This is a genomic window from Novipirellula rosea (assembly GCF_039541335.1).
GTDB classification, from domain to species: Bacteria; Planctomycetota; Planctomycetia; order Pirellulales; family Pirellulaceae; genus Novipirellula; species Novipirellula rosea.
The window spans coordinates 1-115343 of sequence record NZ_BAABGA010000024.1 but is presented as its reverse complement, the minus strand read 5'-3'; the positions used below and the strand labels follow the sequence as shown (position 1 = coordinate 115343).

General features: G+C 54.9%; 93 protein-coding genes and 1 pseudogene (1 of these 94 running past the window's edge). 46 read left to right on the top strand and 48 right to left on the bottom strand.

The features are described from left to right. On the bottom strand, positions 1 to 4 hold the start of the coding sequence (locus ABD971_RS09615; RefSeq protein ID WP_345321532.1) for a GNAT family N-acetyltransferase. It extends 497 nt beyond the left edge of the window; 4 of the gene's 501 nt are visible here — the first part of the coding sequence; the start codon lies at positions 2 to 4; its stop codon lies beyond the left edge, outside the window. A gap of 99 nt (positions 5 to 103) precedes the next feature. On the opposite strand from ABD971_RS09615, the gene ABD971_RS09610 reads away from it, so the two are divergent. From ABD971_RS09610 to ABD971_RS09590, 5 genes are all read left to right on the top strand, one after another. Continuing rightward, on the top strand, positions 104 to 454 hold the full coding sequence (locus ABD971_RS09610; RefSeq protein WP_345321531.1) for a DMT family protein: 351 nt from the start codon (positions 104 to 106) through the stop codon (positions 452 to 454). Between the two features lie 691 nt (positions 455 to 1145). After that, positions 1146 to 1370 (top strand): hypothetical protein, encoded by a 225-nt coding sequence (locus tag ABD971_RS09605; RefSeq protein ID WP_345321530.1) that lies wholly within the window; start codon positions 1146 to 1148, stop codon positions 1368 to 1370. A gap of 733 nt (positions 1371 to 2103) precedes the next feature. Beyond that, complete coding sequence (locus ABD971_RS09600) at positions 2104 to 2229, top strand: hypothetical protein (RefSeq protein ID WP_339942458.1); 126 nt, start codon at positions 2104 to 2106, stop codon at positions 2227 to 2229. Positions 2230 to 2719: 490 nt separating this feature from the next. Continuing rightward, positions 2720 to 3205, top strand: a complete 486-nt coding sequence (locus ABD971_RS09595) for a hypothetical protein (RefSeq protein ID WP_345321526.1) — start codon at positions 2720 to 2722, stop codon at positions 3203 to 3205. A gap of 602 nt (positions 3206 to 3807) precedes the next feature. Further along, complete coding sequence (locus ABD971_RS09590; RefSeq protein ID WP_345321524.1) at positions 3808 to 5049, top strand: hypothetical protein; 1242 nt, start codon at positions 3808 to 3810, stop codon at positions 5047 to 5049. 344 nt (positions 5050 to 5393) lie between these two features. On the opposite strand, the gene ABD971_RS09585 is transcribed toward ABD971_RS09590, so the two are convergent. Further along, entirely contained in the window at positions 5394 to 6542 is a 1149-nt protein-coding gene (locus ABD971_RS09585; RefSeq protein WP_345321522.1) for a hypothetical protein, read from the bottom strand. Between the two features lie 302 nt (positions 6543 to 6844). Here ABD971_RS09585 and ABD971_RS09580 point away from each other — a divergent pair, with 302 nt between their 5' ends. Further along, positions 6845 to 7165, top strand: coding sequence for a hypothetical protein (locus ABD971_RS09580; RefSeq protein ID WP_345321520.1), 321 nt, complete (start codon positions 6845 to 6847; stop codon positions 7163 to 7165). Between the two features lie 162 nt (positions 7166 to 7327). On the opposite strand, the gene ABD971_RS09575 is transcribed toward ABD971_RS09580, so the two are convergent. Then, positions 7328 to 7663: a hypothetical protein gene (locus ABD971_RS09575; RefSeq protein WP_345321518.1), complete on the bottom strand. Its 336-nt coding sequence runs from the start codon at positions 7661 to 7663 to the stop codon at positions 7328 to 7330. Positions 7664 to 8159: 496 nt separating this feature from the next. On the opposite strand from ABD971_RS09575, the gene ABD971_RS09570 reads away from it, so the two are divergent. The 3 genes from ABD971_RS09570 to ABD971_RS09560 all read left to right on the top strand — a co-directional run bounded on the left by ABD971_RS09570 (position 8160) and on the right by ABD971_RS09560 (position 10013). Beyond that, complete coding sequence (locus tag ABD971_RS09570) at positions 8160 to 8588, top strand: Hsp20/alpha crystallin family protein (protein ID WP_345321516.1); 429 nt, start codon at positions 8160 to 8162, stop codon at positions 8586 to 8588. 69 nt (positions 8589 to 8657) lie between these two features. Next, positions 8658 to 9074 carry an Hsp20/alpha crystallin family protein gene (locus ABD971_RS09565; protein WP_425571276.1) on the top strand — a complete coding sequence of 139 codons (417 nt, stop codon included), beginning with the start codon at positions 8658 to 8660 and terminating at the stop codon, positions 9072 to 9074. Positions 9075 to 9203: 129 nt separating this feature from the next. Then, complete coding sequence (locus ABD971_RS09560) at positions 9204 to 10013, top strand: S1C family serine protease (RefSeq protein WP_345321512.1); 810 nt, start codon at positions 9204 to 9206, stop codon at positions 10011 to 10013. 22 nt (positions 10014 to 10035) lie between these two features. Here ABD971_RS09560 and ABD971_RS09555 read toward each other — a convergent pair whose 3' ends face one another. Both ABD971_RS09555 and ABD971_RS09550 read right to left on the bottom strand, forming a co-directional pair. Beyond that, entirely contained in the window at positions 10036 to 10188 is a 153-nt protein-coding gene (locus tag ABD971_RS09555) for a hypothetical protein (protein ID WP_339942447.1), read from the bottom strand. A 164-nt stretch (positions 10189 to 10352) separates the two neighbouring features. Then, positions 10353 to 11885 (bottom strand): alginate export family protein, encoded by a 1533-nt coding sequence (locus ABD971_RS09550; RefSeq protein ID WP_345321509.1) that lies wholly within the window; start codon positions 11883 to 11885, stop codon positions 10353 to 10355. 95 nt (positions 11886 to 11980) lie between these two features. On the opposite strand from ABD971_RS09550, the gene ABD971_RS09545 reads away from it, so the two are divergent. The 6 genes from ABD971_RS09545 (at position 11981) to ABD971_RS09520 (ending at position 21402) form a co-directional block, all read left to right on the top strand. Next, the gene (locus ABD971_RS09545; protein WP_345321507.1) at positions 11981 to 14212 is read left to right on the top strand and encodes a methyl-accepting chemotaxis protein; all 2232 of its coding nucleotides are present in this window, start codon (positions 11981 to 11983) and stop codon (positions 14210 to 14212) included. 278 nt (positions 14213 to 14490) lie between these two features. Next, positions 14491 to 15372, top strand: a complete 882-nt coding sequence (locus ABD971_RS09540) for a hypothetical protein (protein ID WP_345321505.1) — start codon at positions 14491 to 14493, stop codon at positions 15370 to 15372. 2 nt (positions 15373 to 15374) lie between these two features. Further along, the gene (locus tag ABD971_RS09535; protein ID WP_345321503.1) at positions 15375 to 17492 is read left to right on the top strand and encodes a DUF1553 domain-containing protein; all 2118 of its coding nucleotides are present in this window, start codon (positions 15375 to 15377) and stop codon (positions 17490 to 17492) included. Then, entirely contained in the window at positions 17470 to 18816 is a 1347-nt protein-coding gene (locus tag ABD971_RS09530) for a DUF1501 domain-containing protein (protein WP_345321501.1), read from the top strand. Before ABD971_RS09535 ends, ABD971_RS09530 begins: the two co-directional genes overlap by 23 nt. After that, the gene (locus ABD971_RS09525) at positions 18813 to 19841 is read left to right on the top strand and encodes a WD40 repeat domain-containing protein (protein WP_345321499.1); all 1029 of its coding nucleotides are present in this window, start codon (positions 18813 to 18815) and stop codon (positions 19839 to 19841) included. The genes ABD971_RS09530 and ABD971_RS09525 overlap by 4 nt, the downstream gene beginning before the upstream one ends. Before the next feature lie 193 nt (positions 19842 to 20034). Beyond that, positions 20035 to 21402, top strand: coding sequence for a hypothetical protein (locus tag ABD971_RS09520; protein WP_345321497.1), 1368 nt, complete (start codon positions 20035 to 20037; stop codon positions 21400 to 21402). Between the two features lie 218 nt (positions 21403 to 21620). On the opposite strand, the gene ABD971_RS09515 is transcribed toward ABD971_RS09520, so the two are convergent. Together ABD971_RS09515 and ABD971_RS09510 are read right to left on the bottom strand one after the other, a co-directional pair. Further along, positions 21621 to 22121, bottom strand: a complete 501-nt coding sequence (locus ABD971_RS09515; RefSeq protein ID WP_345321495.1) for a DUF421 domain-containing protein — start codon at positions 22119 to 22121, stop codon at positions 21621 to 21623. A 281-nt stretch (positions 22122 to 22402) separates the two neighbouring features. Then, entirely contained in the window at positions 22403 to 22687 is a 285-nt protein-coding gene (locus ABD971_RS09510) for a hypothetical protein (RefSeq protein ID WP_339942438.1), read from the bottom strand. Between the two features lie 48 nt (positions 22688 to 22735). On the opposite strand from ABD971_RS09510, the gene ABD971_RS09505 reads away from it, so the two are divergent. After that, complete coding sequence (locus ABD971_RS09505; RefSeq protein ID WP_339942437.1) at positions 22736 to 22936, top strand: hypothetical protein; 201 nt, start codon at positions 22736 to 22738, stop codon at positions 22934 to 22936. Positions 22937 to 23259: 323 nt separating this feature from the next. Here ABD971_RS09505 and ABD971_RS09500 read toward each other — a convergent pair whose 3' ends face one another. Beyond that, on the bottom strand, positions 23260 to 24858 hold the full coding sequence (locus tag ABD971_RS09500; RefSeq protein ID WP_345321492.1) for a bifunctional metallophosphatase/5'-nucleotidase: 1599 nt from the start codon (positions 24856 to 24858) through the stop codon (positions 23260 to 23262). Between the two features lie 236 nt (positions 24859 to 25094). On the opposite strand from ABD971_RS09500, the gene ABD971_RS09495 reads away from it, so the two are divergent. After that, entirely contained in the window at positions 25095 to 25445 is a 351-nt protein-coding gene (locus tag ABD971_RS09495; protein ID WP_345321490.1) for a hypothetical protein, read from the top strand. Positions 25446 to 25578: 133 nt separating this feature from the next. Here the strand turns inward: ABD971_RS09495 and ABD971_RS09490 are convergent, their stop codons facing one another. Further along, positions 25579 to 26307 (bottom strand): hypothetical protein, encoded by a 729-nt coding sequence (locus ABD971_RS09490; RefSeq protein WP_339942435.1) that lies wholly within the window; start codon positions 26305 to 26307, stop codon positions 25579 to 25581. Positions 26308 to 27244: 937 nt separating this feature from the next. Here ABD971_RS09490 and ABD971_RS09485 point away from each other — a divergent pair. Both ABD971_RS09485 and ABD971_RS09480 read left to right on the top strand, forming a co-directional pair. Continuing rightward, the gene (locus tag ABD971_RS09485; protein ID WP_345321487.1) at positions 27245 to 27697 is read left to right on the top strand and encodes a thioredoxin family protein; all 453 of its coding nucleotides are present in this window, start codon (positions 27245 to 27247) and stop codon (positions 27695 to 27697) included. Positions 27698 to 28085: 388 nt separating this feature from the next. Then, positions 28086 to 29087: a DUF3179 domain-containing protein gene (locus tag ABD971_RS09480; protein ID WP_345321485.1), complete on the top strand. Its 1002-nt coding sequence runs from the start codon at positions 28086 to 28088 to the stop codon at positions 29085 to 29087. A gap of 253 nt (positions 29088 to 29340) precedes the next feature. Here ABD971_RS09480 and ABD971_RS09475 read toward each other — a convergent pair whose 3' ends face one another. The 12 genes from ABD971_RS09475 to ABD971_RS09420 all read right to left on the bottom strand — a co-directional run bounded on the left by ABD971_RS09475 (position 29341) and on the right by ABD971_RS09420 (position 43792). Further along, positions 29341 to 30720, bottom strand: a complete 1380-nt coding sequence (locus tag ABD971_RS09475; protein ID WP_345321483.1) for a TIGR04283 family arsenosugar biosynthesis glycosyltransferase — start codon at positions 30718 to 30720, stop codon at positions 29341 to 29343. Positions 30721 to 30724: 4 nt separating this feature from the next. Continuing rightward, positions 30725 to 31603 carry a phosphate ABC transporter ATP-binding protein gene (locus ABD971_RS09470; protein ID WP_345321481.1) on the bottom strand — a complete coding sequence of 293 codons (879 nt, stop codon included), beginning with the start codon at positions 31601 to 31603 and terminating at the stop codon, positions 30725 to 30727. After that, on the bottom strand, positions 31600 to 32478 hold the full coding sequence (gene pstA, locus ABD971_RS09465) for a phosphate ABC transporter permease PstA (protein WP_146593961.1): 879 nt from the start codon (positions 32476 to 32478) through the stop codon (positions 31600 to 31602). Before pstA ends, ABD971_RS09470 begins: the two co-directional genes overlap by 4 nt. Continuing rightward, complete coding sequence (gene pstC / locus ABD971_RS09460) at positions 32471 to 33337, bottom strand: phosphate ABC transporter permease subunit PstC (RefSeq protein WP_345321474.1); 867 nt, start codon at positions 33335 to 33337, stop codon at positions 32471 to 32473. The genes pstA and pstC overlap by 8 nt, the downstream gene beginning before the upstream one ends. Then, complete coding sequence (locus ABD971_RS09455; protein WP_345321472.1) at positions 33318 to 34163, bottom strand: phosphate ABC transporter substrate-binding protein; 846 nt, start codon at positions 34161 to 34163, stop codon at positions 33318 to 33320. Before ABD971_RS09455 ends, pstC begins: the two co-directional genes overlap by 20 nt. Next, positions 34160 to 35227: an arsenosugar biosynthesis radical SAM (seleno)protein ArsS gene (arsS, locus tag ABD971_RS09450; protein ID WP_345321470.1), complete on the bottom strand. Its 1068-nt coding sequence runs from the start codon at positions 35225 to 35227 to the stop codon at positions 34160 to 34162. Before arsS ends, ABD971_RS09455 begins: the two co-directional genes overlap by 4 nt. Positions 35228 to 35311: 84 nt before the next feature. After that, a complete protein-coding gene (locus ABD971_RS09445) occupies positions 35312 to 36487 on the bottom strand; it encodes a methyltransferase domain-containing protein (RefSeq protein ID WP_339942425.1) in 1176 nt (391 codons plus the stop codon). 868 nt (positions 36488 to 37355) lie between these two features. Then, entirely contained in the window at positions 37356 to 39002 is a 1647-nt protein-coding gene (locus ABD971_RS09440) for an acetolactate synthase large subunit (RefSeq protein ID WP_345321467.1), read from the bottom strand. Positions 39003 to 39031: 29 nt separating this feature from the next. Further along, on the bottom strand, positions 39032 to 40384 hold the full coding sequence (gene gdhA, locus ABD971_RS09435; RefSeq protein ID WP_339942423.1) for an NADP-specific glutamate dehydrogenase: 1353 nt from the start codon (positions 40382 to 40384) through the stop codon (positions 39032 to 39034). Between the two features lie 270 nt (positions 40385 to 40654). Beyond that, positions 40655 to 42379 carry a VTT domain-containing protein gene (locus ABD971_RS09430; RefSeq protein WP_345321465.1) on the bottom strand — a complete coding sequence of 575 codons (1725 nt, stop codon included), beginning with the start codon at positions 42377 to 42379 and terminating at the stop codon, positions 40655 to 40657. Positions 42380 to 42562: 183 nt separating this feature from the next. Next, positions 42563 to 43009, bottom strand: a complete 447-nt coding sequence (locus ABD971_RS09425) for a hypothetical protein (RefSeq protein WP_345321463.1) — start codon at positions 43007 to 43009, stop codon at positions 42563 to 42565. Positions 43010 to 43288: 279 nt separating this feature from the next. Next, entirely contained in the window at positions 43289 to 43792 is a 504-nt protein-coding gene (locus tag ABD971_RS09420) for a rhodanese-like domain-containing protein (RefSeq protein WP_345321461.1), read from the bottom strand. Between the two features lie 325 nt (positions 43793 to 44117). Here ABD971_RS09420 and ABD971_RS09415 point away from each other — a divergent pair, with 325 nt between their 5' ends. Then, entirely contained in the window at positions 44118 to 45113 is a 996-nt protein-coding gene (locus ABD971_RS09415; RefSeq protein ID WP_345321459.1) for a DUF547 domain-containing protein, read from the top strand. A gap of 217 nt (positions 45114 to 45330) precedes the next feature. Then, positions 45331 to 47469 (top strand): VTT domain-containing protein, encoded by a 2139-nt coding sequence (locus ABD971_RS09410; protein WP_345321457.1) that lies wholly within the window; start codon positions 45331 to 45333, stop codon positions 47467 to 47469. Here ABD971_RS09410 and ABD971_RS09405 read toward each other — a convergent pair. Then, positions 47466 to 48701 (bottom strand): mercuric transporter MerT family protein, encoded by a 1236-nt coding sequence (locus ABD971_RS09405; RefSeq protein ID WP_345321455.1) that lies wholly within the window; start codon positions 48699 to 48701, stop codon positions 47466 to 47468. The two genes, ABD971_RS09410 and ABD971_RS09405, sit on opposite strands and share 4 nt — an antisense overlap. 112 nt (positions 48702 to 48813) lie before the next feature. Between ABD971_RS09405 and ABD971_RS09400 the strand changes: the two genes are divergently transcribed. From ABD971_RS09400 to ABD971_RS09390, 3 genes are all read left to right on the top strand, one after another. Beyond that, positions 48814 to 49218, top strand: coding sequence for a MerR family transcriptional regulator (locus ABD971_RS09400; protein ID WP_345321453.1), 405 nt, complete (start codon positions 48814 to 48816; stop codon positions 49216 to 49218). 164 nt (positions 49219 to 49382) lie between these two features. Next, positions 49383 to 51806 (top strand): NAD(P)-binding domain-containing protein, encoded by a 2424-nt coding sequence (locus ABD971_RS09395; protein WP_345321451.1) that lies wholly within the window; start codon positions 49383 to 49385, stop codon positions 51804 to 51806. A 42-nt stretch (positions 51807 to 51848) separates the two neighbouring features. Then, the gene (locus ABD971_RS09390; RefSeq protein WP_345321449.1) at positions 51849 to 52751 is read left to right on the top strand and encodes a DUF547 domain-containing protein; all 903 of its coding nucleotides are present in this window, start codon (positions 51849 to 51851) and stop codon (positions 52749 to 52751) included. 30 nt (positions 52752 to 52781) lie between these two features. On the opposite strand, the gene ABD971_RS09385 is transcribed toward ABD971_RS09390, so the two are convergent. After that, entirely contained in the window at positions 52782 to 53657 is an 876-nt protein-coding gene (locus tag ABD971_RS09385) for a hypothetical protein (protein ID WP_345321447.1), read from the bottom strand. A 300-nt stretch (positions 53658 to 53957) separates the two neighbouring features. On the opposite strand from ABD971_RS09385, the gene ABD971_RS09380 reads away from it, so the two are divergent. After that, on the top strand, positions 53958 to 55613 hold the full coding sequence (locus ABD971_RS09380) for a hypothetical protein (protein WP_345321445.1): 1656 nt from the start codon (positions 53958 to 53960) through the stop codon (positions 55611 to 55613). A 1-nt stretch (position 55614) separates the two neighbouring features. Here ABD971_RS09380 and ABD971_RS09375 read toward each other — a convergent pair whose 3' ends face one another. Together ABD971_RS09375 and nrtS are read right to left on the bottom strand one after the other, a co-directional pair. Then, a complete protein-coding gene (locus ABD971_RS09375) occupies positions 55615 to 56322 on the bottom strand; it encodes a hypothetical protein (RefSeq protein ID WP_345321443.1) in 708 nt (235 codons plus the stop codon). Positions 56323 to 56466: 144 nt separating this feature from the next. Then, positions 56467 to 56643: a nitrate/nitrite transporter NrtS gene (nrtS, locus tag ABD971_RS09370; RefSeq protein ID WP_345321441.1), complete on the bottom strand. Its 177-nt coding sequence runs from the start codon at positions 56641 to 56643 to the stop codon at positions 56467 to 56469. A 383-nt stretch (positions 56644 to 57026) separates the two neighbouring features. Between nrtS and ABD971_RS09365 the strand changes: the two genes are divergently transcribed. The 3 genes from ABD971_RS09365 (at position 57027) to ABD971_RS09355 (ending at position 58738) form a co-directional block, all read left to right on the top strand. Next, complete coding sequence (locus ABD971_RS09365) at positions 57027 to 57482, top strand: zf-HC2 domain-containing protein (protein WP_345321439.1); 456 nt, start codon at positions 57027 to 57029, stop codon at positions 57480 to 57482. Between the two features lie 59 nt (positions 57483 to 57541). Then, positions 57542 to 57763, top strand: coding sequence for a carbon storage regulator (locus tag ABD971_RS09360; protein ID WP_339942409.1), 222 nt, complete (start codon positions 57542 to 57544; stop codon positions 57761 to 57763). Positions 57764 to 57958: 195 nt separating this feature from the next. Continuing rightward, the gene (locus ABD971_RS09355) at positions 57959 to 58738 is read left to right on the top strand and encodes a glycosyltransferase family 2 protein (RefSeq protein WP_345321437.1); all 780 of its coding nucleotides are present in this window, start codon (positions 57959 to 57961) and stop codon (positions 58736 to 58738) included. A gap of 1 nt (position 58739) precedes the next feature. On the opposite strand, the gene ABD971_RS09350 is transcribed toward ABD971_RS09355, so the two are convergent. From ABD971_RS09350 to ABD971_RS09320, 7 genes are all read right to left on the bottom strand, one after another. Beyond that, entirely contained in the window at positions 58740 to 59447 is a 708-nt protein-coding gene (locus ABD971_RS09350; RefSeq protein ID WP_339942407.1) for a Crp/Fnr family transcriptional regulator, read from the bottom strand. Positions 59448 to 59795: 348 nt separating this feature from the next. Further along, the gene (locus tag ABD971_RS09345) at positions 59796 to 60032 is read right to left on the bottom strand and encodes a hypothetical protein (RefSeq protein ID WP_339942406.1); all 237 of its coding nucleotides are present in this window, start codon (positions 60030 to 60032) and stop codon (positions 59796 to 59798) included. 333 nt (positions 60033 to 60365) lie between these two features. Then, positions 60366 to 61349 (bottom strand): prolyl oligopeptidase family serine peptidase, encoded by a 984-nt coding sequence (locus tag ABD971_RS09340; RefSeq protein ID WP_345321434.1) that lies wholly within the window; start codon positions 61347 to 61349, stop codon positions 60366 to 60368. 224 nt (positions 61350 to 61573) lie between these two features. Next, on the bottom strand, positions 61574 to 62449 hold the full coding sequence (locus ABD971_RS09335; protein WP_345321432.1) for a hypothetical protein: 876 nt from the start codon (positions 62447 to 62449) through the stop codon (positions 61574 to 61576). Between the two features lie 149 nt (positions 62450 to 62598). After that, a complete protein-coding gene (locus ABD971_RS09330; RefSeq protein ID WP_345321430.1) occupies positions 62599 to 62850 on the bottom strand; it encodes a hypothetical protein in 252 nt (83 codons plus the stop codon). A 10-nt stretch (positions 62851 to 62860) separates the two neighbouring features. Beyond that, positions 62861 to 63472 carry a GNAT family N-acetyltransferase gene (locus ABD971_RS09325; RefSeq protein WP_345321428.1) on the bottom strand — a complete coding sequence of 204 codons (612 nt, stop codon included), beginning with the start codon at positions 63470 to 63472 and terminating at the stop codon, positions 62861 to 62863. 584 nt (positions 63473 to 64056) lie between these two features. After that, positions 64057 to 64734 carry an FMN-dependent NADH-azoreductase gene (locus ABD971_RS09320; protein WP_345321426.1) on the bottom strand — a complete coding sequence of 226 codons (678 nt, stop codon included), beginning with the start codon at positions 64732 to 64734 and terminating at the stop codon, positions 64057 to 64059. Positions 64735 to 64885: 151 nt separating this feature from the next. Here ABD971_RS09320 and ABD971_RS09315 point away from each other — a divergent pair, with 151 nt between their 5' ends. The 4 genes from ABD971_RS09315 (at position 64886) to ABD971_RS09300 (ending at position 69652) form a co-directional block, all read left to right on the top strand. Beyond that, a complete protein-coding gene (locus ABD971_RS09315; RefSeq protein ID WP_345321424.1) occupies positions 64886 to 65194 on the top strand; it encodes a winged helix-turn-helix transcriptional regulator in 309 nt (102 codons plus the stop codon). Between the two features lie 149 nt (positions 65195 to 65343). Next, positions 65344 to 67320: a protein-tyrosine phosphatase family protein gene (locus ABD971_RS09310; RefSeq protein ID WP_345321422.1), complete on the top strand. Its 1977-nt coding sequence runs from the start codon at positions 65344 to 65346 to the stop codon at positions 67318 to 67320. Positions 67321 to 67551: 231 nt separating this feature from the next. Then, positions 67552 to 68976, top strand: coding sequence for a hypothetical protein (locus ABD971_RS09305; protein ID WP_345321420.1), 1425 nt, complete (start codon positions 67552 to 67554; stop codon positions 68974 to 68976). Between the two features lie 343 nt (positions 68977 to 69319). Beyond that, on the top strand, positions 69320 to 69652 hold the full coding sequence (locus ABD971_RS09300) for a zinc ribbon domain-containing protein YjdM (protein WP_339942397.1): 333 nt from the start codon (positions 69320 to 69322) through the stop codon (positions 69650 to 69652). A gap of 153 nt (positions 69653 to 69805) precedes the next feature. On the opposite strand, the gene ABD971_RS09295 is transcribed toward ABD971_RS09300, so the two are convergent. From ABD971_RS09295 to ABD971_RS09275, 5 genes are all read right to left on the bottom strand, one after another. Then, on the bottom strand, positions 69806 to 71194 hold the full coding sequence (locus ABD971_RS09295; RefSeq protein WP_345321417.1) for an aspartate aminotransferase family protein: 1389 nt from the start codon (positions 71192 to 71194) through the stop codon (positions 69806 to 69808). 15 nt (positions 71195 to 71209) lie between these two features. Beyond that, positions 71210 to 72370, bottom strand: a complete 1161-nt coding sequence (locus tag ABD971_RS09290) for a C45 family autoproteolytic acyltransferase/hydrolase (RefSeq protein ID WP_345321415.1) — start codon at positions 72368 to 72370, stop codon at positions 71210 to 71212. 522 nt (positions 72371 to 72892) lie between these two features. Beyond that, positions 72893 to 74164, bottom strand: a complete 1272-nt coding sequence (locus ABD971_RS09285) for a hypothetical protein (RefSeq protein WP_345321413.1) — start codon at positions 74162 to 74164, stop codon at positions 72893 to 72895. A gap of 497 nt (positions 74165 to 74661) precedes the next feature. Then, entirely contained in the window at positions 74662 to 76269 is a 1608-nt protein-coding gene (locus tag ABD971_RS09280) for a phospholipase D-like domain-containing protein (protein WP_339942393.1), read from the bottom strand. Between the two features lie 24 nt (positions 76270 to 76293). Continuing rightward, positions 76294 to 77799, bottom strand: coding sequence for an endonuclease/exonuclease/phosphatase family protein (locus ABD971_RS09275; protein WP_339942392.1), 1506 nt, complete (start codon positions 77797 to 77799; stop codon positions 76294 to 76296). Positions 77800 to 78322: 523 nt separating this feature from the next. On the opposite strand from ABD971_RS09275, the gene ABD971_RS09270 reads away from it, so the two are divergent. From ABD971_RS09270 to ABD971_RS09260, 3 genes are all read left to right on the top strand, one after another. Then, complete coding sequence (locus ABD971_RS09270) at positions 78323 to 79618, top strand: DUF1552 domain-containing protein (RefSeq protein ID WP_339942391.1); 1296 nt, start codon at positions 78323 to 78325, stop codon at positions 79616 to 79618. A gap of 83 nt (positions 79619 to 79701) precedes the next feature. After that, positions 79702 to 82161, top strand: a complete 2460-nt coding sequence (locus tag ABD971_RS09265) for a DUF1592 domain-containing protein (protein WP_345321613.1) — start codon at positions 79702 to 79704, stop codon at positions 82159 to 82161. 70 nt (positions 82162 to 82231) lie between these two features. Then, complete coding sequence (locus ABD971_RS09260) at positions 82232 to 83554, top strand: outer membrane protein assembly factor BamB family protein (protein WP_345321410.1); 1323 nt, start codon at positions 82232 to 82234, stop codon at positions 83552 to 83554. Between the two features lie 143 nt (positions 83555 to 83697). Here the strand turns inward: ABD971_RS09260 and ABD971_RS36030 are convergent. Further along, a pseudogene (locus ABD971_RS36030) lies at positions 83698 to 84357 on the bottom strand (sulfite exporter TauE/SafE family protein); the annotation flags it as partial. 46 nt (positions 84358 to 84403) lie between these two features. Further along, positions 84404 to 84856, bottom strand: a complete 453-nt coding sequence (locus tag ABD971_RS09250) for a protein tyrosine phosphatase family protein (protein ID WP_339942388.1) — start codon at positions 84854 to 84856, stop codon at positions 84404 to 84406. 219 nt (positions 84857 to 85075) lie between these two features. Here ABD971_RS09250 and ABD971_RS09245 point away from each other — a divergent pair, with 219 nt between their 5' ends. The 3 genes from ABD971_RS09245 (at position 85076) to ABD971_RS09235 (ending at position 87011) form a co-directional block, all read left to right on the top strand. Then, positions 85076 to 85609, top strand: coding sequence for a YeeE/YedE family protein (locus tag ABD971_RS09245; RefSeq protein ID WP_345321405.1), 534 nt, complete (start codon positions 85076 to 85078; stop codon positions 85607 to 85609). Next, positions 85602 to 86195, top strand: a complete 594-nt coding sequence (locus ABD971_RS09240) for a YeeE/YedE thiosulfate transporter family protein (RefSeq protein WP_345321403.1) — start codon at positions 85602 to 85604, stop codon at positions 86193 to 86195. Before ABD971_RS09245 ends, ABD971_RS09240 begins: the two co-directional genes overlap by 8 nt. A 261-nt stretch (positions 86196 to 86456) precedes the next feature. Then, entirely contained in the window at positions 86457 to 87011 is a 555-nt protein-coding gene (locus ABD971_RS09235; RefSeq protein WP_339942385.1) for a hypothetical protein, read from the top strand. A gap of 57 nt (positions 87012 to 87068) precedes the next feature. On the opposite strand, the gene ABD971_RS09230 is transcribed toward ABD971_RS09235, so the two are convergent. Then, positions 87069 to 89594, bottom strand: a complete 2526-nt coding sequence (locus ABD971_RS09230; RefSeq protein ID WP_345321401.1) for a cation:proton antiporter — start codon at positions 89592 to 89594, stop codon at positions 87069 to 87071. A gap of 181 nt (positions 89595 to 89775) precedes the next feature. Here ABD971_RS09230 and ABD971_RS09225 point away from each other — a divergent pair, with 181 nt between their 5' ends. The 3 genes from ABD971_RS09225 to ABD971_RS09215 all read left to right on the top strand — a co-directional run bounded on the left by ABD971_RS09225 (position 89776) and on the right by ABD971_RS09215 (position 95439). Continuing rightward, on the top strand, positions 89776 to 90843 hold the full coding sequence (locus ABD971_RS09225) for a zinc-dependent alcohol dehydrogenase family protein (RefSeq protein WP_345321399.1): 1068 nt from the start codon (positions 89776 to 89778) through the stop codon (positions 90841 to 90843). 476 nt (positions 90844 to 91319) lie between these two features. Continuing rightward, positions 91320 to 94361: a protein kinase domain-containing protein gene (locus tag ABD971_RS09220; RefSeq protein WP_345321397.1), complete on the top strand. Its 3042-nt coding sequence runs from the start codon at positions 91320 to 91322 to the stop codon at positions 94359 to 94361. A gap of 124 nt (positions 94362 to 94485) precedes the next feature. Further along, positions 94486 to 95439 carry a diguanylate cyclase gene (locus ABD971_RS09215; protein WP_345321395.1) on the top strand — a complete coding sequence of 318 codons (954 nt, stop codon included), beginning with the start codon at positions 94486 to 94488 and terminating at the stop codon, positions 95437 to 95439. Between the two features lie 391 nt (positions 95440 to 95830). Here ABD971_RS09215 and ABD971_RS09210 read toward each other — a convergent pair whose 3' ends face one another. The 4 genes from ABD971_RS09210 to ABD971_RS09195 all read right to left on the bottom strand — a co-directional run bounded on the left by ABD971_RS09210 (position 95831) and on the right by ABD971_RS09195 (position 104773). Continuing rightward, positions 95831 to 98347, bottom strand: coding sequence for a TonB-dependent receptor (locus tag ABD971_RS09210; RefSeq protein WP_345321393.1), 2517 nt, complete (start codon positions 98345 to 98347; stop codon positions 95831 to 95833). 35 nt (positions 98348 to 98382) lie between these two features. Further along, on the bottom strand, positions 98383 to 100524 hold the full coding sequence (locus ABD971_RS09205; RefSeq protein WP_345321391.1) for a right-handed parallel beta-helix repeat-containing protein: 2142 nt from the start codon (positions 100522 to 100524) through the stop codon (positions 98383 to 98385). A gap of 264 nt (positions 100525 to 100788) precedes the next feature. Then, positions 100789 to 103182 carry a catalase/peroxidase HPI gene (gene katG, locus ABD971_RS09200; RefSeq protein ID WP_345321389.1) on the bottom strand — a complete coding sequence of 798 codons (2394 nt, stop codon included), beginning with the start codon at positions 103180 to 103182 and terminating at the stop codon, positions 100789 to 100791. A 184-nt stretch (positions 103183 to 103366) separates the two neighbouring features. Then, positions 103367 to 104773, bottom strand: a complete 1407-nt coding sequence (locus ABD971_RS09195; RefSeq protein WP_345321387.1) for an FG-GAP repeat domain-containing protein — start codon at positions 104771 to 104773, stop codon at positions 103367 to 103369. Between the two features lie 3 nt (positions 104774 to 104776). On the opposite strand from ABD971_RS09195, the gene ABD971_RS09190 reads away from it, so the two are divergent. Continuing rightward, positions 104777 to 105028, top strand: coding sequence for a hypothetical protein (locus ABD971_RS09190; RefSeq protein ID WP_345321386.1), 252 nt, complete (start codon positions 104777 to 104779; stop codon positions 105026 to 105028). A 382-nt stretch (positions 105029 to 105410) separates the two neighbouring features. Here the strand turns inward: ABD971_RS09190 and ABD971_RS09185 are convergent, their stop codons facing one another. Beyond that, positions 105411 to 105572, bottom strand: a complete 162-nt coding sequence (locus ABD971_RS09185; protein WP_345321384.1) for a hypothetical protein — start codon at positions 105570 to 105572, stop codon at positions 105411 to 105413. An 85-nt stretch (positions 105573 to 105657) separates the two neighbouring features. Here ABD971_RS09185 and ABD971_RS09180 point away from each other — a divergent pair, with 85 nt between their 5' ends. From ABD971_RS09180 to ABD971_RS09170, 3 genes are all read left to right on the top strand, one after another. Continuing rightward, the gene (locus ABD971_RS09180) at positions 105658 to 108552 is read left to right on the top strand and encodes an FG-GAP-like repeat-containing protein (RefSeq protein WP_345321382.1); all 2895 of its coding nucleotides are present in this window, start codon (positions 105658 to 105660) and stop codon (positions 108550 to 108552) included. Positions 108553 to 109035: 483 nt separating this feature from the next. Continuing rightward, positions 109036 to 110271 (top strand): DUF1559 family PulG-like putative transporter, encoded by a 1236-nt coding sequence (locus ABD971_RS09175; RefSeq protein ID WP_345321380.1) that lies wholly within the window; start codon positions 109036 to 109038, stop codon positions 110269 to 110271. A gap of 719 nt (positions 110272 to 110990) precedes the next feature. After that, positions 110991 to 112199, top strand: a complete 1209-nt coding sequence (locus ABD971_RS09170; protein WP_339942374.1) for a DUF1559 family PulG-like putative transporter — start codon at positions 110991 to 110993, stop codon at positions 112197 to 112199. Between the two features lie 114 nt (positions 112200 to 112313). Here ABD971_RS09170 and ABD971_RS09165 read toward each other — a convergent pair whose 3' ends face one another. From ABD971_RS09165 to ABD971_RS09155, 3 genes are all read right to left on the bottom strand, one after another. Then, on the bottom strand, positions 112314 to 112487 hold the full coding sequence (locus ABD971_RS09165) for a hypothetical protein (RefSeq protein ID WP_339942373.1): 174 nt from the start codon (positions 112485 to 112487) through the stop codon (positions 112314 to 112316). Positions 112488 to 112670: 183 nt separating this feature from the next. After that, positions 112671 to 113084, bottom strand: a complete 414-nt coding sequence (locus ABD971_RS09160) for an ester cyclase (protein WP_339942372.1) — start codon at positions 113082 to 113084, stop codon at positions 112671 to 112673. Positions 113085 to 113207: 123 nt separating this feature from the next. Continuing rightward, positions 113208 to 113642 carry a hypothetical protein gene (locus ABD971_RS09155; protein WP_339942371.1) on the bottom strand — a complete coding sequence of 145 codons (435 nt, stop codon included), beginning with the start codon at positions 113640 to 113642 and terminating at the stop codon, positions 113208 to 113210. Between the two features lie 304 nt (positions 113643 to 113946). Here ABD971_RS09155 and ABD971_RS09150 point away from each other — a divergent pair, with 304 nt between their 5' ends. Next, positions 113947 to 115167, top strand: a complete 1221-nt coding sequence (locus ABD971_RS09150) for an agmatine deiminase family protein (protein WP_345321375.1) — start codon at positions 113947 to 113949, stop codon at positions 115165 to 115167. Positions 115168 to 115343: the final 176 nt, after the last annotated feature.

Below are 115343 nucleotides of genomic sequence, written 5' to 3'. Positions count from 1 at the left end.
TCATGCACAGATTAGGGACGGCATCTTGCTGAGATTCAAGGTGTCGAGTATTCCAAACGGCAGTTTTGAGTTGGATCGATCGAAAATTGCGGAGACGATGTGAATGGGGCCAGTGTTTTGGAAGACGGCTGCGTTATTGGTGTTGTCCAATGTGTTCATGACATTCGCGTGGTATGCGCACTTGAAGAATCTGGATGGGCGACCTTGGCTGATTGCGGTACTCGTCAGCTGGGGGATCGCGTTCTTTGAGTATTTGATCCAGGTGCCGGCGAACCGGATCGGTTACACACAATTGAACCTCGGTCAATTGAAGATCCTGCAAGAGGTCATCACGCTGTGCGTCTTCGTGCCGTTCGCGGTATTTTATATGCAGCAACCACTGAAGTTCGACTACTTGTGGGCGGCGATGTGCATCATGGGCGCCGTGTACTTCGTCTTCCGATCGGCAACTTGATGTCGGCCCTTTCTCTCTCTGGCGATCATTGAAGTCGTATCTATCTACTGTCCAATATTTCCCCGCGTTTAAGAAGGTCTCATTGGAGTGCGTTCGATAGTCGCCGCGAACCGTTGCCAAGGAACAAGTCTTCGCGTTCCAGATCGCCGGAATGCTTCTTTCCTCAAGGAGTAAAAAGGTGTCAGAGTAAAAAGGTGTCAGGACTCTTTTTAGGTTGCGTGACGGAGGTGTCCGTCGCTTTTTGGGGAACCGATGACGTTCGATCGATTGACGTCGATCGAATCCTCGTGGGTCGGCGGCGTGCACACTTTTAGGCACCATGCGTCCGCCTTTACCAAAAAGCGATTTTATATTGATCGTTGGGACGTCCTAAGGCAACAATCATTTTGATGCTTCCCGGCCGAACAAGGATGACGCTCGCATTTTTGTTTTTGAAGCAGCGGAAAACCGCCCTCTGGCCAGCGGCATGCCCTAGGCGAGAATAAGCTTGACGCTAGTTCACAGTTGGAGCAGAATTACGCGAGAGCCAGACCGCCCCAAAGAGGGGACACAGCGTGAGAACAAGTCGAAAGATCGGTGAAAACACCCCAAAACGACTTATTCTCACCCTGACCTACCATAGAAACATAAGTTCGCCAATGTGCCAAACGTAACACACTCACCCCCAAAACATTTAGTGGAAAGCCCTATTGTGAACGACGCTGAATCGACTACCCAATCTAAGTTTCTTCCGTTTTGGGCAACCGCACAATATGGTGGCGGTGTGATGCAGGGAATGGGCGTCGCCTGTGCATCACTATTTCTGATCAATTCGATATCTTCTGATTACTTGGAACGGTATGGGAGTGGTATTGGTATTATGGGTTTCGTTTTGATCGTTGTCGGCGGTCTGCGTGCGAGGAAAACCGCGTCTTGACGTGATATGTGTGTTTCGTTGACCGAGTTTTTGCACCAACGCCGAGCAACGCCGAGCCATGCGTTGGGCGCGGAGCCGACGATCGCGTTTTTGTTGATTGGCGGCGGCCCGGTCAACGCCGCCGCTACCCGACTGAATCGCTCAAACCCCTTCACTATGTGGCCGCTCGATTAGCCACTTGGTGTAATCGTGAAACGTCACCCGGTGATTCATCGATATGTGAGCTTGTATCGCGACGAGAATGAAATGCGCCCTAGTCCATACAAACCGCCAAACGCTCTGGAATCAGAAGGGGCTCAGCATGGTCGCTCGGCACATCGACTGCCTGTCGCTATCACGCTTGCGTTTGTCACCATTTGCGGTGCTGCGATGTCTGTCACGTTTACTATTGATCCCATCATTGTGATGCTGATTGCAATGGGATGGGTGTGGGTATGTTGGCCAGTGCTAAAACGACTCGCGAGATAGGCGTAAGAACGGCGGGCAACCAGTGTCAATCGGGATAGAGGGCCGGATTGCAAAACGGGGAACGTGAGAAGTGAGAACCGCAGATGAACTCAGATTCACGCAGATGCGCCAGCAGGTAATCTGTGTTCATCGGCGTCCATCTGTGGTTTCATTCGTTGCCAGTTTTTTTGTGCGGTGAAGATGGTTGTACTGTGCGCAGGCCTTGCGAAGAACGAGGATTTGGATCGCGTCAATGTTGCCCCGCTTGATCGCACGATCGGATACCGTGGCTAAGCCTGTTGTCGAGTACAATGTCGGAGACGAGTACGAGTACCGCGATGCTGAGCACGAGTACAAGTACGAAGCAAGATGGAAGCAAGAACTGAACCGTGCACCCGAGTGCAGTTTGTGAGGTTCAACGGATGGAAATCAAATCGTCCGTCCCAGGTGATCGCCGCCGTACCCAGACTGGAAATTAGTATTCGATGAACTGGACTTGGTGGTGTAATGTGGTCTGGCGGATGAAGGGCGAGGATGTTTTTATGCTGCAACTGTGACGAGTGTCGGATTGCAAAACGAGGAACTTAAAAAGTGGGAACCGCAGATGAACTCAGATTCACGCAGATGCGTCAGGAGGTAATCTGTGTCCATAGGCGTTCCTCTGTGGTTTCATTCATTGCCATTTTTCTTGCTCAGTGAAGATGGCTGCACTGTGCGCAGGCAGCGCGAAGTACGAGGATTTGGATCGCGCCAATCGACTTGCTACAATCATCGGGCGGCCGGCGGTAAAACATCGAGGAACAATACGGTGCACCCAAATCGCCGGCGTGATCGTCTCGTGAACACAAACTAAAATGGCGGCGACGGGGTGATCGCCAACGTTATCTGACTGAAGACATTGTATGGGTGGTTCTAAATCCAAAACAAAATTTGACGGAACTCGGTGGGACGACAACTTCGAAACATTTGTCGCGACGCGCACGTACGAGGGAACCAGCATCGAATTTAATTTCGATACGCTGCAGACAAGATCCGACGAACTGCTGGCAAAACTAACCCCCGCAGCTCACCGCATCTGGATGGCACACAAATCCTGGTTCAAGAAGTTTCGAGATTATGTGGCGACGGATCGTCTCTCGCAGTTCAATACGCTGCTAAGCCAGGAAGACCCACCACTGACAATAACTGCCAAGCAGATTCGCGATTCCTTGGTTTGTCCCTACATGATTACGATTCGCCCAGCTGACGACTTTGATCATTTACGTCTCGACTTTCGCGGCGGCGGGGGCGACTGGGGCGGCAACGACCAGCGACTCTCGGACTACCATGTGGAGGCATCCGCAACGCTGGATGGCGGTTTCGATGACGCAACGATTTACACATACTAGTTAGCGGGTCACCAGCGACTGCACCAGCGGACCGGTGGTCAGTTTCCACGAACGGATGCTCAACTCCCGGTCCCCGCTGATCTGCGTCGTTGCCCCCGTCAATGCTCCACACACCAAACGATCCTAATGACATTTTTGGCGAAAGTCATCAACAGTATGAAGCGGAGCATGGTTTGAATATCTTCAATTCAATGGACGTTTGCTGTCATATAATTTTAAAAAAAACGACTGACGAAAAATCCAAATCCTGAGTGTGCTAAGTGTTTTTCAAATTTTGTTATCCATGTTTTTTTATCTTGATCACGGCGATCACGTATTCATTCGCGAATGCGCAACCTAACGCGTACAGCAGAACGGTGCCACCGTTGTCGCCGAGCAACACGCCCACTGGGGGTTACGCCAGTTCTTCGCTCATCAACAACCGTGGCAAGACTGAGCTGTCGACAATCTTTGTCGACTGGGCGAACGACGATGTGTTCGTAATGACGGTTGATCATGCGCAGGTTCCCAGGAGCTGTATTGTTTCAGCTAACGCATTGAACTTTGAGGGCTCTGAACGAGAGCCTGTTCCCATCGCCTTTTCGTTCAGGATTCTTGATACGGTGATTGCCCCATTCTACCGGGCAAGAAAGGGGAGGCCGGACGATATTACCGATTACAGCCTGCCACTGCCGAAAGTCATCGCGGGCAGCACCAACTCACAGTCGACTTTGGATCGCTCTTTGATGCGGGAGGTAATTATCTGCGATGCTGGCGGTTTCATTATTACCAACCGCATGCCAGCAGAATCAAAATTCTTTGGGTATCCGGTGCGTTCATGCCTCGCTTATCAGAACCGCGGTGCACGTCAGTGGTACACAAACATTAATGGCTCGGGGGTTATGTATGCTCGGGTGCAGCATCCCGGTGAGGAATTTGATCCAGATCAGGAAAACGCCAAGAGCATGACAAAGGAAACCTGCCGCCAGTTTTTCTTGGACAACCAATTCAAAGATTGGGCCGATACCTTTAGCGAACTGGTGTATCGCACCGTGGCAAGCACCAATGAATCAAGTGCAAGAACGCTTTCGGCAGAGCAGGCGCATGAACGAGAAAAAGCACTCTTTCTGTTCATGGAATTGATCCGTAAAAAGTTTGATCTTGTCCTAACCGACGAAACCTCTTTATTTTTAGACCCGTTTGTTCGCGGCACGATGCTTGAACAAGCCCTGTGGCGTCCCGATCGTCGCCCCGCCACCATCACCGACTTGCTGACTTTTGTTATTGGCGACCTAGAATCGAGCAGTGGCGAGTTGTCCTTGTCACACTCGTTGTTCTGTGCCTACGCAAATCTTGGATTGGCTCCAAACGACAAGAGTTTTGGAATTTTACTGGAAACGCAAGTAGGCGGAAAGCTCAGCGATCTCGATGCCGCCGGGATCCTCGCACGGTGGCGAATGGAGACCGCGCCGCGGCACGTCGCCGCGGTCGCAAAGCACATCAGGACTTCCAATCACATGACCGACCGGATGAACTGTGTCGAGACCTTGATCTTGATGGACCAGTTCGACCATATCCCGGCGGATTTGATGCAGCATTGGTTTACCAAAATCAAGGGAGACGCGAACCAAATTCGCCGCCCGCTAAACCTGCTGATGCAAAATGCCACGGGCCGGCGATACTTGGCGGACAAATACATCGCGATGCCCGTTGACGCGCCGTTACGTGAACCGATCAAGGCGTTGTTTGCGAACGAACTGTCAGCCGTTCACGAATTCGGCGACTACCGGTTCTGGACCCGCGAAGAATGCAAACAACTTGAATCCGACCTGCAACTTGCGCTTGCCAGTGCAAACGCCAAATAGCAATAGCGACACCGGATCCCACACCGATGACTGCTTAAAAGAACGCTCTATCCAGATTCTTTGGTTCACTCGATGCTCGCGTCGCCTAAGTCCTCCTTAGCGAAGCGTTTTTTCTCGCATGCGAACGCTCCAGTGATGGCTGCTGACTTAACCCTAGTCTCTACTACGGAGTCTGTCGCGTTTCCTACTGCAGACTACCTGCTAGGAACTCCAGACTACAATGACGCTTCAAATGTTCTTTAGGATGTTCACACAGGCAGGGCGGAGCGAGTTATAACTCGACTCGGCTGGCTCGCGCCCGGTAACCATTCGGGTTGCTGTCATCAACTTTCTAGTACCGACTTTTAACCTTCCAGCGCTTTTCGGATTTCGGAGTGGAGTGCTGATCGGCTGGGGTACTTGCTTCGTAGCTCGTCGGCCTTGGCCTGCGCGTAGGCAGGACCAAGCGCCTCTCGAAGCAGTTTCAAATCGTTTGCGGCTCGTTGGTACGATGGCCGCTTCTTTTCCTCGACCGCCTCGTCAATGCGACGGAGAATCGGATTGGGATCGCTTGCGATTGATTGAATTTGCCGCTCGTGTCGCTCGCGTTGCAATCGTTCGGCCTCGGCTTTTTTCCGAGCCTTCTCGGCCTCGATCGCTTCGCTCCTCTGCCTTGCCACTTCATTGGCTTGTCGCAGCATCTCGCGCAGACTGCTGCGACTCGGTTCGGGCCCACTTGGCGAGAACAATTCGTCCGTAATCTCGCGAAGCAACCGTTGCGGTTCCGCAGTGGGGTTGCACAAAACCTGCTTCAATTTTGACCTCAGTTGCTCGCGATCTTGGTTTCGCAGCCATTTATCGATGCGTTCTGAATCAAGCGTTTGGTCTTGCAAGTCGGCCGAAGCCTCCGCAGCCACATCGAGTAGATCACGGTCGACTTCGAGGTACTCGGCCAGTCGATCCAGACCGGGGTGCGATTGCTTTAATCCAGCCGGAATGGGCGGATCTCGATCGTCGTCATCGTCAGAATCAGGATCAAACCATGCACACAACGCCAAGTAGGCCACGTACAGCGGTCGCATGTCACCGCGATGGATCATCTCCCACAGCGGAACAAAATCGGACGCCAACGTCTCAGGCTCCCAAAGTACGTCGAACGTCCCCGCGTCGCCTTCGGGTATGATCATCAACGTACCGCCGCTACCCTGCTCGTCGGCTTCCCAGCAGATTTGCTCGTCATCGGTGTATTGGTCGACCAAGTCCCCAAATGCAAACCCGTCGCGAAACCGAAAGTAGAGCAGGCGATGGCCGAAGTTTGAATAATGCACAAAAAGGTCGTAACCTCGGCGGAGCATCTCGGGGGCGTCGCCGTGAAAATCGCCAAAATTGTATTCGTTGGCAAACCGCCACTGGTCAATCTCCGCTCGCGAAGATTGTGAGTGCATGAATTCGATGGCTTCTTGATCAAGCGGTGACTCGATCGCCCTGAACTCGATCCATTGATACTCGGACATTTACGTCGGATCCTCGTTTGCGGCAACGTTTACGAAGTGGACGAGGCAGCGATTCCCAATTCAACTTGCTTCGACACACGGACTCGTTTTCGGATCGACAACGCGCCAACGAGTGCCTCCTCATCGCGAAACCGCATTGTTCGGTTTTACAGTCCAGCAGTGAAGGGGACGTGCAGAGAATCCGAGCGAAGGACTTGGCCTGATGGCGACACACGCATCGGAAGGCTGCTGCTTCGCAAATCGTGTAATCTGATTAGAAAGGACCGCAGACGCCCCGCTGGAAATCGAACAGGCTCGACTTTTTGAAATACCCCATTACCCCCGACGGCCGCTACTTTGTTCATCGAGAACGGTTGTGGCGCTGCACGAACCCGAACCTGGACGAGGAAACTCGCCAGCGTCTGGTCAGTGAACTGATGACCGCCCGCCGCGAAGTTGCCGCCGCTCGGCGATCGAGCGACGACAATGCACTAGCCGCCGCTCGCAAGAAGGTGCACGCCGCCAAAATCGCGTTGGGCGAACGCGGGCCGACGTGGTGGGACGACGACCGCGACTACAACCGCTACCTGATCAAGAACACGCCTTACGCGGATTGGTGGTCGTCCCGTGCGTCGTCGCGATAGTGCCAACCACCGACGCTCTGGTGAGCGTGGCTACGAATGTGTTACCTCGCCACCAACGAAGTCGGGGGAGAGGTGGCAGAAATGCTACGCATGTAAAATTACGACAAGTCCAAAGCAAACATCCACTCGGTGCCTTGCGGCCCACGGATCCGTTTCCATCCGTTACGAGACGGCTTGCTGGAGGTTGCTGGACGCGTGGTACTCGGTGTGTTCCTGCGGCTGCGTCGAGTCGTCAGCGTCGTTGACGTTGGCCATGGTTGCGGCAGCGTGCTCACCTTGCTGCATTTGCGTCGGAGCGGCATAGCACTGTAACAAACCGCAGCGTTGGCAGCGCCATGTGGTCACCGGATAGACCTGCTCGCGTCCCAGCATGAACGATCCGAAACTGCCGCTCGCCCAAAACAAAGTGTCTTTTTGGAATTCGCCAAAACGATCAATCAAAAATCCCTCTTGCATCGGAGCGTGACAGGACGGGCAATGATGCGTGATGAAAGACATCGTTTGTTCTCCTTCAATCGTCTCGGTTCTGGTCACATTCAATCAGGGCACAAAACAGATCGCGGCGATTGCCATGGGCTGCCATTTTGGTACGGGCAGAAATTGCGATGACAAGCGGTGATCGCAGTTCCCGTCGGTCTCACCACGCCAGTTTTTGTTTGCATGCCAGTCTGTCGCACCACGGGCGTGCGGCGGACCTAAAGTTGCAAAGGATGTACCGCAGCGAGCTTGCAGTCCTCGGCATCTGCTGATGCATTTCGCCGCGACTGGCCGAGCGACAAATTGTCGGACGCTACGCCAAAGTGACACGACGGCGACAGGCAGGTATTGCAGCAGGAAGCCTCGCGACAAAGCGGATTCGCAATTGGTACGGCCGTTGCAATTTTACCGAAGTGGACAGCAGTGACTGCCACCGAGGCACACTCGGTCAATCAAACCAAAACTCAACTTAAAACACAATTCTTCTTTTGAACCCGTTTGAAAGGAGGGTACGAACATGTTAGCAACTCGATGGGAACCTTGGACTGAGCTGAATCGACTCAGCCGTGAAATGGATCGAATGTTCAGCCGCGGCGGTAACGGCGGCGTGACGGGCGTCGGTAGCTTCCCCGCTTTGAACGTGCGGGAAGACGAGGACAACGTCTACGCCGAAGCCGAATTGCCCGGCTTCCACATGGACGACGTGGAAATCTACGTCACCGGAAATCAATTGACCCTCAAAGGCGAACGCAAGTCGCCAGAGCATGAAGGCGGAACATGGCATCGCCAAGAATGCAGCTATGGCAAGTTCAGCCGCATGGTCGAATTGTCCGGCGACATCGACAGCGAGAAGGTATCGGCTGAGTTCAAAAACGGCGTGCTGAACATCACGCTGCCCAAGAGCGAAGCCGTCAAGCCTCGACGAATCGAAGTCAAGGCAAATTGATGCAACCCGTTTGTACGATTACGAACAAACCAACCCAAAACATCTCGGAGGTGAACTATGAGCACCACGATGACAACCACCAATTATAACGAAACCAAAAATCAAAACGACAATGGACGACTGAGCCAATACCAAAATGAAAACAATCAACAAGCTCGATCGACCTACCAACCTCGGTTTGACATTTGGGATGGCGACGATGAGTTGATCCTGTACGGTGATCTTCCGGGCGTCGAGCATGACGACTTGGATATCCAATTCGAGAACCGTCAACTGACGATCCACGGCAAAGTGAACTGCTGCCATGATGGCGGAGGATACCTGTACAGCGAATACGGTGTCGGCGACTTCCAGCGGACGTTCATGATTGGTGAAGCGATCAACAGCGAAGCCATCTCGGCGGAATTGCACGATGGCGTGCTGACGCTGCACCTGCCGAAGTCCGATCACGCCAAACCGCGACGGATTGAAGTGAAAGCGGCTTGATGAGGTAAACCGTTAAGCGAACGTCCGTTCGTTTAACGGCTCGCCGAAGGCGTCCATCACTGCGAAAGCATCGCAGACGCCTTCGGCCAGCTGTTAAACAAATTGACTCGCGGTTACAGGAGATTCAACATGAAAACTAATCGCCAACGCATTGTTCCGATTCTCGCTGGCTTGTCTCTGCTTTTCATGCTGCCAGCGATCACGTTTGCAGCCGAAACGAAATCGAAAACCGACAATGCCACCCAAGCTCGACTTGGGGTCGGGGTAACCTCGCTTCCCGAAGTGCTAAAAAGCCATCTTCCGACCGTGATCGACGATGGACGCGGCGTGCTCGTCTCGGAAGTCGCCAAAGGCTCGCCGGCGGACATGGCGGGACTGAAGCCACACGACGTGCTGGTTCGCTACGATGACCAGGACCTGTATTCGCCCGAGCAACTTGTCAAACGTGTCCGCAACGATGAGCCCGACAAAGAAATCGAAGTGCAATACGTTCGCGCCGGCGAGTTACGGACAACGAAGGTCAAATTGGGCGAACAGACTTCACAAAAACCGGTCTACTCGGACTGGCCGGGTATGGTCGGACGCTTCAACTTTCCGTTTTCCCCGTTGCGCCCCGAGTTCTGGACCGAAGCACAAGATGAATTAGGAACGGGAACCGAATGGACTTCGTTTGAGTCGTTGACGTTGCAAAAGGAAGCCGACGGCACTTACTTGGTTCGTATCACCTACCAAGACACCAGCGGTAATTCGATCAGCAAGGAGTTCACAGGCACACGACAACAAATTCGTGACGCCATCAATGACGACAACGACTTGCCACAAAGCCGCAAGGACCAGTTGCTGCGATCGCTCGATGATCGCGGACGTCAACCGCTGCAGCGGATGCCATGGGAACGTTGGGATCGAGAAATTTTTCAATGGCCCAACGTTGACTTTTAATCACTGACAGAAAAAGAGAGTATCAGTGTCGTTTAAAGAACGTGACGTACCCGGCAAGTGAGACCAGTCCGCCCACCGTTAGCACACCGATGCCGCATAACAGATAAACCAGGATGCTGTTTGGATTTTCAATCACCATGACTCGGTCTCCGTCGCCGGGAAAGAAGGTTTGCATTGGACGTCGATTGCATAGCCGACGCCACTCGCAACAACGTCACTCGCAACAACGTCACTAGCAACCACGGTGCCAACCCCTAAATTCACATCCGCAGTGACCTTTCGATGGCGATCGGATGCCAATTTGTCGCTTCGCCGGCGGCAAATTGGCATTTCGCTTTTCTAGAACCGAAGCGTCGATTGGATGTAGGTGAATTCGCCGTTGTTGCCACTCGCTCCGTTAGGAGCAATCCCAGCGGGGCCGCCTTGGATGACGGGGCTGTCAAAGTAGTCGCCTGCCCACAGGTAGCTGTATCCAACCAAAAAGTGGGCTCGCGGCGAAATGCTCCAACGCAACTGCAAATCCAACTCGTGGCCAATCTCGTTGCCCGCAGACCCGGTGGGATCTTGGAACGATGCCGCGCCACCGTTGGTGTACAGCGCGTCTCGGCGGTCGGCGAGCCAGAAGTTGTGGAAATGGATGCGACATTCCAAGTCGTCGCGGACCGCAAGCGAAGTCTGCACATTCAAGTCCTGAATGTTTTGACGCCCTGTCAAATCGGCCAGTCCCAAGTAATAGTGCCCGCGAGGCTCGAGCTGGTAGAACGTACCGTGAACGCCGTCGTTCAAATCGTCATCGCCTGACGCCCAGTCGTAGAACAGCCACGCGGTCGGTTTCAGTGGCAATCTTTCAAACGTGCGTCCGAGACCGACGGTGGCAAAGCCAGCCGATTGACGCGAACTCGAGAAACTTCCGAATTGGTAGCCGCCTTCGAGTTCAAACTGCAGGTCACCTTCGTTACGCAGCACGCGACCACCGATTGTATGGACGTCGAAACCACCAGGAACCCCGGCAAAGGTTTGCACGAGCTCATCCTCTTCGGTCATCCCAAAGTAATATAGGTCGTGTCGCGCCGTGTCGGTTTTCGTTGTAGCAAAGACCCCGTAGAACTGGCGGCTTTGGTCGGGGCTGTCAAAGTTGGTATCGTCGGGCCGATGCTGTGCCAGATCGATAGGTCGCACCCAGAAGGCGTCGACACGTGCGGAATCGGACTTCCACCAACTCCGCACCCCATCGTGCGTCAGTGGTGTGTTCCGCCAAGGACGGCTGGCGACGAGACGTTGCGACCCATAGTGCATTTCTTGGCGTCCGAAACGCAGCCACCATTCTTGATCGTCACCACTGCTGAGCAGTAACGCATCCACGGCAAGCATTTGCATATCGAAACGGTTGACTTCGCTGCCTCGCGGAGGCAAATCTTCGCCATCGCTGGTTGCGTCGATCGCTTCGCCGAAGACTCGCCAATTGTCGCCGATATGAACATCTGCGAACAACAACGTCTGCGACAATACGAATTCGTCACTGGCACCGGTCAATCGGCGACCGCCGCGTAGATTGTTTTCGTTGTGATACCGAGACCGAAATCGACCGCCCAAGTCGATCGTAACGTCGCTGGTGGGACGCAGTCGCTTCAGCTGCTCGCCCAGGAAGTGTCCTTGGTATGCCGGATCGTCGAGGTAGCTGAAATCGTTGTCGATGAAGCTCTGTTTGTAGGCGGCTCTGGCGACCTCGGCATCGTCGGCACACGTTGGTGAAATCACCAACATTGGGATGGTGATCGCGAATAACAAGACACGGAGCTGGGGATATCGATTGACGTTCATATCGCCAAAGATCGGACCACTACATGCCATAAGCACAAGGAAAACACGCATTCGGGGGCCATATCCACCCGTTCAACGAGGTAGTTGAATTACAATCGGAGTAATCAAAATCATCTAACGTCGCGATTTTCTTCCGGGTACACGACATGCGTATCGTCCATCAATTGCTGATTGCAACGATCCTGCCGACGATTTTGATTTGGTTGGTGGGGATCTACGCAACCAGTGTCAGCGAAACGAGTTTGCGCCGTGCCATCGAAGCGAACTCGGTCACCCGCGCTCAAGAAGTCATGGACGAGGTCGATTGGATCATCCAAACTCGCGCGACGACGTGGCAGGCGTATTTACAAACCGACTTGGTGCGTCAGTCGTTGCGGCGATCCAATGAAGAGATGATGCAGTTGGATGATCCGGCGGGCTTGGTTGAGCAACGCGATCAGCAGTTGCGGTCCACGCCCGACGACGAAACGATCCCGTTGATGCAGCAGGTCTTGAACAATGATCTGGCCCGCGACTTCAATATTTGGCTGCGTCAATTGGAAAAAACGGCGGGACATGCTGTTTTCGGCGAGGTGTTTATCACCAACCGATTTGGTGCCAATGTTGCTCAAACCAACCGTACCTCGGACTACCGCCAAGACGACGAATCTTGGTGGCAAGAGGCGATGGAAAACGGATTGCATATTGAAGACGTCAGTTTCGACGAGAGCGCGGGCATCTACTCGATCGACATCTGTCTAAAAGCGGTTGACGAGGACGGCGAGTTCCTGGGCGTGATGAAAGCCGTTTTGAATATTCAAGAATTGATTGAGATTGTCGACAAGTACAAGCGAAACAGCCAAACCGACGGGTATCTATTGCTGTTCGATCGAGATCACAGCGTGATCCGCGAAGCCGGTGAAAATTCGACGGGGCTGCGAGACGGCAGTGCGTACTTTCGCGATGTCGACTTTGAAAAGAACGAGAACGCATTCGTCGCAAATCTAACCCATGTTCGCGATGGCGAAGAGTTGTTAGGGGCATTCGCCGTATCTCGCGGACACGGCGAGTTTGCCGGGATGGGCTGGGTCGTTCTGGAAGCAAGAAAAACTTCGGTGGTGTTCGCTCCGATCAAACGACTGCGCAACCAAATCATCTTGCTTGCGTTTGCCGCCACGCTGCTCGTCATCGCTGCGGGATGGCTGATTGCCCGTTCGCTAACCCGCCCGATCGATGCATTGCTCCGCGGCGCCCATCGCATCGGTCAAGGAGAACTTGAATACCGAATTCCTGCAGCGGGACAAAATGAAGTCGCCAAGTTAAGTGCGGGGTTTAACCAGATGGCAGGAAACTTGCAATCCATGGTGGACGACCTGAAAACCAAAGAGGAAAAACTGACGGAACAAAACGAGCGATTGGAATCACAACGTTTGACGCTCGCATCGCAGGAAGAAATGTTGAAGGCACAACGTGAGCGGAATACGCTTTTCGAAGTGATCGCCGACACGGTCGGACGCCTCAATTCAACCAGCGACGACATTCTATCAACGACGTCAAAACAGGCTCGGGGTTCGCAAGACCAGGCCGCTGCCGTTTCTGAAGCCGCGAGCACGATGAACGAGATCTCTAGCATTGCTCACGATACCGCAGGACGAGCCAATGGGATGGTCGACGAAGCGCAGCATGTCGAAGCGACTGCCGAAACAGGTCGTCAAGCGATGGAAAAATCGATCGAAGCGTTGGAGTCTGTGCGAAGGCAAGTCGAAGAAACAGCCAGCCACGTCATCTCGCTTGCCGAACGGGCTCAGGCGATTGGCGAAATCACTTCGACGGTCAACGATATCGCCGAACAAACCAACGTCCTGGCACTCAATGCCGCTGTGGAAGCCGCTCGAACGGGCGAACACGGCAAGGGATTCGTCGTCGTGGCTGCCGAGATCAAACGGTTGGCTCAGCAATCAATGCAATCGACACGCGAGGTGCGTGGCATTCTATCGGAAATTCTAAGTGCCATCCGCAAAGCCGTGGAATCGTCCGAGCGAGAAACGGTGGTCGTTGCCGAAGCGAGGCAGGTAGCTCAGCAAACCGGCGGCCTGGTTCAAAAGTTATTGGAGACAATCTCGGCGTCTGCGTTGACCGCGAAACAGATCGCGGCGGCAGCAACACGACAGGCAACCGGTACGGTGGAACTCGATAAAACCATGCAGGACATGGAACGAATGACGGCCGACCACGCAGCGGCGCTGCAAGAAATCGAACAATCGGCAATGAACTTGACCGAATTAAGCACGGAACTTGCGGGACTCACGTCCGAATCTGCCAACGGGCAAGCCTCGAAAACAGCCCGCGCTGTGCGTTCGGTAAGGTTGGACAACGACGCCATCACTTTTCCGAAGTAACTCACTCTTGGGCATCATCGAAACAGCAGAGGGCGACTCGCTCGATCGGACAAAGACCCCAACCATGAATCGTCGTGCCCCCAATCCCGCCGTCTGACGTCGCCGGCCTTCTAAGCAAATCGTAGCGGAAGTCGTCAAGACTTTCATTCCAAGGTAGATGCTCCCCGAAACTCTTGACGAGTTCCGCTACAAAAAAATTTCGATACCCCTAAAGCCGTACAGGGTTGATATCATGAGCGAATCTTAATTTCACGCACCTAGCGAGGCGAGTCCACACGATGCAGACGATCATTCGAGCGACCGTGATCACGCTTCTCCTTACCGCGGTCACTGTCGCGGACGAACCGCTGTTTTCGGGGCCACAAGTTGGCGAGGAACTTCGGCCCTTCAAGGCAATCGCAGCCTTTGGCGACACGGGCGCCGTCAATGTCTTAGACGATACAAACGATGCACCGATCCTAGTCGTCTTCGTCCACCAGATCACTCGCCCCTCGGTCGGTCTGATGCGATTACTGATGGAGTTTGCGGCTAGCAAAGAACACTCTGGATTGAAGTCGCGTCTGGTCTTCCTTACCGACGACGTCACCGAAACCACCGCCTACCTCAAACGAGCACGTCATGCGCTGCCGCGAAGTGCCACGGCTCTGATTTCGACCGATGGAATCGAGGGGCCCGGTGCGTATGGTCTGAATCGAAAGGTGACCTTAACGGTGCTTGTTGGATCAAAGGGCGTCGTGACAGCCAACTTTGCTCTGGTGCAACCGAGCGTGCAAGCCGATGCGACGAAAATTGGTCACGAGATCATCAAGGTCTTGAGCGGTAGCGAAGCACCGACTTTGCAGCAGATGGGGTACAAAGAACCTCGGATGGCGATGAATCGGACGGGACAGCAACCCGAACAGGAGGCCATCTATCGTCAAAAGATGGCGCCCGTCATTCAAAAGAACGCCACTTCGGAAGAGGTCGCGGCGGCCGCGACCGATGTCGAAGATTTCGCCGCCAAGAATCGCTGGTTCCGCCAACGGGTTTACCAGGCGTCTCGTCTTATCACCGAGGGGCCAAGGCTGAAAGAATACGGGACCCCCGAAGCGCAAGCGTACCTCAAGAAATGGGCAAAGGAATTCGCGCCGAACGAAGTCGAACCGGCTGACAAAGAATAATCATGCGAACGATCTGCTTCATCGTGTGCACCAGCTTGCTCTGTGCTGCGGCTAGTACAGCCGAGGATATCGACTTTGATACCGACGTGGTGCCACTGCTTTCCAAGGCAGGCTGTAACGCGGCCAGCTGCCATGGGAGTGCGGCGGGGCAGGCAGGTTTTCGCTTGTCGCTTTTCGGAGGAGATCCCGGTTTCGACTACCGTTCGATCGTAAACGAGCTCGAAGGACGCCGCGTCAACTACGTGACGCCACGACGAAGTTTGTTACTGACAAAGCCGACGGGACGATTGGATCACGGCGGTGGCGAAGTGATGGATTCAAATTCCGAAGCCGCTGCGGTGATAACGGAATGGATTGCCGCGGGCGCGGCACGGAAGACGCTGCGACGTCTGGATCGACTGATCGTTACCCCGACTTCGTTCGCCGCGACCTCGATTCCGGCCGAGTTGCAAATCAAGGTGACGGCGATTTTCAGCGATGGGTTACAGCGTGACGTTACCGAAACGGCCATCTACGTCAGCCAGGATGACTCGGCACTCGCTGTCGACGAGGTTGGCGCAGCGACAGTGAAACTTAGTGGACAACACGTCGTAACCGTTCGTTACGGCGACCAAGTGACATCCCTATTGGTCACGTCCCCCATTGGATCAGAGATCCCCACTTTCCCCGACTCGGCCCGCGGAAATTGGATCGATGACGAAATCAACGCAAAACTTCTCGCTCTTCGTCTGGCACCTGCCGAACCCTGCAGCGATCTCGAGTTTTTGCGGCGTGTATCATTCGATCTTATCGGTCGCTTGCCCTCGGCCGCGTTAGTGCAGCAGGTTTCGTCTGCCCCCGCTCCCATCAATCGAGCGGAGCTGATCGACGAATTACTGAGTTCGGACGAGTTCACGGACTACTGGACTCATCGATTGGCGACTCAGCTCCGCTTACAAAAACCGGGCACCGACACTCTGGCTGCCGACGCCTTTTACAGTTGGTTGCACGAACAGGTTGCCGCCGACGCGGGTTGGGATTCGATTGCCGACTCGCTCGTCCTTTCACAAGGCGATTCTCACGAGACGGGGGCGGCTACGGTGCATCGCTATTTCGCAACCGCCCGCGAGGAAGCTGAATACATGAGCGAAGTGCTGATGGGAGTTCGGCTACGCTGCGCAAACTGTCACAATCATCCACTCGATCGCTGGACGCAGGACGATTACCACGGGTTGGCTGCAGTTTTCGTGGGACTCGATCGTGGCCAAGTGGTGCGGTTCACCGGCCACGGCGAGATCACGCACCCACGCACGGGTGAACCCGCGATTGCCAAGATTCCTGGTCAACCATCCATGTTCGGCGGTGTTGACCCGCGAAAGTCGTTTGCCGACTGGCTGACCTCGCCTGAGAATTCCTACTTTGCCAAGGCGATGGCGGGCCGAGTTTGGCAGGCTCTGATGGGACGCGGACTGGTCAGCCCGGTGGATGACCTGCGTGCGACGAATCCCCCCTCGCATCCTGAGTTGTTGGACCGGCTGGCTGACTATTTTTCAAACAACCACTTCAAGCTACGTGCCTTGATCCGGCTGATCTGTAACTCGGCTGCCTATAACCGGGCCAGTCAAAAGATGGACGGTGAGAAAGTCGACGATCGTTTCTACGCCCATGCGATCCCAAAACCATTGTCGGCAGAAGTCTTGGCAGACGCCATCAGCGATGTCACCGGCGTGGCGGATGACTATGACGGAGTTCGCCGAGCAATCAATGTGATCGACCGAACGGTCTCGGCGAGCAAACTGGAATTCCTGGGTCAATGCTTGCCCGGCGAGTCGTGCTCGTCAGACGCAAGGATTGACCGAGGAATCGCCTCGCAACTTCATTTGATGAACGGTGGGCTGATCAATGCAAAGATTCGTGACTCCGATTGCCGCCTGCGATCGCTGATTGACCAGGGGGCCTCGAGTGACGAAATCGTCAACTCGTTTTATTGGGTTGCGTTCAGTCGGCCGCCAACCCACGATGAACTCGCCGGCTGGGTCGATCAAATCCATTCGACCGCGGACCCGCAAGAGCGAACCGCTCGCCTTGAAGATTTCCTTTGGGCTCTTTTGAACTGCCATGAATTCTCAACCAACAACTAAGCGGCAACCCGCCACCTATCACAACACCCTCGGCCGGCGAGATTTTCTTCACGTCGGTGGCCTCACCGCTTTGGGAATCGGTCTTGGCAGTCACATCGAGCGAGTGAATGCGGCAAGCCCGGCCGCTCGAGCCAAGTCGTGCATCCTGATTTGGTTAGACGGCGGCCCAAGTCATCTTGAAACGCTCGATCCGAAGCCCGATGCGACCAAGGAAGTTCGCGGCCCCTTCGAAGCCATCTCGACTTCGGTGCCGGGTATTCAGATCAGCGAGTTGATGCCGCGTACGGCGGCCGCGATGCAGCACACCGCCATCATTCGTTCGATGACTTCACCGCTTGGCGAGCACAATTTTGGCACTCACTATTTGCTGACAGGCTACAAACCAACGCCTGCACTGAATTATCCTGCCATTGGATCCGTGGTGTCGCACCTGAATCGGCGTCACGGTGAGATACCATCGCATGTGGCGATTCCCGATTTGCGAGTTGGCGGGGGAAAGTTTGCCGCCGCTGGCTATCTGCCACCGAGTGTCGCCCCGTTTGAAGTTGGCGGCGATCCTGGCAGCCCCAATTTTCAGGTTCGTGACCTTGATCCGTTCCCTGGCATCGTTGACGAACGGTTGACGCGGCGGCGGAGCTATCTGCAAAGGTTGAACAAAGTACAGGAAGCAGCGCAAAACCATCCGCCGAACGATGTCGCCTTCGAACAAGCCTATCGGTTGATGACTTCGCCGGCGGCCAAACGTGCGTTTGATCTGTCCGCGGAAAGCGACGATGTGCGTCGCCGCTATGGCGGCAAATCGATCGGACAATGCTGTCTGCTCGCGCGGCGATTGGTCGAGGCCGGTGTTCCATTTGTCACCGTGAATAACCGTGGCTGGGATACGCACAATGACCTGGTCACACGTCTGAAGGAAGGCTACACCGGGGCGAAGGTACCGGTGGGGCTCGTACCATCGCTCGACATGGCTTACGCCGCGTTGATCACGGATTTACACGATCGCGGCTTACTTGATGACACACTGGTCGTTGTGATGGGTGAGTTCGGCCGCACCCCGAAGCTCAACACCCAGGCGGGACGCGACCACTGGCCGCGCGTGTTCAGCGTGATGATGGCCGGCGGCGGCGTAGCGGGAGGCCAAGTCATCGGCTCGAGCGACGACATGGGCGAAAGTCCCAATTCCCGTCCCGTGACTCCGGCAGATCTAGCCGCAACGATCTATCGATTGCTCGGTATCAATCCGGCAACGACTCTTTACACCAGCGACGGTCGTCCGGTGCAGGCCACCGCCGATGGCATCGCGTTAAACGAGTTGGTGGGATGAACCGATTCACGACCACCACGCGATTCCACCGGCGGATTGCACAGCTGCCCATCGTTTGCCGGTTGCGCCGCAGCGTTGTCACCGCTGCGATGTTGATGCTTGCAACCATCGGCTTGCCGCAAAGTCATGGAGCAGAACCACCGATCACCGCGCTGACGATTTCTGCGGACGATACGACTCTGGTTGCCGGTTCGCAGTTGGGAGTTCACGTCATCTCCTGGCCCGATCTCACCCCCGCACTCGTCCGCGACGTCGGTTTCCCACAGATTCACGACTTGAAAATTTCCCCCAATGGCAGGCAACTTCTAATCGTTGGCGGCGCTGCAGCGGAATACGGAGAGTGGAAACTTGTTTCGTGGCCAGAATTCGAAGTGATTGCGACTCGCACCTCGCACAGTGATGTGATTCATTCGGCAGCCTGGTTGTCCGATGACCTGTTCGTGACCGGCGGTGCCGATAATGATCTGATCCAGTGGCGACTGTCCGATGGCGAGGCAGAAGAAGTGCGTGTCGTCCGTGGGCACTCGCGTCGTGTGTTGTGTGCCGAATCGATAAATGAGCACAATTTGGTGGTTTCGGCCGGTATCGATCAGGTCTTGAGAGTATGGAGCGGCAAGCAGGGGATCCTGGCAGAACCACCGCTCCGAAACCTGGACAACCACACCGGGGCCGTCTGCGATCTTGCGGTGAGACCAGGTGGGCATGCCATTCCCTATCTTGCCTCGGCCAGCGTCGACAGAACGGTTCGGTTCTGGCAGCCAACGATCGGTCGGCTCGTCCGATTTGCGAGGCTGCCGGTCGAGCCAGGTTCGATTGCTTGGAGCCGCGATGGTGAGCGACTTGCCGTCGGATGCTCGGACGGAAAACTAAGAATCATTAACCCCAACACCGTCGAAATCGAACAGACACTCGACGGAATCGAAAGCTGGATTTACGAAGTCACCGCAGCAGGTGACGGCAGTTTTGCGGTCGCCGGCGCGGGCGGATCGATAGCGAGAGTGATCGCAGCGGAACCACCGAAATGATGGATTCATCGCTGGTAGTCGTCGCTCAGACCGCGTCGGGCCGGGGGCGAATGAGTCGTAGTGACGTTTCTGGATGATGCTTTCCGCGTGAACTTTCTGAGGAAGTTCGAAGGATTGGCAGCTTACCAGCGATCTAGAGCATCGGATACACTTTTATGAATTGCTACATTCCCGTCAAAAATGGATGATCGCCATGCAACGAACCGCCTATGCAATTTTTGTTGCCACCTTGATCGCGTTTGGAACGCATTCGTCTGCGGCGGAGCCGACCCCCGCTTCCGTGTTCGAGCAGAGGATCATGCCGATCTTCAACTCTCCGAATCCCTCAAGTTGTGTGCAGTGTCATCTTTCCTCGGTCGACCTAAAGGACTACATCCGGCCGTCCAGTCGTGAGACGTTCTTGTCACTGCGAGACCAGGGCTTGGTGGATGTTGATCGTCCACGCGACTCAAAAATCCTGCACCTGATCGAGATGGGCGATTCCGATTCGGACTCGTTAGCCAAGCGAATTCATGCCAAGAATCGAGCCGCAGAATACGAAGCCTTCGCGTCTTGGATCGCAGCCTGCTGCCAAGACTCGGAATTGGTGAATGCCGCGGCGATCCAACCTAGCATCGCGGCCGGTCCCAAGGCGTCGGTCGAGGTCATTCGGCACACCCGCAAAGATCGGGTTCTCGATTCCTTTGTGCGAAACATTTGGTCTCAACGCATGCGATGTTTTCCGTGTCATACACCGGCAGAGATCGACGCGGAAAATGCGATGCACGCCAAGCCATTGGAACGACACAAAGAGTTCGTCGCCAAGTTTGGAGCGAAGATGAACGTCTTTAAGGAGACGCCTGAGCAGACATTGCAGTCGTTGATCGCAAGCAGTCGAAAGCGGCACGGCAACGACTTGCCGCTAATCAACGTGGATGCCCCCTTACAAAGCTTGCTGCTGCTTAAACCGACGGCCAAGGTTCCTGCCAAAGATGCCAATGGGAACCTGGGCAAGCCTTCCTCGGTCGCGCCAGTCTCGCATCTGGGCGGCATCAAAATGCACACGGACGATCAATCGTACAAAGCGTTCGCTGCTTGGCTGCAAGACTATGCACTGGCTGCCACGGGAGGCTATCGGGATGGCAATGCGATTCCCAAAGACAACTGGTATCCCACTGAGCACGTGATCCGCATCAAAGGGCTTCCCGCGGACTGGCCCAATTTGTCCACGGTTCAAATTTTTGTACACCGCTGGGATTCCGAATTGGATGATTGGTCCCCAACCCCGATCGCGTTCACTCAGTGCAAAGTGACGCCTCGCAAGATGGTCAATGGATCGCTGTTCGTGATCGCGACCGACGATCAGCGAGACGATCTTTCGCCGGAGGGTGAAACCATTCCGGCGGGAAGGGTACAGCTACGACTCTATTTGGATCGTGACGAGGTCCTTCGTGATCAGCCAACTATGCTGATTCACAGAGACGTGCCGGATGCGTCTGCCGTGATCGATGCGAAATTCGAGAAGGGTTTTAAAAACGCGGACGTTGTCGAAGGCGAGCATGTTCGGATGCCCGGCGTGTAAGGTACTGTTCGGAAATCACTTTGTGATTCGAGTTTTGTTGCAAATCATGCGGGAAGTGTTTTCTCTGTAGTGGACGAGGCTACGAGTCCCGTCGTGCCCCTAAGTCGCGTGGACTCGTTGCCTCGTCCACTACATCCAAATGGGGACTCGTAGCCTCGTCCACTACATTCACAGTTCATGTGGGAAGATGTCGTAACAGTCGACATCTAGGGCTCGTTTCACGAGTCAAATGTTAGCTGTTCCGATCCTCTGACACCGGCAAAAATCGAGTGGTCCACTTCATCAGACTGTTTCAATACAGCGACCTCACCGGTGGACTCCATCACGACAGCGAACACCTGCTTGGGGTGCGTGATCCCTGCCACGCGAAGATGAGAATTCAAATCATCGTTTGTGACCCGGGCGCGGGTTAGGTTTTCGTCGAGGATCCTGTCCCCGGCCATCAGCAACATTGGCTCGTTATCGACAATGGACTCGACGAACGCAGCCAGTCGCCGACTTCGAGAAACGATGTACTGGATCAGAAACAGGACGGCAAGTCCGAAGCACCCGGATACTAACGACGGAGACTTCGTGAGCAACGTCGAGGCAATCACCGATCCGAAGGCAATTGTAATCGCAAAATCGAAACTTGACATTTTAGAAAAGCTTCGCAGCCCTGACAGACGGGTCAACAGCAAGAGGGTGACGTAGATGCCAAGCCCAGAAATCAAAACCATGAGGAGCTCTTTTCCGCTGGCCGTTATCCAAGTCCAGTCAATCATAGCAAGCTCACAATTTCGTAAATGGGGTGTCTTCGGATTCGCTGTCTAGTTAATTTAGAGCGATGTGATTGCCTCAGAGTGCATCGCGAGGAAAAGGTGGGACTGTCCACATCGGGATCCGTGTCACCACTTGCCAATTCTCTTCTACAATGACGCTGCGCAGGTGCGCAACGTCTCGCAATTACTAGGATTGGCGACGATTCGCCAGAAGCGGGGGGCAGATTGCTGTGAAAGCGTTAGCCTCGGGTGCGATCGGAGCCCGCGATCTTGACAATCTTGTTGTAGATCCCCAAGCAAAGAAAAGTTGGCGCCCATTGACCCACAAACAGACTTTCGTCTCTTCGATCCACCGACCGCAGAAGCAACGAACTGCCGATGGACGCGAAGGCCGCCCACAGAAATACATCGGAAGGTAACTTGGCAGTCTGTTTTTCAATACTTCTGGCAACCGTCCCTTCGGAATGCTGGTATGCTTCGGAACGGCGCGAGTCTTGCCCCATTCGTGTTGTTGCTTCAGCCATGAATATCTCTCTTTTATCAAATTCAAGTGTGTACGGCACCGACGACCGATGCCACTTCATGGCCAACATCGCAAACGATGTACCAGCGTTGGCGAAATCGATGAACAATCGATGATGTCAACGCACGCCGCGTATCGTATCGTCGGCAATCACCGTGCCTATCGCGTGGTAACTCACTCGGCGGACCAATCGCTTTTCTGCACTTGCTGCGTTTTACAATCAACCACGTTGATCGCCGGGATGCCGTAACGCGACAAAGTCGTTCACGTTACAGCTAACTTCGTCTAGCCCCGCTTCTATTCTAAGTCTGTTGCGGAACCCCACTCACCGCAGCGATGGCGTTGAACATGAATTGCCTTACCTCCGAATCACAGTATCCGATTGACAATATCCGAATCACTGTAACTGGGGTCAGAGATCACGAACGAGGAGACGAACGAAATCCTTGCGTAGTTCGAGGCTTAGCTTGTGAGCCATCTATTTGCTATTACGATTCGATGCCAATTCCTTCACTGCCAAACAAGCTCTTTCCGTTTCAATGTGACCGCATGCCAGGCAAAAAGTAAATCGGATTAGCGAGGCTTTGGAATCAGAGTGATGTTTGTAGGTTGGGGAGCCACGATTGATTCGGAACGCTGAAAGTGGCGTTCCACGATATCGACGATGCTCTCTTCGCTGACCTTGACTTCTTCCGCGTCTCGCAATTCATCGTACCGGTGAATGCCGTTTAACATGCCACTGTGCGAGGCGACTCGATAGGATTTGTTCCTGTCCAATTGCACTGCGTTGACCTGCACATCACGAACCCGCTTTCCTTGTTGGGCGGCCCAATCGAGCGTCCATGTCATTCCCGAGGTTTGAATGAGCCCGCCCACACGGTCCAGTGGATTTTCCGCTTCCTGATTGGTAGCCGACTGCTCCAGTACGTCATGAATCTGTTGGCCTGTTAGCGTAAAAGTTGCGAGTTTGGCCGGATGCGGTAACAGCGTGTAAAGATCTTCGCGAGTCACCTCCCCCTGAGGCAACGTGATTCCATATCCGACCCCTGGAAGCAATGCAACCTCGGCTCCGGTTTCTTGACGGAGCAATTCGGCTACCAGCACATCGAAGGGACTCTCGTGTTTGTATTTTCTGGGGATGCGAGTCTTCGCTATTCCGATGACTTCCTCGAGCTTCTGTCGATGAGGCTGGCGGATGTCGGCAATCAGCGTGGCCATTTTCGGGTGCGAGTAATCCTTGGCCCAGAGCATGTGCAGTTCGTCTTCAATCTTGACAACCTGTCCAGCAACGAGGCTGACTCGAACTTCCCCAAGAGCCGCCGTGTCGGACATCGCTTGAACAATCTTGGTTCCATTAACAGTGATCGCCGGATGAAGGCGGTCGTGAGAATGGCCGCCGATGATCAGGTCGATTCCGTCAACCTCACGGGCTAGCAGTTTGTCCACCGCTGTTCCTTGATGCGACAGAATCACCACTACATCCGCCTGACGACGAAGTTCAGGAACGTAGCGGCGGGCGGTTTCGATTCCATTGACGAAGCGAAGCCCCTGAATATTTTTAGGTGCGGTAGTTTGATCGGTGTTATGGTAGCCGAGAGCCAAAACGGCAATCTTTACCTTGCCCATCGAGAAGATATGGAACGGCTTTCCCAGGAACAGCTGGTTGGTTTTTTGCTCGATGATGTTCGCGCCTCGCAGTGGAAAGTCGGCGAGTTTTTGCAGGTGGCGAGTTTGTTCCACGCCGTAGTCAAAGTCATGGTTGCCTAGCGCCATATAGTCATAGCCGACGGCGTTCATCATGCGAATAACGGCTTCCCCCTGAGTGAGGTTACCAAGCAGGTCGTCGCTAAACGTGTCGCCCGCATGAACCAGCAGCACATTTTGCTCGCCCTGTTTCTGACGAACTCTTTCAACGGCCGAAGCCAATGCCTCGAACCCGCCAATCCGGCCCTCTTTCCCGAAACGGTTTTCTGGCTTTTGAGGGTTGCCGGTTTGGGACGTTGCATCTTCTGAAACGACACGAAATGGCATATGCCGACCGTGGAAGTCGCAAGTATGCAAGATCGTCACTTCCGCCGGACTGATCACTTTTTGTTTCTCCTCGGCTTCACTCATTGAGCAGCTCAATCCAGCGAGCAGAAGACTGAGTATCAGCGATTTTAAGGTTTTCATGGTTGGGAATACGAGTTATTTGAACGGGATGTAGCAATCACCGTCCATTGGGATGAGGCCAACGTCTTGATCCGTGAACGACAGGGTCTCCAGTCTCTGCCTCCGCAAGCAGCGAGGATGCTGGATGCTGGATGCTGGATGCTGGAACGAACCGAAATTGTTCAACGGTAACCCTGTCTTTCAGCGGTAACCCTGTCTGCAAATCATGCGCCCACTCTCTCGCGGGCTTTTTTGATATGTCGGCTGAGAATACGGCGGTGCGGATCGGTGCCGGAGCCTACCTGTCGATTCGCGATTTCGGAGCGGACCGACGAGCGAAGCGGGCGATGACCAACCAAAGGCGATGGAAAACCAAACGCCATGGCCAACCACACGCCCACGATATCGCCAAAAGAAGAACCATCGGGGGCAGACGCAGCTTAGCCGACCTCGCGTCGGCCATTCGCTCGCCTCGAGTGTCGCGTGTCGAGCAGCAATTCGCTTGCGACAGCTACGAAAGTTGTCACCGATTGTCCTGTTGGCAGATTGTCGAAATCGAGAAAATCCACAACTGCCAACAAGACCTCAGCTCGCTCGAACTCAATTAGCAACCAGCCGATAGCAGTGAGACACCGAGAAAAAAAATCCCGTTTCGTGCCCCCGACTCGTCTCTAATTTGCTGGTCAAAGTAAAGCAAGAAACGAGTTCGTGGGGGGGCTGACGCAGGGTCTTACTTGACCTCTACTTAGTCACTTCGTATTTGCTCGGGTTCTGATCGAACATCTGTTGTTGTTCTTGGCCGGGGAACAAATATCGCATTCCTTTGTACAGACTGGTGAACTCGGTGACGCCGTCAATGTCCTTGTTCATTTCGACACGACAAACAGTGCACTTACCCCCGAGTGCAATGTCGGCATGAGCATATTTTTCTTTGTTGGATTGAAACATTCCCTTCGCTTGCTCATTCGAAAAGAGATAAAGATGGTCTTCGTGTAGTGCCGCAAACTGGACACTGCCCGGCACTCGTTTCCCCAACTCCACCAAGGCGACGACGCAGTCGCCACCAAGAATCGGCGTGAACTTCGCAGGATCTTTCAAAAACATTTGCTTCTGTTCTTCGTTAGGGAACAAGTAGGTCTTTCCATCGTATTGTGCCGCGTACTGGGGATCGCCTTTGACCCACTTTTTCATATTAATCACGCACACCGGGCAATAGCCTTGTAGCCCCACCGCGCCGGCGTTGGTTTTGGTTCCGCTTCCCGCTTTGGTTCCACTTCCCGCCTTAGTTCCACTTCCCGCCTTAGTTCCACTTCCTGCTTGGGCGGACTGCGTGCTCGCGGATGACGTGTTTCGCGAGCCTGATTGAGCATGAGCGGAGGTTGCGAACAGCGAGCCGAACATCAGTGTGCTGGCGACGATCGCAAAGCCGTGTGTGATTGACAGGCGTGTTTGGGATTGGTGTTGGTTCATCGTGTCTCTCTTTGAAGATTCGAGTGTTGGAAGGGTTTTCTAAATACAGGGGGAATGACGAAACTCGGGAAGTTTCCTTACACCCAAAAGTTTCGCTTAGAAAAGTTTTTCTGTCTGTGAGGCCACTCACAACGCAGATAAGCGTGTGAGAACAGAATGCAGGCCGTTTAACTTATCGGGAATGCCCTGGCTTCCCATGTTCACTCGATACAGAGGCTCTCTAGATGAAACTTGCTACGAAGTGTTTCGCAAGCGTTGTGTGCGTATTGTTGGTTGGTTCACTCTGCAATGATGTCCAAGCACAAAGCGGATCACGCGGCGGCGGATACTCGGCACCGGCGATGTCTGCACCTGCATCGCCTCGCATGGCCCCCGCCCCAATGCAGTCCTATGCTCCGCAATCGGTTGCCCCAGTTCCATCGGCACCGATCGCAGTCGGATCCGGATGTGCTTCGGGCAATTGTGGTGGCGGTGTTTCCGTCATCCCAACGACCAACTATTCCTCGTCAATCGCGTACCGGAGTTACGCTCCTGTGTACCAATCACAGACGCAATACCACGCAACTCGTCGTCACGCAGCTCCATCAACCTGTAGCAACGGGCACTGCCACACACGGCGTCGGATATTCCGTCACCGCTAACGAAGCAAGCTTCCTGTTGAATGCATCCATCCCCGTCGCCAGCATGTCTGGCGTCCGGGAGCGGCGGCATCCGCGCCGCTCGCGTGAATGATCGCGATATTCACAACGACGACGCGACGCAGTCAGTCCGATTCAACCACTTTCAGCAATACGAAATGCAATGTGAGCAGGCATACGGAAACAAGCTGTCGATTTGTCGATTCTTTCCCTGAATGGACGTCGATTGACGTTCGATCGCCTGGACTGCAGCGATGTCAGCGGAAACTGAAACAACTGCGAAACAAAAGGAATTCAGAATGAATCATTTTAGGAAGTTAGCCGTACTCACGTTGATGTTGGTTGGTTTCATGTCCCATCGTCATCCGATTGCGGCCGCAGAGGTGCGTTGGACTCATTCGCCGGAACAGGCGATCCAAGCGGCGCACTCCACAGGCCGACTGATCATCGTTTCCGTGGGAGCGAATTGGTGCCATTACTGCAAAGAAATGGACCGCGATGTATGGAAACACCCCGCAATCGCCAAGATCATTGCAGAGGAGTACGTGCCGCTGAAACTGACGGACGAACAGCATCAGGAATTGATCGAAACGATGCAAATCAAAGGCTATCCCGCAACTCTGATCTTTACTCAGGATCGCCAACTCGTGACACGCATGGACGGCTATATTTCGGCAGAGAAACTTGCAAACACGATGCGTGCAATACGGTTGTCGCGACAACGGTCACCCCAGTCATCCACTGCGAGATAGCGATGCTGAATCGAGTGTTGGTCGCAAGTCCCTGCTAACAGAGAAACCATGATGAATCATCGAGTGCAGAGTCTAGTTCGACGTACCTGACCCTTGTGAGGGTGCACTCGGTTGATCGTCGGCCTGATCGCCGGCATTGACCGCGGGCGGCGAATCGAGTGGTTCAGGTGAGCTATTCGATGAGCATCCGACGAACGGAACGCAACAAATTGCGGCCAAAAATGTGAAACGAATGGTATTGAACATCGATCATTTCCGTTGCAAGTTAGAAAAACTGAGTTTTACAAAAACAAAATATTGCGCACTTCGGCTCCGCCTGTCCGTGAGGAAGCTCACACAATGACGAAAATCACCAACACCTCGATTGATTAAAAGGGAGTAATCCAAAATGGGGATTCAGTCCAATTACGTTCGCAGCGTGCTGCTGTTCACTTCGTTAGCGTTTGCAGTTTCGTGGTCGATCCCACGTCATGTTAAACGCATTTTCCAGTTACAGCCCACTGTCCAACAGGTGCAGTTTCCGGTTCTGGGCGGTACTGGGTTTGACTTGAGCCAGGCAACGATTCCGGTTCGGGAGATTCAATCCGGTGGTCCTCCGAAAGACGGCATTCCCGCACTGTCAAATCCAAAGTTGGTTTCGGCAGCGGAAGCATCCTACCTCGGGCCGAGTGATCGGGTGGTGGGCGTCGTGTCGGGTCGCGAATCACGTGCCTACCCGCTGGCGATTTTGAACTACCACGAAATCATCAATGATCGAATCGGCGAATTACCGATCGCCGTGACCTATTGTCCGCTGTGTGACTCGGCTGTCGTATTTGATCGTCGGACTCCTCTGGGTGAACGAGAGTTCGGTGTCTCGGGATTGCTCTACAACAGCAACGTATTGATGTACGACCGATCCAACGCGGAAAGTCTCTGGTCGCAGATAAAAGGAGAAGGGGTTTCGGGACCTGGCGCCAGAATGAAGTTAACCGTTCTGCCGATGGAACTCACCACGTGGGCTGCATGGCAAGCTCGCCATCCAAACACCACTGTGATTTCATCGGAAACCGGACATCGGCGAAACTATAGAACCAGCCCGTATGCAGGTTACTTCCAACAGCCCAATTTAATGTTCCCAGCGAAACCGATCAGCAATGCGTTGCCATTGAAGGAACGCATGATCGGAGTTTGGGATGATACCGCCGCACTGGCGATTCCCGTTTCGGCATTTGCAGGGAAGTCGACGCAGATCGAGAAGTCGCTTGGCAGCAAAAAGTTCACCGTAGCATTCGATGCCAAAGATCAAACGATTCGAGTCGTCGAGGCGGATGCTGGACTGCAGTGGATGAATACATTTTGGTTCGCATGGTATGCGTTTCGACCTGGAACCGAGATAGCTGGTCGCTGACGTTGCCCTCCGGCATTTCCTATTTAGAATCGTTTTCACATCGCATACCGGCGCTCGATGGCATTCAAAATTCGTGACTTCGAGATTCCGCGTTTTCAAATCGGCATGATGGCGTTATTTGGATTCCTGAGTTGATGGAACGACACGTTTGCAACAACCCTTGAACCGGACTGTGCCGCTTTCGCCCAAAAACACCTTGGCGGTAGCGGTTGGGAAATTGGCAAACACGGGTAGTGTCAAGCCGTGCGAAAACTTAACGCCGCGACCGATACCAGCGGTGCAACGTTTCCGATGGAATGCCCAAGCAAAATCCGGCGATGCAAAGTTGGTTGATGAGTGTGGTTTTTAGAATCCCCAGTCGCAACCACCGGCGTGCGGACGTTGTGACGGCGGCTTTGGTCAGCGAGATGCTGCCGTATTTCCGCAAGCGGCTGCCAATCTCGACGTCTTCCATTAACGGCCAATTTGGAAAACCGCCGATCTTGAAAAAACAGCTTGCGGACACAAACAACCCCTGGTCCCCGTAAGGTCGCCCGAGAAAACGCGACCTCAAGTTCACACCTTTCTCAATCCATCTCAATCCAAAATCGTCACCGTCGATCCGCAATGAGAACGCGCCCGCGATCACGCCGTGCTGGAGTGTCGCCCGAACATGCTGATGAAACGAGTCCGGCACCTGGGTGTCAGCATGCAGAAATAACAGCACGTCGCCAGTCGCGATCGCCGCGCCCGCGTTCATCTGTCTCCCTCTCCCAGGTTTGGCAGAGACGATCGTCGCCCCCATGTGTCGCGCGATGTCGATCGTCGAATCCTCGCTGCCGCCGTCCGCGACAACGACTTCGACATTCGGAATCCCGACCATTCGGCTAAGCGTCTGTTCAATACAGCGTTCTTCATTCAGTGTCGGTACAATCACCGACAAGACACCATCCCGAGTCTGGGGAAGCACGTTGCCGAAGGCCTCGGGATTACGACGACAGATAACCAAGTCCTCGGGATAGTCGACATCCGAAAGCGTTTGCAAACGATGTACTTTGCATTGCGAGTGCTTTGCGTTTGCAATGGTATCTCGCAATACGCTTCCGCTTCCCCAGTCGATCCCATGAAAGAGTTGAGGCTGATTCGTGTTCAGCCCAATCAGGTAGTAACCACCGTCGATTGCCGGCCCCAGGACCACATCGGCGTGTGATAATGCGTTGATTGCTTCGTCGAGAACCGTCGAAGAAATTTCGGGACAGTCTGATCCGATCACGACGACTCGTGTTGCCCCCTCGTTGAACGCGACAGCAAATGCGTCGACTAGTCGCTCTCCCAAACTTACGCCTCGTTGCAGGAGATAGCGTTTTTCCGTTCCAAACGCTTCTCGCATCAACGTTGGATCGCCGCCTACGAACCGAACTTCTAAATCGCAGGGACGGTCCGCGCGATAATCACTCGCCACCCCCAACGTCAAACTCGTCAATGAGTGCTGTAGGCGTGCCGCGCGCTCGGCACCGAGCGCGGGGATCATCCGGGTCTTCGTCAAGCCAGGAGTTGGATATCGTGAAAACACGATCACGCGATGAGGCTTCGCCGAAAACGTGGTTGATCCCGACGGGTCGCCAGTGAGTTTCTCGATTTGATTCGCGGTCACTTCGTTACCCCGCCTTGCCATTGACATAGGCTACCGTCAACGGTTGTTGCGGTTTGTCGAATATACAGGCGCCGGTCCCGTGTTCGATCAACGTGCCCGTACCGTCGGTCGCCCAGAAGAAAGCGGCATAATCGGCGACCCGCCGCGCTTGCTGCAAGTTATGGGTCACGATGACAACGGTGTACCGTCCTCGGAAATTCTGCAGCAGCTCTTCAACGACACTGCTAGCCAACGGGTCCAGGGCACTACATGGTTCATCCATCAATAGAACTTCGGGGCGCAAAGCGAGAGCGCGTGCGATGCAAAGCCGTTGCTGTTGGCCGCCCGAAAGTGACAACGCGGATGAATCAAGTCGATCCTTCACCTCTGCCCACAAGCCGACGTCCTCAAGAACGCTTTCGATGATTTCCGTCCGTTCACTTCGCTGCCGAAAACCGTGTTCCTTCAAAGGCATCTCGATATTTTTGCGAATCGAAAGAGGAAAGGGATTTGGTTTTTGAAAGATCATTCCGACGCGACGGCGGAGCGAGATCACATCCTTCGTCGCTTGCACGTCGAGCCCGCCAATCGTAATGTTTCCCTCGACACGGCATCCAGCAATCATGTCCGTCATGCGATTCAAACTACTCAAGAAGCTTGTCTTTCCGCAGCCCGATGGCCCAATCAACGCGGTTACACATCCGCGGTTGATCGTCAACGAAATTCCGCTCAAGACGCGAGCATTCCCGTAGTGAACCGCAAGATCGTCGACTTCGATCAATGGTTCGGGAATACAGCATGGTGGTCCGGTATCGAGGGGACCGAGGGTGAACCCGTTGTGTTCCGGACAATTCGCCTGTTCGCAGCCACCGCGGTCAGGGCGTTCTCTGTTTTCTGATTTCATGTCACCACGATCCTTTTTCTCAACCAACGATTGGCAGTCCAACTCGCACTCGCGTTGATGACGATCAACATCGCAATGAGAACCAATGCGGAGGCATACGCATATCGATCACCGCCAGCAACATTCATCGATAAGTCAAAAATGTGAACGGATAAGGAACGCCCGGAATCGAACAACGAACCGGGGACACGATCCACGTATCCGCTAGTAAAAATCAGCGCCGCGGTCTCCGCTAATGCGCGGCCGATACCCAGCACCAATCCAACGACGATCCCGGGTACTGCGGCTGGCAACAACAGTTGCACAAGCGTCGCAGTTCGAGATAACCCCAACGCCGCCGCACCCATGCGATATTCGTTCGGAACCGAGCGAAAACCTTCCTCGGTCGCTCGTATCAGGATCGGCAGCACCATACACGATAGCGTCAGCCCTCCTGATAAAATCGAAAACCCGAGTCCCAAATAGATACAAAAAAATGCGTTGCCAAACAGCCCGAATACGATCGAAGGCACGCCTGCGAGAACATCCAAACTGCGGCGCACCAGCATTCCAAACGTGCTTTCCGCCCGTGTCAGTTCGCTCAGTAAGATCGCGGTTCCCAATCCGAGCGGGACCGAAACGAGCATTGCCACGAACAGGATCAGTAGCGTTGAAATGATGATGGGAAAAATCCCTCCATCGCGTCCCGCATTTCGAGGCGTTTCGGTTAAAAAACTCCAAGAGATCGACGGCAGACCTGCGATGACGATGTCCGCCAATATCCAAACAAAAATGCCACTGACCAACGCTGCGATGGACCATGCCACACAGGTTGCCAGTGTATCAAACAATACGCTGACGGCTGAACGCGAATAGGTTTGAGGATGACTAGCCATGAATACGCCCCTGACTGACCCATTCAGCGAAGCCGACGAGCACGATGACCATCGCCATCAACAGCAGCCCCGAAACGAACAATGCCGAGCGATGGCCGTCCATCGCGTAAGCCATCTCCAATGCAATGTTTGCTGTAATCGTTCGGACGGGTTGAAAAATGCGGGTTGGGTTTTGAACGACATTGCCAGCAACCATCAATACCGCCATCGTCTCGCCGATCGCTCGGCCTGTTCCCAGTAGCACCGCCGTGAACAATCCTGACCGAACCGCTGGAAAAACGACGCTAGTGACGGTTCGTCCGCGCGAAAGCCCTAGTGCCGCGGATGCTCGTAGGTACTCCGACGGCAGATTGTCAAAAGCGGCACCGACCAGCAACGCGATCGTCGGTAGAATCATAATCGTCAGGATGATGATCGCCGACAACAGGCTGGTTCCCGGCGGATGCCATCGCGAAATGAGTGGAACAAGCACCACCAGCCCCCACAGGCCATAGACTACCGAAGGAATCCCGGCGAGCAGTTCGATCATTTTACCGTACGCTCGTCTTAATCGTCGCGGTGCATAGAAATGGGCGAATACCGCCGAGCCGATCCCAAGCGGTGCGGCCAATAGAACTGCGCCCGCAGTTGCCAGTGATGTCGCCGCAATCATGGGAACAAGATTGAATTGTCCCTTCGTCGGTCCCGCCGAAGGATGCCACGATGAGTCGGAAGCAAAGCGCTGAACACCGACATCGCGAAACGCGGGTAACGATTCCCAAATCAGAAAGCCTACAATTAGCACGGTGATCGCCCCCGTCAGCAATCCGCAGCCGCGAAGCAGCCAAACGAGAATGGTATCACTGGGAAAGCGGGACAAAGTACTGCTCCAAGATGATCTCATTCACATCGCGTGAGCGAGCAAACGCAATGAACTCCTCCACGATTCCGGTGGGCTCGCTTGTCACGACCAGATTCAACGGCCGCGACAATGGAAACGTGCCGGCTCGTACGTTTTCGATGGACGCCGCAATGCCCGCCAGTGGCAGCAGTTTGATCGCGACGTCGTGAGTGGCATCGTATTCAGCGGTTCCAACCGAAACGTAACTTATGGCGTTGGGGTTACCGGCAACGGTCTTGATTCCTTGTTCGTTGTCACCGATCACGGCATCGGCTTTGATTTGTGCGTTGTCCAAATCGAAATGGCTTACGAATAATTCCAGCGTGGATCGACCTTCGGCTTTATTGACGACGGTGATGGGCGCGTCTGATCCGCCAACTTCTTTCCAATTGTTGATGCGGTCTGTATAGATAGCCACAATCTGATCGTCGGTCAGTGATGTAACGGGATTGTCTCGATGCACGATGACACAGATCCCGTCTCGAGCGATCGTGAACGCTGTTAGATCCTGTTCACCGGTCTTCAGGTCTCGCGAGACCATTCCGATATCTGCAAGTCCGCGGCGTGTGTCGGCAACGCCTCGTGAGGAGCCGCCGCTTTGCACATCGACCCGCACTCCGGGATGCTGAGCTTCAAATTGTTTGGCGATCTCACCGATCAATGGCGCAACCGTGCTCGACCCTGTCAGCACAATTTGCTTCTTGTTCTTATCAGCATCGTTTGACGAGCAACCGAGGAAGACGAAGCACAGTAGTGTCAGGGCGAAAAGCGTGGTTGTTCTCAGGAGACGTGGGCGTGGAATCACGATGCCTCCTTCGACGCAAACGTTACCGTGGCTCCCTGGCATCCCGATCCGCATCCGGCGGTGCAGCCAAAGCAATGCCGGCCGGTTTGGATTATGCGGTCGCCAAGTCTCGAGGGATCGAAATCTGAAATATGCTGTGGCAGGTCCGCAGACAATCCCATGTTCAACATCTGGTTGAAATCGCAGTCGAATAGGTATCCCTGCCAATCCACCGAGATCATCCTGCGACACATGACGCCATCGACGGTGAGCGGATTGAAGCTATCGATCAGCTTCTGCATGTACACATCGAGTTGGTCGCCCTGGAGCAGTTCATCGAGAAACCGGCTGATCGGAAGATTGGTAATCGTGTGTAGTTCCGAAAAGACAATGTCGTATCGCGTTTTCAGCTCGTCACGGTAGGTCGCTTCGAGTTCGTGTTGCGACGGCGGCAATGCGGTTCCAGTGGGATTGTAAACGAGCGTCAGTTTCCGCCCCAAACCGGGGTGTCCGTAGCCAAGTTGGTTCAAACGTTTGAGTGCGTCAATGGAACGTTTGAAAACGCCGTTGCCGCGCTGGCTATCACAATTTTCTTCCATGTAACACGGCAAAGAGGCGACAACCTCGACATCATGCTTGGCTAGGAACTCGGGTAAATCCTTGAATCCATTGGCCATTAAGATCGTTAGGTTACAGCGGTCAATGACTCGACAACCAAGCTTGTGCGCCTGCTCGACGATCCAACGAAAATTGGGATTCATCTCCGGTGCGCCCCCGGTAATATCCAGGGTGGGAATGTCGTTGTTCGCAAGCACGTCGATGATCTGCTCGGCCGTTTCTCGCGACATGCTCTCGCGACGGTCTGGCCCCGCGTCCACGTGGCAGTGCGTGCAAGTTTGATTACACAACTTGCCCACGTTGATTTGCATGACGTCGATGCCAGTGGCGCGAAGATTCTCTAAGCCGCTCGACCGCAGCTTCTCGTTGAAGTAGGGTTGTCGCGGTTTCGCTACTCCTTCGAGAATTTCTCGCTGTATGGCTGCGTTAGTGAGTTCGCTTTTTTGCCTTAGCAGTGATAATTGCATGTTGGTTCCTTGCGTAGCCCAGGCTTCCAGCCTGGGACAATTGGATGCATGGATGAGACCCAGACTGGATGCCTAGGCTACGGTCTAGCAGCACGAACCTTCGTCGCTGCAGCCATTCGTCGCTTCGGTGGTCGCGTGATACTCGAGGCCTTTCGTTTCACGCGGATGACGTCGCGTGCTGCGCCGGCAATCGAGCGGCTTCGCATCTTCCAACGGCACAACGACACGCGGCTCAATCGCGTCAAACATGTTCGTATACGGTTCTTGCTGAAGCAGATTGAACGTCTTGTCACAAACAACCATCCGCTCGCCCCGGAAATACGTGTGACCATCATCATCCTGGACTTTCTTAAATGGGCCGCGATACGACACCGCTTGCCCGCGTTCCAAACAAGGACCTTGCTTTCCCTTGTGCGCAACGACTGTCACACTGCGAAACTCAATTCCCTCCACCGTCCTCCAAGGCTCGCTTTGTCGCTTGACGATTTCGATTCCGTGAAAGCCTGCATCCTCGAACGCTTCAAGAAACTCATCTTCACGAAACGCGCCAGTGATACAGCCCGACCAAAGTTCCGGGTCCTGTTGCAGACGCTGCGGGACACTTTCGTCGCTGACAATATCGCTAATTGCAGCGCGGCCTCCGCGACGCAAGACACGGAAAATTTCAGCAAACAATTGTCGGCGATCTTGTTGCCGGACAAGATTCAGTACACAGTTGGACAAGACGCAATCGACCGATTCGTCAGCGACGAGTGGTTGTTCGCGACGTAATCGTTCCTCGGTGTGGCGGAGCTCGAGATAGCCAGCCGGATCGTTCACGGGATGTGCTGACAACTCGCCAGCAAGTTGATCCAGATCGAGAGCTAAATCCTGAATCAGACCGTAGCGAAAATCGACGTTTGCGTAACCGAGCTGCTCGGCCACCGCGGGTGCATGCTTGCGAGCGAGCCCCAGCATTTCACGGTTACAATCGACCCCAATCACGCGTCCTTCGGGACCGACGACCTGGGCCGCGATGTAACACAACTTGCCACCTCCGCTGCCCAGATCCAGCACCGTTTCGCCTTGGCGAACGTAGGGCGTGGGATCGCCGCATCCATAATCCCGTTCAATGATTTCTTGAGGGATCACCTTCAACAAGTCGGTTGAGTACTGGACCGGGCAGCAAAGCGCGGGTTCGACTGCTTGGGCGGCAGCGGCGTATCGCTGGTAGACCGACGACTCGGCGACTTGTTTTTCGTCTAACAGAGCTGTTTTCATAGGACCGACTTCCCTTCGGATGCGAGTTAAATATTCCGTAGCCTAGGCTTCCAACCTGGGTGTGCTGGCCCCAGGCTGGAAGCCTAGGCTACGGCAAGCCGAAACTTGGTTAATCGCAAGGGAAGACGCTGGACCTACAAAATCCTTACACAATTCCAAAAAGGTTTTTCGCAGTCACCTAACGTGTACCTGAACCTCCAGAAGGTGCAGAACGCGTCCCCGACCCACTCGGAGATGTGTAGCTTTGTGTTGGCGCGGAATAAGAAGACGAAGGCATCGAATTGCTCGAACCAGACCCCTGATAGGCCGGCTGAGAATAAGAGGACGACTCCGAATAGACGGGCGATCCATACCCGGACGAAGGAGCGGAGCAGCTACCGTTGCGACAGGAACCAGCCTGTCGGCACCCTGAAAAAGCAATGCAACCAAAGGCAACGAAGCAACAAAGGGACGCGCTGGCGAGTAATTTACGAGACATGGGTTTCCTTGCGAAAATTCAGCTTGAGATTGCTTGGAACGAGAATTCCTTTCCTCTTCCATCGGACCTGCAGTGCGGTTGACAATGTGAGCCGACACACAAAACGCCCGAATCGAACGGCAAATAGGCGATTGCTGCTGCTTGACCGCTCAGACGATACGAGCTTCTTAATCGCTCCGTCTGTGAAATGGCTTACAATTCGGCGAATGCCAGCGGTGAAAGAGAATGCTGCCGAATTGGGTTTTTGGATGCTTCGTTACAGAGGGCGACCTCGACCACGACCGAGGTCGTCGACGTATCCGATGACAGTGACCGTCGGGTTTCGTTTTAGCTTGCGGTCTTTTTGGCCGTAATCCGGGCTTCCAGTCAGCGGTTTAGCGTGGTCCCACGCTAGAAACCTAGGCTACTACTGAGTTCTTGGATCTCGTGATTTAGAATGCGATCGTTCTCGGAGTAATCGACCGGTACTTCGATCAGATGGACCCCGGGCGAATCCAGGCAGTGGGACAGCAACGGCAGTAGTTCCTCACTCGACGCGACGCGATGCCCGTTTGCGCCATAAGCTTCCGCATACTTGACGAAGTCAGGGTTGCCGTAGTCCAGTCCGAAATTCTTCAGCCCCATGTTCGCCTGCTTCCATTTGATCATGCCATAGGCGTCATCGCGGAGAACAAGGACGACGAGATCGAGATTCAACCGCACGGCTGTTTCCAGTTCCTGTGAATTCATCATGAAGCCGCCGTCGCCGCAGATCGCCATGACTTGCCGATCCGGATGGACCAGCTTGGCTGCCATCGCTGACGGCAACCCGGCTCCCATCGTTGCCAATGCGTTGTCGAGCAACACTGTGTTTGGCGCGGTTGCCTTGTAGTTTCGTGCGAACCAAATCTTATAGACACCGTTATCCAGTGCGATAATTCCTCGTTTTTGCACTGCGTTTCGGACATCCGCGACCAACCGTTGTGGATAAATCGGAAAGCGATCATCGTCGGCACCTTGGGCAACGCTGGCCTCGGCCGCGCTGCGAACGGTCATGAAGCGAGAAAAGTCCCAGTTCGGCTGCGGCTCAAGATTCTCCTTCAACCGCCAGATGCTATTGGCGATATCGCCTTCGACCTCGACTTGCGGAAAGTAGACCGGATCGACTGACGCCGACGAGAAGTTGACATGGATGACCTTGACGCCTCCGGCACGCATAAAGAACGGCGGCTTTTCAACCACGTCATGGCCGACGTTGATGATCAGATCCGCCGCCTCGAACGCGAGGTGGACAAAGTCGTTCGACGAAAGAGCGGTGTTGCCGAGAAACAACGGGTCTCGCTCGTCAATCACGCCTTTGCCCATCTGAGTCGTTGCGAAGGGAATCCCCAACTTGGCCACGAACTGGCGCAGCATGTTGCATGTCCGTTTGCGGTTCGCGCCGGCACCCACCAATAACAGGAGCGACTTGGCAGCACGAATCATCTCTACAGCCGCATGAATGGACTTGTCTTCGGCGACCGGTCGCCGGACAAGGCTGGCGGGAATCGGTACTTCGTCGACCTGCTCAGCGGCGATGTCTTCCGGCAATTCAAGGTGCACTGCGCCTGGTTTCTCTTCTTGTGCCAACCGCATCGCTTCGCGGACTCGTGATGGAATGTTGGCTCCGCTGACCAGTTGTCTCGTGTACTTCGTCAACGGACGCATCATGTCGACGATGTCAATGATCTGGAACTGGCCTTGCTTACTGGTCTTAACCGGCTTTTGCCCCGTGATCATCAGCATCGGCATGCCGCCGAGCTGAGCGTACGCGGCGGCGGTAACCAGATTTGTTGCCCCCGGCCCAAGCGTGGAGAGACAAACTCCGGATTTGCCGGTCAGCCGTCCATAGGTTGCTGCCATGAAACCGGCAGCTTGTTCATGTCTGGTGAGGATCAGCCTGATATTCGACCGCGATAGTGAATCGAGGAAATCGAGATTCTCTTCACCTGGAATGCCGAAGACGAATTCAACGCCTTCCTTCTCTAGGGCTGTCACAAATAGATCGGAGGCTTTCATGATGATTCCTGCTTGAGTAGTCTTTCCGTTTAGACGACACCGTAAGCCATTATGGCATCAGCGACCTTGATGAACCCGGCGATATTTGAGCCACGAACATAATTCACAAATTTGTCGGTCTGACCATACTCAACACACTTGTCGTGGATATCGTGCATGATGGTCTTCAGCTTCTCGTCGACTTTTTCGCGACTCCACGAAAGTCGCAAGGCGTTTTGACTTTGCTCTAACCCCGATACCGCAACACCGCCAGCATTGGCGGCCTTTGACGGACCGTAAAGCACCCCGGCTTTCAGGAACGCATGAGAACCAGCCAGTTCGGTAGGCATGTTGGCACCTTCACAGACGGCTTTGACTCCGTTGCGAATCAACGCTTTCGCATCGTCCCGACTGATCTCGTTCTGCGTGGCACACGGAAAGGCGACATCGCACGGCACATTCCAGGGACGTTCATCGGCATGGAAGGTGACACCATCGAACTTGTCGGCATACTCCGAGATTCGCGCCCGACGCACCTCTTTGAGATCTTTGATGAAAGCGAGTTTCTCGGCATCAATTCCCGCTGGATCGTGAACGAAACCGGATGAATCGGACATGACGACAACCTTTGCGCCCCGTTCGGCAGCTTTCTCTGCAGTATAAATCGCGACGTTTCCCGATCCCGATACCACGCACGTCTTTCCCTCGAGACTATCACCAATGTGGTTGAACATGTTTTCACAGAAGTAGACGCAGCCATAACCGGTCGCCTCGGTCCTGACGAGACTGCCGCCGAAGGTCTGTCCTTTGCCGGTCAAAATTCCAGCGAAACGATTTTCGAGGCGTTTGTATTGCCCAAACAGATAACTGATCTCACGACCGCCAACCCCGATATCGCCGGCCGGAACATCGGTGTCTTCTCCGATGTGGCGATGAAGTTCGATCATCAATGATTGACAGAATCGCATGACTTCGCGATCGCTCTTTCCTTTGGGGTTGAAGTTCGCGCCGCCTTTGGCCCCGCCCATCGGCAGTCCCGTGAGACTATTCTTGAAGGTCTGTTCAAAGCCGAGGAATTTCAGGACGCTCAACGTGACGTCGGGATGAAACCGCATTCCGCCTTTGTACGGCCCGATCGAATTATTGAATTGTACTCGCCACGCCCGATTCGCTCGAATGTTGCCTGCGTCGTCTTCCCAAGTGACGCGAAAGATGACGATTCGATCCGGCTCCGTCATCCTTTCGAGTATCTGAGCATCTTTGTATTTGCGATGCTTTAGCACGAACGGCATCACGGTTTCAACGAACTCTCGCACCGCTTGGTGAAACTCCGGTTCCCCGGGATTCCGCCGCTCGAGCCCCTGCATGAAGCACTCAGTTTCTTCGCACTGTTCAATCCACATTCAATCGTCTCCGGCTTTTTTGACAAAAGATTCCACACACACGGGCAACTGTGGAATGTGACGTTGGAAGCTGAGACTTCTTACAGAAGGGATGGCTCGTTGCGACCAGAATTCGAAAGATAAATCGCGAACGCGATCGACATAGATCATTTGGTTTGAACGTAGCTTAGGGACCCCTAGGCTACATCATGACGGCAAGAGCCTCACGGAAATCATCAACGCTTCCTTGATAAGAACGACGTCCATCGCAGAAGCTGACATGCCTGTTATCTATCGCGGTTGTTTGTTCTTCAAGCTGTTGAGCTTCCAATCGTAGTTCAGCCAGTCCGGCTGCGGCGCGGTGCCGTTTTCCACTGCCAGCTTCAATTTGGTTGAGTAGTTTGCCGCAAACTGGGAAACGCTGCCGGCGACCTGCTCAAAATCGCCTCCGTACCAGTTGTAGAGTTTTGTTAGCGATAACTGGTTGGACGAGGGATCGAATTTGAACCAGGTTTTGTGTCGATGCACGTACTCGGTCTGCGCTTGCAATTGTTCGTCAATTCGATTGGCCACGTACGCCTCATTACGCAGTGGCGGACACCCCACCGCTGCACAAACCAATGCGAAATGGACACGTGGTTCGGCAAACTTGGGTCGAATCTGCTCGTGTTCAATCTGGTTCAAACTTAACTCGTGTCCCCCGATATTGCAGCGTACTGCGTCCCAACGTTTGGATTCGGGAATATCCATAATCGAGTCGATTGGCATGTGATCGAGGATCAACTTCAATGTCGACGCGTTGTAACCGTTGATCAGCAGAGCCAGCTTCTCGTCGCGTCCCATCTCGTCAAACGGTGCAGCAGCGACCGTACTGAGGTAGTTGTCGAGTTCTGCTTCGTCATCCTCCAGGCCTTCGTAGTCGACCCATCCATCGTCGTCGACATATTTTTTCAGCAAGGCATCGAGCGTCGAATGATCCATCGTCGGGCCTGCAGCATTCGCGGAATACGCTTCCTGCAATTCAACTTGCGGCGGCCCAAAAAGGCTTGCCAACTTTCGTTCGATCGATCCCGCGTTGAGGCATGTGTAGGTTGCTGCGGCAACAAGTATCATTGCAGCACTCGCCAAGATCACGGTGTTTCGTGCTCTCGGAGCTGGCCGTACGTTTGGCGGTGCCGGATCGCTAACTGCGGATTGCTCGTTTTCCGGTGCCTCTTGCACTTGTTCCTTCAGCTTGCGGTTTGCCAATCGTGTGACATAAACCGTCACAAAGGCGGTCGCCAATAAGCCAACCGCCAGCATCGCCCACTCGAATGTCGTGCGTTCTCGATCGGCGCCAACCGCTGCGCCCGTCACATGCCCGATGTAAACGTACAGAAATGTACCGGGAAGCATCGCGATCCAACTGCTCACCGCGTAGGGCCAAAATCGTACGGGCGTCAGTCCATACATGTAGTTCTGGACGTTGAAGGGGATTGCCGGTGACAGACGCAATAAGCCGACAATTTTCCAGCCGCCTTCCCCGATGGATCGATCAATCGCACCAAAATGGCGGTTGCCGCTCGCCATCGCTGCGACTTTATCCCTCGCTCCGTAGCGAGCAATCAAAAAGGCTAAGCAAGCTCCCAAAGTCGATCCGACCGAAACGGCAGCGGTCCCGACGCCGAGTCCGAACATCGCACCGGCCGCCAGAGTCAGGATTGTGCCAGGAAAAAACAGTACGGTCGCGACAATGTACAGCAGCGCCAAGACAATTGGCCCCCAGAATCCCAGTCCGGCGATCCAGCCTTTCATCGCTGACATTGCCTGGTCAACCGGCAACGAGCGGACGATCGTCAACAATGCACCGAGGATCACGAGCGTAGATAGCCAGCGAACAATCGTCACAAACTTTTTCATTTTCTCATCGTTAACAGCAGCATGATCGCTGCTATGCGAACTTGCTTGCGGCAAAATACTTGTGTTTTCCACGGTGCCAGCCAGGTTTTGCGTCAATGAAGTGAAACCACCCTTCATGTGGTTTTTGTTGTTGAAGTAGAAGACGCACCCGCGGTCAATTCCTTACAGAATTCTGCAGCACTGCATTCTGCGTCACTGCCAGCAGAGTTCCACCGATTGACAAACTTCGTCACCATCACCAGACGACGTTTGATCCGCCACCGCCGCTAAAGTGATTTCTCGACGCAAACTTCGATAGATTTACGGTCTGGTTTCATCGATGTTGTCGCTCTCGATTGCGATCACCTGCTCCTCTCCCGAGACTTCCTCGGCGAAGCATGATTCAGCCTCGCAGTCGTGCACCGAGCAACTCGTGTTTCCGCTGCATGGTAATCCGGAGGTTCCCTCGAAAATGAACGTCGTTTTACCGCATTCGCCCGCACACCCCGAACATTCCTGCGTCGGGTTTGCCGCACCGAGAAGAACGCGGTTCTGAACAAAATCGGCAGCGGCCCCCATCCACTCGGGAGCAGCTCGAGCGGCAACATTTCCGAGAAACGCGATGGCAACAAGCGAGTACAATGCAAGCCGGAATTCCCGATGGGGGAATGAGTATTTTGGCTCGACCTCGGCACTCGTGCCGCCCTCGCTGGCTTGCCGGTCTCTCGCCAGAGTGGAATCAAGATTCGTTGGTTCGTTTTCGTTCATGATTTACCTTGCAAAGTGCGGATTTTCTTGTCGAGTTTGAGTACCTATCCATGTTCAATTGCGACATTTGTCCGACATTGAAGGCAGCAGATTTGGACACTTCTCGCTGAACGCCACCACTGGCTCCTACGCTCCTGCCTGGGGACGAGCGTCGAGCGTTTTAGGTGGCGATTACCGAGAAATGTGCGAGCAAATCCCCTTGGTACACACTAAGCTTGCGAATGGCATTTTTTCGATGACTTACCTCACAGATGCCAAGCAACGCAACGCAATCTGTTGTCAAAAGACAGCCGTGTACCTGCTTGGAACTTTGTATTCGGAACTGTAAGTGTGAACTCGATACGTCGGTTCACCTTGCATGGTCACCAGCGGCAGTCCTGCGTGACACCAAGCCAAAATACTGCCCTTGAAATTCTTTGCGTTAAAACCGTCGGACATCAACTTCTTTGCATACTGTCCCGACCGATACCCGATCGTGCAATAAACAACGATGGTGCAATCGCGATATTGTTGTTTATTCTTTTCAAACTGAACCTTCGTGACTGCTCCAGGGATCATCGAAACTTGGTACTCTTCGGGCGTTCGCACATCAACGATCACGTGCTGACCATCAAACTTTTTCCCCCCATCTGCCAGATCCGCGTTTAGCATCATGAGTTGTCCGACATTCACCTCGGGAACTGCTAACGAACCAGCGAACAACCCTGCAAATTGCGCAAACATCATTGTGGGCAAACCAACCAGCAACAGAGTGGCGACTCGAGTAGGCAAGTAACGTGACACGGGGAACCTCATCCATGAAGTACAGCTATCCATTCATGCAGACAGTACGAACAGAGGCTGCGTTGTCGCAACCTACATACGCTGACTCATACACGAAACGACGCAATCCGTTTCGTGCTCTGTGAGATTGCTCACGTTGGCGAAACGCTGGGTGCAAAGTTGCCCATAACGCCCAAATTGCACTGCCGGAATTCAGTCGCCTTCACTTGCTTCTAATCATGTTTTGTGTGTGTTGGTTCACATCATCAATTTGCTTGTCATCCGATCTGCGATAAGGAATCCGGGGTCCATCCGGAAGCACTCACAGTAGACGAAAGGATTTCGCATGCCCCATTTCCAATCTGCTCCGACGATTCGACGATTTTCGATGCTGATCGTTGCTCTGGTCGTCGGTTTCTTTTTCGCCAACGATGCACTAGCACAGTCTCAACCGCGTTTTGGTGGCCCAGACTCCTCCGCACCGCTTCATCGTTTGTCGTATGAGGATATCTCTCACGCTCCGCTGGACACACTGCTTCGCCGCTACGTTGATTGCAATGGCATGGTTTGCTACAGCCGGTGGAGGAACCAGTGCTACGATGTTCGCGAATTGGAAGCATACCTTCACGGGTTGTCCCAGGTTGACGCAGACCTACCGGCTCGGCGAGAGGCCAAAATGGCGTACTATATCAACGCGTACAACGCGATGACCCTCTGGGGCATTCTGCATGAATACCCCGTTGCCAGTATTCAGCGGATCGACGGCAAGCGAACGCAGTTTGCAATCTTTGATGACCTGCAACTCTGGGATGGAGAAAGCTACCGTTCACTCAACGGCATCGAAAACGATGTGTTGCGTCCGCTCGGTGATCCGCGTATTCACTTTGCGTTGGTTTGTGCGGCTCGCGGGTGCCCTCGGCTGCGTAATCGAGCCTACACCGCGGACGCACTGCAATGGCAACTCGAAGACAACGCACGAGAATTTTTTTCCAGCCATGCAAGGTTTCACATTTCGCGGATCACGCGAACAGTCCAGATGTCGCCGATCCTGGAATGGTATCGCGACGACTTCGGTCAAACCGATCACGAAGTCGTTTCGACCGTGTTTGCCTATCTTCCTCAGCAAGATCGGCAATGGTTGTCGCAGCATTGCGATTGGAGGTTGAAGTACCTGGGTTACGACTGGTCACTCAACGACCAATGCCCGACCCTAGCTGTGAAAGTTGCCGCCATTCCCTATCACACGTATTCGATCGCGTCTCCGGCACTGAAGCGAATCAAGACCATGCTGTCCAGCAGCGATGGAGTAGCAGAGGCGGTGGCTTGCGACGCGGGGCAATGAATCACTCGCGAAGCACCTCGACATCACCACGTCGATGATGGCAATTCACGAACTGTACGATTTCTCACAGACACCGCATTCTTTGCATGCGATTCTTCGGCGGAACACGCTTTCCGATCGCCATTGAGTAGCCTAGGCTTCCCAGCCTGGGAGCCCCGCGAGCCCCAGGCAGGGAGCCTAGGCAACCGTCTCTTTTAATCGGTCATGGATGACCTCGATGATTTGCACCAGTACGAAAGACAATGCAATCCGCGCTGCTTGGGTAGCGATCGCCATCACTGCGTGGTTCGCTCGTGACCCGTTGCATCTGGTCGTTACTAACGCGGCCGAGTTTCATCTGGCGATGCGACTGGCGGTATATAGCTGCGTCTATGTCTTGATGGCTGGATTTGCGATTCCCGGTGCGGTGCTGCTAACGCTGTTTGCGGGTCCCCTGTTCGGAATCGGGCCGGGGACCATCGTCGCCAGTTTCGCGAGCACCGCCGGTGCCACAATCGCCTTCACTTCTAGTCGGCGTTACATGTTTCGCAATGGACAGCCAATTCAGAACGGTCAGCGCGAGACAGTTGGCTCGGAAATTGGCCGATGGGAACTACTGCTTTTGCGGCTAACACCGGTGATGCCATTCTTTGCCGTTAACGTGCTGGCAGGACGTTCTCGATTGTCAATCAAGCAATTCTGGCTGATTAGCCAGGTCGGTATGCTGCCGGCAACCTATCTGCTCGTTCGCGTAGGCACGATGGTCCCCGAAGCGTCACAAGTATCACGAACGGACATGTTCGCTACGCTTTGGCCACTGTTGTTGCTGGCACTCATTGCATGGCTTCTGCGTTTGTCGATGGTGAACTCGCGATCGGCCGGGCGATTTCCAGTACGCCGACTTGTCGATACGGTGGTTCAATTTTCGATGCGTGCGAGAAAGTTGTTGTTGCCCGCGTTCGCGTTGGTTGTGCTTGCCCCAGGCTGTGTGACGCACCGCCCCCATTCGTCACTCGCTGCAATCTACAACCCGCTGGCCCAGCGGCCCGACTATGAACGCAATCCAGTGATCGTGATCCCGGGAGTGTTGGGTTCACGACTGGTCGATGATGAGACCGGCAAGACCGTTTGGGGGAAGTACGACCGAATTCGTTTTCGACGTCAGCAATCGGACGATCTGGTGGCAGTATCGTTGCCAATGGGCCAAGGGGTTCCGCTGGCGCAATTGCGAGACAGCGTTCGCAGCGATGGAACACTGGCGTACCTGGAATTGAGCGTGTTTGGGATTCCGGTCGAGCTGCAAGCCTACAACCAGATCCTTCAAACCCTTGGCGTGGGCGGGTATCGCGATCCGACACACCCGAAAGCGGACGAATTCAATTACGGAGACGAACACTTCACCTGTTTTCAGTTCGACTACGATTGGCGGCGAGACGTCGCGGAAAACGCCGCTTTGCTTGACGAATTCATTACCGCAAAGCGTGCGTACATTCAAGCCGAGTATGAAAGCCGCTACGGAATCACCGATGCGGAAATCAAATTCGACATTGTGGCACATTCACTCGGCGGACTGCTCTCACGCTATTACTTGCGATACGGTTCGCAGCCGTTGCCCGAAGACGGCTCCTTGCCCTCGTTGGACTGGGAGGGAGCGAGAAGCGTCGAACGATTGATCATGATAGGAACTCCCAACGCCGGCTCGGCATTCGCGCTGCGTGATTTGGTCAATGGACATCAGCTCTCCAGAGTGCTTCCCTACTATCCCCCCGCCGCGTTGGGGACGATGCCGTCGATTTACCAGATGCTGCCGCGTCCGCGTCATCAGACGCTCGTCGATGCCCAGGATCCTGAACAAGCCTATGATTTTTACGATCCCGAGTTGTGGCGACAAATGAAGTGGGGACTGGCCGATCCGGACCAAGACGCAGTTTTGCAGCAACTGTTACCGGAGGTTGCCGAGCGTGAATCACGCCATTGCATTGCCCTGGACCATCAACGCAAGTGCTTGCTCAAAGCGAAGCAATTTCATCAGGCGCTGGATATTCCGGCGGCGCCGCCACCGGGAGTCACGTTGCATCTTTACGCTGGCGACGCAATTGAAACGCCTGCCGTGATGTCCGTCGACACTGAAACCGGAAAGCTGGAAGTTGCGAAAAGCGTGCCTGGTGATGACACGACCACACGGCACAGCGCGCTGATGAGCGAACAGCCCGTCGAGACCGTATCAACACGCCCCGCTTCCCCCATTCACTGGACCAGCGTGATGTTTCTGCACACCAGCCACCGCAAACTAACCGCGGATCCCCTGTTCACCGACAACGTGCTGGCATTGCTGCTGCAATCGCCTCGTTACGCGCAATCACCGTCAAGTCGTTAACGGCCAGTGTATCCAGCGTCCTGGAGCGATACGAGAATCTGCTCTTTGGGGACAGGGCAACAGATTTCGGTGCCGACGATGGCTGTACCTTGTTCGTAGTTGACGTCGACTGCCAACACGCCCGGCACCGTCCGAATCGCCTTGGCAACACCAGCCGAGCAGCCTTCGCACGTCATCCCATCGACTTTGATGACCACGCGGTTCATGTTGTCCGTCACGGCCTTGCCGTCACCGCCGAGAAACACTCCGACGTAACTTGGGAAAAACAGGAACAACACCGCCATGACGGTCACACCCCACAGCATGACCTTATTCAAGGTCATCATGTTGAAACGGCCCGTGGCGGTCGCACAGCATGCTTCACCGCGGGTTGGCTCAGTCGCACAACAACCGTGCCCCTCAGCGGTCTCGTTCGTATTCTTCGGGCGGTACACATTCTTGGGACGATACGTGTAATAGAACGCAGCAGCAAGGAAGCCAAACGTCATGACCATAAATAGCGGGCGGTATGCTTCCAACGTTGCTGCGATCCCCGCCCCAGAAACACCGACAGCCAACAAGAGCAGTGGCAACCAACAGCAAGCCGAAGCCATAATCGCCGAGACCAGCGTTCCAAGCTTGGCAATCTTCTCGCCTTTGTCGCCAACTGGCGCTGCTTTGTCGCCAACTGGCGCTACTTTGTCGCCAACTGGCGCTGCGGAAGTCGTTATCGTTTTTGCAGTATCCATTCCAATTTCTCCTTTAGCAATTTTGATTCCTTTTTCGACGCTTCCCAAACAGCACGAACCGGATGGGTTCTCCGTCTCGCATCGGCACCCAGGGTCCTTCATTTTCGCCCGAATGTCTGCTGTGGCGTTGCTTTCGCCTTCGGAGCAAAGTTGTTCCTTGATGCTCGCGACGGAGTGACCAAAGCAGTAGCACAGCGGCCGCTCTCCCGTCGTTTCCTTAACCCCGACAGCGACATGCAACTGGTCCTTCGTAAATGTCCGTTCATCGGTTTCAGCGAAGTAGACGACGTCACAATCCTGCGAATCGCAGAATCTCCATCCGCTGTCCTTGGTCAACGATGAACATCCACCATCGGCGCTACAACTAGAGTGGTCATCGGCTGCAAACTCGCCATCGAACTCGTCTTTTAACAGTGCTCGCAGCGTAGCCGCTGCGACTCGCTTCGCCTTCTTGCCGCAGACGGGACACTCGACACGATTCGGAGTGGTCACTTGATCAATCATCGCAATTCCTTTGTTCTCATCCCGCGTAATACGGTTGTCTATGCTCTATTATCGACCCTGCACCTAGGTGTAAGGTCAAGTGCGATTTCAATTTTTCTTTCAAGAGGCAATCGTGAGCGATCAATTCACCATCAGCCAGCTAGCGAAATCTGCTGGGATACGAACGTCGACCGTTCGCTACTACGAGCGGATCGGTCTCGTCGAACCGGAAGAACGAAGCCGGGGGAATTACCGGCTGTATAGCGACGCATCACTCGACAGATTGAAATTCATCCGAGCGGCACAAGCGACCGGGTTCACGCTGGACGATGTGAAGGCACTGCTTTTGGACGACGCGGGCGGGACGCCGACCTGTGGAAGCGTTCGCGGACTGATTGAGGATCGACTTGCCGACACCGAGCGCCGATTAAAAGATCTCCGCCACGTTCGGCGTATTCTGAAGTCGGCGTTGCAGCAGTGCGAACAGCAAAAGAAGAGCGACTGCTGTCATGTGGTTGCAGGATTGCACCGCGATTAGTGGGCGAATCAGCAGTGAAGCTAGATCCCATTTCCAAGCCACTCTCTGACTCCATTTTGACACTCTGTAAGCCAATTCACAGACACGCAGTCTGAGTCTTGCGAACATTCCGGCTCGAATCACGCTGAGAAGGCGACACCCTTTTGTTCGTACAGGGAGGTACGATGTCTGCGAACGCACCCAAGTCGGACCGCAAGAAGACAACCTATTTTGCCACGGTTCCGCCGCAGGAAATCCTGCCGATCGTCAATGGCCGTTACGAGTCGAGTGTCAAAGGCATTTACGTCATTGGCGATGTCACCGGATTGCCGCTGGTCAAGGTCGCCGCGAACCAGGGCGCCAGCGTCATCTCGAAGATGAAATTCGACGAAGATTCCGCATCGGGTGCGGAGCGGCTCGACCTCGTGATCATCGGTGCGGGGCCTGCCGGGTTGTCCGCTGCAATGGAAGCACACGAGCGGGGACTCAAGTATGTCGTTCTGGAACGCAACAAAGTTGCCAGCACGGTCCGCAGCTTCCCGCCTGGTAAGAAAGTCTACGCCGAGCCGCAGTTCGTGCAGAACGAAAGCAAACTGGAATTCGACGAAGATCTGGACAAGGACGAATTTCTCACCCGCGTCAATCGCTTGGTTGACGAGAAGAAGTTGCACATCAAAGAAGACACAGAGGTTGATCGCGTACGGAAAGTTGGAGAGCGGCAATTCGAGATCGAGACGAAATCAGGCAAATCGTTTCCGACACAGCAAGTGCTGGTCGCAGTGGGCCGGCAAGGACAAGCACGATTGCTTGAATGCCCCGGTGCTGACAACGCGCAAAAAGTGACCTACCGGCTGCACACGCCCGATGACTACCACGACGCTAATATCATGGTCGTCGGCGGCGGTAATTCGGCGATCGAAGCAGCCCTGCTGTTGATGCCGCACAATCGGGTCACGCTTTCCTATCGCGGCGACGACCTATTTCGAGCCAAAGAAGAAAACCGACTGTTGATTGAACAGGCCGAACGCGACGGTCGACTAAACATCCTGTACCGCAGTAATCTCAAAGCAATCCGTGACGACGAGGTTGACATCGACGTCGATGGGCAAACGCACACGTTGGCAAACGATCATGTGATTGTGCAAATTGGAACGCTTCCACCGGTCGATTTCCTGATGGACATGGGGCTGGAACTGGACGGCGTTTGGACCGCAAAGCGAATTGTGTTGTCAATGCTCGGATTGCTCGTCGGCGTTTTCGTCTATTTCTACTCCAAGAACTTTGTGCTTCACCCCGCCGCGGCGGGCGAGGGCAAACTGTTGCTGCCAGGACTGGAGTCGCTCATCGGGTCAGCACAACTAGGGTTCGCCGCGTTCCTGGTGGGAACCGTTCTGCCGATCGCTTGGCTCAGTCTATTGGCGCTGAAACTCATCAACGGAAATATGCAAGCGCGTGGGCATGCGGCGTTACTCAACCTACCCCACTCTACCTTGCTGCTGATCGTTGGTGGTTTACTGTATGTAGGATCGCTAATTGCACCGAGCGTGCTCACACTCGATCCATCAGCCGCGGGCGATGGCCCCTATTACGTGCCAGGTTTTACTTGGCTGTACCACGTTGTTCCGAAGTACTTCAGCAACGCGTATGGACTCTATTATCTGCTCTATTTCTCGGCGATCGCTGGCTTCGGTTTGTACTGGGCGATCAAGTCGAATCATCAACTGGTCTGGCGCCGTAACCTGACGATCATCGCGACGCAGTGGACACTGTGGTGGGGAATTCCGACGTTCTTAGCCGTGTTCATTGGTCGCAATCCGTGGACCCCGCTGCTGACTCGATCGCTGAATGCCTGGCCATTGAACATGGGCGCTTTCCATCTGGATCCCGCCGTGGGTCCGGGCGATCCCGCTTGGTGGCACACGGTCGCGGTCGTCGGTGTCGTCTGGGCTGCGGTGTTGACGTTCATCGTGATTCCGCTGGTGACGATTCGCTGGGGAAAGATTTACTGTTCTTACATTTGCTCGTGCGGAGCGCTCGCGGAAACCGTCGGGAATGGTTTTCGCCATCGCGGGCCAAAGGGGGATACGCCACGCAAGATGGAGCGGATGGGCTTCATCTTCATCGCGCTCGCGACCGTGGCAACCATCGCCGATCTGTACGGATTTGAGGGACCGCTTGGCCAATACAACTTGTGGGTGGGAACAGCATTGGCCGGCGCGATCGCCATTGGCCTGTATCCGTTTCTAGGACAGCGAGTGTGGTGCCGAATGTGGTGCCCACTGGCGTTCTGGATGAACTTTTGGGGACGCTGGTCGCAATTTAAAATCACGCCCGAGAAAGGCAAGTGCATCGACTGCAACGTTTGCAATCAGTATTGCCAAATGGGCATCGACATCAAATCGAGTGCGTTAAAAGGCGAACCGATCACGTTGAAAGATTCGCCCTGCGTCGGCTGCAATGAATGCATCGTCCGCTGCCCGATGGAGATCTTGCATCTAGGCGACTTGCCGGTTGTAAGTAGCCTAGGCTTCCAGCCTGGGAACTCGACCCACCCCAGTAGCCTAGGCTTCCAGCCTGGGAACCCGCCCCAACCCAGGCTGGAAGCCTAGGCTACGTTTTGATCAGACGAACCTCACTACCGCGATCTACCGATGACACATAACAAATCTACTTATTACGGTCCCTTTTTCTGGTTGGCAATTGTTTCATTCACTGTACCGATCGTCGTCGCAGCCAAAGCGTTTAATGAGGTGCAGTTGACGACCAAGCCGACGCCGCATCCGGATGCATCCGGAGTCGATCATGCGTTGTGGGACTACCTACTGAAGTCGCACGTGCAGAACGGGCTGGTCGACTACGACGGGATCGCTCGCGATCACCTATTCCGCACCTACTTGCGACAGCTTTCCGAATCCGACCCCGGCAAGCTGACCACGTCGGCGGATCAATTGGCACTGCTGTGTAACGCCTACAATGCGTTCGTGATCAATGGCGTCATCACTCACAAGATTCGCGATTCTGTGATGAACTACGATGTCGATGGGACCGAGTTTTTCGATCTGAAAGAACACATCCTGCACGGCGAAACGCTCAGCCTTAACCAAATCGAGCACGAGTTGATACGAAAGCGATTTCGTGAACCTCGTATCCACGTGGCGTTGGTTTGCGCGGCCAAAAGCTGCCCGGCGATCCGGCCCGAAGCCTACATTGGGACGCGATTAGCGAAGCAATTGGAAGACCAAAGCATTCAGTTCGCGAATCAAACCAAATACGTGATGTATGACGCGACCAGCGACACACTCCGATTAAGTCCGCTGCTCGACTGGTACGGCGGTGACTGGGACCACGCTGGCGGTTATCTGCCATGGCTGGCCGCTCGCGTCCAGCAGGAATCGATCAAACAAGCGATCCTGCGAGCTTCACGCAGCGAAACGTCGGTCGCGTTCCTCGACTACGATTGGTCTCTCAACTCCCAAGCCACCGCCGGATCCGCGGCCCCCAAACCGGCCAGCAAGAAAGGGCAATTCGGCTCCGGCTCGATCCCGAACGAATAACAAAGCAAAACGCGGGAACGCCATAGTGGATCAATCATTCTGGTCACCACGATTCCAGTCGATGTCCGCAGTATCGCAATGGTACTCGTTCAACGGCTGCGAGCTATTTGAGCCGTCTCGTTTACGTAGTTGATTGGTGGCATGACCGACCACCGCGCCGGCGAGACGACCAAAGGGAGCACCGAAGGGCAGAACCGAAGCGATCTGACCACCCCAACTGCTGCCATAGTCTGGTGAAAGAATCCGGTTCGCTTCCGCTTGTTCTTGGGCGGTCCCATATTGAGCGGCGTATTTAAGAGCATCGTTGGTCGCACGAGTCGTATGGACCATATTGATAAAAGGTAACTCTTGGGTTGCCGCGTACGTTCCCGGCTGTTTCTGCGCCCGAATGTCTTTTGCGTACGCAGCGCGTGAAATCACCAAGGGGGCGATGTCCGAGTAGACGTGTGTGGAATCCGTAAATGGGTTGTACCAATCACCACCAAAAACCCGCCCCGGCAGCAGCACGTATTTCAAATGGTTGTAGGTACCCACCGTGTAACGCCACCCCGGATGAATTCGCTTGTTAGAGGTCAGTCGCTCCCATTCGCCCCACGGATCGTATTGATTGATCCGAACCATACTGCCGCTTAGCCCATTTTGTTCCATGTATTGGACCAGCGCGGCCTCGGTCTGCGGCGAAACGTCATGATTGTCAGCTCGGCGATCCCAGAGTGCCAGCTTCGTTGGTGTACCGACGACCCACCCTAGTCCGTCGATGACCGCGTTGGGGTGACCACGTTCGACCAGGATTTCAGTCGTCGCATCACGGGACGACATGACGGCCGATTGGCTGCGGTGATCGATCGAGTGACAGCCGGTGAGGAGAATACAGCCAAGTAGAACTAGCAACAGTTTCAGTTTCATCGTCGCGGGTCTATGTTCATGAGGGAGCTTGACAAGAAATCGGTTTGAATCTTGTCGGCACGACGAGACGCCTGGGTCTGTGTTGTCGCTAACGCTCTTGGCAAATCCCTCACATTTCACGGGTTTCACGTATTTCGCACCGCTGCGTCAAGCCGTTCCTGTGAGATCGCTCACAGACAATGGGGGAATCGAGTTGCTACGCTGTGAACCATTCACCGGGTACTAACGCAGAGCACGAATGTGGCGGAAAAGTCAACGCACACGAAAGAAAATCCGCCAAACGCGAACGCCAATGTTAGCGTGCTTGCGATACTTGCTGGATTGTCCATCAGCGTCTACGGAATCATCGCGATATTAAGTTGGCAGTTCGACTTTGACAGTGTGTCGACCGACCGGCCGATCATCGCGGTCCTTTGCCTGTTTGCCGTTGCGTTCGCCTTGTACTTGGGTGCGATTCGGATCGTGTGGCGGACGCGGAAGAGCGGACCGATGATGAAATTGGTGATTGGATCGGCGATCGTGTTCCGCGTGGTGATGCTGTTTTCGCTGCCCATCCAGGAAATTGATATCTATCGCTATCTTTGGGATGGAGCCGTCAGCACCGCGGGTGTAAGTCCGTTCCGTTACAGTCCCGCTCAAGTGAGCTCTGCCGAGCTGGCGTCAAACGCGGACGAAGATTTGGTGCGGCTGGTCAAGCTGCGTGACGATGATCCCGCACTCGCTGAAATTTTGCATCGGGTGCATTTCCCTGAGTTGCCGACGATCTATCCGCCCACCAGTCAAGCCGTGTTTGCAGCGGCCAATCTCATGACGCCATCTTCGTCATCCGTGTTGACGCGATTGTTCATCATGAAGGCGTGGTTCATCGGACTAGACATCGCGACACTGTTCGTCGTGATTGGCCTGCTTCGTCGATGTAAGAAACCAGTAGGACTTTGCGTGATTTATGCGTGGTGTCCTCTTCTTATGAAAGAGATTGCAAACAGTGGGCATTTGGACGCCATCGCGGTGTTCTTGACCACGCTCGGTTTGTACTTGGTCGTCCGTAGCCTAGGCTTCCAGCCTGGGAAAAATAACAACAGCACGACCCAGGCTGGAAGCCTAGGCTACGCCATGCTGGCCAGTGTTGTGCTCGGATTAGCGGTCGGAGCGAAGCTCTACCCCGTGATCCTCGTTCCGCTCGTTTTCTTCACCGTCGCGAAGAATTTTGGCTGGCGTTTCACCGTCGCTCCAGCGACGGCATTCGTTGTGACGACCGCGATTTTGCTTTCTGCGATGATTCCAGCTGAAAAATCGACCTCGGATCGAGAGCAAATGCATGATCCCAGCCTCGGTGTGGTAACGTTCCTTCGACGTTGGGAAATGAACGATTTTTTATTCCTAATTATCATCGAAAACATCAAGCTGACCGCACATCTCGGTCCACATGAAACCGCCTGGTTCACCGTGATGCCTGAGTCGGTTCGCGAAACGATGGTGACAGTGGTTTCCTCGCAGTTCGACATCGCTGCTGGCGAAGCTCCCTTCATGATCGCGCGTGCGACGACTGCGGCCATCTTTTTTATCGTCGCAATCACTCTCGCTTGGCGGGCCTCGGCGAAGGATTCGTCGAGTTTTTGTGAGGCCGCGTTCTTAACAATCGCCTGGTTTTGGCTGCTTTGTCCGACATTGAATCCGTGGTATTGGACCTGGGCTTTACCCCTGTTGCCGTTTGCTCGAGGCCGCGCGTGGCTTGCCGTCAGTGGCCTCGTGCTCATTTACTATTTACGGTTCTGGCTGGATTACCATTTCCCCACAACGGCAGTCTTGGGAACTCCGTACACAGGAGCAGCTTTTTATGACTTTGTCGTCACCTGGATCGAGTTCGCACCGTGGTTTGCCGTGCTGATGTGGCGCAGCCCACGTAGCCTAGGCTTCCAGCCTGGGACCAAGATAGCAGCCAGGCTGGAAGCCTAGGCTACGGGAGAACTATTTTTGGGATTGGTTGAGATTCACTGATTTTCAGATCGTGGCGTATCTTCGCTGACGACCAACCGTAGTCTTCGGCGACTGCACACAAGCCTGCTTTGACTGGATTATTTTCAATATAGTGAACGATGCGAATCGCTTCGTCTTCCGTGCGTGCCCAGTGATCGAAGGTTTCCTGCTGCCAATAGGTCTCCTCAACGCCACGCGACCGATTGCACATCGTTGCAGTGAAACTCTGGACACTATGCGAGATGATTTCTCGCGGCGTGCGATCTTGCTTCCCCAACAATTTTAACCTCGCTATTTCCATGTCCGCCCAATCCTCGTTGACTCTGAAGAGCCAATGATGATGGCTAGGCATGACAACGAACGCCAACAATTTGTAGCGTTCATTTGCAAAGTGAAGAAACGCATTGGCGACAATCTTCGCTTGCTCGTCATCGGCGAGATGCTGTACTGGCGAATCGTTGTCGAGCAGGTTATCGACAAAGGCAAAAAACAGTTTTTGCTTGTGGTGTTCCCACTGGTCTGCAGAGAACTTGGCCGGTTTCGATCGACACTCTAGCTCTTCGCGATACTCGTCAATCTGCTTCAGTCCCGTGGCGGAGAAACAACCTCGCAAGCATCCCGTGATGAATACAGGATGACCGGGAACGTCCCAGTGAGGCAAGTTGCGACGCCGAAAGATACCCTGCATGATTGCCGCCCCCCCAACGTAGCCTAGGCTTTCAGCCTGGGTCTTAATGCGAACTCTACCTACCTCGAATTATAGCAAGTTGAGTTTACCCAGGCTGGAAGCCTAGGCTACGATCTGCAACGTGCCCGGGGGACGACGCAGAGATCAACTCTTTACAGAATTTTGCATCGCTCCGACACTCGAAAGTGTCGAGACGGTATAAGGAACGAAGTACGTCAGAGGGATTTTCAAGCCGTGCCACCAGGTCAAATTTCCCTGCATGATCACATCGCCTTGATTGATGATGACCAACAAGGTTCCAACCACCAAGCTATACACCATTCCGCGTCTGACGACGGACGGGCTGCATGCGAGTTGAATCCAGCTGCTCGTGGTAGAACGTTTGCTTGGCTGTTCGAAAGTTTCAATAGACGAGTTCATACGTCAGCTTTGTAAATTGCGTGATCCTGCGGAATGAAACAAGCTAAACCGTGGGGTGTTCGACCGGGGCTGCGTTTAAACGCAACGGAGGAACGCCATTGCGAATCCTACGATCAGCGAAGAAATACCCGACCGTGTGAGATTCTACACAGACGATTGGCTGCTGCGAGGCGAGGATAAAGACATGCAAAGACGTAGCCTAGGCTTCCAGCCTGGGACCACATTGCCCCCAGGCTAGAAGCCTAGGCTACTAATACCTCCACAAGTAATAGAGGAACGAGTTCATGGTCCGCCAAAATATCGAAGCTCATTCAGATTGGCAGGAATGCACGCCCGGCACCATCGGCGATCTGCGGAAGCGGCTCAACGCCGATCGTCGACGCAAGTCCATCGCTCGCATTGGCGGCCCCATCGTTGTGGTGGCCGTGTTAGCAATGGGCGTTTGGACCATCGGTGGACCAGCCAATTCACCGACACGCCCGCAACCACTTCAGGAGTTTAACTTCGGTAGCGTAACGTGCAGCGAATTCCAAGCGTCCATGCAGCCATTTGCGATGGAGCAATTGTCACCCGCCCAGCAACAGGCATTCGCCTTGCACCTCCAGCAGTGTCCGGTTTGCCAAGCAAAAATGGACGCGGTGAAAAAAGCCGAAATGCCTAGGATTGGCAAGAATCTTATCGGCAATTCGTCAAACGGTTTCCAAACGCACAGAACCCTGCTGGCGTCAAACGTAGATTGACAAGACATGACCACGACGGTGCGTGGTCGCAACAATCCTATCGGATACGGAGATTGAGAATGTTAGTCTTGTCAAGAAAACAGGGTCAACGGGTGGTTGTCAGTTTGGGCGGCGAGGTCGCGACGCTTGAAGTATTGAGGATTGACGGCAACCGCGTTCGGCTGGGCATCGTAGCAGCGAATTCGATCGGAATCCATCGCGAAGAAATTTGGGCTGAGATTGGATCCCACCTGGGACCAGAGAGCGGCGTCACAAACGGCCCAATCAAAACCGTCGCCTAGCATCGCGTCGCACTCACGAATCGATGGACAAGCCTCGAAGGAGATGTCTGCGATGGAAACTTTTATCGGTTCAGCGAAATCGTAATCGCTTCACTGCGATCGGCCGCTGACCTCACTGAAGCAAAACGGCATTCGTACAACGTACAAGAGTGATCCAATGAAACAAAACCAGCCCCTTTCGTCGAGACTGAAAAGATGAACGATCTCGAAGGCTATCTCCGAGAATCGGTCTGGGTCGTCATCCCCGCACTCAACGAAGAAAAGTCGATCGGCCTTGTCTTGCATGACTTGCCCTGCGTCGCCGGTGTGATTGTGGTTGACAATGGTTGCACGGACGACACGGCAATCGTTGCTGCGCACGCGGGTGCGATCGTTGTTGCGGAGTCGCAGCGCGGATACGGAGCGGCATGCCTGCGTGGGTTGGCGAAGCTTCGAGAGCTGGTCAATGAAGGCCAAGCGGCTCCCGAAGTGGTGGCGTTCGTTGACGCCGACTACAGTGACCATCCTGATCGATTACCCCTGTTGGTCGGACCGCTTGCAACCGACACAGCAGACTTCGTTCTCGGGTCACGCTTGCTTGGCGAGCGAGAACCGGGAGCAATGCCTCCTCAAAGTGTCTTTGGAAACAAGCTCGCGTGCTTTCTGATGCGATGGCTTTTCGGCGTTCGCTACACCGATTTAGGGCCCTTTCGAGCGATCAATTACAGTCGACTGTGCGAACTGCAAATGCAAGACGAGAACTTTGGATGGACGATCGAGATGCAGATTAAAGCGGCAAAGATTGGGCTGCGTTTCCAGGAAATCCCCGTCCCTTACCGAACAAGAGTTGGCATCAGCAAGATCAGCGGCACTGTCAGTGGCACGATCAAGGCAGGCTACAAGATTCTCTATACGATTGCGAAGTACGGGCTGATGCGCCGACGTAGCCTAGGCTTCCAGCCTGGGACCAGAATAAAACCCAGGCTGGAAGCCTAGGCTACGAATTCAGACTTGGCACTTTTCGATGTACAGCGATCGCTAATTGTTCCGCTTGCACCAAGACAATCCGTTGCCGCCCCACATCGACCATCCCCTCGGATTTCAATTGTCCTAGCAGTATCGTCACCGTTTCGCGGGTACTTCCCATCAGATTAGCGATTTCCTGATGAGCTAACTTGATTCGCAGACGAATTCCATTGGAATCGTGAATGCCAAACTGCTCCGCTAGGTCAAGCAGCAGGTGAATCAACCGGTCTCGATTGGAAAGAAAGAGCAGATTCTTTAATCGTCGTTCGACACGATGCCGCCGCAGTCCAATCATCTTCGTCAGTGCGATGGAGACGTCGTGATTTGCAGCCATCAGTCCCTGAAGTTCACGGGCCGGAATCATCACTACCGTCGACTTCTCTACCGCTTCGACGTACTCGTCCCGCTGTTCTGATTCAAAAATTGCCAACTCGCCAAACAGTTCGCCCGGTTCCACAAACGCCAAAATGGACTGTTTACCGTCGTTGGTCAGATTGCAGACCTTGACTAGTCCGCTTGCAAGCAAGAATACGCTGTCAGCGGATTGACTTGGTAAATAAATTGGACTGCGCGCGGCAAACGATCGAGACCGACAACGCAATTCGAGCTGCGTCAATTGGTCTGGCTTCAGTTTTGTGAACAGTTCGTTATTTTTTAGATGCCATATTTGCTGAGGCACGCTGATTCCTTCTCCGCCGAGTTGATTCCGCGAATGGAGGCACACGTCGTGCCCTGATGCTCGCAAGGTTTCTCGGTAGACGCCCGAACGTGCGATTCCTTACACAAATAAAGTTGATTAAAAATACCCGTGTTTTTACAGCACAAGTGGGGTGATTGGTTAAACTTGCGTGCGGGTTACGATTCATGCAACCGAAACCCGTCGCAAATTTCGTTGTCGATGGATCGCGACTCGGATTAATGCAGGAAACTTAATGTAGGAAACGATCGCCGAATTCCGGCGTCCAGCTTGCCAAGCATTCGGTCCGCTCCACGACAGTTCCCAGGTTATCAACCAGTGACCTTGAGATTATCGTCGCCGAGTTCCCGCCCGCTTCAATCCCTTGGCAACGAAGTCGAACGCTTCGGCGGGTTTGTAGTCTTCCAGGACGTCGAAAAAACAGGCGAGAACACGTTTGGTTGCAGCGGCGTTGATGTTGACGCCATGCGTGTTAGCGCGAGCGGCGACTTGGTTGTAGAGGTCACCGAGCGTGGATGAATGTTGCGTTGCCGTCGACTTTTTGGTGGCAGCTTTCTTCTTGGCCATGACAGTTCATTCCCTCTTCTAGAGTCTAAAAGTTTAATTCTCTAGCATTTGTTCTAACTGCATAATGACGTGATGAGAATACGAGTTAATGTCCGTTGCCCTTAAGTCGTTGATCGCAAACACGGGGACGCACAAAAAAAGAGGATGAGAATGGTTCGGATTCGAGGTTCGATCGGTCGGATTCGAAATTCGATCGGATCGTGTAGCGCACTGGCAACGAAAGCAACCTGGATGGCAATCCCTTCCGAATCGATCCATCGCTGAATCAACGTCGAACCGGGCATCGCAGTGCTCACCGTGACGGAGCTTTGTGTGGTCAGCTGAGCCCATCCGTTACTGAGCCGACAAATCCAAGGACTCTTGCATGAACGCATACGCCGCATCGAGAAGCGAATCGCCGTTGACCTTGGCGTTCCATGCCGAATGGCCCAAGCCTTCGAGGCGGATATGTTCGATCTTGCTTCGATAGTTCTTCAGTAAGTACTCGGCGTGATGATACGGAACAATTTTGTCTTGCGTCCCGTGGAAGATCAGCAATGGAGCATCATCCGAATCGAATCGATTTCGTCCATCATATTCTTTCAGCAAATCCAGCAAGAGCCCTGATCCCCAATGGCTCACCACAGCCTGAACTCGCGAGGATTGATCGAGATGAGTCGCTTGCAGTAGTTGGTTTTCAGCATCGTTTGACAACAGTTCGTCGCGGAAATCTTCTTCATCCGAAGCGGCGAGGGCGACACCGATGTAACCGCCTGCAGATCCACCATAAACAACCATCGCATTGCCGGCGACGCGATACGAGTCTGCATTGGCACGGATCCAACGAACGGCCGCCTTTGCGTCTCGCGTCGCAGCATAGGTGGGACGATTCTTTAACCAACCTTCTGGAGCGATTGCTCGATCACCGTGCAGGCGATAGTTGATAGAAAAACAAACCCAACCGCGCTCGGCGAAATAGTTTCCGGCACGAACCATTGATTTCATCAAAGAATCCCCAGTCCAAAAACCGCCGGAATGGACCAGCAAGACGACGGGACGATTCTGCACGGTGGCTTCGTCTGGTTCATAAATATCAAGCGTTAGATTTCTCGGAAAACAACGCTGCGGATCGGTGGGATGATAGATCATCCCTTGAGCATAGGGTAAGCCACGCGTGACTTTCACTCGATACGTCGGCTGTTCAAAAATCGGCCCGACCGACTCTTGTCCACCGGTAGTTTCCTCAGCAGGCGTCAGCGGAGACTGCGCCGCCGCGTGAAAACCACTTGCCACGACGATAAACATCAGAAATAAAACGCATCTATGATAAGTTGCCATCGTTACCACGCTTGAAAACCTCCGGGAGCTGCTAACGCGATATTTCATCAACAAGGGGTTTGACCCGCCGTCCCCCGATGATTCGATCCCACTGTTATAGTCAAAATCGCGGTACGCCTCGCTCGAAAAACTTCTGCTCAACGAGCCGATCTATCGGTCGCTTCACCGTCGTCGGATCACGGATCATGAGCGATGACAACTTTTCGCGAATGAGTGCTAAGACGTCAGGGATCGTCGCGGTAGCCCGCTTCGAAGTAGATTCGCGCCGCTTCTTGATAGGGCGGTTCCCATCCAAGCTCTTCTAGCAAATCGCGTCGCTTCTTTAGGTACCATTTCGGCTCAATCGACTGCTGATTGGCCTCGAGCAATTTTAATGCGCGGCCTTTTTGGCCAGCTCGCCGCAACATCCGATCCTCTAACAGAATAAACTCGGGACGTCCCCGCCCCGCTTGATCGATCAGCCTCTGATAGACGGCCGAAAGTTGCTGCTGATAGCGAACGGGCTCTGAAATCGGCCATCGTTCGCGTACACTTGGTAATTCGCGGTAGGCCAAAGCTCGTCCAAGACGGTATCGAGCGTATGCTAGCGCCCATGCGGTTGGTGCGGGCAATTGCTGCAGCTGCGACGGAAGATGCTCGGACAGCAACTCTTCATACCGCCGCGCCGATTCGATGATCTCGCGAACATTTTCTTTGCGATCATCGTCGGTATCCACCGCATGCAATTCCACTTGCGCCATTGTGATCCGTTGCCAGACGTCCGCATCCATCTCCACCGGCCTTTCCAATCGTCCAAGCAATGGTTCTTCGACCAAATCGGATTCGATTGGCGAACGTGTCGGAGCGGAGGTCATTTGCCCGGGTTCCCAGCGGTGAAGCCAAGACTGTCTCGCCTCGTACTCCAGACGCTCGTTGTCCGACGCGGCATCGTCGATCTTCCTTGCCACCTTCTTCAACTGCTGACGTCGCCAGTGTTCTGCATCGATTGGGTCTGATTCCGCGTTTGCGGCACTGACCGCCCACAGTGACAACAACACGATCGAGAGCCACGACCGTGACGATCGTTTGCGAGTGAATGATTGAAATAGGTCGATAGCCATCTTGTGAACAACAGGTTGAGTCGATGAAGTATAAAAGAACCAGAGCAGCTGCGACCGTGATTGCAGCCTGGTTCGCTTACTTTTGTATGTCAGGCGAGTACTCGTTTGAAGTGACCGACCGCCTGCAAATTGCTGGCCATGTGCTCCGACTACCCGCTCTCTGCAATCGTACATTCCCGTAATCGCCGCCGCAGATGCCAATGAGCTAGAAGCGTCCAGGATCCCGCTGGCGGGCGAAACGTCTTGTCGAACACGGACTGCGTCACATCCTCGGTGACCTTACCGATTCCCGCCAATCGATCGTTGATCGCCTCGGTCTCCGCAAGCTCGTCGAAACATGACCTTCGATTGTACCCGCTTCCACTGCGGCGTTGTTGCTGCCACCACAGCGGTACCGGCATCCGTCGGCGATCACGCTTGCCAGTATTGTGGGTGGCTTAATGCGTTGCAGCACTTGATTGTGCCCGCGGCAGCAGCGATCGCACCACGCCGTAATTCGTGCACCATCCAGGCATCGGCATGCTTGCGTGGAATCGGATAGGGAGCCCGCAAACCACGCTCTCCCGCTGCGACAAAACCAAAGCGAGAGTAGTAATCGGGATAGCCGAGCACGAACACCAACTGAACGCCGGCCGCAGCGAGCTGCGTAAGCGATTCTGTGACCAGACGTGTTCCTAAGCCTTGCCCTTGCATTTCGCGAGTGACCGCAAGCGGTGCAAGAATCTGGGCCGATACGTCACGGGCGGGGTTGATCGCGGCCGACGTAAACAGAACATGGCCAACGATTTGATCCTTGAACTCGGCGACGAACGAAAAGACCGGCTCGGCAGACGGATCATCGAGCATTTCCGCAACAAGGCGTGCGATCACGGGCCCTTCGTCGTCAGCAAAGGCACTTTGATGCGTCGCCAGGATCCCGCTGCGATCCTGTTCACAAGCAGTGCGGATATGTGCGGCGTTTGCATTCATGGTTCCCGAGTCCAATCGTTTTCTCGCGGGGCTCAGCGCTGCTGTCCTCGACATCGATATTTTACCTTTAGCGTTAGCCTGGAACGCTAAAACATTGGGAGGTGGCACTATCGAAACGACTCGGAGTTCAAAATCAGGTAACTCAAAATCGCCAACGCTGGCAGGATCACCCCTCGAACGAAAACAACAATCACCCTCTGCGTATAGCGGAATACTTCGCCCGTCAAATGATCCGGCTTACTCCTTTTCAAATCGGGACGCACGGGATCGCCAAAGAAAGCGATGTCGCGGGAGATTGTTTTTTGCCATACCGTCCTGTTTTCAACGCTTGACCTCGCAACAAATAAAAAGACGGTAACAACCGACAAACAGGCCTCGTTTCTCTTACAAACCGCCCGCATGTTCGCCGCATTGCTGATATTGAATCGGAGTCGGGTATGACAACAATGCATTCATTGGATAAACGCAAAAAATGCGTTCTTCGCGGTTTAAATCGTCTGTTTCTACCGCCAGTGTCAACACGCGCTGGCACAGTGACAACGCCCGCTGCCACGCCCCGTCTCACTGGTCGAATCAAAACCTAACCGACGCGAATCAAGAAACGATCGAAGCAACGGGTGCGATCGACGACACGCTGCCTAAGGAACGCGATTCGAACCGACGACTTCTTGCCGATGCGATTTCGTTTCAGAGGCGAGTCCTCGAAGTTGGCGGCACGCAGACTCAAGTGACTTGTCCAGATCCGCCCCGCCATATTCATCATTTTCGGCGGCAACGATCTGCAAATCGACCACACCGATAAATCGGAGTACTGTCGCCAAGTGCGGATCCAAATGATTGTACTGCTGGTTTCTACCGCCGGGGCCGTAACCTCCATCGCCACGCGAAATTACGGCTATCATACGCTTCCCGTGAACGAGCGGCGTGTACGGTGTTTTCTTATTTAACGGGTCAAACGAGAACGTCCGTCCGACGCGAACGATTTGGTCGATGTAAGCTTTGAAGCCGCTTGGCATTCCAAAATTGTAGAAGGGAATCCCGGCAAGGATCAAATCCGCTTGCATAAACTCGTCGACCAATTCGTCGCTCAACCGCAAGGCATGCTGCATGGCCGCACTGCGTTGGTTCGGCGGCGTAAACGCGGCTGAAATCCACGATTCGGTAACGTGCGGCAATGGATTTCGCCCAATGTCTCGATACGTCACGCCGCCGTCGGGATGGACGTCTTGCCATCGCTGCACAAACTCGGCGGTTAAGCGACGTGTGTGTGAGCGGTCGCTACGAGGGCTTGAATCAAGGTGAAGCAGGTGAGTCATCTAAGTTTCCATTTCTATTCGACGAACACGAGAAGCAGACGCGCTGCAATGAATTTAGTGCCACAGTGCTGATATACTTGCCGATCGAGAAACAGGATCAACCGGGCACAAATTTGTGCGGTACTTACTTTCGTGTAGGAATCTAAGAGAGATGAGCGAGCGAGACGTCACCGAAGTCTTCGAGAAATGCTTAGGATGCCGCTACATGGTAGCGCTGCTCCGGCAAATTCATGGTGGCATTCAGCGACCGGGGCAATTGGAACGCTCCGTCGATGGAATGACAGCGAAAGTCCTTTCCGAGCGACTCAAGCGACTCGTCGAACATGGGGTTGTCGAGAAGACGAGTTATCCGGAGATTCCACCGCGAGTCGAATACACGTTGACGGCTTTTGGTCGACGGTTACTCGAGATCATCGACGAAGTGGACGAACTTCATCGGCATGCACGCGTAAAGACATAACGCTTTGCATTGCGACGGGATCAGCCCGACCATCGATGGCCAACGTCCTGAACGACAGCGCCCTGGACGACAGCGCCTTGAGCCCCATATTTTGTCGTTCCCTCATTTCATCTCGTTGCGTTTCTTTTCCTCTCTTTGCAGACATCGCCATGCCATCATTTCCGATTCCCAAGTTGGCAACGCCTCTTCCGCGAACGTATTGGGTTGTGGCAGGCAAGTTCCTTGCAGGCGCCTACGCAGGAAAACCCGATGCAGCGGCAAATTACCAGCGACTGCACGGGCTGCTGCACTCGGGAATCCGCACGTTTATCAGTCTGATGGAGGAAAACGAAACCAACAACACCGGCCAGCCGTTCACGCCCTACGTTGATGTGCTGCAACGGATCGCAGCCGACAGCAATGAACGCGTCGAATGCCTGCGTTTTCCGATCGTCGACCAGCATATCACCACAAAAACGCAGATGGTGGAAATACTCGATACCATCGACCAATCCATCGAATTGGGGCGACCGGTTTACGTTCACTGCTTTGGTGGTATCGGGCGGACCGGCACCGTCGTTTGTTGTTGGCTGCTACGACACGGCTACGCCACCGAACAGAATGTTTTCGATGTCTTACAAAAATTGCGAAAAGCGGATGTCGAGCGTTCGTCGCGTCCCGCACCCGAAAACGAAACTCAACGCCAGTTTGTCTTGAATTGGCATGAATCCGAGCCTCGCTCCTCAGGGGAAACAACCTTTCCACCGGCCCATCGAAACGATTGGTTTACCAAACTGGTTGGCTTTTCAGAGCGATCTCCTGCCGAAGTCCAACAGTTTATCTCGGTGCACGACGGTCGATTGACATCGAAGGTCAACGGAAAAACGTTTCAATCGGGACGCCTGGAAGTCGTTTCGCTCGCCGAATTGCGGGAACGGTCGCGCCGAGTTAGCCAGCCCGGCGGGCGATTAAAACTGGACGAATTGGTGGGGGATGCGAGCGAGTTGCACGCCGACCCGACCAACGCGGGAGCGATGTTTCAAGTCGCTTCGCAATTCAATCTGCTCGAAATGGTTTCACCAAGCGTGACTCCGGAACAAGGGATCGGAATCTACGAGCACGACCATACTCAAGGCCCCGCCTGTGCAATTGCATGCGGCGCGGGAACCATCTTCCGCAACTACTTTGTGCCGCTAGAGGACCAAGTCGGACAATCGCAGAACGTTCAAATCGACTGTCTTGATGACTTCGGCAAATCGCTCGGCAATGCCAACAATCGATTGTGGACGATGCGAAACGGCTATGCATTACCGTCGTCCGCAGGGCTGAAGGAAATCAACGCAGCGCTAGAACATTTTTCCGAAACCGATCTCGATGCGCTGCGAGCGAAATTGAAAGTGGGAGTTCAGTGGAACACCCAAGTCACACTCACAGGGTGCACTCATTTAGTTTCCCAAATTTATTGCTCCGCGATGCCCGTCGCCTACAGTCGTCTTGCCGACACTCAGTGGGAACGGTTGGCGCGGCTGATTCTCGATGCCGCCTATGAAGCGACACTCGCTGCGGCCATCATCAATGCGGATCGATCCGGCAACAACACCGTGTACTTGACTCTGCTTGGCGGCGGTGCATTTGGTAATCGTGAACCGTGGATATTGTCGGCCATCGAGCGGGCCTGCCGACAATTTGACTCGTTTGACCTGGATGTTAAAGTCGTCAGTTACCGATCATCCAACGCATCGGTGCAAAAGCTTGTGAATTCTTTCTCGCAGCAACGTAGCGATCCGAGCTCGCAGGGGCAGCCGGATTCCGAAAGCTTGCCCGATCACCATTGTCCTGTTTGCGGAGCGAAGCAACGCGTGTTTCTCCGCTATCCGTGGTACATCTGCAATGAATGTTTGTCGCTGGCCGAAGACGCCCATGGCCGCCGACTGCAATTTGCCAACGTCAGCTTTTCTGGAGGGTTTTGCTATGGATATGCCGACGACGCAGATTCACCGCCACAGGAATGTCGCTCGGTGATTTGTTTGATCCACGGACGCCCGGTCGTTGTCAGCGAAGCTCGATTCGGTGGCGTCGTCGCCCAACCGCTCAGCTCGGCATACGAAGTGGAACGTCAGTCCAAACCAATCGACTTGACCACCTAAACGCTGGTGGCTTGCGGCAACGTGATCGCGCCGAGTTTGGCTCGGTTTGTCATTCGCATTGCTCCCCTTTGGCAAACGCCGTGTCGTGAAAATAGCCCTCGGCGGATTCGTCCAAGTAGGTCAGCGTGCTGATAAGACGGTATCATATACGATCGTAGTAGCACGCGTTGCTGCGACAACGAACATCCCACCACGACCACTCCCACCACAATCTCTCACCGATCCCCTGTTATGAACACAAAGCAACCTCGAAATCTCGATCGTCGCGAATTTATTGCGGCATCAACAGCGACCGCAGCGACGTTCGCCAGCGGGCTGGCGACTTCATCGGCGCTTTCCCAGACGCTGGCGGAGACTCGCGGTGGGAACCTACACCTCGGCACATTTCGGTTTGATGTCACACCGCCGCTGGGTCACTCGCTATGCGGAGGCTGGATCAAGCCCGTTGTCGGGATCGACGATCCGCTCGAAGCGATCGGCTATGTGTTGCTCGGATCCGGAAAACCGATTGTGGTCTGTGTTGTTGATTGGACGGGGCTACTCAATTCCGCCCACCTGCAATGGCGACAAGCGTTGGCGGAGGCGGCAGGAACCACAATCGACCGAGTCACAGTTCATTGTGTGCACCAGCATAATGCCCCGTTTGCTTGTCTGGATTCGGAAGAGATTGTGTTGGCTCAGGGGGATCTGCCACACATCGTCGAGCGTGAGTTTTTTCTCCGCTGTCTCGATGCCGGTCGCAGCGCCGTCCGCCAAGCTCTGCAGCAAACCACACCGGTGACCCATATCGCTCATGGCGAAGCAAAAGTCGAAAAGGTAGCAGGCAATCGACGAATTATAGGAGATAACGGCAAAGTGATCTCTCAACGCGGCAGCAGTTCGCGGAATCCAGAGCATCATGCACTGCCCGAAGGCGTGATCGATCCGATGCTCAAGACGATTGCCTTTTACAACCAAGGCCGAAAACTCGCGGCGTGTCATTACTACGCCTGTCACCCGATGAGCTATTACGGCGATGGACGCGTGAGCGCCGATTTTTGTGGTTTAGCTCGTAAACAGCGTCAACAACAGGAACCGGACTGCACGCACTTGTACTTTAACGGTTGTGGTGGAAACATCGGGGCGGGCAAGTACAACGACGGGTCCAAGGAGATGCGGGTCGTCCTAACCGCGCGAATGCTCGCCGGAATCGTCGCCTCGGAAGAAAAATTGGATCGACAATCCATCGAATCGGTACGCTGGGAAACCCACGACATCTTGCCGCCGGTCAACCGGAGCTTTGACGAACAGGCTTTGATGCGTCAGATCAGTGACAGCAAGCAAAGCGTGGTGAACCGAAACCGGCCCTCTTATACCGTCGCCTGGATTCGCCGGATGAAGGCGAGGCTGCCAATCACGCTCAGTTGTATGCATGTGAATGACATTTCATTACTGCATCTACCGTCAGAAAGCTTTGTCGAGTATCAGTTGCGAGCCCAGGCATCGGCGCCCGATCGCTTCGTGGCTTGCGCCGCCTATTCCGATGGTGGGCCGTGGTACATTCCAACCGCAGCGGCGTACCCTCAGGGCGGTTACGCTGTCAGCGTCGCCCACTGCGCTGCCGGCGTCGATCCGATGCTAACCGGTGCAATCAAAAACATGCTCTCACGCGTCTGATCGTCGAGGCGTGATTGAATCTCAGCCTGAGCGACTGACGTCAAGGACACCCCGTCGTGCCTCGACTGGGCAAAAAAGACAATGTCAGATTCAAACTCCTTCTCGTCTACCTAGAAATGCAGACCTCAGTCGACGGTCCCATTTCGTGAGTCTATCGCGCTAGCGTCGGGCCGCCGTTCGGTAGATCGCGGACAAAAGAGGACGTCGGCTCGAACTCGAACTAAAGCGTTCGCACGTCACCCAGTAACGTGCGACGTCGATGCGCTTTTGCATGTCACCTTTTCAACGCACGCTCATCTGCGACAATCGCAGCTCACTTTTACCCAAACTTGGCAAATGTTTTATGAGCGATCTACCCAACTGCCCCCAATGCGACGGGGAATACACCTACGAGGATGGACCACTACTCGTCTGCCCGAGCTGTGCCCACGAGTGGTCACCGGCCGACGAAGCAGCTGCCGCTGAGGACGCTGCGACTCGCGATGCCAATGGCAACGTGCTTGAAAACGGCGACGCCATCGTCGTCATCAAAGACTTGAAGTTCAATGGCGGCGTGGTCAAAGTCGGCACGAAAGTCAAGAACATCCGCATTGTCGACGGCGATCACGATATCGATTGCAAGATCGATGGCATCGGCGCGATGTCGCTGAAATCCGAGTTCGTCAAGAAGGCCTGATGCTCTCGCCTTTGTGCGGCGGCATCAACCATCTTCCCCGACATCTTGTTTCCAGAAGCCCGATACATTGTTCCCAGGACTCGTGCCTGGGATCGAGAATCGAAACAGGGTGGAACCTGGTGGCCACGTCCACTGCAGTAATTACGAGATGACTTAGGCCGCAGCGGCACGCTGTACCGCTGCGTCGACCGCCGCTCCGAGTGCCTGCATGGCCTCGTGTAGCTGCGCGTCCGTGATCACCAGGGGTACCAGCGAGCGGATGCACGAACCGTAGAGACCAGCCCGGATCATGATCAGGCCGCGCTGGAATGCCTCTTCGACAATCAGCGGCGGCAGCACGGCATTGGGCTCTTTCGTCTCGCGATCCTTGACAAACTCAATTGCACACATCGCACCGCTGCATCGCACGTCGCCGATCACGTCGTGCTTCGTTTGCCAGCGTCGGAAGTAGTCTTGGCAGACCCCGCCGATCTCGTTGGCCCGATCGGCCAAGTGATGTTCACGTAGATAGTCGATCGTCGCCACGGCGCCTGCGCAAGCCACAGGGTTGCCACCATAAGTGGATCCCAGCCCGCCGACGTGAGGCTTGTCCATCACTTCGGCCTTGCCAGTGACCGCTGCAATCGGCAGTCCTGAGCCGATGCTCTTGGCCATGATCACCATGTCCACATCCCACTCGGTCCCGCACCCAGGCGTGTGCTCGATGGCAAACATTTTTCCGGTGCGGCCGAAACCCGTCTGGACTTCGTCGCTGGCTAACAGGATGCCATGTTGGGCAGTGAGTTCGCGTAAAGCCCGAATGTATTCAGGCGGCGCGGGAATGAAACCGCCCTCACCCTGCACCGGCTCGATAATGACCGCCGCCACACTGGTCGGATCGATCTGCGCCACCAACGCCTTCTTCAGATCGCTAATCCGATGTTCGCAGAAATCTTCGGTGCTCATTCCAGCGGGCTTTTCGCGGTACTCGTAGGGGAATGGCACACGATAAATCTCGCTTGCAAACGGGCCGAAGCCTCGTTTGTACAAATCATACTTGCTGGTCATGGTCATGCCCAACAGGCTGCGTCCATGAAAGGCACCTTCAAAGACGATGATCCCTTGGCGGCCGGTGGCGTAGCGGGCAATCTTTACCGCGTTCTCGCCGGCTTCGACACCGGAGTTGCAGAGCAGCGTTTTTTTCGGACCGCGGATGGGCACGATTTCGTGCAGTTTTTCGTTTAGCTGTACCATCGATTCATACGTGCCGACGATGTTGCACAAGTGCAGCAGCCGATCGACTTGGCCATGGATCGCAGCGGTGACTTCGGGTGGACAGTGACCGGCATTCAGAGCGCCGATACCGCCAGCCAAGTCGATGAAGACGTTACCGTCCACGTCCGTCACCGTGGCGCCCGCGGCGCGGTCAGCGACGATCGGACAAGAACGGTACAGACCGCGTACGGTGGTCGCGTCGCGCCGCTCGAGGATCGCCTGGGCGCGTGGGCCAGGCAGGGGGCCGTTGATCCGAATGGTCGAGTTTGCGGTATCGGTATTGGACATAGCTGACGCTCTCAATCAGTAAGTTGTGGGCATTCCAGAGGGGCTGAACACTTTAAAAGTCTGCGGTGCGATTCGATCCGCATCGTTGTGGACATCGCCTTGTCCCCAGACCGCATCCATTGCCGCGTCACGAGGAGAGATCACCACAGCGCCCCCGGTCTCGACATCATAGCCCGGCTGCGGGCCGTGGCAGATCGAGCCCAAGGGATCGCTTTCATCGAAACGGTTTAACAGTTGCCACAGGCCGCGTCGCGAGCAATCGGCCGGATGCGCCTCGAGCCATTCTTCGGCCGTTCGCAGCCGGTTGCGTGTGCTGTAGGCTGGCGCGTCACCACGAGGCGGCTCGATCGAGATCAATTCCGAGTCCAGGCAATGGTTGGTGTGGGCAAGCGTCGACTCTAAAGTCCGCACGGCGAGTCGCGTGGGCGAACGTTCAACACTGTAACCGGTGCTTTCCGCATCCAGCAGCAGGTAGTGGTGTGCACCAGCGACTGGCGCCACTTTCAATAGTGCGAGTGCCTCGTCGGCGTTGCGAGCACGAAGCATGCGGCGGACGACGCTGGTCCACATCACACCGGGACGACCGTCCGCGGTCACCATGTTGTTGATTCCGATCGCCAAACCGTGTTCGTTCACCCCAATCATGACCGGGCATCCCGTCACGGTGAACACGATGGCCGCGGGTTGATCGGTCGACCGCAGGTCCAGTACGCGGATATACGGTGTGGCCGTGGGATGCATGTCCCAAGTTTGCGCCAATAATGGTCGACCGTCCGCAGCGGAATTGGCGGCGACCAACACGGCAGTGCATTGGCCTGGATCTTCGAGTGGCGTCTGGTTCTTCGCACCACCCGCCGCGCCGCCGCGTAGGGCGTCGACAAAGTCAGTGAAGCCGCCGGTCACCAGTAGATCGCGGGCAGGCACGTCGGCGGCACGGGCGATGGCTTCTAGTTCAGCGGTGGTCAGGTCATCGTACCGCTGTTGTTGTTCCCAACAAGCTTCGGCCAACGTCTCGGGGTTAACCGCCTCGCTCCCTTCGCCGATCCAGAAACGGTCATAGCAGAGCCGCATACGCTCTTGCGTTAGCAATTGAATCTCGCTGCGAAACGCGGTGCCGTGGGCGTGGCCCATCGCGGCGGCATCGCCGTCAATTCTCAGCATTTCAATGGAAGGCATTGGACAGTGTTCCTGACCGAAAAGGGCCAACAGCTGCACGAGACAATGATAAAAGACGACGAAACATCCAAACGCATCGATCGGTAGTAGCTACCGCCGCCTATTGTAGAACAAATGTCTCCAAGTGTTCCGCCAACACAGCTGGTTCAGGGTGCGAAACAATTTAGAACATCGTTCCACATTGCAAATCCCCTGCGGTCATATATTCACTCAAGTCCACGTCCGCGGCAATAGCGCCGCGAGGGTGCGGTCGCCATAATGCGACGGATTTTAAAACAGATCGTTTGGTAGCCGCCGGTAATACGTCCGACCTTCTGCGAGACGACGAAGTAAACCTAGGGCCATCTTCGTTGGTAGCGTTCACGGCGTGAGCCGGATGGTTGCTGCAACGAGCCGGCTGACTAGCGATACGAGATGTCCCCCTGGACTTTGCTGTTTGCAAGCTTCGCATTTTCCTACCGCCCTATTCATGATGGCCTATTCATGACGGCCTATTCATGACGGCCAATTCATAACGGAGTGTTAAGCAGGAGTCCGCAAGCGATCGAGGAAGCTGAAGAAACGCCACTCCTGATTCAGGACTTGACGCAGCTGTGCATCGAGTGCCGCAATCACGTCGCGCGTGCGGCTGAGCGACTTTGTGCTGACAAGTTCAGCTTCACTAAGAAACATCACAAAGTGTTCTACCGCGATCAGTGTCGCAGGGGCCTTGAATCGATCGAGCGACATGAATCCCAACTCACTAACAAGCTGTTTTTCCAGTGCAGTTTTCGAAATGCCGTCGAGGTAGGACCGCATCGAGATCCCGTCGCCAGAGAGAGTTTGCAGCACAAAGCCGCGAAGTTCATCGGCAGCGACGGGGGGGATGTCTCGCTGGGCGATCAGCCAATGTGAAAACTCAAAGCACAGCAAATAGCAGTTCACACGCGTTTGCTTGCTCGTTCCCAGCAGTTGATTTCGCACCCATTTGGTTTTTGTCTCTCCAGTCAAACGCCGAATCATCTCGGCTCGCAGCTGTACGGCGTCGGCATCCATGTTCGCGTCGTGTTCTTCAAGAATGGACTCGAGCCGCGCGATCGCCTTAGCGTCACCGCCATCGTGCACGCACTGACGGACTTGCGAGTCCTGGAAAAAGTGGAACATTTCGTTGATAGCCCAGGGCATCAGATCGCTGGTGTCCATGACACGCATGCCAGCCGCTGCCAAAGTATCCGCGGAGCCAGCCATGCCGGCCAATCGAAGCGTCGACACTATACCGAAATACGCCTCGTTGGTTTCGCTCAACGCCGCAGCATCTTGTTTCACCGCGGTTACGATCTTGTCGTCATCGCCAACCAAAAGGTAGTGGTCGACTCGGCTTTTCAGAAACCACAACAATCCAAGATCGTAAATTTGGCGATGCTCCACAGCCAACGTTTCAAGCAACGAAACATAGTCGCTCGAATCGGTACCCTGCTCTGCCTCGAAAATGGCATCCGGAAAAAGAGACTCACGCCACTCCTTGTCTAAATCAGCATGGAGTTGTTCTTTCAGCATGGACACACGCTGTGGCCCATCGACATCATGGAAACGATCCCACCACTGTTCGATTGCAGGATTAGCCGCCTCTTTATCGGGTGCGTCTTTCTTGAAATTGCTGAACAGTTCGTCGCTTGGCGAATCGGCGAACTGTGCGTCCTGGTTCGACGGTTCAGCCGCGGATCGGACTTGACGACGTTTTTCTTTTGCGATTGCCCGCTTCTGACGATCCCGCTTCTTTTGATCCTTGCGCACCTTCTTGTTACTTGATGCCATTCTTATTCCTTCTGTTTTTGCGAGTCGCAGCGAGTCGCAGCGAGTCGCAGCGAGTCGCGATTCAAGCCATTGGACGTCCACGAAGTTTTGCCGTCCCGCACGCGCGTGCCACCTAGTAGTTTTCTCCATTGGGTGGTCTCGGCATTGTTCCTTCGTATTCACGGTCCCGCGCATTCTATGTCATCTAATCCAGTCTCGCGATGACACTGAATGACCGCCCCGCACTTGCCACCAAATCCGTGGTCGGCCACAAGAGCATCCATTCTTCGTCTGTCCCGTGTGCAGGCGGGGTGCTGTGGCGGGGTGCCAGTCACTTCCTCATAAAATCAGCGGACATCAAGCGATTCTGATAGCCGAATGAAGGACCGGCGAATCGCTGGGGTGCGGCTACATGTTTGCGAGATGAAAATTTGCCGTGACACCAGAAGGGTGTCGCCTCGAAATCCACCGCAATGATACACTGTCACTGTGAAGCCCAGGTCCGTTGTCAAATTGCTTTAATTCAACCAGAACACGCGGAAGGTATCGAGAATCTGCTGCGCTTCGTGCAGGTAGTGTTCTGCGACTTCTTCGTTATTGACAACGACGAGCAGGTCGTGTGACAGAACGGAGGTGTTGTACCAATTGAAGCTGCCGTCGATGACGATGCGACGATCAATCACGCACTGTTTCGAATGAATCGGCGAATACGGGATCGGTCTGTCGAAGATACCGTACACCAGTGCAATCGGAATGCCGGCATCCTTGAGTCGCTGGACGGCTGGCAACAGATGACGACTGAATTCCTTCTCCATCGTTCGTGGCTTGCGAATATCACCTTGCCACGCCAAATGTCCGTTGAAGATCGCGCGCACTTTCACACCGCGATGATGCGCATGAATGAGGGCATCGATCACACTATCACCATGTTCACCTCGCAATTCACCAATCAGAAACAAGCAAAGATCGATCGAATGTTGCGCTCGGTTGATTTCTGAGAAGATCGCGTGATGTGGACGATAATACTTGCCATTGAGCATGGCAGTGCGTCCAAAGGTGTAGTAGAGATTAAACGGGCTACGTGGATCAATTCCGTACCGCTGAATCACTCCCCCACGGATCGACTGAAAGATATTGTCCAGCAGCCGACACATCCCCTTGGTGTGGAAAGTCATTCCTGACTCCCAGTTGGCTCCCCACTGATCAAACGTGATGTTGAACGAGCCAATGATACAGTCTTCGTCGTCGAAAATGATGAACTTGTTGTGCATGTCCGTGGCCACTTCCGCCAACGGATCACAGGTGGTGCAGATTTCGCCCAGCAGTTCGATACCGGACCGCTTCAGTTTGAGGTAGTTCTTACTGTTCGTCAGCGTCATCTTGCGCCAATCCACGATGACCTGCACCAAAACCCCGCACTGATGAGCGTAAAGTAGATGGTTGCAAAAATCTTTGTCATCAATGCAGTCGACGCACACTTTGATCGAGTGCAGTCCCGACGGATCCGTTTGCTTCTTCCAAATCACCTTATCAATGTGATCATGAATGAATCGTTTGGGGTGGTACGGATGCCACGTCTGACCTTTTGTGAACTTGGGAATAAGGTTCAATGACTGGTAGTTGTGGTTGATCCAGTCCACGTCATTCTGCAACAGCCGATCATTCAGTTCGACCGTTCTGTATTCGTTGCGGGTCCGCCATTGTGGCGAGACAGCTCGGTTCTGCTCGCCCTGCAATTCGATATGCGGTCCATCCATAAAGATGTATTCATATTCCGACGGCACCGACCTGAATTCGTGGTGCAAAATGTAGGAGAACTTCACACAGGTAACGCGTCCCTGATGCATCGATTGCATGTGAATAAAAATATCACGCGTCACGCGTTGATGTTTGTCTCCCTGCACATTGATGGGATCGGTATGAGCGATATATTGTTCATGACTACCATCCTCGTGAAACACCTTGACGATCACTTTGATATTGAGATCGACTCCCCAGTCCACATCAAACACCAGTGTTCCGCGTCGCAGATAGAACAGATCGTCAAAATCGTTCCTGCGCGCATACGGCGTCTCCAGCCTCGCATGGACCGGCTTTGCATATCGTTCTGCAAAATATGAACTCATAAATTCTTCTGTTTTTCAATGACGTTATGTTAGTTCAAATTCTACGTAATAACCGGTATGATCCGACACGCGACCGTAGGAATGGTCGGTAAACAGCTCCAGGCCGTTTATCGATTGCACCCGAGATCCTTTTTTGAGAAAGATGTAATCGATCCGGCCATCATGACCGATCGCACCTTCAATATCCTGAACACGGTCGCAGTAAACTTGGTCAAATGCGGGTCGATTTACCGTCTTGAGATACTGATCCTCATACTCGCTGGAATTCACGATGTGGCAATAAGCCCCTGAACCAGCTTTAATATTGAAATCACCGCAAATCAGCGTCGCCGCCACATTCTCGTCGTGACGCTCATCGGCCCATTGACGGGTGCGATCAAACTGCGGATAGAAACCATCCTCGGGCCAACTGAGATGAGCACTGAACAGGTTCACCGGGCCGAAATACGGAACATGAACCTGCGCCATAACAACGCGTCGTGCATGAATGTCATAGATATCCTGGCTGTCCGAAACATATCCGGAATCCGTTGCCGAAAATTCATGACGACTCAGAATCGCAACGCCTTCGCGAAATCGATCGAACCCTAGATGCGAATAATCGGTGTGCAAGTGATACGGAAACGGCAGAAACGAATTGATCCGCCGCGCTGCGTTGGAAGCCCAGTCGCCGTTGCCATCGTTCCAGTTCTCAGCCACTTCTTGAAGACACACCAGATCAATTTGAAAGTCCTGGATCGCCTGAGCAATCTGCTTGAATTTGTATTCTTGATCGTTTTCCTGGTAACAGTGCAGGTTCAGCGTCAGCACGCGAAGCGTACTTCGCCGCGACTGATAATTCGCACCATGGCAGTTGTCCCAGACCACTCCATGATCCGTCTCCGATTCAATCGCATATTCAACTCGATACGAATGATGTATCGGCAAGCGTCCCGTCCAGATCTCCCAGCCATACCGGTTGGGATTCCGTGCGACACTGCCGCGAACCAGGTCCCAGTGATTCGGTCGTTTGAAACAACGCGTCACATGGCTCGTCTTCCATTTATCGGTTGACCAGTGAATCCGCACATTCTTGGCGTGGAGCGAAGATCGAACCGCAGAGTCGATGGACAGCGAGACTTTGCCTCCCTGTAACACCGGATCATAGAACAGATGCTGAATGGGCACATCACGATAGACAATCACTCCCGAATCAGCATCAACCTTATAATCACGTCCATGATTGTTGTCCCAGAATGTTCGCCCCGCACACTCGTAACTGACCGAGTAACGAATGTTGCCTGGCAGCGAATGCTCTGACGTCAGAGGGCGACGTATACAGGCGTACCACAACTCACTTCCATCGGGCAATGTGCAGCGGTAGGACGCTTCATCGATATGCCACTCACCCTCCTCACCGCACCAGTGGATCGCCACGTGCTTTTGGTAAGAAAGATTATCGACGCGCACCACAAATGACATTTCCTGCCACGCACCCTGAATGGTGCGTGAGATAATGTTCTCAGTGTATTCAATTCTAATATGCTGCATTTGCGTACTCAAAGCTCCGAGTCTTAAAAGCGTCCCGTGCCAACATTCTTCATAAAAAAATGAATCCCCGGCCCCCAAACAATCCCTGTCGAACTTCGCGCTCTCTATGAATATAGATTGCGTACAGTCGCTGACCGACAAACTTCAAAAAGATGAGTAACATTTCAATATTGCTGCGACGAAAAAACGAGTTCCTTTCGTTTTTGGCCTCATTCTACCCCGCGGCAAAGACCTCCGAAGAGTCTCACGCCGACCAATCGGATTAATCGTTACCCGGAATCGAATCGAGAACGCACTGGCTCGCAGACTCCTGCCTGTCGGGCCTCGGAAGACTCGTGCGACAGAGCCTCGATAAACGATATCGTCTCTATTCTATAGAGGAGGGGGTTCCAATCGCTGCGACGCACGCGTAAACGCCTGTTTTTCCTATAGCGGGCGAAGCTTGCGGTCGCTCAAATACACGGATTCACAACGTCTTCTCGCTGACGTTGGATTGCGTTCCAATTTTGGATAGAATGGCAGCATGTCAAAACTAAACAAAAAAAATCTAGATCGCAGGCGTTTCGTTCTCCGCTCGGTTGCCGGATCGCTCGCTCTGCCTGGACTTTCGTCACTGAGGGCCGAGTCGGTCGGTAGCAACTCGGCTGTTCGAGCGACCCACGGCGCGGGTGTCGGTGCTCGCCGCTTCGTTGCGGTGGGCAACTTGCTTGGATTTCAGCAGAAGCATTTTTTTCCGGAAACCACCGGTAAGGAATTTGAACAGACCACGCTGCTGAAGCCGCTAGAGGCAAACCGGGACCAGATCACGATCTACCGTGGCCTTGATCACGGTTTGCGGGGAGGCCATTTCGCCGTGCACACGTTTCTGTCAGGCGTGCTGCACCACGAATCGAAGCATCGCCCCGATGGCAACGTCACCATCGACCAATTCCTGGCCGATGAGGTAGGAGGGCAAACGCGGTTCGCATCGCTGACCGTGGGGTCCGAAGGAGGCATCCATGGTGGATGCCAAATGTCGTGGACCAAATCGGGCGTCCGCGTCCCACCGATCACAGGCCCCGCCGAACTATTCGACAAATTGTTTGTCACTGAATCAAAAGAACGGCGTGCTCAGAAAGTCAAATCCACTGCGGTGGAAGCTTCGATTCTCGATTCGATCCGCGAAGAAGCGGGTTCTCTTTCCAAGCGAGTCAATCAAGAGGACAAAGCTAAACTTGACGAATACTTCAGCTCGATTCGCGACGTCGAAAAACGGCTCGAAGTCCGCCGCCGCTGGGCGGACCAACCCAAACCGGATGCCCCGTTTGACAAACCGGCCGACACGAACACCGTCGATGACCTGCCGATGCTGTACGAGTTGATCGCGTTGGCGCTGCAAACCGATTCGACGCGAATCGCCACGTTGGAAATCGGTGGCAGCTTCCTGCCACAGAACCTCGGGATCGACAAGTCCTATCACAGTCTCTCGCATCACGGCAATGACGAGGAAACGATCGCGCATCTGATTACACTCGAGTCGTATCAGTTGGAACAATTTGGAAAGTTCTTGACACGGCTTGCAGGAATCCAGGACGGCGACCAGAGCTTGCTCGAATCGACCGCGGTGCTGTTCGGCAGCGGAATGGGCAACGGCAGCTCGCACACCAACACGGACCTGCCGATCTTGATGGCGGGCGGTGGTTACGGCCGCGGCGAGTTCAAGAAAGTCGGTTCCAAACGCTCGGGCAATGTCCCGCTGTGTAATTTGTTCGTCGACATTGCCCAACGGATGGGTGTCCAAAAGGACTCGTTCGGAACCAGCACCGGCACCCTCTCGTAAACGCGATCACTATGTATCTCTGTGAGTCAGTCCGACGCGGGGCGTTTTGCGCCGTCGGGGTTATCAGTTTCGCTCTTGCCGCGATGGCCGATACCGCCGCAGCGGAAACGGCGTCCGAAAACAGTGCTGCTGCAAAAGCCAGCACTGTGGTGGCAAATTTCATGGGCCAGTATTGCCTGCAGTGCCATGACACCGGCTCGGCCGAAGGCGAACGCGAGTTCGAGTCGTTCGAGCTGCCGATCACATCCGAGCAGCAATTGATCACTGCTGATGAAATCATCGATTCGGTGACCTTAAAGATGATGCCGCCCGAGGATGCAGATCAACCGAGCGACGAGCAACGACTAGCGCTGCTAAGTACATTGCGAAACAGCATCGCGGAAGCTCGCGAAAATTTCAAAAGTTCGGGTGGCCGCACTGTGATGCGTCGGCTGTCCAACCGCGAATATGAAAACACGCTGGCGACTCTATTCGATCGTCGTGTCGACACACTCGGGCTGACCGCGGATTTCCCCAAGGAAAACACCAGCCAGCACATGGATACGATTGGTGAGTCGCTGGTGACGTCGGGCTTTCTGCTGGACCAGTACTTGCACGCGGCTTCGCGGCTGGTGGAGACGCGTCTTGGCAAACCCACGATGAAGCCCAAGTCGTGGCACTTTACCGACAATTTCCAACAGTACGAAGAACTCAGTGGTGCCCACCGCAGCGTGTTCAAATTCGAGTACCTGTGTCTGTACGAACAACCCAATACGGATACGCGGCAAGGCGGCTACGGACACATCGAAGATTTCTTAGAGGGCGTGCCGGTGTCGGGACTTTACAACATCGAAGTTCATGCGCAAGCGATGCATCGCGACACGCATTACGACCCGAAGATCTTCCGCATCGATTTTTCGGAACCCTTTCAACTGGCCGTCGTTCCCGGCGACGCCACCAAAGGACACATCCATTATCCTCAGGCGATCGAACCGATTCTCGCCACCGCGATCGTACCGGATGAAAAGCCCGAATGGTTGAGTTTCCGCGTCTGGCTCGAAGCTGGACAAACACCTCGATTCATTTTCCCAAACGGCCCGTACGAATCACGGGCGTCGGTGATCGAAACGAATAAGCGATACAAGGATGAGTTCAAGAGTCCGAAGGTCGGTGTCAGCCGCACATCGCTGCTTCGCGAAGGAGCGCTGCCTCATATCAAGATCGGAGAGATCAAGGTCCGAGGGCCGCTGCCGGAAACCGCAGGAGGCAAAGAGGAACAAGCTGTTTTCGGAGAACAGGGTTTTCAGGAAGACCGAGCGATCGAGCAGTTGTTTGCCTTTGGCCAACGCGCGTACCGTCGTCCGCTGGACCCATCGGATCGCACACGGATCGAGGCGATCTATCGGAAACGATTGTCCGAAAAAGCCAGCCCACGTCAGGCCGCCCTGGATACGCTGAAGATGATCCTTTGCTCGCCGTCGTTTTTGTACCTCAGCGAAATCACTCCCGAAGACGAGACCAAGTTACGCCCCTTCGATCTTGCCTCACGACTTTCCTACGCCCTGTGGGCGGCCCCACCGGATGATGAACTATTCGCTGCCGCCCAATCCGGCCGCTTGACCGAGACGGACGAACTGAAAAAACAGATTGTCCGTCTGCTCGGCGATGACCGATCCAACGAATTCATCAATGGCTTTCTCGATAGTTGGCTAAACCTGCGAGATATCGGCAATCTGCCACCGCCTCGCAATGCCGCCTGGGAATATTACGCCCAAAACTTGCCGGAGTCGATGAAGCAGGAAGCACGTCTGTTCTTCCGGAATCTGCTCGACGAGAACGGATCGGTGATCGATTTTCTCGATGCGGACTACACTTTCGTCGACAAAAAATTGGCAACGCTGTACGGATTACCTGAGCGAGACACGCTCCGTCTGGCCGACGGATTTCAGCGAGTCAGCCTTGCGAAGAACAACCAGCGTGGCGGCGTGCTGGGAATGGCCGGTGTACTAACAGTCAGCGCCAACGGCGTCGACACTTCTCCGGTGACACGCGGCGTATGGGTTCTGGAAAATATCCTTGGGATCACGCCGCCACCGCCGCCGGACGAGGTACCTGCGATTGATGCCGATGTGAGCGGAGCGACCACGATCCGCGAGAAGCTAACGAAACACAGTCAGGACAAAGCGTGCTACGTGTGTCATCGAAACATTGACCCGCTTGGGTATGCACTTGAAACGTTTGACCCCATCGGACGTTGGCGAGAGAGATACCCCAAGGCTAAAGGCAAAGGATCGACGGCGAAGGTGGATCCGTCGGGAAAATTGCCTTCGGGTGAAACCTACAAAGACTTTCCTGGTTTCAAAAAGGTGCTTTTGGAAAGTCGCCGCGATCTGTTTGCTCGCAATCTGATCGAGAAACTGCTCACGTACGCGTCGGGACGCCACATGGAGCGAACGGACCAGTACGAGATCGATGATATTTTGATCCGCGTCAAAGCGGCTGACTACGGACTGCAAACCATGGTAACCGAGACGCTGACCAGCGAGATTTTCCGGTCGCGCTGAGTCCCAAAAAATTAATTGACAAGATCCACTACCGTCCTTCTTCAAATCCCCTCATGTTCCAGGAATCACTATGAAAACGGCCTGTTACGTAGCGATGGCCTTCTGTTTCGTGAGCTTGGTTTCAGCATCATCTGCAGCCGACTCGAATTGGCCCCAGTGGCGAGGACCAGCGGGATCGGGCATCACCTCGGCCGATGGTGTCGTGAGCGAGTGGGGGCCGGACCAGAACGTAAAGTGGCGGATCGAGTTGCCAGAAGCGGGCAACTCAACCCCGGTCGTGTGGGAAGACCGCGTGTTTTTCACTCAGCCGCTTTCGGAAACCAACCAGCGGAGTCTGTTCTGCGTGGATCGAGAGACCGGTCGCGAGGTTTGGCGTCGGAGCGTCCGGTACGACAAACCGGAAACATCGCACAAAACCAATCCCTATTGTTCGGCGTCGCCGGTCACTGATGGGAAACACGTGATCGCTTGGTTTGGGTCCGCCGGGCTGGTTTGCTGGGATGTCGATGGCAACGAACTGTGGCGACGCGACCTTGGCACGCAGCAGCATATGTGGGGCTACGGGTCCTCGCCGATTCTGTATGACGATTTGTGCATCCTGTTGTTCGGGCCGGGGAACAACGAATTCCTGATCGCCGTGGACAAGACCACTGGCGAAACACGCTGGCAGGTGGACGCACTGGATGACAATGCCGAACGCGCTCTCAGCGGCCCCGAGAATGACGGCAATGCCAACGATTTTGGCAGCAACAAACCTCGAAGTGAACGACTGCGAGGTGCCTGGAACACGCCAATCTTGGTTGAGGTCGATGGTCACTTCGAATTGGTTGCCGCGTTGTCGCGCCGCGTCAGTGCCTTTGATCCATCGACCGGCGAGCAACTTTGGACTTGTGGCGGGACGGGACCTTTGGCGTACGCCTCGCCGATGGAATCCGACGGCGTGGTCGTCGCCTTGGGAAGCTATGGCGGCGCATCGCTGGCGGTCCGGGCGGGCGGTCGTGGGGACGTGACATCGACGCACCGGATCTGGCATAAATCCAAAGATCAAGGCTGGTTGGGGACCGGGGTTGCCGACAACGGATCGATCTACATCTGCAACATGAATGGCGTGCTGAGTTGTTTCGATGTTCAAACGGGAGAAGAGCTTTGGAAGAAACGCACCGATGGCGGAGGCACGTGGTCCAGCATTACGCAAACCGGTGACGGCCGCATGTTCTTGCTGACCAAGTCTGGCACGACGACGGTTTTCAAACCCGATCCTAAAGAATTCAAGCAACTCGCGACGAATTCGCTTGACGAAAAGACGAACGCTTCGGTCGTTGTTGCCGGCAACGACATCCTGATTCGCACCGACGAGGCGTTGTGGTGTATCGCGAGGCCTTCGCTAGAGTAAAAGCTTGGCTGTAGCGCTCGCTTGATCGCCACGGACGCCGGGTCGTCCTCGGGCGACTTGCTTATCGCGAGCCCACCAATAACCACTGCCAGCAGGATCACGAACCAACCAAATGCGGTGCGGATTCGGTCGGCTGGCAGCCGCTCGCCAAGAACCACCCCAACCAGCATGCCGAGAAACGCGAGTCCAAGAAAGGCGAGGGTGATCCCCCAGTCGATGCTTATCGAACGCAATTGCCCGGCGAGTCCCGCCAGTGTGTTTAACGTGATGATTGCCAGCGACGTTCCGACGGCGCGTTTTGCGTCGATGCCAGCGAACAGCACCAATGCCGGCACGATCAGAAAACCGCCGCCCACACCGAGAAAGCCAGTCAGCACTCCGACGGCCGCCCCAATCAACAAACAAGGCCAGACGCGGCAACGACGGTCGCGATGCGATTGTTCGGCTCGCCCCCGCACCATTGCGACCCCAGCCGCCAGCATGATCGCGGCGAAGATCAGCAACAGCGTTCGCTCGGAAACCAGTTCAGTAAGGAACGAACCGAGATAGGCTCCCGGCGCTCCTGTGACCGATAACAAGATCGCCGCCCGCGTATGAAAACTGCCTTGTTGCCAATAGCGTGCTGCCGCCGGCAAACTGGACCCTCCCACCACGACCATCGACATCACCACAGCTTGCCCGACCGGGACGCCGAGCACGAACGTTAAAACAGGGAGCGTCAAAATCGAACCGCCCGCCCCAAAGCTGCCGAGCGTGATCCCAACAAGCACCGCCAGAATCAGGGCGAATAGAAGCGAATCCATTATCGGCCTCGGTCACGAGAAAAGACGGTTGCTGGCGGCGGCGGGGTCACCGAGCACTGCGGGAATCGACGTAGGTTTTGACGAACTGCTCCAACTGAGGCTGATCGCATTCAAACCCCATCTTCTTAGCCTGCGTGAGCGTCTGTTCTCCCGTCATCCCTTGCTCGGCGGCCATGTGCATCATGACCATCGCGCCTGCCCGCTTTCCGGATTGACAGTGTGCGAAGACCGGCTTGGGCAGTTCGCTGAATTTTTCGCGAAACCGATCGACTACCTCGGGTGACATATCCTGCATCGATACCGGAATGTGCAGATACTTTAACCCATTCGCTTCGACCTTCTGTTGCTCGGCGTCGGGCGACAATGGTTGATCATCCTCCCCCGCTGTTCGGAAATTGATCAATGAAGCAAATCCCTCTGCTGCGATTTTCTCAATTTCGTCTGCCGATGGCTGGGGACCTACGGTGATTTCGTCGCTTATTTTCATCCGCTGGGACATTGGGTTTCCTTTTACGTTTTAAGTGAAATTAGCTAGAGGAGAGTAACCCGTAGCAAATGCGATACCGGTAACAGCTTGGGTGCCCCCCAAGTCGATGGGATTCGGAACAGAAGTTGCAGGTTCATTTTCTCATTTGACAGCACACATCAACGTCCCTCTGTGTGCGGCATGCAGGACAGGACGCTTCAATATTGACATCCACAATTCAGGGTAGCTGCGATGAAAAATCCGTTAGCAAAGCACGCCTGGTCACCTTATCTCGTTGGGGCCGGGATTGGCGTGCTCAGTTGGTTCGCTTTCTGGAGTGCCAACCATCCGCTGGGAATCACGACCGCGTTTGAACACACGGTGGCTCTCGGGATGGAGGCGGTGGCTCCGCAATTCGCTGAGTCGAATTCCTACTATCAAGACCACTCGCCAAAAATCGGCTGGGAATGGATGTTGGTGGTTGGCGTGCTGCTCGGAAGCCTGCTCAGTTCGTTCTCATCAGGAGATCGCGAACCGGTCGTGATCCCCGCGATGTGGCAGCGCCGGTTCGGCAACAGCGCCGCACTTCGGTTGAGTGTCGCATTCTTTGCCGCCGGCTTGATGATGTTCGGTGCTCGGTTAGCACAAGGTTGCACCAGTGGTCACGGAATCAGTGGAAGTCTGCAGCTTGCCGCCTCGAGCTGGATCTTCAGCATCACGTTTTTCACGGTTGCCATCCTTACTGCATTTCTACTTTACGGCCGGAGGACTAGCGAAGATGTTTGATCCAATCTGGAAACTTGCTCTTGGGCTGATCACCGGAGTCGTGTTCGGCATATTGCTTCAAAAGGGACGCGTCGCAAAATATCACGTCATCCTTGGTCAATTCCTGTTCCGTGACTGGACCGTGGTCAAGATCATGGGAACGGCGGTGGTGGTTGGGTCGATCGGGATCTACGCGTTGCTACCGACCGAAGCGGTGTCGCTGCACATCAAACCGCTTGCCTGGGCCGGCATCCTCGTTGGCGGTGCTTGTTTCGGCGCAGGCATGTCGCTGTTCGGATACTGCCCCGGAACCAGCGTCGCCGCTTGCGGTGAAGGACGCCGAGACGCGATGGTTGGCGTCGTGGGAATGTTGTTCGGAGCCGCACTGTTTGTCGGATTCTATCCCCAGCTCTCTGCGTTTGCCAAAGCCTGGGGCGAGGCGGGCAAGATCACGATCCCGCAGTGGACCGGCACCTCGCCGTGGCTCTGGATCGCAGGGCTGGTGGCAGTGGCGTTGGCCGCATTCTTCTTCGCTCGGCTGAGACACAATCCGACGCCGAGGCCACGCCCCCAACCGACCGGCCGCGGTAAGCAAGTGCGTGCGTGATATTAAGCGGTAGCGATCGTCATCAGAACGTAGAGCACGTTCTGGTGAACGAAACGACTGCACGGGCGCATCGGCCTGTGCCGGGCAACTTTGTTGCAGACCCCCGTATGTTGGATCTTTCACCGCATCCACGCTTCGGGTCGTTCACGCCGTATTCCCTGCGGGGGAAACAATTGAGACAATGACGTCGTCTGGCACACCTGCCTAATCCGCATGCCATCCACTCGCTGCATTCCCCCCCTATCACCGCTCCGAGTCACTATGAGTCCGAAAGTTTACGGCATTGTTTTCGCTCTGCTGACGGGTCTGTTTTGGGGCATGTACGGCCCCGCACTACAAACGTCGCGTGTGTCAGGGCAGAGTCCCTTCAAACCCTTTATTTTGATCGGTGTCGCCTACCTATTGATTGGAATTCTCGGCGGAATAGTGGGCATCCTTGCGACCAAAGACAATTTTCATTTCGCCCCGGTGACCGTTCGTTGGGGATTTATCGCCGGATCACTCGGCGCTTTTGGAGCATTGACACTCACGTTGGCGTTGTTTAAAAGCCGGGCTCCGGATCTGGTCATGCCAATTGTGTTCGGCGGAGCGACGCTTGTATCGGTCGCGATCGGACTGTGGATGAAGCAAGAACTGCTTTCGGCCCATCCAATGCAGTACATTGGCACGTTGGCGGTCGTGATCGGAGTGGTGTTGGTGCAAGCCTACGCATCGCACGGCCCAGCAAAACCAGTCGACGCCTCGACCGTCAGTGTCGTCTCGCAACCGGCCAGTCCGCCCAGCGAACTCCCTTCCGAAGCGCCAACGGATCGGTGACGGTTGCGTTGTGGTCTCTGGTACCCCGGCGCTGACTGGGTCCCCACTGCCGTGCCGCTACTTTCCGTCGCGACCGTGGCGTTCTCGAGCGACCTCTTCGAGCGATTGCTGAATCGCAGGGCATGCACTCCGCACGGCGTCCAAGTCCACACGGCGAAGTTCATACAGGGCACAGGGCGTCACCGCGCGACAGGTGGCGGAGCGGGGTTCACGCAACAACAACGCCAATTCACCGAAAAACTGTCCTGCCACCAACGTGTTCAGCTGTTTCGACTCGCCGTTAACGTCTTTGACAACCCGTACCACGCCACGGGCGATTAAGAACAGTGAATCGCCGGCCTGGCCTTCGCAGATGATGTCTTGTCCCGAAGGCACCGTGTGCTCGCGCAGCTTGCTGGCCACGCGATTGAACTCCTCGGGCGGCGTCTGTTCAAAGAACGGAACTTTGCGTAACAACTCACTGGGATCAACGTGCAATTGTGCATTGAGCGTTTTGGCGTCGAGTTGGCCGACGTGTTGCCGCAGGTTCTCGATAATTTCGCCGGCGATCCCATCGGGGATGGTGCCAGCGATGTTTTCGCACTGGATGACCTCGCGTTGTGCTTGCGACACCAGTCGTTCCCCAAGTTGTTCCTGCATCAGTTGGACGAATTCGGGGAACTGTTCGGCCACCGCATCGATTCGCGATTTCGCCGACGCTTGCCATGCTTGGTAACGGCGGCGAACCTCTTCGACCACCGACCGATCCTCTTGTTTTGCAATCTTGTCCAAGTGAGCGAGCACTTGGTCGCATCCCTGATAACGTCCCCACGCGCGGGCATATTCGCCGCTGGTGCGAGCGACGCCAATCTGGCTCGCCCACCGGCGTGCCAGCGGGATACGCTGCATCATTTGAGTCACTTTCTGACGTATCGCCTGACGCTTGGGGTCGTAAATCGTCGCTTTGGGCAACTCGCCCTGATACCGCATCGATTCGCTGCACAACTCTAATGAGAAGGCCAAGTCGCGATAAACTCGCTCGGCCAAATGGCGTTTGGTGAACATGTCAAAGTACAGTTTTCGTTCCAGTCCGAAGCAGCGAAGATAGACCACCGCTCGCTCTTCTTCGCGACTAAGTTCCTGTGCCCGCAATTTTTCGCGTTCGGTTGTCAGTTCATCGAGTTCGCGGAGGAGGCGATCCTGAAGCCGACTCGCGATGACGGAGGAGAAGAAGCCACCGGCCTGCAATTCGGGAACTCGCCTGAGCGCATTGTGCTTGGCAGTAATCTGTCCCTCGATTCTGGCCAGCTTGTCGGCGGCACTGGGTTGATCCAGCCCAAGCGTTCGCACCAGTCGGCCGATTGTCGTCGCCTGGACAATCAAGGTGAACAGCACCGCGCCCATCACGATCGCAGTGAATTGCGATTTGTAGGGAAAACTGTCGGGCAGGTACAGCACGATCGCCAACGCGATCGCACCTCGCAATCCGCCCCAATCCATCACGATTTGGTACGCCTTGCTGACCGTCTGCGAGAACTTGCCAGTCAGCGGCACAAGTCCAAAGATCACGACTGCTCGCGAAATTTGCATCGCGACCAGCACGACCACTAGCACGCCGATCGCGTTGTAAAGGTCACTCAAATCCACGCTCAATCCGACTAACAGGAAGATCAAGGCATTGCAAACGAACGCCATGTACTCCCAGAAATGGTGCATAAAGCCGCCGACTTCGGGCGAGATTTTGGTGCGTCCCCAGCTGCCCATCATCAGCCCCGCGACCAATGTCGCCATCACTCCGCTGACGTGCAGGTAATGTTCGGCGATCAGGAACGAACCGTACGCTAAAACCATCGTCAACGATATTTCGATGTCCGAGTTGGCGCGGACGCGTTGCAACAACTGCCCAAACACCCAGCCAAGTAGCATGCCAACGAAGATCCCCCCGAAGAACACCCCAAAGAATTGTGCCAACCCGTACAGTGCAGCTTCGCCGCTGAACCCCTCCGTCGCGACGCTCAACAGGATCCCAGCGACGACAATCGACGTTGCATCATTAAAAAGACTTTCTCCCTCGACCAGGACAGTCAGCCGTTTAGGGGCACCGAGCTGTTTAAATAATGCGATCACGGCGACGGGGTCCGTCGCGCTGAGGATCGAACCGAGCAGCAGTGCCGCGGCCAAGGGAATCTCCGTCAACAATGCGACGATGCCGCCGATAATCAACGTCGATAGCAGCAGCCCCGGGATGGCCAACATCAGCACGGGTAGCAGATTCTTTTGAAGTTGCCGAACTTCCAAGTTGTATGCCGACTCGAAAACCAGCGTGGGCAGAAAGACGAACAAGATCACGTCGGGCGAGATTGTGTACTCGGCCAACAAGCGAAGCGTGGGCACATGCTTGCTGATTAATGCCAACGTCAATCCGATCATGACGAGCATCACGGTGAATGGCAACTTCCACCGATTGCAGATCGCGAGTACAGCAGCCGCGAGCAGCAAAAGAGCGAAAATTACCGCGACCTGTTCGGTGACTCCATGCCCGCCGCCCGAAGAGGTCTGGGAGGAAGCAAGCACGAGATAAGACGACAAAGTCGAAGGCATCATGTTTTTCACCGCAGCGAACCGCGACACTCGGCGACGGTGTTCACACCGAAAAAACCGATGCGTCGACCGCATTGTAGCAAAGGTGCAGGCAACCGATGCGTGCCAAAGCAGACGGCATTGGGCTCACGCGGGCGGGCTTGTTTCGCTAAAACAACGCTCGAACCACACCCCGATTTCAAACGTGAATCAAAAAGCGAGAGCCAGCATGAGGGCAGCGATCTATAGCGAATTCGCCTCTCCATTGACCATTGAAACTGTGGCGGACCCGACGCCTTCAGATCACGGAGTGGTGATCCGGGTCGCAGCAACGGGGCTGTGCCGCAGCGATTGGCACGGATGGATGGGGCACGATCCCGATATTCGTTTGCCGCATGTCCCTGGGCATGAGTTGGCCGGGGTGATCGAAGCGGTTGGCCGCCACGTCGGCCGTTGGCAAGTCGGCGACCGAGTGACCGTGCCGTTTGTGTGTGGTTGTGGCACGTGTGCTGAGTGTGCTGCGGGCGAACACCAAGTGTGTGAACGGCAATTTCAACCCGGTTTCACTCACTGGGGATCATTTGCTCAGTACGTCGCAATCGACTACGCCGACGCCAATTTAGTCAGACTACCCGAAGCGATCGATTTTGTGACTGCCGCCAGTCTGGGGTGCCGGTTTGCAACCGCATTTCGGGCCATCGTCGACCAAGGCCAACTCAGCGGCGGGCAATGGGTAGCGGTTCATGGCTGCGGCGGTGTGGGGTTGTCTGCGATCATGATTGCCAACGCATTGGGGGCGAACGTGATTGCAATCGACATTCACGAAGAGAAACTCGACTTTGCACGAGCGATTGGAGCGGCCGAAACGGTGAACGCGGCGGTCGTGGATGACGTCGTTGCCCAAGTGCAGAGCATCACTCGCGGAGGGGTGCATGTTTCGCTCGACGCGTTGGGCAGTCCGACCACCTGTTTCAACTCCATCGCCAATCTAAGAAAGCGTGGTAAACACATCCAAGTCGGGCTGATGTTGGGCGAACACCGACAGCCCTCGGTGCCGATGGACCAAGTGATTGCGAACGAGCTCGAGATCCTGGGCAGCCACGGCATGCAGTCGCATCGCTATCCGGCAATGTTGGCGATGATTACCGCTGGCAAACTGCAGCCCGAGAAGTTGGTGGGCAAAACAATCCGGCTCGAAGAATCACTCGAAGCGCTGACCACGATGGATCGCTATCCCAACACCGGCGTCACGGTGATCAATCAATTTGATTGAGGAATGCATCAGCTGCGGACGCGTGTTTTGAAGTTGCGTTTGTATCACAACCCGACGCGTCAGTTTTGATGTTGCGCATTTGTATTTAGGGGCAACGCCTCGGACGTTTACCTAGCCCAGCCCAACGGGCTGGGACCAAGAAAACCAATGAATTGTAGGGCCAACGGTCCGGCCGTTTGCTGGGACTTAATGAGGGCGGCTAGCAAATGGCCGGGCCTTTGGCCCGAAGAACGTCTAAACGCGTAACTTCAAAACACGCGTGCCAGCCGTGGGCTTCCCTCGGTTGCTCGTTTCGATACGGATACTCGTTAGGACCAGTACAACCGCTTCGCCGCCACGTCGTTCACCGCAGACGTGGGCGATTTCGGCAGTCACCGTCACGCACCGGTACAACTGCACGACCTACGTTTCCAGCGGAACAAGGAATATCGGGTCGCAGACTCGGGGCAGCAAGTGACTTCGCAATAACCGCCGGCATGACAAACTCTGAATCCAATCCCCCTGACTCGACAAGCCGGCTTTGCAATCCATCGAGTGACTTCCAATCCGACGCGACTTGCTCTGACGGATTTAGCAGTGATGGATTGAACCCAAGCGACGCGTCGGCAAAAAGAAGCCGCTCACGCTCTCGACGAAATCGTCAGCGTCCCTCGGCCTCATCCGATTCGATCCCGGATGTCACGATCGGATCGAATCCCGCCCCTGATTCATGCGGCCATGCGAATTCAACCCGGCTAGCCAACGAGGGTCGTCACACGCCATCACGCTACGAGAGTCTCGGCGAGGTAGGGCGAGGCGGATGGGGCATCGTCGAAAAAGCGGTCGATCGCCAATTGGATCGCGAAGTTGCGGTCAAACGCTTTACTGACGCTGACGACGTGACCGAGCAGGAACGTCAACGATTTCTGCATGAAGCCAAGGTGACCAGCCAGTTGCAACATCCCGGGATCGTTCCGGTCCACGAGATGCGAGATCAGCGGGATGCGTTCTATGTGATGAAGCTGCTTGATGGCGTGACGTTTCACGAATTCATCCAACAGCATCAGCAGCAATACACCACCAAACGTCAGACGCGTTTCCAGTTCGGCGAATCACTCGAACCACTGCTGCAACGCTTCGTCGATGTCTGCAACGCCGTCGCCTACGCGCACAAACGTGGCGTGATCCATCGTGACCTAAAACCATCCAATGTGATGATCAGCGATTTCGGTGAAACGATCGTGTTGGATTGGGGATTGGCGCAGTCGGTGAACCGAAACGCCGTCCAGCAGCACAGCAGCGAAGGTCCCAATGTCTGCGAGACACATGCCGAAGTCTCATCGATGATCGAGCCGGACGGAACCATCGTGGGTACGCCCGCGTACATGTCTCCGGAACAGGCAGCCGGCGATATTTCAAAGATCGACCAGGCCTCGGACATCTATTCGCTCGGGGTGGTGCTCTACACTGTCATCGCAGGCCGTCATCCCTATCACGGCCAGCCGGTTGAAACGATTTTAGAACAAGTCCGAAACGCCTCGTTTACCGACCTGCGAACGATCCAGCCGCGGACGCCATCGCCGCTATTATCGATTGTCAACAAAGCGATGTCGGCCTCTGCTGAGGATCGCTATCGCAGCGCAGACCAATTGGCCAGCGACGTGCGGCGGTTCATTGCCGGCGATCCCGTCTCGGTGCATCGTGAAAGCCCGATCCAGCGAAGCATTCGCTGGAGCCGTCATCACCAAGGAATGGCTGCCTCGATCGCGATCAGCGTCGCGGTACTGCTAATCGCTTCGATCGCATTCGCCATTGTGATCAAACAATCGCATCGCGCCGAGCAACTCGCCCGCATCGAGGCACAGCGTGCGCATCGCGAAGCGACCCTCAGTCTGGCCGAGGCCCGTGATGCGACCGACACATGGTTGGTCGAACTGAGCGGATCGCTTCAATTCTACCCCGGCATGGCGACGCTGCGATCGGAGTTATTAGAGCGTGCGATTGACCAGTATGACCGCATCACCAAACAAAATCTCGCTGCTGCCGCTTCGGCTGATTCCGTAATCGACGCGTCCTCCGGTCGATTCCTGTCCGTTTTGACCGGCAACACCGACCGAATTGCATTGCTGGAACGGGCCAAGGCGTCGCTTCGATTGGGCGATCTCTATCGCTTGACCGGGAAACCCGAACAAGCGCAACAGCATTACCGTGCTGCCGAATCGCTGCTGCAATCGGCCCCGTCCGGCAACCTTGATTCCATCGTGACACCTGTCTCACTTGCGGCGGACACGACATCGTCCGCGATCGAAACTGGATCCATTGACCAATTGTTCCATCTCGAACGCATCCAATCGTTGATAGGGCAGTTGTTGATCAGCGATCAACCCACCGCCAATTTTCCTTCGCAGGACCGCATCACCTCGGCCCGATTATGGTTGTGGCAAATCATCCAACCACACTATCACGCCAAATCAAACGACTCACCTCCACCGCTTGACCCATTCTCTGCTCGCGCGGCATCGGCGTTTGTTCGTTTGGAGTTGGCGATGCGTTTCGCGATCCAGAACAATCCACCATCGGATTGGCAGTGGAATGAAGCGTCGTACCAGCAATCGCTAGAGGTCGCGCGATGGTTGACTCAACGGCGAGGCACCGTAGGAGATCGCCGGCTGTCCGAAAATATTCAAACCGATCACTGCCGAAGATTGACTCAGGCGGGACAACATCGACTTGCCGCAGAGTCTTGGTCGGTCTTGATCGACGACTTGAAGCAATGGCTAGCGGTCGATCCGGATCGGATCGACTATATGCAATCGCTCGCTCATGCACTGCTAGAACGCGGAAACAGTTTGGTTGCGATCGGACGTCACGCCGACGCGACCGCCGATTTCGAAGCTTCGATTCGGCGGCTTGAAACCGCTTGGCAGCTTACCGACGACGATGGTTTTTACCGTGTCAACTTGGCTACCGCCGAGAACAACTTGGGACAACTGTTGGCGAACGGAAACCCTCGAAATCCCGAACTGGCGACGCGGCTGCTGCGACAATCATTGCAGACGTACGAGGCGCTGCTGAGAGAAGAGGTGACGGCAGACCGATTACGCCGCTACGCCCAAACGCACCACGCCCTTGCGATGGTCACGCTGGAATACGAACAGAATGCAAACGTCATTGCAAACGAGTCGATCGAACACGCCCAGAAGGCGACGTCCGCGTTCGAGATCCTGAAGGACTACGAAAACTTGACGATCGACGACACCCTCAATTGGATGCGATCCGAAGTGCTGCTTGCCACGCACCATACAAACCAAGGCAACATGGATGCAGCGGCAAAACACTTGGATTCGGTACAACGCCAAGATTGCTGGGTCGCTGATCAAACGCTAACCGCCCCGCAAGATCAACGCCTCGGCCAACTGCGTGATGCAGTCGCCAACATCCAACAAGCGACGGTCGAAACCGGCGTGATCCCGCACGGAGCGATCAGCACGATCGATAACATCGTCCCAACCGACACCGAATCACGTTCGAGCGAGTGATTGAAATCGATCGAGCCACGTGTTTTGCCATCGCGTGACCCATGTTTGGAAAAGCAAACAAAACCTTGGCAAGTCGCGCCCTTTCATCCACTTGCCCAGTAATCTTGATTAAGAACGAACCATCATGACCCATTCCGCCTCGATTCATCACGATTCGATCGATGCCGCTGCATTGCCGGTAACCCCCAGCGACGGAAATGGCAACGAGGCGACGCTGCGACGACAACGGATTATCGATCCAAGCCCGTGCGAAACCGAATGTTGTTTAGTCCAGATCTATCCGCCCGATGTGATCGAGGGCATGCAACTACTCGAAGACGATCAGTTTTCGATTGGCCGATCGCCTGAAACTGATCTTCCGCTGTTTGACAGCAGCGTTTCACGTCAACACGCGATGTTGATTCGCAGTCAAGACGGGTACTTGGTTCGCGATCTCGGCAGTACCAACGGCACGTTTGTCAATGAAAAATTGATCGACTCGGGCTGTCCCTTGCGGAGCGGCGATACGATCCGAATCGGCAGTTTCCTGTTTCGATTTTTGTCCGCGGGATGCGTCGAGACGCAATATCACGAGACCGTCTACAGTGCGATGACGCGTGATGCGTTGACCGGAACAATGAACAAACGCTATTTGATGGAAGCATTGAACCGTGAAATCGCTCGCTCGACTCGCGCGCAAATGGAGATGTCGGTGGTGATGGTCGATATCGATCATTTCAAATCGATCAATGACACCTACGGCCATCTTGTCGGCGACGAGGTGCTGCGAACGTTTGGAAAACGCATCGGTGACATCTGTCGCAGCGACGATCTGCTGGCGCGTTACGGTGGCGAAGAATTTTGTCTGCTGTTGGCGGCCACCGGACACGACGATGCTCGCGAGATGTCCGAACGCTGCCGCCACGCAGTGGCCGATACTCCTTTTGACATCGCAGCGGGCCCGTTGCCGATCACTGCCAGTTTTGGATTCACGGTCTTGAATCCAGGTCAACCTAAAACCTCCAGTGCTCTGCTCGGTGCGGCAGACCAACAACTCTATGAAGCCAAACGCTCGGGCCGTAACCGCGTCTGCGGTTAGTGCGGTGATGGCCCCGATTTCCCCTCCGTCATCATTGGAAGTCTTTTTCGTCGCGGATCGTTTGCGTGTGGTTTGTAGAGGTCGACGCCTGAGACGCGAATGCCTTGCACCCGACGACAGGCTGGAAGCGTATCCCACACATCAATACGTGAGCTCGCCGCCGACGTAGAACGTGAATCCGGGGCGAAACACGCCAAGCCCCGAGCGATAATCGATATGGACGCGAATGCCTTGCACCCGACGACAGGCTGGAAGCGTATCTCACATCAATACGTGAGCTCGCCGCCGACGTAGAACGCGAATCCGGGGCGAAACACGCCAAGTCCCGAGCGATAATCGATATGGACGCGAATGCCTTGCACCCGACGACAGGCTGGAAGCCTATCCCACATTAATACGTGAGCTCGCCGCCGACGTAGAAGGCGAAACCGGGACGAAATACGCCTCGGCCAGACCGATAATCGATGTGCTCGCGGTAGAACTTGTTCGTTAGATTCTCAAAACCGCTGGTGACCAGCAGGTCGCCGAATCGTCGGTAGCTGCGAATGTCGTAAACCGTGAACCCGGGCGTCTCGATCTCTTGTAGCGTGCTCGCCACCCGGTCTTGGTTGTCGACGATGCGTGCAGCGAATTCCACGCCCCAGCGATCTTGGGCACTCGGATCATGAATCAGAAATCCGACACGGGCTTCCATCGGAGCGATGCCGGGAAGCGGTTCCGCATCCACGCTGCTGTTGCCACTGCGAACCGAATCACCGGTGTGACGTGACGGATCGAGACGAGTGTGATCACGGCCTTCGACATAGGTCAAGATACCAAACGTTGACACCATCGAAGTCATCGCAACTTGCCCGTAGGTCTCAAATCCACTCAGCGTCGCCAGATCGGTATTGACGAACGACGCTCCTTGTTGGAACCCATCGACCGTTCCTGCAGGATCGAACAAATCGTAAGTAATGTAATTCTGAATCCACGCATGGTGACCGTGCAGGCCGAACTGGACATCGTCAGAGACGTATTGGATTCCGAGGTCACATTGATACAAACGCTCGGATTCGAGTTCGGGATCCCCATCCAAGAACGTCAACCCTCGCTGCAGCGAACCGATGAAGGTGTATTCGGCATACATTTCGGTCAGCGTGGGCTGCCGCATGGCAAATCCCATCCCGGCGCTGCTATTCCATCCTGCCCCTAAATTTCGGTTGGCCGTCAGATAGGCTGACCCCAACAAGAATTCCTTGTCCAGCGTCGTTTCCTCGAGCACGCTGAGCGGTTCGGGTACCCCGGCCACGATATCACGTGAATCGGTAAACACGCCATCGATTCGCGTCCCCGCCGTCACGACGACGTCCTCGTTCCACTGGACAATGCGTTCGATATAGGCCCCCACGTCGATCGAATCACTGCGTGGGATTGGAAAGTTGTTGTCGTTGGGGTCGGGGTCGTAATAGTCGTATTCGTTCAGCTCCTGGTTCAAGTAGATCATGTCGGTCCCGACGGAGGTCTGGGAGCCACACGAGAAAAATGTCGACTCGAAACGGTAACCGGCCGACAGCGCATCGCCATCGGTTGTCGTGGAACCATCGGCGGCGCCGAGGAACGAGGGCTGGAATGCATCCACGAGCGAAGGGATCTGGCGTGCCTTGCCGGGCCGCCGCGTGTCACCTTCGAATCGTGTGCGGTTGTACCAGACTTCGCTGGTGAATTGATCCGCAAACGACGGGGCGTCGTTTGTATAGGTGATCTCGTAACCATCGGTGATCAAAAAATTCAAATCGGTCACCAATCCTGGAAACTCGAGATCGGTTTGATCCAATCGCAAGGCGTTAATTTCGACTTTCTCGTGATCGTTCAAATCGAAACCGTAAGCGACAAACAGGTCTCGCGATTTGTAGCTCGCGGGAATAAAGAATCCGTCTTGTCCCGTTTCGTAATCGTTGCCGGTTCGATGGCCATAACTGATATGGAAACCGTAGTCATCACTGCCGCCCCAGAAGGATTGACGGCCATAGAATTGTTCGCCGTTGGAGGTGTACGTACCGCTGGTCGAACCGTGTCCTTCATAACCATTGTCGTATCGTGGTGATTGCAGAAACTCGAGATCAACGAAGCGGAACCCCGGTCCATAACGACTGGCGTAGGGGCCTTTGATCAAAATTGAATCCTGGATCAATCGCGAATCGATCTTGCTCATCATCGTATCCAAGTCCATCCGAGCGGGTGCCCAGTACGAACCGGATGCAAGCACTTGTCCCACTCGCTGACCACGCACCCGCGTATCGCTGACGATGGGCGTACGATTTTGGATCGAAACCCCGTGGGCTCCTTTGGAACGTCGCAGCAAATCGCCAACATCCGCAGTGCGTCGTCCTAGTGCCTCTTCACGAAACACCGCGTCGGCTGCGGGGGATCGTGCAAGCGGTTCACGGTTGGCCGGCAATTCGTCAACCTGGCTGACATCGCCAAATAGATTAGCAACGCGTGAGTCCGCTGCGATCGCCTTGTCTTTGGTGTGCGATGCTTGGTCGTGCCGAGCATCGTCTTGTGCCGCGCTATCGTCACCGAGAAGTCCCGGAACCCGCAATCCGGGTGCTGGAATCACCGGTGCCTGCATTACGGGGGCCCGCATTACCGGCGCCTGTATTACGGGATCAGCCTGCTGCGAATACAGCGACGATGAATTCAGGACGAACAGGATCGCAACGCCAAATACAGCGATCGATCGCAGTGGGTTCTGAGTGTTGATTGTGCTTGGCTGCGGCATTGGTGCTCGCGACTCCCGTCCATGTTGCTGCCGTTCGGTCAAAGAACGTGTTGTTTTCGCTGCTGCGTTTCGCGACAGTTCGTCGTCGCGAAATTGGCATCCTTGGTTCGACAACCCGCTGCTGCGGACCGAAACACTTGGCACGTTTCGCGACTCAAACCACGACGTTGAAATGACGTCTAAGGAAAGGTGTCATTGCCGTCCTCGTTGTCCGAACCGGTGTTGTTCGACGCCGTTCCATTGTTGGTTCCGTCGTACCCGAATTCACCATTACCGACGGCGTCATTGTTGGAGAACGTTCCTGAAGCGGCGTTTTCATCAAAGTCGAAGCCGCTGCCGCTATTGTCGATCGCTTCGTTCGCGAGGAACTGTCCCGAGTTGACGATAAAGTCAAATCCGGCTCCGTCGTTTCCGGTCGCGATGTTCTCTTGGAACAAACCAAGGTTGTCGGCAAAATCAAATCCAACATCGCCGTTATCAAACGCCAAGTTTCCTTGGACGGTGCCGTCGTTGTCGGCAAAGTCGAAACCGAATCCGCCGTTATCGAAGGCCAGGTTGTCTTCGATGACGCCGTTGTTGCGAGCGAACGTATAGCCTTGCAACCCGTTGTCCGCCGACAAGTTGCCTGCGATTGAACCGCTGTTGTCCAGAAAATCGAAACCACTCAGCCCGTTTTCGTAGGACTCGTTTTCGTCAAAGTTTCCTGAGTTGTCGTCTGCAAAGAATCCGAAACCTTCGTTCCGTAGCGATCGGTTCAGCGATACCTCGCCATCGTTGTCGAACAAGTCGAATCCGTTTTCGGCATTCCCCAAAGCATTGTTCTGAACAAACAATCCTTCGTTCTGTTCGATGTCGAAACCGTGACCGCCATTCTCGGTGGCTCGGTTGTGAGCGATGATACTGTCGGCATCGAGAGCACCGAATCGGAATCCACTTTCGGCGGCGCCAGTCACGTTGTTGCTAAAGATCAGCACATCGACAAGGTCATCCAATCCGCCCGGCAGATCGCTGGAAATCCCATGCAGACCGCCAAAGATATTGAACCCCGAAATGACGCTGTTGTCCGCCGTCAAGATGACCGCTTGCGTGTCGTCGGTACCATACAAATTCACCGAGGAACCGAACGTGGCATGGATCCCGCTATCGGCACCCTTCACTTGCAACCCACCGCCAAGCAATTGTTGACCGTCTTGGACTTCGATCGGTTGAGACAAGTAAATATTGCCACGACCGCCATCAATGATCACCGAGTCGGTGGTGGCATTGGCGACCGCGTCAGGCAGATCCGGCGTGCTTGCATCAAGCACCGTGACCGACCCGATTTCAAAATCATAGATCGCGTGGACGGCAACTTCTTGCCCACCGGGCGTCGGCGTGGATTGCGTGACGACATCGACATCGCGAACGACCACATCTGTCATCCGTCGCTCGATCCGTGACATGCGGCGATGACGCCGGCGATCGGGCCCAAACGGCATTCGCACCCCCACCGTGGCCGAGGTCTGAGAATCACGCACGCCATCGTGCTGATATTGGACTCCCAGCGTCACGCGAGAATCCAGTGACAAAAAGGGCAAATCAAAGGATCGCAATTCCGCACGTACCCTCGGCCCCTGGATCGATTCGGCCGTGGGTGAATTCGTGTCGAAGTGATAAGCACCGACGAAGCCACGAAGCTCGCTGTCAAAATATTGCGGGAATCGCCACAGCAATAATCCGACCTCGGCGTCCGTCCCCGCGTAAGCACGTTCTTCGTTGTTTTGCACGACCAGGTTGCCGTTGGAAATGACCGCAGTCGCCCCGACCGCTTGCGTCGAACCACCCTCGGGCAAATACCCGTTCCAACGAAAATCCCAGATCTCTGTTAAGAACTCGGCACCTAACGTTGCTTGGTGGAACGTATTCTCATTCGCAGATCGTTTGACATCGTAGAAGCCGTAGACGCCGACGATGTAGTCGCTAGCGACCATATGCCGGTACACCAACCCAACATTGCCCTCGGCACCGCCACCGCTGAGAAATTGACCTCGAATGTCAGAAAAAAGCAGATTTTGACGGTCGGAAATCAGCGGAACAAACAGATCCGTGTGCAGCCGGCTCTGGTCATCGCCGCGACCCGTGAAGGCGGCATAGGCACGATACGGATCGCTTTGGATCTCCGGATCAAACGGACGCGTTTCCCGCAGCAGTGGTGCAGGCACTGCAAGATCAAGCGACTCGGCCGTAGACGACTGCGGATGAGGAGATTGGGCGTGCAGTGACGCCAGTACGCCCAGCAACGCGACCGCCTGCAGCGAGACTTGCAGTTTCCAGTTCTGCACCAGCTTTCCTCGAGTAGCTTCTAAACTTCAATTCGAGGCATCCCTAACCCCTACGATCGTTCTAACCTGTCCCCTTTTATCGGGCGATCACACGATGCAATCAAATAAATACGGGTAAAAAAACTCAATTCCAAACCCGCTACTCAACAAAACGAAACAAAAAAACACACGCATCTCGCAATGCGTGTGGTCTAAGCGGGGCACTCGCGATGGCCCAAGCAGCCATCGCGAGCCCCTCTTGTCTGACGCTGTGCTGCGGCACGTTCAGCGATCGACGGCAGGACCGAGGTCGAAGCGATCCAGCTTCATCACCTTATTCCAGGCCGCGACAAAGTCGTTGACAAATTTCGTTTGCGAATCGTCCGAGGCATAAACCTCTGCGATCGCCCGCAACTGCGAGTTTGATCCAAACACCAAATCAACAGAACTCGCCCTCCATTTGATGTCGCCGGTCTGGCGGTCATGCCCTTCGTAGAAGTGATCGCACACCGCCGACTTCTTCCAGACCGTGTTCATGTCCAGCAAGTTGACGAAAAAGTCATTCGATAACGTCTCGGACTGCCTCGTGAACACGCCAAGTTTCATGTTGTCAGCATTCGCATTCAACACCCGCAAACCACCGACCAACACAGCCATCTCTGGCGCGGTCAGCGTCAACAAGTTGGCTCGGTCAACCAGCAACTCTTCGGCCGGTCGATCCAATTTGTCGTGACCGAAATAGTTGCGAAATCCATCCGCAGTCGGCTGCAGGACTGCGAAGGCCGCGACGTCGGTTTGCTCTTGCGACGCGTCGGTGCGGCCTGGTGCAAAGGGAACTTCGACATCGTGTCCGCCATTTTTCGCCGCTTGCTCGACCCCCGCAGCTCCGGCTAGCACGATCAAATCGGCCATCGAAACCTGCTTGTCACCCGTTTGTGAACCGTTGAAATCCTGTTGAATTTTCTCGAGTTTCTGCAACACCTTCGCTAATTCCGCGGGCTGGTTGACGGGCCAATCCTTTTGCGGTGCTAAGCGAATACGTGCCCCGTTGGCTCCGCCTCGTTTATCGCTTCCGCGAAACGTCGACGCCGATGCCCATGCGGTCTCGACCAACTGCGAAATGGATAATCCAGAGGCAAGAATCTTGGACTTCAAATCGGCAACGTCTTGATCATCAATCAATTCATGATCGACCGCGGGAACCGGATCTTGCCACAATTGCGGCTCGGCAACCTCAGGCCCCAGCAAACGAGCGTGGGGCCCCATATCGCGATGCGTCAACTTGTACCATGCCTTGGCAAAGGCCTGTTCGAACTGATCCCGGTTTTCGTGGAATCGCTTCGAAATGGGACCATAGATCGGGTCCATCTTCAGCGCCAAGTCGGTCGTGAACATGATCGGAGCATGCGACTTTGACGGATCATGAGCATCCGGCACCGTCCCCTGAGCCGATTCTTCCTTCGGCGTCCACTGATGCGCCCCCGCTGGACTTTTCGTCAGCTCCCATTCGTAAGTAAACATATTCTCAAAGTACTCGTGCGACCATGCTGCCGGTGTCGATGTCCAAGCGCCTTCCAACCCGCTGGTGATGGTATCGCCCGCGTTGCCGGTGCCGTAGGAATTCTTCCAGCCGAGACCTTGCTCTTCGATACTGGCACCTTCGGGCGCCGCAGCGACGAACTTACTGGGGTCGGCCGCCCCGTGAGCTTTGCCAAGTGTGTGACCGCCCGCGATCAAGGCAACCGTCTCTTCATCATTCATTGCCATGCGGCCGAACGTTTCGCGAATGTCCTTGGCTGCGGCAAGCGGATCGGGTTTGCCGTTGGGCCCTTCGGGATTGACGTAGATCAACCCCATTTGAACGGCGGCGAGTGGATTTTCGAGTTCGCGATCACCACTGTATCGTTTGTCACCCAACCACTCGGTCTCGGGGCCCCAGTAAACATCTTGCTGCGGTTCCCAGACGTCTTCGCGTCCTCCCGCGAATCCGAATGTCTCAAACCCCATCGACTCGAGCGCACAGTTGCCTGCGAGCACCATCAGATCGGCCCACGAGATATTTTTGCCATACTTCTGTTTGATCGGCCACAGCAACCGGCGTGCTTTGTCGAGGTTACCGTTGTCCGGCCAACTGTTCAGCGGTGCAAAACGCTGCGTACCGTAGCCCGCACCCCCACGGCCGTCCGCAACACGATACGTCCCGGCACTGTGCCACGCCATGCGAATGAAGAATGGCCCATAATGCCCGTAATCGGCCGGCCACCAATCTTGCGATGTCGTCATCAAGTCGTTGATGTCCTTCTTGACCGCGTCCAAATCGAGTTCCCCGAACGCCTCGGCATAATTGAATTCCGAACCCATCGGATTGCTCTTGGTCGAGTTCTGATGCAGGATCTGCAGGTTCAACTGATTCGGCCACCAATCACCGTTTTGGCAGACTCCTGCCGCGGTGTGTCGCTGGCTGGCGTCCGGAACCGAGCCCATCACCGGGCATTTTGATGCGGCCGCATTCTTTGAAGCGGTATCTTTCGACCCCGCATCCTTTGACGCCGCCTCTTTCTCCGTATTCATTTCTCCTAAAGGGATTGCCGATTCCTTGACCTGAGCGAACCCAGGGGTGGCGATGCAGAGCACCGCGATACTCGTCAAAGTACGAGCGAAGCGAGTTTTGTGAGTCATGATCTGTCCTGACGTTGGGAATGGAGTTCGACCTACGCAATGGCAGACCGGCGAGCCGACGACATAGAATTATGACGGGCTGGCAAGTCACCACGTCCCCACTATCGGTGCAACAGCCGCATTCGTCCAATGCATCGACCGGATATCTGCCATGCATGAAACGCATGGCAGAGCAGAAAAAGCTTTATTCGCCGGCGTTGTATAACAGGATCAGATCGGGCTGATCTTTGGGGCCATTGCGAAGAAAATTGCCGACCACGACATCCAACTTCCCGTCTCCGTCGAAGTCGGCCGTTTCGAGTGCTAGGTGCTGATGTGATTTCGCCTCGAGCTTGGTTGGCTCGAATTCACCCTTCTCGGTTTGCACCAACAACACGATCGAAGACGAGTCCACTGCATCGACTTGTTTCTGACTCGCTCCAACCAATAGCGACGTGGCGATTACATCCATATCTCCATCGCCGTCAAAGTCACCCGCTTGGGCTGCCATTGCGCCAGGCATATTGCACAGATGGTGGTGTTTCCAGGGGTACACTCCTTCGTTCTCGAGCCACTGGACCGAATGATGCGGCTTGGCACCACGATCGAATGAATCGCCATTGGTGTACAACACATCCATATCGCCATCGCCATCGAGATCGACGACTTGAATGCCGCTTGAACCGTACGCTGGATTCGGAGCTGCCCACAGCAACTCGCTCTTAAAGTTTCCTTGGCCGTCGTTGATAAAGGCTTCCACGCGTTCATGCTCTTGTCCGAACAAGGCGATGAAATCGAGATGCCCATCATGGTTCAGATCGACCGGGGGAACATGAATCGGTCCGTGACGCTCGTCCACCGTTTCCACGGTAAACTGCGGCACTCCCGCTTCCATACGATTCTCGTTTCGCATCAAGAAAATTTTGCCTGTCACACGCCATCCAAACGCGGCGACCAGCAGGTCGATGTCACCATCGGAATCAAAGTCGCCGGGTCGAACATCGGCAAGCCGGCTGAGTCCGTCCAGCAACACGGTCTTTTTAAATTTCTCAATGCCGTTTTCGTTGGTTTCGCTTTCGTTTGTTTCCTTGCCCTCGGTGTTCGTGCTGCGATGCAACCACACGATTTGGCCAAGATCGCTCTCGTTGGCATTGAATTCGCCAATATCCGCAATCACCAGATCGGTTTTCCCATCCTGGTCCAGATCACATGGAGCCACGTGAACCGGTTGCAAAACGGTTCCGAGCCGAACTGTCGGACGGTCCGACTCGGATGGCCAATGCGCCTTGACCGCGCCGGTGCTGATATCGCAATAGACAATCGCGGGCGTCGATTTCATGCCAAGATCGATCCACTGAATGTTGGTAATGCCCGGCGGTCGGTTGTCGGGATAGTCGGCGGTGATCCGGTTAAAACGCACCGGCGACGGGGGATAGCCGGCAATGCCGTTCGTGAGAATGAGTTCCTCGGGCGCCTGGTACTGAAAGAATTTCAAAACCTCGTCACGGTCGGGAACCTCCAAGTCGGTTCGCCCCGAGATCTCGTAGAGCGCGAACCCTTGGTACACTTCGCCTACCCATTCCTCCACCGTCGAGCTTTCCGGAGGAGACATTGAGTGACAATCACCACAGAATTTGTCGACCTGCGGTCGCATGCGATTCACGAACGCCAGTTTTTCTGGTTCGGTGAGGGACATCTGATCCCCCGCTTCGGAAACCGAATTAGCGTGAGCCTGATCCACATGAGCCCGATCCACCTTTTTGACGCCAGCCTGCTTGGGGGGCGTTTCGACATCCGCCGCGTCTTTGCATCCGACACCTGTCACCAAGAAACCAAGCAAACCGAAGGCGGCAATGCGAAGAATTGAATACATGGATTGCAACAAAGATGACATGAATGGGGCGAATGAAGTTAATAGGAAGTTTAGCATGAACCGTAAAAATCAGCATCACCTGCGAATCGGCCTGCCGCTCCACAGCCGGCTTCCGCATTTTGAAGTTGCGTTATTTTCACAACCCGACGCGTAAGTTTTGAAGTTGCGAGTTTCAATGTTCTCTCAGCCAAAGGTCCAGCAATTCATTGGCTTTCTTGGCCCCAGCCCGTTGGGCTCGGCTAGGTAAACTTCCGGGGCTTTGCCGCTCAATACAAAAGCGCAACTTCAAAACTCACGCAGTTGGGGGTCAACATTGTGAGCCCCAGGGCGACTCGTTAGAATCAAACCGCTAAGCTTGGCTATCCAGTCGTCTCGGCTATCGAGTCGTCTTGTCGATCAACAGAACTTTGAAATAGGGTGGGACCGTCGCTTCCGGCGGTGGATTTGAGGCGTGTATGCTGTTGTCGATCATCTTTTGCCCCACGACTCGTTCCCGATTGGGGGCACAGACGGGTCCGCGGTGGCTTTTCTTGGCCATGGTTCTCGGTTGCTTGACCCTAGGCTGCAGCGATTCGAGCAACCGTTGGCCTGATCCCAAGACGGACGAGGCTCCGCTGCGGACCATGAAACGCGCGATCGACGCGGGTGATTGGCAGCGGGCTTACGAGTACACCGATGCCGTCCTGCTTCGTTATCCCGACGACATCGATGTGTTGATCGATCTTGCCAAAGTCGCGCATGTCAACGAACAGCCTTCGCGAGCAGCAGACATTCTGATCCAAGCATGTCGCGTCGAATCGTTCGAGCAAGAACCGCGGGTACACCAAGCGATGGTGGCGTTGATTTCCGCAGGACGACTGTTTGACGCGATGGAATTTTTAGCAGAAGCCATCCGCGCCCAACCCGATCACCATGAAATGCGGCGGACGCTGTTCGATTTGTATGTGGGGACCGAGAATCGTCGAGCGAGTTTGCCGCACGGGCGATTTCTGGTGCGTAAGCGGCAATTTGATCTCGAACTACTGAAGTCCTTGGGGAACACCGTCCGCCGTACGCTCGACCCAAAACCTTTGGAAGAGGTGGCGTCGAGAAACCCAAGTGATCGCCGTCCGATGATTGGACGAGCACGGATCCAATTCGACGAAGGCGATTTTGGCGGGGCCATCGATCTGCTGCGAGAAATCATCGAGGCTCATCCCACCTTTGTCCCCGCGCACGCGTTATTGGCGCGATCCCTGGCGTCGGCCGGGCGTTTCGATGATCTCAAACAATGGGCCGAGAAACCCGTTGTGGGAATCGAACGCGAATCAAACTACTGGCTCGCTCTTGGCGACTGGGCAAGAGCGAAGCAGCAACTCCCACAGGCTGCTCGAGCGTATTGGCAAGCAACCCAGGCCGATGCTGATGTGGCCGAGTCGTGGACCAAGCTGGGCGTTTCACTAAAACAGCTCGTGCAATCCGGCAGTGAATTTCCTAAACAAGCGATCGAATCGGTCGAGCGCCGATCCACGCTGCTGAGCAAGTTCAATCAACAGAAGAGTCGTTTTGAGCGGACCGGTGAAATCTCACGCGAAATTGCCACCGAGATTGCCGTGACGCTGCGGGATCTGGGGCGATTATGGGAGGCCGAGGCGTGGGCGGCCACTGCGACGACGTTGCCGGCCGACGATGCGGTGCAGGTCGAAAAAACGCGAAATCAGATCATATCGCTGTTGCGAAAAGACACGCCTTGGCAAACCACGCAGCAACATCCCGAGTTTGCAATCGACTTGTCCTACCTGCCCTTGCCTGGGATTGCCGCGTCCTCCGCAACCGGCGATGCCGCCATCCTCGATTCACAGCAGAGGGTAGCGTCCCCCGACGCTGCGGATGCGACGACGCCCAAACTGCATTTGGTGAATGAAGCCTCGCTTCGCAACCTGAATTTTCTCGGCGCCACCGCCGACGACCTGGACCAACCCGGCATCATGCTGCATGAAACGCTTGGCTGCGGTGGCGGGACACTCGACTTTGACCTCGACGGATGGAGTGACTTGTATTTGGCGGCGGCCGGTGGAAGACCGCCAAAGCGCGACTCGGATCCCAACGCATTGTTTCGCAATCTAGACGGCACGTTCGCCGAAGTCACGATTGCTTCGGAAACGGGCGACACCGGCTTTGGCCAAGGGGTTGCCGTGGGCGACGTCAACGAAGACGGCTTTCCCGATCTGCTGGTACTTAATTACGGCCCCAACTCGCTGTTGATCAACAACGGTGACGGGACTTTTTCAAACGCGACCGAACGATTGCCCGATGAAGCGAGTTCGCAGTCGTGGTCCACCAGCGCCGCGATCGCGGATTTGGACAACGACGGTATTTCTGACCTCGTGATCCTCCATTACTGCGCCGGACTTGAACCCTCAACCCAAGCCTGTGGGAACGAGAACGAAGAAACTCCTCGCTCGTGTTCGCCGATGAAGTTTCCCGCCGACCGAGACCGCTTTTACCGAGGCGTTGGCGATGGTTCCTTTATCGACGCCACTGACCTATGGGCCGCAGAACCGTCGGTTCGGGGCCGCGGACTCGGAGTTGTTGTGGGGGCGTTTGACGACGTTGCCGGCTGTGACATTCTGGTTGCAAACGACATGACTCACAACCATTACTGGCGTGGGAGTGGTGAAGCCACAAAATTCAAACTTTCCGAGTCGGCGATCGCACTCGGTTTAGCGGGCGATGATCGCTCGACCGCTCAAGGTTCGATGGGGATTGCCGCCAGCGACTTGGACCGCGATGGCGACATCGATTTCTACGTGACCAATTTTGATCGTGAATACAACACGCTGTACGAGCAAGTGAGTCCGGGCCAGTGGCAAGACCGCACGGCGCTCCACGACCTGATTCAACCCACGCTTCCTTTGGTTGGTTTTGGAACTGCCGCGATCGATTTGGACCACGACGCCCAGATGGAACTGATTCTCACCAACGGTCACGTGGACATGTTCTCGCGTGAAGGGAAAAAGTCGGTCTACGCGCATCCGATGCAGATATTCCAACGGGGAAACGACAATCGCTTCGCATCAATGGAGAATGCCTTTGCCAGCGAATATTTGGCAACCCCGCATGTGGGCCGCGCATTATGGACACTCGATGCAAACCGCGACCATCAAACCGACATCGCGGTGACGCACCAAGCCGAACCGGTTGCGTTATTGATCAATCGGAACAGAGCACCGGACAACAAAACACCGGGAAACTGGATCGAGCTTGAATTGACGGGCGCTGTCAGTGCTCGCGACGCTATCGGATCCAAGATTTTGATTCAGTGTGATGGCAAAAACTGGACGACTGCTTTGACCTCTGGCGATGGCTATCTGTGTAGCAACGAGCGTCGGTTGCGAATCGGTCTCGGCGACACCGATGGCGATTGCGAGATCACCGTGACCTGGCCCAACCAAACTCAACAGACTTGGTCGTCCTTGGGACGGGGACAATGCTGGTTGCTGGTCCAGGATGCCGCCGAGGCTTTCAAAAAGTCTTGAGACGGTCAAGACCACTAGGTGACGCGATGGCTTGTCGCGGAAGTCATGCGGGCCCCTTCGTGAATCGCTGAACCTGCGGGAACTCTCACACAAGCTTTTCTACGTCCGACATTCTCTTCTCTACGTCCATTACTGCTCCCGCCGTCCTGAACGGCCCATCACCATCAGCCCCGCCAGAAAACATCGCACGCGGCGCGCGTTAACGCATACCACTTCACCCGAGACCCGCCTTTGGCGTTGCCGCCACCCCCGACTGCGGGGCAAAAAGCAAGTGATTGCTAATTGCAACCCCAACAGAGGTACTCTATAGAGGAAAATCCACCGCCTTTCCGCAGGGGACATGGTGCACCGACGTGCCGCTATGTTACACTCGATTGAGTACACAACGGGTGAACGGGCGTATCGTCAAAATAGGGCAACGGATTTCGTTGCACCGATTCGCCCGAGAACCGAAGTTTTCAATAGTTTTCATGGAGATTGTTAATGAAGCGTGATCGACTTTCCCAGGGTTTTACCCTGGTGGAATTATTGGTGGTTATTGCCATCATCGGCGTACTGGTTGGACTGCTGCTACCCGCCGTGCAAGCGGCTCGCGAAGCGGCACGGCGAATGAGTTGCAGCAACAACGTCAAGCAATTGGGATTGGGGCTGCACAACTATCACAGTGCCTACAACCAGATGCCGATTCACGGTGTCGGCACCGATGACGGCAACGACAACAACCAAAACTGGTGGACGGAGTACAATACGCACAACCACTGGCGTCTGAGTGCGTTGGTGGGGATGACCCCGTTTGTCGAGCAACAGGCATTGTGGGAGAAGATCAGCAACCCAAGTTCCGAACGCACCGACAAAAACAATGGCGCCGCGATTGGAACGACGACAAACCCTTGGCCCGCGATGGGCCCCACTCCTCAAGATATTCAGTACACCCCTTGGGCCACTGAGCTCCCCACACTTCGCTGCCCAAGCGATCCTGGCACAGGCCTTCCTGCGCTCGGACGGACGAACTATGCCTCGTGCATGGGAGATTCCCACTGGCGTGCCCAGCACGGCGATTTTGATCCCGACGTTGGTCCCACCGACAGTGGATGGGCGCAAGAATCACGTGCGGCCAATCGTGGCATGTTTGTTCGTCACAAATCGATGAAGTTTCGCGACGTCCTCGATGGACTTTCCAACACCATCGCGATGATGGAGATTGCGACTGATCTAGGCGACAGAGATGCGAGAACGTTTGCAAAAAAACATGCTAATGGCCAATCTGCGCAAACAGCCATTCGTGATAACCCAAGCATCTGCATCGAAGCGGGCATGATCGATCCAGAGCGTCCTCAGTTTTGGCTTCCAGGTGCCCCGACGGAATTTGAATCGATCAGCAAAGGCCGCGGCTATCGCTGGGCTGATTCCCAGAACATGCACACGATGTCCTTTACCATCTTGCCGCCCAACAGTCCCGTGTGCATTCCGCACGATTCCAATGGTCCCTCGCTGACGACTGGGTCAAGTCGTCACCAAGGCGGGATCCACGTGCTGATGGGCGATGGAGCCGTCAAGTTTGTGACCGATTCGATCGAAGCGGGCAACCAACGGAACCCCGTGGTGCACAATGGCGGGACCGTTGCTAACAAAAACGTCGCTGGTGCGCAGAGTCCCTTTGGATTGTGGGGAGCGCTTGGAACGCGTGCTTCGAAAGAGACCATCAACGCGGAATTCTAAGCTTGCGACGAACTCACTTCGACGCAATCTGAATCGACGAAAAACCCCGGGCTCTCATCAGCTCGGGGTTTTTCTGTTTGCAAGGTCCGCGCGTGCAAGGTCCGCACGTTCTACCGCTTGGGCGATTTCATTCCTGAAGGCTCTCATTCATCGCCGCACAATCAGCCGCGATGGCAGCGATAGAACAGTTCGTGCGTCGCGATCTTAGCAATGATCCGGTGGTTTGAACGTCACGAACACCACCGGAAAACCTAAACCCATTTCCAAATTGACCGTGACGAGGTCACGGGCAAACGGGTTTGGCAATGCCTTCATGCGGCAATCCGCATTATCAACGAGCTCTTACTCAACGCCTCGACGATGCGAGGCTTTCTCTTTGGCGAAACCCCAAAAGCGGCAATCTTCCCCGGCACGCAATTCTTGCCTGTGCCCGTTTGCACACCGTTTCCGTGCCTGCCCCTCTCAGCACACTTCCGTGTCCCGCCACTCCTCACGTTTTCTAATTAACGAAACTAGAGACGTAGACCGCTTCGCAAACCGGCATTTACTGCCTGCCCCCTTGCCAACCCTCCCCCAGGGTTATGGCTTTCTCATCCGCCGCTAACATACAATTAGTGGCTGGTCCTATTCCCGACGATAGTCTCGTCACCACCGCGGCGGCAGATGCTCAGCCATCTCCGTGGCGGGATTCCCTTTTCTTTTTTCATTGGAGTTTATCAATGAAACGTCACGAACTTTCAAAAGGTTTCACCTTGGTGGAACTGCTGGTGGTGATCGCCATCATCGGCGTGCTGGTAGGATTGCTATTACCGGCGGTGCAGGCGGCGCGCGAGGCGGCCCGCCGAATGAGTTGCAGCAACAATGTCAAGCAACTTGGCTTGGGGCTTCACAACTATCACAGTGCGTACGGTCAGATGCCTGTTCATGGAACCGGTACCGACGACGGTAGCGACACGGGGCAAAATTGGTGGACTTCGTACAACACAAACAACCACTGGCGTCTGAGTTCATTGGTGGGCATGACCCCATTTGTTGAGCAGCAAGCGTTGTGGGAAAAGATCACCAACCCGAGTACCGAGCGAACCGACGGCGCGGTTCAGTCGCCTCCTTGGCCTGCGATGGGTCCGACCCCAGACAACATCCAGTACACTCCATGGGCGACCGAGCTCCCTACACTTCGCTGCCCAAGCGATCCGGGGACCGGCCTTCCTGCGCTCGGACGGACGAACTATGCCTCGTGCATGGGCGATTCGCATTGGCGTGCTCAGCACGGCGATTTTGATCCTGACAACGGGCCTACCAACAGTACCTACGCGGAGGAATCACGTGCAGCCAATCGCGGCATGTTTGTTCGTCACAAATCGATGAAGTTTCGCGACGTTCTTGATGGTCTCTCCAATACCATCGCGATGATGGAGATTGCCACTGACTTGGGCGACAACGATGCCCGCACGATTGGCAAACGTCACCCCAATGGTCAACCGGGGCAAAATGATATTCGCGACAACCCCAGCACGTGTCTTGACTCGAGCATGCTCGATCCCCAACGTCCTCAGTTCTGGATCTCGGGCAACACCGAAGGAGTCACCAAAGGACGCGGCTATCGCTGGGCTGATGATCAAAACATGCATTCGATGGCATTCACCATCTTGCCACCGAACAGTCCTGTATGTATTCCCCATGATTCCAACGGGCCATCGATTACGACTGGATCGAGTCGTCACCAAGGCGGTATTCATGTGTTGATGGGTGATGGCGCGGTCAAATTCATCACCGATTCGATTGAAGCCGGCAATCAGCGAAACCCCGTGGTCTACATCAGCGGTAACGCTGCCAACAACAACGCTCCTGGGGCGAAGAGTCCCTACGGTTTGTGGGGCTCATTGGGAACACGCGCATCGAAAGAGACCATCAACTCGGAATTCTAAACTTGAATCGAGTTCGGCACGACGTTTGATGACGCAACAAAAAACCCCAGGCATGAATTTGCCTGGGGTTTCTCTTCTTTAAATCGTGCTCTCTGGCCTGATTGGCTCTTTGCCTTATTTTTGGCTCTCGTTCATCGAGGCACTTTCGGCGGCGACGGCAGCTTCGTATTCAGCGATCGCCGCAGCATCTGCATCTTCGGCGACATTAGAAGGCCCCGAATCACCGCACCCTGGCAGCACGCAGAACGAGAACAAGGCGATACATAGTGTTACAGCAAGTCGACTCATGGGATTTCCTCGGGTAGGAATAGGTGATTGGAATCAGTGCAAGCTTCCAGTATACCGTGATCCACGGCGGTGGCGAGTGTACGCAGCGAGTGCACAGGATCCGGAATCGCGCCCCACAGCAACCGTCCTTGGCAGTCTGATTACGAGGATCTTCGCCGCGCCCGATTCCGGTGCAACCGAAAATTACTGCGGGGTGTCTTGCAGCTGCCTCTTTAGACTCTCTTGACTCCAGTAATCGCCACCCCCGACCAGTTTGTCATCCTTGAACCGGTGCCAAGTGATTCCGCGAATCACAATCGGGCGTCCGGTTGCCTTGATGCCCAATCCATCACCTTGGTGAGTCCCGGTGGCTTTCCAGCGGATCACCACGCTGTCGTCTTCGGTGACCGTGCCTTCCACGTCCACATGCAAATCGGGAAACGCATCAAGCATCGGTGCATGCACTTGTTTCTTAAACTCATCGGGGCCGCGGAGCACGCCATCTTCGGTTTCCGCGATGCTATCTGCGGTCAAGAATTCATCGATGGTTTCGGTCCGCCGTTGATTCCAAACCTCTTCGAACCAGCGTAACGATCGTGCCGTGTATTCGTTGTTCACGTGCTTGCTCCTTTTGGAAATCCAATCGATAGATCGAGAAAGGCAAGTGGCGTCTCGCAGTCGTTCACCACAACGACGCCCACGTCGGTGAATCTATCGCTGCCGCGATCCGTTTGCAACTATTTATCTGTAGGGGGCGCGTTCATCATCATCGAACCATCGCCAATCGGACGCCGCGATATCGAAATCCAAATTGACATTCCCGCTAAACTCGTCGAACTCGCCTTCGTCCCGGTTCAACAGAGTTCGTTCGAGCTGATCTTCTCGCTGCAGCTGCTGAGCGATTTTACGGATTTTGGGGTCGGCGTGCTGCAGAAACCGATTGAACTGTTTACGACGCTTTTTAGGAATAATGCCGTCCCAGGTGACACAGCGGTAAAGGTTACTCCGTTCGCTGCGAAAGTCGCGTTCTTCTTGCGGTAACCGCTGACAGCTCTTGCAAAGATGCAGCCGATGCCCCTTCCCTCCAAACCGTTCGTTAGGCAGGAAGTGATCGCAGCACCAACAGTAGTGCCCGTTTCGCTTTTTACGTTGTTTCGATTTCCGTTTCTTTGCCATCCGAAGCGTTTCAGTGACGGATTAGAGTTCGGGCGGGTTCATTTCTGCATTTCTTTATACGCGCCCGATAGCCGTGTTGTCGTTGGCAATTACAATTCCAAGCGGAGCGTCGCCAAGCAAATGGCAGATCCAGGACGCCGGGGCCTGCAAAACGTTGGTTTTGCAGAGCAAACCTGTACCTCGGATCGCCCTCCGTCGTGATGGTCCGAATGAAAAACGCGGTGCGTCCCTACCGGGTCAAGGGCCCGCGATGGCAATGAGACAGGTACTTAGACGAGCACTACTTAGACGAGCACTGAGATTGATGGTCAAGTCATTGTTACGGTTTGCGGTTGGGGTGGTGATAGCCACGGGGTTTGCGGTGGCAAACGAACCGGTTTTGGCTCAGCGTTTCTCTCCCACCTTGCTTGCCCAAATGGCGGTGGAGGCAGGCAAGGCCAACCAGAATCGGCCCTATCCACGACTCGCGGCCGAGTTCGAATCTCAACGTGCTCTGGTACTTAGCGTAAGCGATTGGCAATCGCATCATGCCGCGACGCTACAACAGATTGTCGAGAAGACATCGGGGCACACCAACGTGTTGGTCCTGTGCAACAATCCAGAACAACTCGTCAACGCGGTTGATTGGATCCAAGGCGGAGGTGTCCCCACCGATCACGTTTACTTTTGCGAAATCGACCTGGACACGATTTGGATGCGTGACTTTGGTCCATTGTTGGCCGAAGGCGAACAGGGTACTGAAGCGATCGATTTTTATTACGAGGGCTCTCGTCCCAAAGACGATGCATTGCCGGTCGTGTGGGCCGAACGCACTGGATCAAGATTGGTTTCGGTGCCTTGGACGATCCAAGGTGGTAATCTGCTCAGCAATGGCCGCCGCATCGCATTAACGACGCATCGCATTTTCGAAGACAATCGGATTCATTTTCCGAAACCATGGCCCGGACTCGATCCCGAAGTGGAACGCCGTAAAATGGTGATCGACGAATTCACCAAGCACTGTAACCTCACCGAGTTGGTCGTGCTAGAACCTCTGCAACACGAGGCGACCGGACATGTCGACATGTTCGCCACCTTCCTAGCAGCGGATCAAGTCGTGGTCGCTGGAGTCGACCCGCGATTGGATCCGATCAACGCCGCGATCCTGGAACGCAACGCCACCCGACTACAGCGTGTGCGAGTCGATGGAAAACCGATGCAAGTGATTCGCGTCGATATCCCGCCGCGAAACGGAACGGCGTGGAGTGCGTACACGAACGTGATTCTCGCAAACAACTTGGTGCTGATTCCGACGTTCGACAGCGATCCGGCAGAGATGGTCGCGGCCGCACGAGCAACCTACGCCCGATTGCTGCCCAACCACGCCGTCAAAACGGTCGACATGAGCAGTTTGAAAGAATTGCAGGGCGAACTGCACTGTTTGTCGATGAACCTACCCGCGTTCGCTCCGATCCCCGACAACGTCATCGATTTTGCCAAAGCGGATGACTATCGGCGACGCGTCCGCGGGTTACAGCAGAATTAAAGATCGGACACGCCTTTCGAAGCTGCTCGTTTGTATTTAGGGGCAAAGCCCCGGACGTTTACCTAGCCCAGCCCAACGGGCTGGGACCAAGAAAACCAATGAATTTTAGGGCCAACGGCTGGACTGATGAAAAAGGTGCTGTTTTGGAGACCTGGGCAAAGTTGGAATTGAAAAAC

What these genes read in the sequence shown, in the direction of transcription:
- ABD971_RS09345 (WP_339942406.1), bottom strand. Translation starts at nt 60,032, where the DNA reads ATGGCCAAGAAGAAAGCTGCCACCAAAAAGTCGACGGCAACGCAACAT.
- ABD971_RS09230 (WP_345321401.1), bottom strand. Translation starts at nt 89,594, where the DNA reads ATGATGCCTTCGACTTTGTCGTCTTATCTCGTGCTTGCTTCCTCCCAG.
- ABD971_RS09240 (WP_345321403.1), top strand. Translation starts at nt 85,602, where the DNA reads ATGTTTGATCCAATCTGGAAACTTGCTCTTGGGCTGATCACCGGAGTC.
- ABD971_RS09235 (WP_339942385.1), top strand. Translation starts at nt 86,457, where the DNA reads ATGAGTCCGAAAGTTTACGGCATTGTTTTCGCTCTGCTGACGGGTCTG.
- arsS (WP_345321470.1), bottom strand. Translation starts at nt 35,227, where the DNA reads ATGCAATTATCACTGCTAAGGCAAAAAAGCGAACTCACTAACGCAGCC.
- ABD971_RS09265 (WP_345321613.1), top strand. Translation starts at nt 79,702, where the DNA reads ATGGCCGATACCGCCGCAGCGGAAACGGCGTCCGAAAACAGTGCTGCT.
- ABD971_RS09195 (WP_345321387.1), bottom strand. Translation starts at nt 104,773, where the DNA reads ATGTCTCCTCCGGAAAGCTCGACGGTGGAGGAATGGGTAGGCGAAGTG.
- ABD971_RS09405 (WP_345321455.1), bottom strand. Translation starts at nt 48,701, where the DNA reads ATGATTGATCAAGTGACCACTCCGAATCGTGTCGAGTGTCCCGTCTGC.
- ABD971_RS09410 (WP_345321457.1), top strand. Translation starts at nt 45,331, where the DNA reads ATGATTTGCACCAGTACGAAAGACAATGCAATCCGCGCTGCTTGGGTA.
- ABD971_RS09440 (WP_345321467.1), bottom strand. Translation starts at nt 39,002, where the DNA reads ATGAAAGCCTCCGATCTATTTGTGACAGCCCTAGAGAAGGAAGGCGTT.
- ABD971_RS09480 (WP_345321485.1), top strand. Translation starts at nt 28,086, where the DNA reads ATGGGGATTCAGTCCAATTACGTTCGCAGCGTGCTGCTGTTCACTTCG.
- ABD971_RS09340 (WP_345321434.1), bottom strand. Translation starts at nt 61,349, where the DNA reads ATGGCAACTTATCATAGATGCGTTTTATTTCTGATGTTTATCGTCGTG.
- ABD971_RS09505 (WP_339942437.1), top strand. Translation starts at nt 22,736, where the DNA reads ATGCCACTTCATGGCCAACATCGCAAACGATGTACCAGCGTTGGCGAA.
- ABD971_RS09390 (WP_345321449.1), top strand. Translation starts at nt 51,849, where the DNA reads ATGACACATAACAAATCTACTTATTACGGTCCCTTTTTCTGGTTGGCA.
- ABD971_RS09560 (WP_345321512.1), top strand. Translation starts at nt 9,204, where the DNA reads ATGAAAACTAATCGCCAACGCATTGTTCCGATTCTCGCTGGCTTGTCT.
- ABD971_RS09300 (WP_339942397.1), top strand. Translation starts at nt 69,320, where the DNA reads ATGAGCGATCTACCCAACTGCCCCCAATGCGACGGGGAATACACCTAC.
- ABD971_RS09495 (WP_345321490.1), top strand. Translation starts at nt 25,095, where the DNA reads ATGTCGGCTGAGAATACGGCGGTGCGGATCGGTGCCGGAGCCTACCTG.
- ABD971_RS09295 (WP_345321417.1), bottom strand. Translation starts at nt 71,194, where the DNA reads ATGTCCAATACCGATACCGCAAACTCGACCATTCGGATCAACGGCCCC.
- ABD971_RS09525 (WP_345321499.1), top strand. Translation starts at nt 18,813, where the DNA reads ATGAACCGATTCACGACCACCACGCGATTCCACCGGCGGATTGCACAG.
- ABD971_RS09365 (WP_345321439.1), top strand. Translation starts at nt 57,027, where the DNA reads ATGGTCCGCCAAAATATCGAAGCTCATTCAGATTGGCAGGAATGCACG.
- ABD971_RS09375 (WP_345321443.1), bottom strand. Translation starts at nt 56,322, where the DNA reads ATGCAGGGTATCTTTCGGCGTCGCAACTTGCCTCACTGGGACGTTCCC.
- ABD971_RS09540 (WP_345321505.1), top strand. Translation starts at nt 14,491, where the DNA reads ATGCAGACGATCATTCGAGCGACCGTGATCACGCTTCTCCTTACCGCG.
- nrtS (WP_345321441.1), bottom strand. Translation starts at nt 56,643, where the DNA reads ATGGTGTATAGCTTGGTGGTTGGAACCTTGTTGGTCATCATCAATCAA.
- ABD971_RS09385 (WP_345321447.1), bottom strand. Translation starts at nt 53,657, where the DNA reads ATGAAACTGAAACTGTTGCTAGTTCTACTTGGCTGTATTCTCCTCACC.
- ABD971_RS09355 (WP_345321437.1), top strand. Translation starts at nt 57,959, where the DNA reads ATGAACGATCTCGAAGGCTATCTCCGAGAATCGGTCTGGGTCGTCATC.
- ABD971_RS09150 (WP_345321375.1), top strand. Translation starts at nt 113,947, where the DNA reads ATGGTCAAGTCATTGTTACGGTTTGCGGTTGGGGTGGTGATAGCCACG.
- ABD971_RS09425 (WP_345321463.1), bottom strand. Translation starts at nt 43,009, where the DNA reads ATGAACGAAAACGAACCAACGAATCTTGATTCCACTCTGGCGAGAGAC.
- ABD971_RS09280 (WP_339942393.1), bottom strand. Translation starts at nt 76,269, where the DNA reads ATGAGTTCATATTTTGCAGAACGATATGCAAAGCCGGTCCATGCGAGG.
- ABD971_RS09325 (WP_345321428.1), bottom strand. Translation starts at nt 63,472, where the DNA reads ATGTCGAGGACAGCAGCGCTGAGCCCCGCGAGAAAACGATTGGACTCG.
- ABD971_RS09310 (WP_345321422.1), top strand. Translation starts at nt 65,344, where the DNA reads ATGCCATCATTTCCGATTCCCAAGTTGGCAACGCCTCTTCCGCGAACG.
- ABD971_RS09290 (WP_345321415.1), bottom strand. Translation starts at nt 72,370, where the DNA reads ATGCCTTCCATTGAAATGCTGAGAATTGACGGCGATGCCGCCGCGATG.
- ABD971_RS09215 (WP_345321395.1), top strand. Translation starts at nt 94,486, where the DNA reads ATGACCCATTCCGCCTCGATTCATCACGATTCGATCGATGCCGCTGCA.
- ABD971_RS09500 (WP_345321492.1), bottom strand. Translation starts at nt 24,858, where the DNA reads ATGAAAACCTTAAAATCGCTGATACTCAGTCTTCTGCTCGCTGGATTG.
- ABD971_RS09520 (WP_345321497.1), top strand. Translation starts at nt 20,035, where the DNA reads ATGCAACGAACCGCCTATGCAATTTTTGTTGCCACCTTGATCGCGTTT.
- ABD971_RS09550 (WP_345321509.1), bottom strand. Translation starts at nt 11,885, where the DNA reads ATGCGTGTTTTCCTTGTGCTTATGGCATGTAGTGGTCCGATCTTTGGC.
- ABD971_RS09185 (WP_345321384.1), bottom strand. Translation starts at nt 105,572, where the DNA reads ATGGCCAAGAAAAGCCACCGCGGACCCGTCTGTGCCCCCAATCGGGAA.
- ABD971_RS09165 (WP_339942373.1), bottom strand. Translation starts at nt 112,487, where the DNA reads ATGAGTCGACTTGCTGTAACACTATGTATCGCCTTGTTCTCGTTCTGC.
- ABD971_RS09330 (WP_345321430.1), bottom strand. Translation starts at nt 62,850, where the DNA reads ATGCCGGTACCGCTGTGGTGGCAGCAACAACGCCGCAGTGGAAGCGGG.
- ABD971_RS09415 (WP_345321459.1), top strand. Translation starts at nt 44,118, where the DNA reads ATGCCCCATTTCCAATCTGCTCCGACGATTCGACGATTTTCGATGCTG.
- ABD971_RS09360 (WP_339942409.1), top strand. Translation starts at nt 57,542, where the DNA reads ATGTTAGTCTTGTCAAGAAAACAGGGTCAACGGGTGGTTGTCAGTTTG.
- ABD971_RS09170 (WP_339942374.1), top strand. Translation starts at nt 110,991, where the DNA reads ATGAAACGTCACGAACTTTCAAAAGGTTTCACCTTGGTGGAACTGCTG.
- ABD971_RS09535 (WP_345321503.1), top strand. Translation starts at nt 15,375, where the DNA reads ATGCGAACGATCTGCTTCATCGTGTGCACCAGCTTGCTCTGTGCTGCG.
- katG (WP_345321389.1), bottom strand. Translation starts at nt 103,182, where the DNA reads ATGACTCACAAAACTCGCTTCGCTCGTACTTTGACGAGTATCGCGGTG.
- ABD971_RS09515 (WP_345321495.1), bottom strand. Translation starts at nt 22,121, where the DNA reads ATGGTTTTGATTTCTGGGCTTGGCATCTACGTCACCCTCTTGCTGTTG.
- ABD971_RS09485 (WP_345321487.1), top strand. Translation starts at nt 27,245, where the DNA reads ATGAATCATTTTAGGAAGTTAGCCGTACTCACGTTGATGTTGGTTGGT.
- ABD971_RS09285 (WP_345321413.1), bottom strand. Translation starts at nt 74,164, where the DNA reads ATGGCATCAAGTAACAAGAAGGTGCGCAAGGATCAAAAGAAGCGGGAT.
- ABD971_RS09175 (WP_345321380.1), top strand. Translation starts at nt 109,036, where the DNA reads ATGAAGCGTGATCGACTTTCCCAGGGTTTTACCCTGGTGGAATTATTG.
- ABD971_RS09250 (WP_339942388.1), bottom strand. Translation starts at nt 84,856, where the DNA reads ATGTCCCAGCGGATGAAAATAAGCGACGAAATCACCGTAGGTCCCCAG.
- ABD971_RS09545 (WP_345321507.1), top strand. Translation starts at nt 11,981, where the DNA reads ATGCGTATCGTCCATCAATTGCTGATTGCAACGATCCTGCCGACGATT.
- ABD971_RS09570 (WP_345321516.1), top strand. Translation starts at nt 8,160, where the DNA reads ATGTTAGCAACTCGATGGGAACCTTGGACTGAGCTGAATCGACTCAGC.
- ABD971_RS09155 (WP_339942371.1), bottom strand. Translation starts at nt 113,642, where the DNA reads ATGGCAAAGAAACGGAAATCGAAACAACGTAAAAAGCGAAACGGGCAC.
- ABD971_RS09305 (WP_345321420.1), top strand. Translation starts at nt 67,552, where the DNA reads ATGAACACAAAGCAACCTCGAAATCTCGATCGTCGCGAATTTATTGCG.
- ABD971_RS09555 (WP_339942447.1), bottom strand. Translation starts at nt 10,188, where the DNA reads ATGCAAACCTTCTTTCCCGGCGACGGAGACCGAGTCATGGTGATTGAA.
- ABD971_RS09565 (WP_425571276.1), top strand. Translation starts at nt 8,658, where the DNA reads ATGACAACCACCAATTATAACGAAACCAAAAATCAAAACGACAATGGA.
- ABD971_RS09315 (WP_345321424.1), top strand. Translation starts at nt 64,886, where the DNA reads ATGAGCGAGCGAGACGTCACCGAAGTCTTCGAGAAATGCTTAGGATGC.
- ABD971_RS09220 (WP_345321397.1), top strand. Translation starts at nt 91,320, where the DNA reads ATGACAAACTCTGAATCCAATCCCCCTGACTCGACAAGCCGGCTTTGC.
- ABD971_RS09430 (WP_345321465.1), bottom strand. Translation starts at nt 42,379, where the DNA reads ATGAAGGGTGGTTTCACTTCATTGACGCAAAACCTGGCTGGCACCGTG.
- ABD971_RS09490 (WP_339942435.1), bottom strand. Translation starts at nt 26,307, where the DNA reads ATGAACCAACACCAATCCCAAACACGCCTGTCAATCACACACGGCTTT.
- ABD971_RS09270 (WP_339942391.1), top strand. Translation starts at nt 78,323, where the DNA reads ATGTCAAAACTAAACAAAAAAAATCTAGATCGCAGGCGTTTCGTTCTC.
- ABD971_RS09245 (WP_345321405.1), top strand. Translation starts at nt 85,076, where the DNA reads ATGAAAAATCCGTTAGCAAAGCACGCCTGGTCACCTTATCTCGTTGGG.
- ABD971_RS09260 (WP_345321410.1), top strand. Translation starts at nt 82,232, where the DNA reads ATGAAAACGGCCTGTTACGTAGCGATGGCCTTCTGTTTCGTGAGCTTG.
- ABD971_RS09595 (WP_345321526.1), top strand. Translation starts at nt 2,720, where the DNA reads ATGGGTGGTTCTAAATCCAAAACAAAATTTGACGGAACTCGGTGGGAC.
- ABD971_RS09470 (WP_345321481.1), bottom strand. Translation starts at nt 31,603, where the DNA reads ATGAAATCAGAAAACAGAGAACGCCCTGACCGCGGTGGCTGCGAACAG.
- ABD971_RS09530 (WP_345321501.1), top strand. Translation starts at nt 17,470, where the DNA reads ATGAATTCTCAACCAACAACTAAGCGGCAACCCGCCACCTATCACAAC.
- ABD971_RS09510 (WP_339942438.1), bottom strand. Translation starts at nt 22,687, where the DNA reads ATGGCTGAAGCAACAACACGAATGGGGCAAGACTCGCGCCGTTCCGAA.
- ABD971_RS09395 (WP_345321451.1), top strand. Translation starts at nt 49,383, where the DNA reads ATGTCTGCGAACGCACCCAAGTCGGACCGCAAGAAGACAACCTATTTT.
- pstA (WP_146593961.1), bottom strand. Translation starts at nt 32,478, where the DNA reads ATGGCTAGTCATCCTCAAACCTATTCGCGTTCAGCCGTCAGCGTATTG.
- ABD971_RS09610 (WP_345321531.1), top strand. Translation starts at nt 104, where the DNA reads ATGGGGCCAGTGTTTTGGAAGACGGCTGCGTTATTGGTGTTGTCCAAT.
- ABD971_RS09335 (WP_345321432.1), bottom strand. Translation starts at nt 62,449, where the DNA reads ATGGCTATCGACCTATTTCAATCATTCACTCGCAAACGATCGTCACGG.
- ABD971_RS09320 (WP_345321426.1), bottom strand. Translation starts at nt 64,734, where the DNA reads ATGACTCACCTGCTTCACCTTGATTCAAGCCCTCGTAGCGACCGCTCA.
- ABD971_RS09445 (WP_339942425.1), bottom strand. Translation starts at nt 36,487, where the DNA reads ATGAAAACAGCTCTGTTAGACGAAAAACAAGTCGCCGAGTCGTCGGTC.
- ABD971_RS09180 (WP_345321382.1), top strand. Translation starts at nt 105,658, where the DNA reads ATGAAACGCGCGATCGACGCGGGTGATTGGCAGCGGGCTTACGAGTAC.
- ABD971_RS09275 (WP_339942392.1), bottom strand. Translation starts at nt 77,799, where the DNA reads ATGCAGCATATTAGAATTGAATACACTGAGAACATTATCTCACGCACC.
- gdhA (WP_339942423.1), bottom strand. Translation starts at nt 40,384, where the DNA reads ATGTGGATTGAACAGTGCGAAGAAACTGAGTGCTTCATGCAGGGGCTC.
- ABD971_RS09585 (WP_345321522.1), bottom strand. Translation starts at nt 6,542, where the DNA reads ATGTCCGAGTATCAATGGATCGAGTTCAGGGCGATCGAGTCACCGCTT.
- ABD971_RS09575 (WP_345321518.1), bottom strand. Translation starts at nt 7,663, where the DNA reads ATGTCTTTCATCACGCATCATTGCCCGTCCTGTCACGCTCCGATGCAA.